Raw genomic sequence first — 90,573 nt, 5'->3', positions numbered from 1 at the left:
CGCCGCCTTTCGCGCTTTGCGCGTTCAAGCGTTTTGCCGCCAGGCAAAACCTTGGCGAAGGTGGAATTCATTTCCACCGAGCTTTTTCAAATTGAGGGGTCCCCGCCGAATCATATTCGGTGGGGAGGGCCGGGGTGGCTTTGCCCAGGGAAGTGTACAGGCGAATAAGGCGGAAATTGAAGCCTTCTTTGGCCGCTGAAAACCGCCGCGGTTTTCCACAATGTTGACGGAAATGGGGAAATGTTCATGCAGTATTACATGATCCAATGGGACCACGAGGAAGAGGATGAGCCCTGGCGGCTGTACCTGGAAATGGACAGCCGGGGGAGCCTGCGGAGAAAGGTGGAGGTCTACCGCATCGGCCTCTACCAGCCCTTTGACGCCCTGGACACGCCGCCGGTGGACCCCCGCCAGCTGGCGGGAGCGGAGGGCAGCGTCACCCAGCTGACCCGGGCCCAGTTCGCGGATATCTGGGAGCAGAGCCGGGAGATGCCCGACGGCTTCATGGGGATGTTCTTTTAACAGGCTGAAAAAACCGGCGGAGCGTTTGCTCCGCCGGTTTTCTATTGTCCCGGGCGTTTATTCATGTCCGCGGTGATATACCGCTTGCCGTAAAAGGCGTCGTAGGTGACAGCCCGCTTCAGCGCGATCAGCTCCCGCTCCTCGTCGGTGAGGGGCGCCTCCGCCGCGGAGAAATAGCCGTTCCCCTCCCCGTCTACAAAGTAAAGGTCCGTGTCCGTCAGAGAAAACTGGCTGATGCGGTCCTGCAGGGCCCACCACCGGGTCCAGCCCATGCCGGTCAGCTCCAGCAGCTGGGGAACAAGTCCGGTGACGCTGCTGTCGGTGCGGGTGCCTGCCTGCCCCTGCAGCAGCGCCGGGTCGTTGGCCCAGATGAGGTAGTCGGTGGAGTACAGGTCGTTGATCTGCTCCGCCGTCCAGTTCACGGTGTCGTTGCCCGGGCACAGGCCCAGCTTGGTGTACACCGTGTCGCCGTCGGTCATAAAGAGGTTTGGCCGGTGGTCGCCGAAAAACACCAGGATGGTGGGCTCCTCCGTCTGCCGCAGCTGCTCCACCAGCCGCCCCAGGGCCTGGTCCGCCCGGGTGATGCCCTCCAGCATGACCCGGACGATGGCCATGTTCTCGTCGCTGAGGGTCTGGCTCTCCACGCCGATCTGGCACTCGTAATTGAACTTCTCCGGGTCGAAGGGCTGGTGGTTCTCCATGGTGATGCCGTAGAGGAAGGCGGGCTTTCCCCGCTCATTGATGGCCCGCATCCGCTCCAGCATGGCCTGGAAGAAGTAGCTGTCCTTCATATAGTAGCCGCCGTAGACACCGCCCTGCCAGTCAAAGCCCAGGGATTGGATGTCCTGGGAGAACAGCAGGTCGGAAAAACCCATGCGGGGATAGGTAACGGTGCGGTTATAGAGGCTGTCGTTGTAACCGTGGAGCATCTCCGCCTCGTAGCCCCGGTCCACGAAGGCCTGCACGCCGGAGTCCAAGAGGCTGTAACTCTCGTCAGACAGGAAGCAGATGTTGGTGCCGGGGTTGAAATCCATGCCGGTAACCCCCTCCAGCATGGCCATTTCGATATAGCCGGTGCCGTAGCCCAGGTAGTGGGAGTGGAAGCTGCCGCTGATGCTCTCCGCCTCCAGGGCGTGGAAATTTTCCAGGGGGTCCCGCTCATAGCTGAGCTCCGGCAGCCGGGTCAAATCGTAGAAGGACTCCGACAGCACCATGATGACGTTGGGCTTCACCGCCGGCTCCTCCGCCCCATAGTCCGCCGTCAGCTCGTCGATACGGTCCAGCACGCCGCGCATATAGTCCTGGCTGTACCCCTCCGGTCCCTTCATGGCCTGCAAAAAGCAGTCCCGCCACAGGCTCAGCGTCAGTCCGTAGCGGTCATGGCTGACGGAGGCGGCGGTGCGGGTGTACATGTCCACGCCGAACACCGGCCCCAGCAGCCCCGCTCCGAAAGGCGTGAACAGCAGCACCGTCAGCGCCAGGGTCGCGGCGCCGCCTGTGAGCCGCGCCCTGCCCCGCAGGCGGGTGAACCGCCCCAAAAGCGCCAGCAGCGCCACGCACAGTACCAGCGCCAGAGCCGCCCGCCAGAAATCCACCGGCGGCGTCAAGTCGCCGGCCACGCCGGCCACCTGTCCCAGCTGGGTGGCAAGGCCGAAATCCGCCAGCTCCAACGGCGTGCCATTGATGGCGTTTTTGAAATAGTCCACCAGGGAAAGCCCCAGGGCAAAAAAGCCCACAATGCCCCCGGCAATGGCCAAGTGGCCGGTGGCAAACCCCAAAAGAGCCGTCACAGCGCCGTACAGCAGCGCCGTCAGCAGCAGATACCCGGGGTTTTCCGAAAACCAGGGCCAGACCTCCTTGCCGATGGAGCCGGTCACCACCCATTGGGCGGCAACAGCCGCCGCCAGGCCCATGCAAAGGGCGCCGGCGGCGAACAGCACGCACCGCAGCCACAATGGCGCTTCCCGTCTTTTCAAAACCCGTTTCCCAAGCGACATACGTCAAAAACCTCTCTATGGTTGAAAATGAGGGCCATGGGAATCCCCATGGCCCTCATAGTATAACACAGTTTTTCCCCGGATACCAGCCATCAGGCTCAATAAGCCAGCTTCTCCGCCAGGTACGCCTTCAGCTCGCTGATGGGCAATCTGACCTGCTCCATGGTGTCGCGGTCGCGGACGGTGACGCAGTTGTCGCCGGCCTTCTCGGCGTCGCCCACGGTGTCGAAGTCCACGGTGATGCAGTAAGGCGTGCCGATCTCATCCTCCCGGCGGTAACGCTTGCCGATGGAGCCGGTCTCGTCAAAGTCCACCATCCAGTCCTTGCTGAGCTCCTGCTGGATCTCCAAAGCCTTGGCGCTGAGCTTCTTGCTCAGAGGCAGCACGGCGCACTTGAAAGGCGCCAGGGCGGGATGGAAGTGCATGACCACGCGGACGTCGTTCTTGGCCTCGTCCACCACCTCTTCGTCGTAGGCGTCGCACAGCACCGCCAGCACGCTGCGCTCCACGCCCAGGGAGGGCTCCACCACGTAGGGGATGTAGCGCTCGTTCTTCTCCTGGTCGAAGTAGGTCAGATCCTTGCCGGAGGTGTTCTGGTGCTGGGTCAGGTCGTAGTCGGTGCGGTCCGCCACGCCCCACAGCTCGCCCCAGCCGAAGGGGAACAGGAACTCAAAGTCCGTGGTGGCCTTGGAGTAGAAGCACAGCTCCTCGGGAGAGTGGTCCCGCATACGCAGGTTCTCGTCCTTCAAGCCGATGCCCAGCAGCCAGTTGTGGCAGAAGGTCCGCCAGTACTGGAACCACTCCAGGTCGGTGCCGGGCTGGCAGAAGAACTCCAGCTCCATCTGCTCGAACTCCCGGACACGGAAGATGAAGTTGCCCGGGGTGATCTCGTTGCGGAAGGACTTGCCGATCTGGCCGATGCCGAAGGGCAACTTGCGGCGGGTGGTCCGCTGGACGTTGACGAAGTTGGTGAAGATGCCCTGGGCGGTCTCGGGCCGCAGGTACACGGTGTTCTTGGCGTCCTCGGTGACACCCTGGAAGGTCTTGAACATCAGATTGAACTGGCGGATGTCGGTGAAGTTGTGCTTGCCGCAGGTGGGGCAGGGAATGTTGTGCTCCTCCACAAATTCCTTCATCTCCGCCTGGGAGAAGGCGTCGATGGGCTTGGGCAGCTCAAAGCCGTTCTCGCCGCACCAGTCCTCGATGAGCTTGTCGGCGCGGAAGCGCTCATGGCACTCCCGGCAGTCCATGAGGGGATCAGAGAAGCCCGCCAGATGGCCGGAGGCCACCCAGGTCTGGGGGTTCATGAGGATGGCGGCGTCCAGGCCCACGTTGTAGGGGTTCTCCTGGACGAACTTCTTCCACCAGGCCTTCTTCACGTTGTTCTTCAGCTCCACGCCCAGGGGGCCGTAATCCCAGGTGTTGGCCAGGCCGCCGTAGATCTCGCTGCCGGCGAAAATAAAGCCGCGGTTCTTGCACAGGGCGACGATCTTGTCCATCGTCTTTTCGGTGTTTTTCATCATGTTCTCGTCTACTCCTTTTTTGGATTGGCTCAAGACGCAAAAAACGCCCCGAGCCTTTTTTAGGCTCAGGGCGAACTAAATAGTCCGTGGTTCCACCTGAATTCGTATCTGGCTGATACGCACTCTTGGCCGGTAACGGCGGCTGGCCGGCGAAGCATTTCCGCTCCGCTGCTCCAGGGTGCCTTCCCCCCTGCTCCGGCTGAGGCTCTCACCAACCGCCTCTTCTCTGCGCCCGGACGCCTGGGCTACTGTTCCCTATCCACACAGTAGCCACATTCTAGTATAAAACCCCAGAAATGTCAAGGAAATGTCAAGGAAAAACCTGCAAAAACCGCATTTTCAAAAGCACTCGTCGGGGATCACGTCCAGTTCCAAAATTTTTTCCTCCGCCGTGATATGGGCGCTTTTCAAAATATGGATGGCCGTGACGATGTTGCCCTCGTCCAGCTGGTCCAAAGCGTCCGCAATGGCGCCATAGAGGGATACATACAGCTCGTGATAGCTCATCGTATTCTCACCTCATGGGATATAATACTACTTTCAATGTGAAAAAACAATATAATATGATGTTTTTACGCTTTTTTGGTTTGTATAAAGAAGTGTCGCCTTCCGGTAAACTAGTACCCAGGAGAGGTGAGTTGTGTGAATGAAAGACACCATGAGGATTTTCTCCGCATCGGACTGAACATCCTGTATTACCGAAAGCAAAAGGGAATCACCCAGCAAAAGCTGGCAGAGATGACTTCATACAGCAAAAACCACATCCAGAAGATCGAGACCGCCATGGCATCCCCCAGCGTGGAAGCTCTTTTGGATATTGCCGAAGCCCTGGAGATTTCCCCGGCAAAGCTGTTTGAAATACGGTAACGATAAACCCCCCGCCCGAATGGGCGGGGGGTTTCCATAGGGTGTTTACTTCTTGTCCCGGTCGTAGGCCACGATGACGCGGCGGTTGGGCTCGGTGCCGGTGGAATAGGTGGTGACGCCGGGGACCTCCTGCAAGGCGGTGTGGATCACATGGCGCTCGTAGGCGTTCATGGGCTCCAGGGTGACGCTGCGGCGGTACTTGACCACCTTGCCGGCCACCTTCATCGCCAGGTGCTGGAGGCTCTGCTCCCGCTTTTCCCGGTAGTTCTCCGCATCCAGCTGGACCCGGACACGGCCGCCGGTGCGGTTGACGGAATAGCTGGTCAGCTGCTGGATGGCGTCCAGGGTCTCGCCCCGGCGTCCGATGAGGGCGCCCAGGTTGTTTCCCTCCAGGATGACCTTGTAGCGGCCCTTCTCCGGCAGGTACACATGCACCTGGGCGGGGCACTCCATTTGGTCAAGCAGGCCGCTCAAGAACTTCTTGATGGCCTGGGCCTTCTCATCATCCACCTCTTCGCCGTTGTCGGCGGCAGGGGCGGTCTCCTTCTTGGGGGCGGGGGCGGGCTTCACGGAAGCGGGCTTTTCCGCCTTTTTCTCAGGCTTTCTCTCGGGTCTTTTCTCCGGTGCTTTTTCCGGTGCCTTTTTGACCTCAGCCTTGGGGGCCTCCGCCACGGGGGCGGGCGTCTCCTCTTCCTCGGGACCGTAGCTGACCCGGACGCGGGCGGGGCTGCTGCCCAGACCCAGGAAGCCGGACTTTGCCCGCTCCAGGATCTCCACGGAAACGTCGTCCCGGTCCATGCCAAGCTGGGCCAGGGCCTTGTTGATGGCCTCTTCTTCCGTCTTGCCCGTTACATCGATAAACTCTCTCATAACGGCTCCTTAATTTTCACTGTCATAGCGGTCCGCCTTGTAGGCCCGTCCCCGTGCGTAGGGGCGGTCTCCGATGCGGCCGGCTTCGTTGGTGGTGATCTTCTTCTTGGTGGCCTTTGCCTCCTGGGCGGCCTTCTGCTTTTCCTTCAAGGTCATCTTGGGGGCGGGCTCCTTGAACTTCTCCTGCTGGCGGCGGCCCTGCTCCATACGCTTTTGCCGGTCCGCCTGGCGGGCCTCAAAGCGGGCGTTCTCCTCTTCCTCCAGCTTCTTGTTGTAGAACTTGCCGAGGATCTGCTCCTGCACCAGGGAGATGACGCTCTGGGCGATCCAGTACACGCCCAGGGCGGCGGGCATGATGAAGGCGAAGTACACGGACATGAGGGGCATCATGTACATCATGGACTTGGTGCTGCCGGCGCCGGGGCCGTCGGGGGTGGGCTGCTGCTTCATGGTCAGCCAGGAGAACAGCAGCTGGCTGCCGCCGGCCAGAATGGGGATGAGGATGAGGCCGATGACAGCGGCGGTGAAGGTGAAGTTCTTCACCGCTTCCCAGGGGGTGGACGTCAGATCCATGCCCAGGAAATTGTAGTTGACGTTGATCCAGCCATCGATACCGCCCGTCAGCTCGGGCATCTGGCTGGCGGCCTTGACCAGGTTGATCTGGCCGTAGGGCATCAGCTGGGTGATGCCATCTTTCACCACGGCGGCGCCGTCCTTCATCTGCACGATGCTCTCCAGGCTCATGCCGGCGCTGGTGACGGCGGAGATCAGCTTCTCCACCACGTCCTCAGACAGCATCATGAAGTGGGTGATGGGCTGACGGATGATGGAGTACAGGGCCAGCAGAATGGGCAGGGGGATGAAGCTCCACAAGCAGCCGCTCATGGGGCTCACGCCCTCCTCGGCATAGAACTTCTGGATCTCCTCCTGCATTTTCACCTGGTTGTTGGCGTACTTTTTCTGGATCTCCTGGATCTTGCCGTTCATACGGCTCATGCGGATCATGCTCTTTTTGGACTTCATCTGGAAGGGCAGCAAAATGAGCTTGATGACCAGGGTAAAGAGGATGATGGCGACGCCGTAGGAGCCCGTCAGGTTATAGAACAGGCGCAGCAGTGCCGCGAAGGGGATACAAATATAGTATCCGATGGTTCCGAAAAATCCCATAGGGTTTTCCTCCGTCAATTTTTCTCTTTGGTTTTCCGCTGCGGTCAGCGTTAGGGAACGGGGTCGTAGCCCCCCTTGTGAAACGGATTGCAGCGCAGGATGCGCCTGAACGCCAGATAGCCGCCCTTGAGGGCGCCGTATTTTTCAATGGCCTCCACAGCGTACTGGGAGCAGGTGGGGATATAGTTGCAGCAGCGGGGACGGTAAGGGGAGATCGCCTTCTGGTAAAAGCGGATCAAACACAAAAGCAGCCGCTTCATACACCCTCTCCCATCAGCTCCAGCTTCCGGCAAAGGCGCAAAAACGTGTCGTTCAGCTCTTTCCAGCCGGTGCTTACGGTCTTTCCCCGGGCCACCAGGATGATGTCATACCCCTGCTTGAGGGCGCCGCTGTTGACGCGGTACACCTCCCGCAGGCGGCGGCGCGCCCGGTTGCGCACCACGGCGTGTCCCAGCTTGACGGACACGGTGATGCCCAGGCGGTTGTGGCCCAGCCTGTTTTTCCGGCAGTAGACCACCATGCACCCGCTCACCGCCGACGCGCCCTTCTGGTACAGCCGGCGGAACTCATGATTTTCTTTCAGCGTTACCGCTCGTTTCATACCATCCCTGCCTTGCCATTTTGCCGGGAAACTCTTATAGGGACGGAGGAATCTCACGCAATTCCCACCGTCCCTAAGACGTCTTGTTCAAGTGTCTCCCGCGCGTTCCGTTTCGATCAGTGGGTCAGACGGGCGCGGCCCTTGGCGCGGCGACGGGCCAGGACCTTGCGGCCGTCAGCGGTAGCCATTCTCTTGCGGAAGCCGTGGACCTTGGAGCGGTGCAGCTTCTTGGGCTGATAGGTACGTTTCGTTGCCATGTTGAGACACCTCCTGTCAGAATTCCGGTCATCCCTGGGGATGACACTTACTCGACGCCGCCCCGAAGGGCTGACGCAGTAAACGAGTATCAAGGCGCCATTCGCGGCGCACCGAATAGTATACAGATTTTTTTCAAATGTGTCAACAAAAACTTAAAAATTCCGTAAAAAATCTGCTTTTTTTCCGCTTTTACACACCTATTTCAAAATGTGGTGTTTTTCTCCGTCAAAAAACTCTATATCTAGTCTCCTCTCCCCTCCGGATTTTTTTCACTTTTTTGAACTTATTATTAGAATATGTATTGTCAGCGATTCGTTTTTTTGCTATAATAACACTGTATTGTTTTGTCCATTTTTAACTAGAGAGAGGTGCTTCTTTTTGAATTCCGTCGCTGATGTGTGGGATAAGATCCTGGACCGACTGAAGGGCGAGCTTTCGGAAACGACCATCAACACCTGGTTCGACGAGCTGGAGGCCGTGGACATCCGCGGAAATACCTTCATTCTCCACTGCTCCAACGATTTCAAGCGGAGCAACATTGAAAACCTGTTCATGAAAAACATCAAGGATACGATCCGGGATTTCTTCTCCATGGATTTCGAGGTCCGTATTCTGGACGACCTGGCGTACGCGGAGCTCAGCGGCGGACCCAAAAAGCAGAGTGACCGCTTTACCTCCGACGAGTTCACCTTTGAGACCTTTGTGGTGGGCCCCTCCAACAAGCTGGCCTACGCCGCCTCCGTGGCGGTGGCGGAGCATCCCGCCCAGAATTACAACCCCCTCCTCATTTACGGGGACTCCGGCCTTGGCAAGACCCACCTGATCTACGCCATCGCCAACGTCATCAAGAAAAACGACTCCCGGGCCAAGATCGCCTACGTCAAGGGCGACGATTTGACCAACGAGTTGGTGGCCGCCATCCAGGCCGGCCCAAACAAGACCGCCGAAATGCGTGAAAAATACCGCCAGGCGGACCTTCTGCTGGTGGATGACGTGCAGTTCATCGCCGGCAAAAAGCAGACCCAGGAGGAGTTTTTCCATACCTTCAACAACCTCTACGAGTCCGGCCGCCAAATCGTTCTGACCTCCGACCGTCCCCCCTCTGAGATGACCATGCTGGAGGACCGCCTCCGCACCCGGTTTGAGTGGGGCCTGCTGGTGGACGTGGCTCCGCCGGATTTTGAGACCCGCCTGGCCATCGTGAAGAACAAGGCGGCGCTGCTGGGCTTGGACCTGCCGGACAAGGTGGCGGTGTTCATCGCGGAGAACGTCACCGCCAACGTCCGCCAGCTGGAGGGCACCATCAATAAGATCATGGCCTTCAAGGACCTTTTGGGCAACGACACCGACGAGGAAACCGTCACCCGTGCCATCCAGGACATGCTCAAGCGCAGCAACGAATACGTTCCCACCCCCGAGGCCATTTTGGAGTACATCAGCAAGTACTACAACCTGGAGGAGTCCATCATCCGGGGCCAGCAGCGGGTGCGGGACGCCGTGGCCGCCCGGCAGATCGCCATGTACCTCATCCGCAGCATGACGAACCTGAGCCTGGACGACATCGGCAAGCAGTTCGACAACCGGGACCACTCCACGGTGCTGTACTCCATCAAGCAGGTGGAAAAGCAGATGAAGAAGGACGCCGCCTTTGCCGAGACCGTGAAGGCCATCAAGACCAACATCAACTCCCGCCGGTAAGGCGGTATTTTCTCCACTTCTTCTGTGGAAAAACAAAAACGTTCCTGTGGAAACTTTTCCGGGGAAACGGGCCGTTGAAAATCCGTGCACCTTTTCAACACCCCCTGTGGAGCTTCCAACCCTTGCGGCTTCTGCGTTTCCCGCCCTTTTCCACAACTTTTTTCTCTACGGCTCCTTTTTACTAACAAAGATTGATTCTTTTCTGTTTAAAAAGACAGGCCGCGACCATTTATCCCAACTGAAAGGACGTGTCCCCATGAAATTCTCCTGCGAAAAGACGCTGCTGCAAAGCGCCATCGCCGTCACCAGCCGCGCCGTCGCCCAGAAAAGCTCCATCCCCGCCCTGGAGGGGCTGCTGCTCCACGCGGACCATCAGCTGACCGTCTCCGGCTACAACATGCAGACCGGTATCCGCACCAAGATCTCCGCCGATGTGCCCCAGGGCGGCGACATCGTGCTGAACGCCCGCCTGTTCGGCGACATCATCCGCCGCATGCCAGACGATGTGGTCACCTTCACCTCCGACGAAAAGCAGGTGGTCCACCTCCACTGCGGCGACGCGGATTTCGACATCGTGGGTCTTTCCGCCGCGGACTATCCGGACCTGCCGGAGGTGGAGGACGAGTACGCCGTCTCCATCCAGCAGAAGGTCCTCCGCGCCATGATCGAGGAGACATCCTTCGCCGTGTCCACCAACGAAAGCCGCCCGGTCCACACCGGCGCCCTGTTTGAGGTCACGGACAAGGGCCTTGCCATGGTGGCGGTGGACGGCTTCCGCCTGGCCATCCGCCGGGAGCCCCTGGAAAAGATCGAGGGCGGCGCCTTCTCCTTCGTGGCCCCCGGCTCCGCCCTCAACGAGGTGAAGAGCATCTGCGCCGACACCGAGGACCTGGCCTCCGTCACCCTGGGCAAGCGGCACATTTTGTTTGAGGTGGGCGACACGGAGCTCATCTGCCGCCGGCTGGAGGGCGAGTTCCTGGACTATAAGAACGCCATCCCCCGGAAAAACCCCATCACCGTCATCGCCGACACCAAGGCATTGATCGAGAGCATCGACCGTGTGTCCGTGGTCATTTCCGATAAGCTGAAAAGCCCCGTCCGGTGCCTGTTCGACCATGACAAGGTATTTCTCTCCGCCAAGACCGGCAACGGCGAGGCCAAGGACGTCTGCCGCCTCTCCGGCGACGGCGGCGGTCTGGAGATCGGCTTCAACAACCGCTATTTGATGGAGGCCCTGCGCTACGCCCCCGCCGATACCGTAAAGATCGAGCTGAATACCGGCGTGTCCCCCGCCATTATCGTCCCCGTGGACGGTGAGGAGAACTTCCTCTACATGGTCCTGCCGGTGCGTCTGAAATCCGCGGAGTAACCGTCTGAAAACGAACAGGAGCGCTATGAAAACCATCATCATTACAACTGAATTTATCAAGCTCCAGGACCTTTTGAAGTTCGCCAACCTGGTAGAGACCGGCGGCGAGGCCAAGGAGCGCATCCAAGCCGGCGAGGTCACTGTGAACGGCGAGGTGTGCACCATGCGGGGCAAGAAGATCCGTCCCGGCGACGACGTTTGCTTCGCGGGGCAGCACTACACGGTGTCCTATGCGGATTGACGTCCTGACCCTCCAGTCCTTTCGGAATTATGGAAACCAGTCGGTCCGGTTCGACCCGTGGTGCAACGTCATTTTCGGCGAGAATGCCCAGGGCAAGACCAACCTGCTGGAGGCCCTGGTCTACCTCTCCTGCGGCCGCTCTCCCCGGGCCAAAACGGACCGGGAGATGATCGGCTTCGACGCGCCCTCCGCCCGGATGGAGGCAAATATCTTCGCCAGAGACCGGGATTTCCGGGTCCGGGTGGACCTTTACCGGGACAGGCGGCGAAAAATGTCCGTTAACCAGGTGCCGGCGAAAAACAGCGCCGAGCTGAGCCAGGTGTACAACACTGTCTTCTTCTGTCCGGACGACCTGTACCTTATCCGGGAGGGCGCCGCCAGCCGGCGGAAGTTTATGGATAATGCGTTATGTCAACTTCGTCCCCGGTATGCCGCAGCCCTTTCCGCCTATCACCGGGCCTATGATCAAAAGACCCGCATCCTGCGGGACAGCGAGGAGCGGCCGGACCTGCTGGCGGCTCTGCCGGACTTCAACGAGCAGCTGGTGCGCTTCGGCGCCGTGCTGGTCCATTACCGCAGCCAGTTCGCGTCCCGGCTCAGCGAGTACGCCGCCATGCACCACCGGGAGTGCTCCGGCGGCCGGGAGGTGTTGGAGGTCCGGTATCAGACGGTGTCCGCCGTCACGGACCCATCGGCGGAGGTCTCCGTTCTCACGGAGCAGCTGCGCCGCCACATGGAGGACCACCAGATAGCGGAGCGGGCCTCCCGGCTGTGTTTGTCCGGCCCCCACAAGGACGATTTGTCGGTCACCATCGACGGCCGGGACGCCAAGAGCTACGCCTCCCAGGGCCAGACCCGGACGGCGGCTCTTTCCATGAAGCTGGCGGAGCGGGAAATCTACAAAAACGTCACCGGGGAGTATCCGGTGCTGCTGCTGGACGATGTGCTCAGCGAGCTGGACCCCAAGCGCCAGGAGTTTGTGCTCAACCGCATCGCCGGCGGCCAGGTGTTCATTACCTGCTGCGAGGATGACCGCCTGCCCCGGATGCTGGGGGGCCGGGTGTTTCACGTGGAGCATGGCGTCATCCGGTAAGGGATTTGTGTTTGGGAAAGGAATACAGGTATGTACCTTCATTTAGGCCAGAACGAGATCGTCTCCGACCACCGCATCATCGGTATTTTTGACCTGGATAAATGCAGCTACGGAAAGCGCACCCGGGAATATCTGGCGGCGGCGGAGCAGGAGGGCGTGGTGCTGGATGTGTCCGGCGACCTGCCCAAGTCCTTCGTGGTCTGCGACCACCCCTACCACCCCCAGATCGTGTATCTGAGCCAGCTGGCGCCCTCCACCCTAAAAAACCGGGCGGAGAGCCGGAAGCTGGAATTATAAGCAAAAGCACGAGGCAAGGAGAAACGGGCCGGAAAGGGCTCCGGCCCGGCTCTTCTTGCCTTGTATAAGGAAAACGACCCCCTTGAAAGGAGAAACCACATGGCAGAAAATGAGATTTTAAACTCCACCGCCGTGGATGCGGCCAACGAATACGACGCCTCCGAGATCCAGGTCCTGGAGGGACTGGAGGCTGTCCGCAAGCGGCCCGGCATGTATATCGGCTCCACGTCCACCTCCGGCCTGCACCACCTGGTGTACGAGATCGTGGACAACGCCATCGACGAGGCCCTGGCCGGCTACTGCACGGATATTCTCGTGCAGATCAACGAGGACGACACCATCACCGTGGAGGACAACGGCCGCGGCATCCCCGTGGACATCCAGGCCCAGACCGGAAAGCCCGCCCTGGAGGTGGTGTATACCGTCCTCCATGCCGGCGGCAAGTTCGGCGGTGGCGGCTACAAGGTCTCCGGCGGCCTCCACGGCGTGGGCGCCTCCGTGGTCAACGCCCTTTCCGAGTGGCTGACGGTCCAGGTCCACCGGGACGGCAAAATTCACGAAATGAAGTTCTCCCGGGGCCATGTGACGGAGGAAATGACCGTCATCGGTACCACGGACCACACCGGCACCACCGTCACCTTCAAGCCGGACCCGGAGATGTTCGAGGACACGGTGTACAATTACGAGACCCTCCACACCCGCATGCGGGAGGAGGCGTTCTTGAACGCTGGCCTGCGCATCCGCACTGTGGATAAGCGCCCCGGCAAGGAAGAATCGGATGACCTGTGCTATGAGGGCGGCATCCGGGAGTTCGTCACCTGGCTCAATAAGAGCAAGGACGCCCTGCACCCCGGCGTTATCTACATGGCCGGGCAGAAGGACGACTCCATGGCGGAGGTTGCCCTGCAGTATAACGACGGCTATAACGAGACCATTTTGTCCTTCGCCAACAATGTCCACACCCCCGAGGGCGGCATGCACGAGGAGGGCTTCAAGCGGGCGCTGACCAACGTTCTCAACGCCTACGGCCGCAAGATCAAAATGCTCAAGGACGATGAGAAGGTCTCCGGCGAGGACTGCCGGGAGGGCCTCACCTGCGTCATTTCCGTAAAGCTGACGGAGGCCCAGTTTGAGGGCCAGACGAAGGCGAAGCTGGGCAACAGCGAAATTCGCACCCTGGTGAATAACATCGTCTCCGACAAGCTGGAGGTTTTCCTGGAGGAGAATCCCCAGGTGGGCCGCATGATTTTGGACAAAGCACTCACCGCGGGCCGTGCCCGGGAGGCCGCCAAGCGCGCCCGGGAATCCATCCGCCGCAAGACCGCTCTCGGCGGCGCCGCCATGCCCGACAAGCTCCGGGACTGCAATGAAAATAACCCAGAGCTCACCGAAATTTACATCGTCGAGGGCGACTCCGCAGGCGGCTCCGCCACCCAGGGACGGGACTCCCGGTTCCAGGCCATCCTGCCCCTGTGGGGCAAGATGCTGAACGTGGAAAAGGCCCGGGCGGACAAGGTCTACGGCAACGACAAGCTCCAGCCGGTCATCACGGCCCTGGGCGCCGGCATCGGCGACGAGTTCGACCCCGCCAAGCTCCGCTATCACAAGGTCATCATCATGGCCGATGCGGATGTGGACGGCTCCCACATCCGCACCCTGCTGCTGACGTTCTTCTTCCGCTTCATGCGGCCCCTCATTGAGCAGGGGTATGTGTACTCCGCCGTGCCGCCCCTTTATAAGCTGACCCGGGGCAAGACCACCCGGGTGGCCTTCTCCGACGAGGAGCGGGACGCCATCTCCGCCGAGCTGCGGGGCGGCAACCCCAATGTGAAGGTGGACATCAACCGCTTCAAGGGCCTGGGCGAAATGAACCCCCACGAGCTGTGGGAGACCACCATGGACCCGGAGAAGCGGACATTGCGCCGCATCACCCTGGACGACGCCGTGAAGGCCGACGAGACCTTTACCATTTTAATGGGCGAAAAGGTGGAGCCCCGCAAGGAGTTCATCGAAAAGAACGCCAAGTACGCCGTGAATCTGGATTACTAAAGGAGGGATACCGACATGTCTAAAAAACCCCAATACGACCCCGAGGAGATCCGGTATCCCGACCAGCGGATCGTGGAATCCCCCCTGGTCCCCGAGATGGAGAAATCCTACATTGAGTACGCCATGAGCGTCATCGTGGGCCGGGCCCTGCCGGACGTGCGGGACGGCCTGAAGCCCGTCCACCGCCGCATCCTGTACGCCATGTACGAGGACAACCTCACCTCTGACCGGCCCTTCAAAAAGTCCGCCACCTGCGTGGGCGACGTGCTGGGCCGGTATCACCCCCACGGCGACGCCTCCGTGTACGACGCCCTGGTCCGCCTTGCCCAGGATTTCTCCATGCGCTACATGCTGGTGGACGGCCACGGCAACTTCGGCTCCGTGGATGGCGACCCCCCGGCGGCCTACCGTTACACCGAGGCCCGTTTGGCCAAGATCTCCAACGAAATGCTGCGGGACATTGACAAGGACACCGTGGACTGGGACCCCAACTTTGACGAAAGCCGCAAGGAGCCCCGGGTCCTCCCCTCCCGCTTCCCCAACCTGCTGGTGAACGGCTCCAGCGGCATCGCCGTGGGCATGGCCACCAACATCCCGCCCCACAACCTGCGGGAGGTCATCGGCGCCTGCATCTGCGTGCTGGACGACCCGGAGGCTACCCTGGCGGACCTCATGCAGCACGTGAAGGGCCCCGACTTCCCCACCCGGGGCATCATCATGGGCCGCAGCGGTATCCGGGCGGCCTACGCCACCGGCCGGGGCCGGCTGGTCATCCGGGCCCGCCACGAGTTTGAGGAGTTCGGCAAGGACCGCACCCGCATCGTCATCACGGAAATTCCCTACCAGGTCAACAAGCGCATGCTCATCAAGAGCATGGCCGAGCAGGTGGAGGACAAGCGCCTGGAGGGCATTTCCGACATCCGGGACGAGTCCGACCGCAACGGCATGCGCATCGTGATCGAGCTGAAGCGGGACGCCAACCCCCAGGTGGTGCTCAACCGCCTTTTCGCCCAGACCCAGCTGCAGACGACGTTTGCCATCAACATGCTGGCCCTGGTGCAGAACCAGTCCCAGCCCAAAATACTCTCCCTGCGGCACATCATCGACGAGTACCTGGCCTTCCAGGAGGAGATCATCGTCCGGCGGACGAAGTACGACTTGAAAAAGGCCCAGGAGCGGGCCCACCTGCTGGAGGGCCTGCTCATCGCCCAGGACAATATCGACGAGGTCATTAAGATCATCCGCTCCAGCTATGACGACGCCAAGGAAAACCTCATGGCCCGCTTCGGCCTGGACGACATCCAGGCCCAGGCCATTCTGGACATGCGCCTCAAGGCCCTCCAGGGACTGGACCGGGAGAAGCTGGAGGCGGAGTACAAGGAGCTGGAGGAGAAGATCGCCTGGTACAACAAGGTCCTCTCCGACGAGGGTCTGGTCCGCCAGATTTTGAAAGAAGAGCTCCAGGCCATCGCCGACAAGTTCGGCGACGACCGCAAGACCGAGATCCAGGACGTGGAGGACGAGATCGACATTGAGGACCTCATTGAGGAGGAACAGTGCGTCTTTACCCTCACCCAGGCGGGCTACATCAAGCGCACCCCCGTCAGCGAGTACACCGCCCAAAGCAAGGGCGGCATGGGTAAAAAGGGCATCACCACCCGGGAGGAGGACTATGTGGTGGACGTGTTCACCGCCTCCACCCACGACTATATCCTCTTCTTCACCGACACCGGCAAGGTCTACCGGAAGAAGGGCTATCAGATCCCCGAGTCCGGCAAGACCGCCAAGGGCACCAATATCGTCAACATCCTCCAGGTGGAGCAGGGCGAGCGGGTCCAGACCATGCTCCACTTCCGGGAGACCGGGAATGAGGAGCTGTACCTGGTGATGGTCACCCGCAACGGCACCGTAAAGCGCCTGCCGGTGTCCACGCTGAAGAACCTGCGGAACAACGGCATCCGCGCCCTGACCCTGGACGAGGGCGACGCCCTGGTCACCGTCCGGGAGACCGACGGCACCAAGAAGATCCTCATCGCCACCCATGACGGCCAGGCGGTCTGCTTCGACGAAAACGACATCCGGCCCATGGGCCGCACCGCCGTGGGCGTCCGGGGCATCCGCCTCCGGGAGGGCGACTACGTGGTGGGCGCTGCCCGGGCCGCCGAGGGCAAGTGCGTCCTCTCCATCACGGAAAAGGGCTACGGCAAGCGCACCAGCGTGGAGGAATACCGCATCACCAACCGGGGCGGCCTCGGCATCAAGAACTACATGGTCACGGAAAAGACCGGCGGCGTCGTAGGCGTCAAGGTGGTGGACGGCAGCGAGGACCTGCTCCTGGTGACCCAGGCGGGCATCCTCATCCGCACCGCTGTGGAGAATATCCGCACCGCCGGCCGGGCCACTCAGGGCGTCATCGTCATGCGCTTCAAGGAGGAGGGCGACCGGGTCATCTCCCTGGCTCTGGCGGACAAGGACGAATCCCAGGAGACGGAGACCGGCACTGAGGCGTGAGAAAACATGCATAAATAAAAAGCAGATGCCATCTTGATCAAAAAAGATGGCATCTGCCATGATATTCTGTAAGTTTGAGGAGACGAGCGACCTATGCTCCGGCGTAAATTTGAGAGAGACCTTTTGCGAACCGGCTGGTTTGATATATCCATTCAAATAGGGCTGGACAGTGCTGTCATCACGGGAATTTTTTCTTCGTTGCTGGTGCTGTGCACCGTGGGCGCAGTGGATGTTTCCCGGAAAGCGGCAGTTGTCTTTCTGGCTGCTGCCATGTTGATTTCCCTGCTGAAAGTTGATATTCCGGAGGGACGGCCTTCGGTTGTTTTCGGCTGGGCCATGCTGTTGGGCGGCAGTGTCATCACCGCGTTTTTAAGTCAAATGTTTTTGTATGCTCCTTTTTTAAGCTGGGATGGTTTCTTGTCGGACTGAACACGGCGTGCTGTGCAGTAGTATCTCTGGCGGTGTTTTTATTTAGCGGCAAGTGGAAAACGTCTCTTGTGGTGTCTCAGTTTCTGTTGATCGGATTTACGCTGATCGATGAATTTGTTACGCAAGGCCGTGGCGCGGACTTGGTTTTTTACGACATTTTCAGCGCAAAAACAGCCCTGAACGTCATTTCCAATTATCATTTTTCCGTAACAAGGGTCATGCGGTATGGGTTGCTCCTGTTTGGTCTGGAGTTGGCTGCTTTATACCGGGTCAATCTGCGCAACTCAAAGGCTGGGAAAAGGCAGCGTGTATTCAGCGGTGTGTTGGTGGCCGGACTGATTTTACTAATTTGTGTCAGCGAAAAAAATTTGGGGGATATTCGGTTTTTTAATACCAGGTGGGACAACGGTTTTTTGCTGAACTTTACTTTAACGGCAAAGGATGCCTTTGTGAAAAAGCCGGATGGATACGGTGATGGAGTCGTCACAAAGTTGGAGGAGCAGTATTCCACAGAGCCGGAACCCATGCGGCGAAAGCCCAATATCATCGTGATCATGAATGAGTCTTTCACGGATTATGAGGCCTGCGGCTCGCTCCGCACCAACATGAAGGATGTGCTTCCCTTTTATCACAGCCTCACGGAAAATACCGTCAAGGGCTGTGCCCTTTCAAGTATTTACGGCGGCGGTACGCCAAATTCCGAGTATGAGTTTTTAACGGGAAATTCCGTACATTTTTTGCCGGAGGGCTCTTCGGCGTATAAAACGTACATCAAGAATCCCACATACTCCATGGTCAGTGAGCTGAAGTCGCTGGGATATGACTGCGTCGCCATGCATCCGCTTCTGGCAAGTGGGTGGAACCGGGACAACGCATATCCCCTGCTCGGGTTTGACGAGATGTTGTTTCTGGATGATTTCCCGCAAAAAGACCTGGTGCGAAAATATGTAAGCGACCGGGAGATGTATGAAAAGATCATCGAGGTCTATGAGCGGGAAAAAAACAATCAGGATTTCATTTTCGGTGTGACCATGCAAAACCACGGCGGATATGACTATACAGGGGAAAACTATGAAAAGACAGTTACGCTGGAGGGGTATTCCCGGGACTATCCGGATGTGGAACAATACCTGTCGCTGCTGCACGAGAGCGATTCCGCCCTGGAGTTCCTGATCGATTATTTTTCGAATGTGGAGGAAGATGTGGTCATCGTCTTTTTCGGGGACCACCAGCCCAGTCTCAGCGATGGTTTTCTGGAAGAAGTCATTGGGAAACCTTCCTCGGAATGGGGACTTCGTGAAGCTGAGTTGCAGTATACGGTTCCCTTCTTCATTTGGACAAACTATGATTCGGAGGAACAGGTCATTCCGATCACCAGCTTGAATTATCTCTCCGGCTATGTGTATGACGCGGCGGAAATTTCGCTGCCCCCATACAATTGCTTTTTGAAAGACCTGGAACAGGAGATACCGGCAATGAACCGCCGTGGGTACTATTCCGCAAAAAGTGGAGAATGGCAGTCCTATGACCACGCGGATGCTGAGACCTCTGAGCTCCTTCGCCAGTATCACTGCCTGGTTTACCAATCTTTGTTTGACTATGAGAATTTAAGCTCTGTATTTTTCCCGTTACATGGGTTGTTTCAGGAGAAAGCATCATGAAAACAGTTACGATCTATACAGACGGCGCTTGCAGCGGTAACCCCGGCCCGGGAGGATGGGGCGCCATCCTGCTCTACGGCTCCCACAGGCGGGAGCTGTCCGGCGGCGAGGCGGAGACCACCAACAACCGCATGGAGCTCACCGCCGTCATCCAGGCCCTGTCCCTTTTGAAGGAGCCCTGCATCGTGGAGCTGTGGTCCGACTCCAAGTACGTCATCGACGGCCTCTCCAAGGGCTGGGCGAAGGGCTGGAAGGCCCGGGGCTGGGTAAAAAGCGACAAAAAGCCCGCATTGAACCCGGACCTGTGGGACCGGCTGCTGGCCCTGACGGACATCCACACCCTCCACTACCACTGGGTCAAAGGCCACGCGGAGAATGAGTATAATAACCGCTGCGACGAGCTGGCGGTCATGGAAAGCCGGAAGTTCAAATAAGAACCGTGGCCTTTGAGCGCCGCAAAGCGGCGCCGCTGCGGAAGCAGCGCACAAGCATTTTGCGCAGCAAAATCTTGGACCGGGCGGGCTTTGCCTGCCCGGTCAAATCAAATCCGGGGCCCCCACAGGACGAAAGTCCTGTGGGGAAACCACGCGGAGAATGAGTATAACAACCGCTGCGACGAGCTGGCGGTCATGGAAAGCCGGAAGTTCAAATAAGAACCGTGGCCTTTGAGCGCCGCAAAGCGGCGCCGCTGCGGAAGCAGCGCACAAGCATTTTGCGCAGCAAAATCTTGGACCGGGCGGGCTGAGCCTGCCCGGTCAAATCAAATCCGGGGCCCCCACAGGACGAAAGTCCTGTGGGGAAACCACGCGGAGAACGAGTATAATAACCGCTGCGACGAGCTGGCGGTCATGGAAAGCCGGAAGTTCAAATAAGAACCGTGGCCTTTGAGCGCCGCAAAGTGGCGTACAGGCATTGAACAAAAAAGGAGCTTTGTAAAAAACAAAGCTCCTTTTTTCCGGGCATCGCGAAAGCAATCGTTTTCCTCTGAAACATTCACAAACTGTTCATAAGAAAAACATAATTCGGTCAAAATTATTTAGTATCTTATCATCAAGCAAAGGGTCCTCCCAAGCCCAATGCGTTTTCTCCCTCCTAAAACACACACAGCAAAAAGGACCGCCACCGGCGGTCCTTTTTGTGTTTAAAAACCGGCGGGAGGGGCGGAATGGACAAAGGCTCACTTGTAAAAGCGAATTGCCCGGTGTAAAATACAAGCAAACGATATTCCCGACAGGAGGTTTTTCATATGAAAGATGGGTTCATCACCGTGGCCTGCGGCACACCGAAGCTGCGCCTGGCGGACTGCGACTATAACGCGGAGCAGACCTTTACCTTGATGCGCAAGGCGGAAAAGGCCGGCGCCAAGGTGCTGGTGCTGCCGGAGCTGGGCTTGACGGGCTACACCTGCGGCGACCTGTTTTACCAGGACGCCCTGCTGCGGGGCGCGGAGCAGGCGCTGGCCACCGTGCTGGAGGCTACCAGGAACCTGGAGGTGGTCACCGCTGTGGGCCTGCCCCTGCGGGTCAATAACAAATTGTATAATTGCGCGGCAATTATACAAAAAGGAGCGGTTTTGGGCGTGGTCCCCAAGACCCATCTGCCCAATTACAGCGAATTTTACGAAAAGCGCCAGTTTGCCGCCGCTCCGGCGGAGAATGGGACGGTGACGCTGTTCGGCAAGTCCGTGCCCTTCGGAAACAAGCTGGTGTTCCGCTGCGCCGCCATGCCGGACCTGGCCCTGGGCTTTGAGATCTGCGAGGACATGTGGGCGCCCTGCTCCCCCGCCGTGGACCTGGCGGCGGCTGGGGCCACCGTGGTGGGCAACCTCTCCGCCAGCAACGACATCATCGGCAAGGACGCCTACCGCCGCCAGCTGGTGACCATGCAGTCGGCAAAGCTGCTGTGCGGCTATGTCTATACCAGCTGCGGCGAGGGAGAGTCCTCTTCCGACGTGGTGTTCGGCGCCCACCAGATGATCGCGGAAAACGGCACCATGCTGGCGGAGCGCCGGTTCGACGGCGGAATGCTGGTGTCCGAGGTGGATGTGCAGAAACTGGCTTACGAGCGCCGCCGGACCCAGATGTTCGACCAGGCGCCGGCGGTGTGGGAGGTCCCCTTCTCCCTCACCGTGTCCGACACGAAGCTCACCCGCTACGTGGCTCCCCAGCCCTTCGTCCCCGAGGGGAAGGAGGACCGGGACGCCCGCTGCCGGGAGATTTTACTCACCGCCTCCCTGGGCCTCAAGCAGCGGCTGGAGCACACCGGCGCAAAAACAGCGGTGGTGGGCCTCTCCGGCGGCCTGGACTCCACGCTGGCGGTCCTCATCACCGGCCTCGCCATGAAGATGCTGGACCGGCCCATGACGGACATCGTGGCCGTCACCATGCCCTGCTTCGGCACCACGGACCGCACCCGCAACAACGCTGTCATCCTGGCGGAGCAGATGGGCGCTACGCTGCGTACCGTGGACATTTCCAACTCCGTCCGCAGCCATTTCAAGGACATCGGCCACGACATGGAGGACCACTCTGTCACCTTTGAAAACGGCCAGGCCCGGGAGCGGACCCAGGTCCTTATGGACATCGCCAACCAGAGCGGCGGCATCGTCATCGGCACCGGCGACCTCAGCGAGTTGGCTCTGGGCTGGTGCACCTATAACGGCGACCACATGAGCATGTACGCCGTCAACTGCTCCATCCCCAAGACTCTGGTGCGGCATTTGGTAGCCTACCTGGCCCGGGACAACGCCAAAAAGGACGAGGCCCTCCACGACGTGCTGGAGGACATTCTGGACACCCCCGTTTCCCCGGAGCTGCTGCCCGCCGTCCAGGGGCAGATCAGTCAAAAGACCGAGGACCTGGTGGGACCCTACGAGCTCCACGACTTCTTCCTGTACTACATGCTCCGCTGGGGCTTCTCTCCCCGGAAGGTGTACCGCCTGGCGGTGTACGCCCTGGGGGGTCAGTACAGCCGGGAGGTCATTTTGAAGTGGCTCAAGACCTTCTACCGCCGCTTCTTCTCCCAGCAGTTCAAGCGCAACTGCGTCCCCGACGGCCCCAAGATCGGCTCCGTGGCCCTCTCCCCCCGCGGCGACTGGCGCATGCCGTCTGACGCGAAAATGAATCTGTGGCAGGCAGAGCTGGAAACGCTGGAATAAATCCGGCTGAGGTGCGCCAGTCACCACTTCGGGGTCCCCGCCGGAGCAAGATACACTGAAATGTTGGAATCAAGAAAAAAGACCGCCTTTGGCGGCCTTTTTTCAATGTCTCCCCCTAAAACAGCGAACAGCTGTAAAAATATAATTGACATATATTCCTTATTGATATATTATATTAATAAGAAACGATAGGATTTGATTGTTATGATAAAACGAAACACGATCCAATGCTCTCTGGTACAGGAGACCGTCCAACAGCTTCCGGGACATGTGACTGCCGATGAGGTCTACGACGCCATCGTCAAAGACCACCCCAACATCAGCCGGGCGACGGTGTACCGGAATTTGAACCGCCTGTCCCAGATGGGGAAGATCCGCAGGATCGAGGTCCCCGGCGGAGCGGACCGGTTTGAGCGCTGGTGCCATCCGCACTATCATATCAAATGCGAGAGATGCGGCCGTGTCTTTGATGTGGACATGGAATACATCCCCCACCTGGAGGAGAAGATCAAGGACACCCATGGCTTTGAACTGACGGGCCATGACATTCTGTTCACGGGAATCTGTCCCCAGTGCAGAACGTGAGGCGCGGGCACCGGGCGGCTGCTGTGGAGCGTATACGGACGCTGAGGAATCATCCGTAAATGATAGATCAAAAGGGGAGGCAATCATTATGAGAAGCATTACGAAGTTGGACCTGCAATACGCCCACAGATTCTACGGTTTTAAAGGAGAGGCGCAGTATCTCCATGGACACACCGGCGTTCTGACCATTGAGGTGGAGGATTCCGTGGAGCCCGGCGTCAATATGGTATTCCCCTGCAATGAGATCCAGAAAACCGCCTGGGAAGTGCTGAAAAACTTTGACCACGCGCTGATCCTGCGGGAGGACGACCCCCTGCTGCCCGCGGTGCTGAAGGTCTACGAGGAGCAGGGCATCCGCAACGGCGCGCCCACCAACAAGATGAAGGGTCCCGCCTTCCAGACGGAGCTGGCCACCGCGTATCCGGAGTGCCGCCTGGTGGTGACGAAGGAGACCATGACCGTGGAGGGTATGATCAAGATCGTATACGACCTGCTGAAGGATAAGCTGAACATCGCCAAGCTCACCTTTACCAGCGGCGTCAACGCCGCCTCCCAGGAATATACGCCCACGAAGCAGATGGACCGCTGCCCCCTGTGCGGTATCGCGCTGAATGAAAACGGCGTCTGCCCCAAGTGCGGCTACAAGAAGTAAGACCCGGCGAAAAACAGCGTAGATAAAAAAGCACACCGAAGCGGCCGCTTCGGTGTGCTTTTTCTGTTGGCCCGGCAGGTCATTTCCGGAACTCCTCCACCCGCAGGCACCGCATGGCGTTGAGGATGGCGATGAAGGCCACGCCCACGTCGGCGAACACGGCCTCCCACATGGTGGCCATGCCGAAGGCGCCCAGCAGCAGTACCGCGCCCTTGACGCCCAGGGCGAACCAGATGTTCTGCTTGACGATGCGCAGCGTCTTGCGGGAAATGCGCATGGCCGTGGCGATCTTGGAGGGCTTGTCGTCCATGAGGACGATGTCCGCGGCCTCAATGGCGGCGTCAGAGCCCAGGGCGCCCATGGCGATGCCGATGTCCGCCCGGCTGAGGACCGGCGCGTCGTTGATGCCGTCGCCCACGAAGGCCACCCGGGCTTCCGGACGCTTGGCGGCAAGGATGCGCTCCGCCCAGTCCACCTTGTCCGCCGGCAGCAGCTGGGCGTGGTACTCGTCCACGCCCAGCTCCGCGGCCACGGACTTGGCCACGGCCTCGGCGTCGCCGGTGAGCATGACGGTCCGCTTCACGCCGCTGGCCTTCAGGTCGGCGATGGCGTCCCTGGCGTCCTCCTTGGGCAGGTCCGAGATGACGATGTGTCCGGCGTAGAAACCGTCCGCCGTCACGTGGACGATGGTGCCCGGCAGCTCGCAGGGCAGGAAATTCACGTTCTGCCGCTCCATGAGGCGGCTGTTGCCCACGCACACGGTCCGGCCGTCCACCTTGGCGCACACGCCGTGGCCGGCGATCTCCTCCACGTCCGAGACCCGGCCGGCGTCAAGCTGGGACTGGCAGGCCTTCCGCAGGGACAGGGAGATGGGGTGGTCCGAGTACTGCTCCGCCAGGGCGGCGTATTCCAGCACCTGCTGCGCCGTGAAGCCCTCCTCCGGGTGGACGGCGGTGACGGTGAAGGTGCCCTTGGTCAAGGTTCCGGTCTTGTCGAAGATGATGGTCTCCGTCTTGGCCAGGGCCTCTAAGTAGTTGCTGCCCTTCACCAGGATGCCGCACTTGCTGGCGCCGCCGATGCCGCCGAAGAAGCTCAAGGGCACGGAGATCACCAACGCGCAGGGGCAGGAGATGACCAGGAAGATGAGAGCCCGGTGGAGCCAGTCCGTCCAGACGGTGCCGTTCAAAAAGCCCAGGGGCGCGCCCAGGACCAGCAGGATTGTGGGAATGAGGAACAGCGCCGCGGCGGAGAGCACCACGCAGGGGGTGTAGTACCGGGCGAAGCGGGTGATGAAGTTCTCGCTGGTGGATTTTTTCTCGCTGGCGTTTTCCACCAGGTCCAGAATCTTGGACACGGTGGATTCCTCGCAGGGCCGGGTCACCCGGATGCGCAGAACACCGCTCTGGTTGACGCAGCCGCTGATGACGTCGTCGCCCACGCCCACGTCCCGGGGCACGGATTCGCCGGTGAGGGCGGCGGTGTCCAGCGAGGATTCGCCGGTGAGGACCGTGCCGTCCAGGGGCACCCGCTCGCCGGGCTTCACCACGATGACAGCGCCCACCGCCACGTCCTCCGGGTCCACCTCCTCTGTGGAGCCGTCCTCCCGCTCTAAGTTAGCGGTGTCGGGGCGGATGTCCATAAGGGCGGCGATGGACTGCCGGGACTTGCCCACGGCGTAGTCCTGGAACAGCTCGCCCACCTGGTAGAACAGCATAACGAACACCGCCTCGGCGTATTCCGCCGTGGCGAAGGCGCCCACAGTGGCCAGGGCCATGAGGAAGTTCTCGTCAAACACCTGGCCGCCCCGGATGTTGCGGACGGCCCGGTACAAAACGTCCCAGCCGATGACGGCGTAGGGCGCCAGGTAGCAAAGAGCCGTCAAAAGTCCCTGCTCCGGCAGCAGCTCCAGGGCGCACAGCCCCTTCACAAGGACCAGCAGCACAGCTGCGGCGACGATGCGCCGCAGCATTTTTTTCTGTTTTTTCGTAAGGTCTTTCACGGAAAAATTCTCCTTTCCAGGGGAAAAGGGTCAAAATTCGTCCAGCCCGGAGCCCCGGTCTGGACAGGAATATTCATGCTCCGGGGGATGTTCCATCCCCCGGAGCGGCAGGGTGTCAAACGAACAACTCGCAGTCGGGCTCCACCTTTTTGGCCACGGCTTCGACTTCCTTCAAGATCTCGTCAAAGCGGGCGTCATCGGCATCCAGGACCAGCTTCTGGGCCATGAAGTTCACGGTGGCGTCGTTGACGCCGTCGATCTTCTTCACGGCGGCTTCCACCTTGGCGGCGCAGTTGGCGCAGTCCACAACGAATTTGAAACGCTTTTTCATGATGATTTCCTCCCGTTTTTATAAAAATGTGGAAAACTTACTCGGCTACATGCTCCAGACCCTGGTCGATGATGGTCTTCACATGGTCGTCCGCCAGGGAGTAGAACACGGTCTTGCCCTCCCGGCGGGCCTTCACCAGCCGCGCGTTTTTCAGCGCCCGCAGCTGATGGGAAATGGCGGATTGGGTCATGCCCAGCAGCGCCGCGATGTCGCACACGCACATCTCCGCCTCAAACAGCACGTACAAAATGCGGATGCGGGTAGAGTCGCCGAAAATGCGGAACAATTCGCACAGGTCGTACAGGGTGTCCTCCCCCGGCATCTCCCGGCGGACCTTTTCCACGATCTCCTCGTGGGCGTGGATAAAGTCGCAGCACTCGACATTGTAGCGATCTTCCATGGGCCCCTCCTTAACAAATGAATAATTGTTCATATGTTCAGTATACGCATTGAGAGACATTTGTCAACCCCGTTTTCAAAAAAATGTGGAAAAGAAGCGGGAGCCATGGTACACTAAGGGGCAAATGAGAGAAATGAGGATAGTTTCATGACGGAGCTCGAAAAGGTAATCCAGGAGCGGGAGAAGAAAAACGGCTTCATGCTCCATAATTTTATTGAGATGGAATCCGTGGAGCGGGACCGGGCGGTGTTCAAGCTCACCATCCGGCCGGAGAGCAAAAACCCCTATGGCATGATTCACGGCGGCGCCATCTACACCCTGGCGGACAACGCCACCGGCACCGCCGCCCACACCGACGGCCGCTACTATGTCACCCAGACCAGCGCCCTCCACTTCCTGCGCAACCAGTCGGAGGGCACCGTCCGGGCCACGGCCACCGTCCGCCACCGGGGACATTCCACGGTGCTGACGGCGGTGGACATCACCGGCGACGACGGCAAGCTCATCGCCACCGGGGAGTTCACCTTCTTCTGCGTGGACAAGGACATCATGGATTCCAAGGTGAAGGGGAATTGAATGAAAGACCGGAGGACGAAGGTTCTCCGGTCTTTCATTCGGCGTTTTACAGCGGGGTGCCGTCCACATCCGGCAGACTGTCCGGCAGGATGAATTTCATGACCCGGGCTGGGCGGCCCTTGCCGGTGGAGCGCTTGCCAACGATGGTGACGCAGCCCTCCTCCTCCAGCCGGGCGATGATGCGGTTGACGCTGCGGGCGGTGATGTTCAGCCGCTGTGCCAGCTCCTCGGAGGTCATGGTGTCCCCGTACTGGCGCAGGACCCGCTGGAGCTTTTCCAGGGTGTCGGTGCCCACCTGGAGCTTTTTGGCGAAAAAGCTCTGGGCCTGCTCTCCCGGCTGCGGCCCGCTGTATTCCAGAGGCTCCGCCACCTGCTGCTCGTTTTCCACCAGGTAGGAGCTGCCGGAGCGGTCCGCCACGGCGTGGTTTAGGGCCATGTGGGCCCGGGACTTGGCCTCCAGCATGGAGTTGCCGATGCCGATGCCCAGCCACACCCGGTATTCCGGAGACCGCTGGCCGTATTGCAGCAGCCGGCAGTATTCCTTGTCCTTCAAAAACACGTTCATGAGCATGGTGCGGGTGGTAACGATGAAATAGTGGTCCAGGCCGCCGCCGAATACGGCGGCCTCCATCCGCTGGGCCAGGGCGTACACCCGCTCTTTGAACTCGTTTTGGTAGCGGACCTTCTCCCACTCCCGGAGGAACAGGTCGTGCTCGTCGTCGAAGGTGTAGTCAAAATGAATGGCGATGACCGCCAGCTTGCCCTGGTTTTCCCGGGCGGACAGGTCCAGGATCTGCAGATGGTGCACCTGCTCCTGCACCGCCTCCTCCGAAGGGTAGATGCGCACGCAGGGGATACCCTCCGCCCGCAGGGGGTCCAGGATGTGCTGCATGCTGGTAAAGCACACGGACACCTCTCCCCGCAGATAACAGTCCCGGTGGAAATCCAGGAGCTTTTTCTCAAAGGAGGGGGCCTCAAAGCCGTAGGGGGCCCGGTGAATCTCCGCGCCGTGGATGCCGGCGCTTTCCAGCACCCGGTTCAGAAGGTCCGTTTCGTAGCGGTCCACGCTGATGGCCTTCAGGTCGCTTTGGTAAAGGGCCATGGCCTCCAAAAAGGCCTGCAGGGCGGAAGTGCGGTTGTGGGGCAGGAAGCTCCAGGGAATGGTGGGCGTCACGCGGCTGCGGGCGTAGGCGTAGTTGGTGGGGCCGGTGAACAAAATGGCGCCCACCTCCCGGTCCGCCTGGAATTCCGCCGCCATGTCCCCCGACTGCTCATAAAAGTCCGAGCAGTGATAGATGAACTGGATGTCCGGCAGCTCCCGCTCCGCCACCCGGCGCACCACATTTACCGTGATTTCCGGGCCAATCACACCAATTTTCATAGTAAATTTCTCCGTTTCGACAATTAAAGACACAAAAATTTATTTCGGACATTATTTTACACCTATTAAAGACGGGGTGCAAGTGATACCTTGAATTATAAATTAGTTCAATTGTTTAAAGCAATACCCCGTGATACTCCAATCCAGAGGAGGAAACCCCATGAAAAACGAAAGAATGTACGAAGAGCTGCTGGAGCTGCTGACCACGGACTCCGCCGCCGGCAAGGAAAACGCCATCGCGGACAAGCTGACGGAGAAGATGAAGGCCCTGGGCTTCACAGTGACACAGGACCGCGCCGGAGACACCTTCGGCGGCGAGTGCGGCAACGTCATCGCCGTGCGTGAGGGCGAGCTGCAGGGCTCTTTGTTCCTCAGCTCCCACATGGACCGGGTCCCCAACGGCCTGGGCATCAAGCCTGTGGAAAAGGACGGCGTGCTGTATTCCGACGGTACCACCATTCTGGCCGCTGACGACATCTCCGGCGTGTGCGCCATTTTGGAGGGCCTGCGGCAGGTCCTCGCCGCCGGCACCCCCCTGCCCCGCATCGAGGTGGTGTTCTCCGTGGGTGAGGAGACCGGCCTCTTCGGCGCCAAGGCCCTGGACATGTCCATGATCCAGTCCCGGGTGGGCTATATCTTCGACTCCCCCGGCGGCATCGGCCGCTTTGTCAACGGCGCCCCCGGCATGTTCCACTTGAATGTGGAGATCACCGGCCGTCCCGCCCACGCCGGCAACGAGCCGGAAAAGGGCATCGACGCCGCCAAGACCATGTGCGACATGCTCTCCACGCTGAAGCAGGGCCGCCTGGACGAGATGTCCACCGCCAACTTCCCCATGCTCTCCACCGGCTCCACCGCCCGCAACGTGGTGTGCGACTTCGCCTCCTTCAAGGGCGAGGCCCGCAGCCGTGATTTCCAGCGCCTGGTGGATTACGTGGCCTACTTCGAGGGCCACTGCAAAAAGGTGGCCGAGGAGCACGGCGCCGGCATCAAGGTGGAGAAGATCGAAAACTTCCTGCCCTTCGCCATCCCCGAGGAGGACGAGGCCCTGGTGGTGGCGAGAGCCGCCTGCGAAAAGCTGGGCCTTCAGTACCGGGCCGAGGTAGGCGGCGGCGGCATGGACGCCAACATCTACAACAACAAGGGTATGGCCACCGTGGGCGTCGCCACCGGCTACACCAAGAACCATACCAAAAACGAGCAGCTGGTCCTGGAGGACTTCTACAAGTCCGGCGAGCTTGCTCAGACCCTCATTGAGACTTTCGCGGCACGCTGCGAGTCTAAATAAATCTGTGTGTGCAACAAATGTTTAGGAGGTAACTACATATGGAGTTGACACAATACCAAGCAGTATTTATGATCCTGCTGATTTTCTTCGTCGGCGACCTGGTGGGCGCCCTCACGAAGGCCAAGATCTCTTCCATGTTCGTCATCATGATGGGCTTCCTGGTCCTGTTCCTGACCGGCGTCTATCCCGCTGACATCATGACCACCGCCGGCTTCGCGGGCGTTGCGTCCCTGGGCCAGTATTTCCTGCTGTTCAACATGGGCACGTCCGTGGACCTGCCCACCCTGCGCCGTGAGTGGCGCACCGTGGTGGGCGCCATCATCGGCATGGCCGCCGCCATCGTGGGCTGCTGCGTGGCCATCCCCATCATCGGCAAGGACTTCGCCCTGGCCGCCGCTCCCGTCGTCAACGGCGGTATCGTGGCCACCACCACCATGGTCCAGGCCTGCGACGAAAAGGGCCTGGCCGCTGCCGCCGCCCTGGCTACCTTCATTTACGCCGTGCAGAAGTTCGTGGGCACCCTGCCCGCCTCCAACTGCGGTCTGAGCGTGGCCAACGAGCTGGTGGCCGACCTGCGGGCCAAGCACGCCGCCGACCCCAATTACAGCTGGTACGCTGAGCAGACCAGCAGCACCGGCACCGCCGCCGCCAAGGAGCCCCTGTGGAAGGGCATCAAGAAGTACTACACCACCTTCATCTGCCTGGCCATCGGCGCCGCCGCCATCGTGCTGGCCCAGACTATCGCCAAGGTCCTCAAGCCCACTCCCCTGAGCTTCATCAACATGTCCATCCTGTGCATGGTATTCGGCATCACCGCCCGCAACACCGGCCTGGTGCCTCCCAACATTATGCGCGACCAGGCCAAGGCCAACGGCTTCTTCTCCTTCCTGTCCCTGTGCACCATCATCCCCTCCCTGGCCAAGATCGACGTCTCCATGCTGCCCTCCATCGGCTTTGCCACCGTGGTCATCTTCGTCCTGGTGCTGGTGTTCACCTTCATCACCTTCATGCTGACTCCCGCCTGGAAGGTTGTGGGCAGCAAGAAGCTGGCCATCGGCATCGCCATGTGCCAAATGATCGGCTATCCCGGCACCGAGCTCATCGCCACCGAGATCTCCAACGCTGTTGCCCAGACCGAGGAAGAGCGTGACGCCGTCACCGCCCGCATCCAGACCGCCTACGTTATTTCCGGATTCACCTCTGTTACCATCCTGTCCGTGGTCATCGCCGGCATCCTGGCTGGCTTCATCGGCTGAGAGAGGCTATGCTGATCTCGATCCTGCTGCGGCAGATCGCCATTATGGCGCTGCTGATGGCCGTGGGTATCCTCTTGAGCCGGAGAGGCTTCCTCTCCCCGCAAGGCACCAAGGACCTGGGCGCCATCCTGCTGCGGATCATCATTCCCTGCGTCATTGTCAAATCGTATATCACCACATACTCCCGGGAGCGCCTGCTTGAGCTGGCGCTCTCGGCGGGTCTGGCCCTGGTGGCCTTCATCCTGGCCATGGGCATCGCCTACCTGGTGTACGGCAAGCGCCGCCGCATCGAAAACTTCGCCGCCGCCTTCTGCAACGCCGGCTTCATCGGCATCCCCCTGGCCCAGGCGGTCATCGGCGACGAGGGCGTTTTCTACATGGCGGCCTCCGTGGCCCTTTTAAACCTGTTCCAGTGGACGTACGGTGTATACATCATGACGGACCGGAAGGATTCGATCCGCGCCAAGACCATCGTCAAAAACCCGGTGGTCATTGCCATCGTCGTCGGCATTGCGCTGTTCCTCAGCCGCCTGCCGGTGCCGGGCATCCTCACCAGCACCCTGGGCTATATCGCCGGCATGAACACCCCGGTGGCCATGATCCTCATGGGCACCTACATGGCAAAGCTCCCCTGGCGCAAGCTGCTGGACAAGCGGGCTTACGGCTGCGTGCTGCTGCGGCTGGTGGTCATCCCCGCCGTGGTGCTGGCGGTGTTCTGGGCGCTGCCCATCTCCAACCAGAACGTGGCTCTGGCCGCCTATCTGGCTGCCGTCACTCCCGTGGGCGCCAACATCTGCGTGTTCGCCCAGCAGTACGACTGCGACTACGAGTTCAGCGTGGTCACCGTGTGCCTGAGCACCGTGCTGTCCATCGTGACGGTGCCCCTCATGGTGTCCCTGGCCCAGATGGTCATGTAAATGTAAAAAAGGACCCGGATGCTTTGCATCCGGGTCCTTTCATGTTCATTTTTTCAGCAGCGGCAGGGTGAGGGTAAAGCGGGTGGAGGCGGCGTCGCTCTCCGCCTTCAAGGTGCCCTTGTGCTCGGCGGCGATGGCGGCGGCGATGGGCAGCCCCAGGCCGAAGCCGCTCTGCTCCCCCCCCCGGGAGGCGTCCGCCCGGTAAAACCGCTCAAACAGGCGCCGCAGCTGCTCCGGCGGGATGGGGTCGCCGGGGTTGGACACCGTCAGCCGGGCCTGCCGGTCCGTCTTTTGCAGGGTCAGGGTGATGGTGCCCGCCGGCGCGCCGTACTTGATGGCGTTGTCCAGCAGCACGGAAACCACCTGCCGCAGCTTGTCCCCGTCTCCCAGCACCTCCACATCCTCCGCGATGTGGGACTCCAGGGCCTTGCCCGCCTCAAAGGCCACCGGCTCAAAGGCCAGGACGCAGTCCTCGGCGGCGGTGGACAGGCACAGGCGCGACAGGACGGCGGTCTGGACGGCGTTGTCCGCCCGGGCCAGGGTCAGCATCTGCTCCACCAGGGAGCGCATCCGCTGGGCCTCGGAGTGGATGTTGTCCACCCAGCGGGCGGGCTTGTCTGAAAGAGGGGCGGCCTCCAGTAGGGCCGCGTTGGAGAGAATGACGGTCAAGGGTGTTTTCAGCTCGTGGGAGGCGTCGGACAAAAACTGGCGCTGCTGGCGCCAGGCCCGCTCCACTGGCGCCGTGGCCCAACGGGACAGGACCACCGCCGCCGCCAGCAGCACAAGCAGCGCCATGAGGGCAATGAGCAGGTAGGCCCCCATCATCCGCCGGAGCATGGCCAGCTCCATGGACATGTCCACAAAGGCGATCTTCTGGTAAAGGCCGTTGTCCTGGCGCAGATACCGCAGCTGGTAGTCTTCAACAGTGCCCTCCTGCCCTTTTTGGGACAGGCAGTCCGCCAAAATGGCCCGGAGGGTGTCTGTGTCCTCCAGGTTGGAGTAGGTGCCGCCGGTGACATAGGCGGTGTCCCCCCATACGTTGACGGTAAAGTAGGGCAGCAGCACCCGCTCACCGCCGATGTTGATGCTGGCGTCCGGCCGGACGGGGGCGCCGCTGAAACGGTCCGTCTCCTCCTGAATCACCCGGTGGAGCACCTGGCGGCTGAGGCTCTCCATGCTGCGGGCGGCGGACATGTACACCAGGGAGAACACCACCGCCAACACCACAGATACCAATGCCATACAAATGGCCACAAATTTGAAACGCAGCCTGCGGATCATGGCAAAGCCCCCTGTTGAAAACTTTGTTGAAAAAGTGGATAAACCTGTGGAAAAGGTGGAAAACAGGTCAAACGGCCGGGGGCTCCAGACAGTAGCCCACCATGCGGATGGTGCGGATCTTTACCTGGGAGCGCAGGTGCTCCAGCTTCCGCCGCAGGAAGGAGACATACACCTCCACGTTGTTGTCCTCGGCGTCGGACTCATAGCCCCAGATCTTCACCAGGAGGCTCTCCTTGGTAATGACCTGCTTTTGGTTGAGCATGAGCAGCTCCATCATGTCAAATTCCTTGCGGCTGAGGCGGACGCTCCGCTCCCCACAGGAGAGGGTGAAGCTGCTCTTATCCAGCGTCAGGTCCCCGCAGGAGAGCGCGTCCGTGTTCCGCAGCTCCGGCTGCCGCCGGGTCAAGGCACGGACGCAGGCCATGAGCTCCCGGGGCTCAAAGGGCTTGGTCAGATAGTAATCGGCACCCCGGTCCAGCCCCTCCACCCGGTCGGAAAGCTCGGACCGGGCCGTGAGCATCAGGACCGGCACGGCGCTGCCGGACTCCCGCAGCCGCCGCAGCACCGTGAAGCCGTCCATTTTCGGCAGCATCACATCCAGGATAATGACGTCGTAAATGCCGGTGAGGGCCTCGTCCAGACCGGATTCGCCGTCGTTGCGGGTGTCGGCGGTATAGCCGCCCAGCTCCAGCAGGTCCTGGAGGGTGGCCGCCAGCCGGACCTCGTCCTCAATGACCAGTACGCGCATGTGGGTTTACCTCCCTCGGTGGGGTTCAGCCCTCCAGCCCGCCGGCCGCGATGGCCAGGAGGTTGGTGAGGCTGTCAGCGGCGGCTTCGTACACGGTGTCGTCGCCGCCGATGCGGATGTAGCGGCCGCTGCCGCCCAGGGACTGGGCGCCCACGGTCAAGGTGAAGGCCTGCTCCGCGCCGCCCTCCGTGCGGTATACCGCCTCCACTTGGGCGGCGGGGGTGTCAAAGCCGCACAGGGACACGGCCTCGGCGGTGGGCTTGTAGTCCACGCAGCGGTCCAGGGTCAGCGTCTCCAGCTCCCGCAGCAGGCCCTGGACGGCGGGGCTGTCCGTGACGTTGGCGCCGCCGGAGCGCCAGGTGGCCTCCTCTTCCCCGCCGCCGTCGCTGCGCTGGGCGGTGAGGACCGTGGGCACTTCCCCATCAAAGGTGATGGACACCAGGGTCTTTCCGGTGAGGGCCGGCAGCACGGGCAGCTCCATCATGCTGTAAATGGGCACGGACAGCTTTTCCACCACAGCGCCGTCGTAGATGTACACGGTGGACTCGTCGCCGTTTTTCAAGGCGTAGTAGCTGGTGCCGTCGGTGGTGGGTTTGCCGAAGGTCAGCGTCGTGACGGCGCCGGAGGCGTCCGTGAGGGAGAGAAAGACCTGGGACTCGTCCAGCTGGTAGGACTCCATGGTGCCGTCCGGCGTCAGCGTCTGCTGGGGCTTCAAATTTGCCGCCAGCTGGCACAGATCCGTGACGGTGGTGTCGTCCAGGGGAAAGTCCGGGTCGTCCGCCCAGGTCCAGCGGTCCGTCTCCGGGTCCACGGTGAAGGACAGCGTGGCGGAGCCGTCGCTGTAGGAAAGGGCGGTGTAGGTGTGCTGGGTTGCGGCGGCCGCGGCCGTGCCCTCCGCCGCGGCGGCTGCCATACGCTGGCGGTGCTGGCGGTAGCGGAAGCCGCCCACGATCAGTACGGCCACCACCAGGATGCCCAGTACCGCTGAAAGAAACGCGATGAGGCGCCGTTGTCTCCAATCCAGATCCATAAAGGGGAAATCCTCCTGTCATGCGGTGATATATGAGGATTATACCACAACCCGTCACCGCAGGATAGCGTTTATTATGAACAGGCAAGCTGAAATCCATCTGAAATTCCCGCCCGGTGTTCAGAAACTGAAAAAATACGGTGCTTGCAAGGATTTTCCAGCGGGATGTCCTTGCAAAAAAAGAGGGATTTTTATATAATAAAACCGCAATACCCGGGACAGTATGCGACCGCCCGGTATCATGGAGGAAGAAACATATGAGAGGTGTCCATAGCGCGGTGGATGACATCCGCCGCAACGTATTCACCGAGGTGGCCCGCCTGGCTTATGAGGGCGGCGACCTGAACAAGGTGGATCTGATCCCCTACAAGATGATCCGGGGCGAGGTGGCCCACCACCGCCACGACGTGTTCCTGGAGCGGGCCATCGTCCGGGAACGTGTCCGCCTGGCCCTGGGCATGAGCCCTCAGAACGTGGAGGATCAGCTGCCCATTTCCGCCAGTATCCACGAGGCCGCCACCGACCAGAAATACTTTGAAGAGCCCCTGGTGAACATTATCCCCTTCGCCTGCAACGCCTGCCCGCCCAAGCAGGTCCGCATCACCGACAGCTGCCAGGGCTGCATCTCCCACCCCTGTATGAACGTGTGTCCCAAGGATGCCATTTACCTGGATAAGGACAAGCACTGCCACATCGACCAGGACAAGTGCATCAAGTGCGGCAAGTGCTTCAACCAGTGCCCCTACCGGGCCATCAGCAAGATCGAGCGCCCCTGCGCCGCCGCCTGCGGCATGGACGCCATCGAGTCCGATGAGTTGGGCCGGGCCAAGATCAATTACGACAAGTGTGTCTCCTGCGGCATGTGCCTGGTGAACTGCCCCTTCGCCGCCATCGCAGACAAGAGCCAGATCTTCCAGATCATCACCGCCATGAAGCGCAATGAGGAGGTCATCGCCTGCGTGGCGCCCGCCTTCGTGGGCCAGTTCGGCAAGGACGCCACTCCCGCCAAGATCAAGGCCGCCATGCGCCAGCTGGGCTTCACCGACGTGGTGGAGGTGGCCATCGGCGCGGACCTGTGCACCGTGGAGGAGGCCCGGGACTTCCTGGAGGAGGTCCCCGCCAAGCAGCCCTTCATGGGCACCTCCTGCTGCCCCGCCTGGTCCGTCATGGCCAAGAAGCTGTTCCCCCAGTTCAAGGATTACATCTCCATGGCCCTGACCCCCATGGTCATCACCGCCCGCATGGTGAAAAAGGACCACCCCAACGCCCGCATCTGCTTCGTTGGCCCCTGCGCCGCCAAGAAGCTGGAGGCCAACCGCCGCTCCGTCCGCTCCGACGTGGACTTTGTGCTGACCTTTGAGGAGCTCCAGGGCATGTTCGACGCCAAGGAGATCAACTTTGCCGAGATCGTCCCCGGTCCCGACGATGACATGGACGAGGGCACCGGCATGGGCCGCGGCTTCGCCGTGGGCGGCGGTGTGGCCGCCGCCGTGGTGGAGGCCATCAAGCACATGGACCCCGACCGGGAGGTCAAGATCGAGTACGGCGACGGCCTGCGGGAGTGCCGCAAGATGCTGGCCATGGCTAAGGCCGGCAAGCGGGACGGCTATCTGCTGGAGGGCATGGCCTGCCCCGGCGGCTGCGTGGCCGGCGCCGGCACCATCCAGCCGGTGAAGCAGAGCGCCGCCAATGTGGAAAAGTTCAAAAACGAAGCCACCGAGATGAGCTGCACCGTCAGCCCCCATCTGAACCGGCTGGAAGAGGTCGAAGAGCGCGGCGAATAACACAACAGCCGTACGGGTAAAAGCGCCCCTGTCTGATGACAGGGGCGCTTTTTGCCGCGCTCCGGCGGGTCCTCAACACACTTGCCCGCAGCTTTCATACAGCTCCGCCAGAAGCTCCGCGCAGCGGTCAATGCCCAGCACGCCGCTGTCCAGGGCGATGTGATAGTTCCGGGCCTGGCCCCACCGGGTGTCCGTGTAGAACTGGTAATAGGCGGCCCGGCGGCGGTCCTTGTCCTGCAGGCGCTTTTCCGGGGAGTCCTGCCGCTGGCCGTAGACCTCCACGATGCGCTTTGCCCGGAAGGCCATGTCCGCGTGGATGAAGGCGGTCAGGCAGTCCGCCTTTTCCCGGAGGATGAAGTCCGCGCAGCGGCCCACGATGACGCAGGGACCCTTTTCCGCCAGCTCCAAAATCAGCTCCCGCTGAAGGACCCACAGCCGGTCCTGGGAGGTGAGACCGTCGGAGAACCGGGAGGCCAGGGCGTTGGACAGCCAGCCGGCGTGGGCGGCGTATTCCCCCTGATCCCGGATGTAGCCCTGGGTGAAGCCGCTTTTCTTTGCCAGCTCCTCCAGGATCTCCTGGTCATAGCATGGGATGTGCAGGGCTGTGGCGGCCATGCGGCCGACAGTGCGGCCGCCGCTGCCGAATTCCCGGCTGATGGTGAGGATGCGTTCAGACATGAGGGCCTCCTTCCTGGGCGCTGAGCGAGCGGTAGGTGGATACGATGGCCGCCACGGAGATGAGAAAGGTGAGGACATCGGAGACGGGCATGGAGTACAGCACGCCGTCCAGCCCGAACAGCACCGGCAGCAGCAGGGCGAAGCCCACGCCGAACACCACCTCCCGGACCATGGACAAAACCGTGGACAGTAAAGCCTTGCCCAGGGACTGCAGGTAGATGAACGCCGCCTTGTTGACGCAGGCCAGCGGCAGCATGCAGAGATAGACCCGGAAGGCTTTTTTGGCGAACTGGGTGTAATAGACGCTTTCGCTGCCGGCACCGAACAGCTGGATGAGCCCGCCCGGCAGCAGCTCCGCGATGAGCAGGGCGGCCATGCCCACGCAGGCCTCCGCCGTCAGCAGATAGGTGAACAGATGCTTGGCCCGGTCGGCCCGGCCGGCGCCGATGTTGTAGCCCACGATGGGGATGCAGCCGGCGGCCATGCCCACCACGATGGAGATGACGATCTGGAAGAACTTCATGACGATGCCCACCACAGCCATGGGGATCTGAGCGTACTGCTCCTGGCCGAAGACCGCATCCAGGGCGCCGTACTTGCGGATCATGTTGTTGATGGCCGCCATGGCCGCCACCAGGGAGATCTGGGAGAGGAAGCTGCACACGCCCAGGGGGATGAATTTCCGGACGACCTTCCGGCAGGGCACAAAGCTCCTCTTTTCCAGCTGCACGGCCTTCATGCGGCAAAGATACCACACTGCCAGTGCGGCGGTGAGGACCTGGCCCAGCACGGTGGCCACGGCGGCGCCCATCATGCCCCACCGGAAGCCGAAGATGAACACCGGGTCCAGCACGATGTTCACGGCGGCGCCGGCCAGGGTGCTGGCCATGGCGAAGGCGGGGCTGCCGTCCGAGCGGATGATGGGGTTCATGGCCTGGCCGAACATGTAAAAGGGGATGCCCAGGGTGATATAGAAGAAATATTCCCGGGAGAGGGCGAAGGTCTCCTGGTTCACCCGGCCGCCGAAGGCTGTCAGAATACAGTCGGACAGCAGCAGGAACAAGAGCGTCAAAACCAGGCTGGCAGCCACGCACAGCGTCACGGCGCTGCCGATGCTGCGGTGGGCGTTCTCCCTGTTCCGGGAGCCCAGGCAGATGCTGACGTAGGCGCAGCAGCCGTCGCCGATCATGACGGCCACCGCCAGGGCCACCACCGTCAAGGGAAACACCACCGTGTTGGCGGCGTTGCCGTAGGAGCCCAGGTAGGACGCGTTGGCGATGAAGATCTGGTCCACAATGTTGTACAGCGCCGCCACCAGCAGCGAAATGACACAGGGAACGGAGTATTTCCGCATTAGGGTGCCAAGCTTTTCCGTTTCCAGAAAGGCGTTGGCGTTTGCTTCGCTCATGGTTAAAACCTCCTCGTATGAAAAAAGACAGGACCCCGCCGGAAGGCTCTTCCGGGCGCACGTCCTGTCATCTGACAAAAAAACGTGGGGCAAGCAACTGGATTTACGCAGTTACGCCACACGCTGTATCAAGACTTTATCAGATTTTCAACCGGGGCGCAAAGGGAGTTTTGCACAAAAAGCAGCGCCCATCCCGCCGTGGGTTTTACACGGAAAAAGCATCCCGGGCAAACTGCCCGGGATGCTTTTTTTATACCTTACAGGAGACCGCGCTCTTTCAGCATGCCCAGAATCACAACGGCGACAAACGCCGCCGCGCAGACGCCGATGAAAATGTCGATGTACTTCAGGGGCACGCCCCGGAATTTCTCGTACAGCTTTTCGATGGCGTTGAGCTGGCTGGGGTCCCGGCGGGAATCCTTCTTCTCGTTTTCCATGGCGCTCACCACAGCGGAGGAAGGCTCACTTCTTGGCCAGGTACTTCCGCAGGTCCAGAGCGACGGCCACGATGATGACCAGGCCCTGGGCGATGAAGGTATAAGCGGGGTCCACGCGGAGGAACTGCAGGCAGATCTTCAAGATCTCAAACACCAGCACGCCCACCAGGATGCCGGGAACCTTGCCCACGCCGCCGTTGGTGGAAACGCCGCCGATGGTGCAGGCCGCGATGGCTTCCAGCTCATAGCCGAAGCCCGTGGCGGTGGAGGCGCCGCCGGCCTTGGCACCCACCAGGAAGCCGGCCAGGCCGTACAGCACGGCAGCCAGAATGTAAATGCGGATCAAAGTGGCGGTGACGTTGACGCCGGCCACCTGGGCGGCGTTCTCGTTGCCGCCGATGGCGTACATGTACTTGCCGTGGCGGGTCTTGTTATACAGGAACCACATGAACAGGCCCACGATGATGGCGAAGATGGCAAGATACGGGATGGGGCCCAGGGAACCCAGAGCCACCTTGGAGTAGCTGCTCTTGAAGCCGCCCATGGGCTGGTTGTCGGTGATGACGGAGCACAGGCCGTAGACGATGGTCTGCATGCCCAGAGTGGCGATGAAGGGGGGTACCTTCAAATAGGCGATGACGCAGCCGTTGACGGCGCCGAAGCAGCCCATGATGACCATGACGATGGGCATAGCCACGAACCAGGGGATGTCAGGGAAGCCGGGCAGCATCCGGGCGGCATAGTCCACGCTCTGGAGCATCATGGCGGACAGGCAGGCAGCCAGGCCCACCTGACGGCCGGCGGACAGGTCCGTGCCCTTGGTGATCAGGCAGCCGGACACACCGCAGGCGATGATGAAGCGGGGGGACACGTTGGCGATCAGGTTCTTGAGGTTGTTGGCGCTGAAGAAGTTCTGGGTGCTGAAGCCCACCGCCAGCGCCAGAATGGCGATGAGGATGATGATGGCGTTATTGGACAGGAATTTCTTAATATCGAATTTTTTCTCCATGATTTTCTCTCTCCTCCTTATTCAAACTGTGTCGCCAAAGCCATGATGTTCTCCTGGTTGGCGTCCTTGCCGTCGATGAAGCCGGTGACACGGCCGTCGCACATGACCATGATGCGGTCGGACATACCGATCAGCTCGCTCATTTCGGAGGAGATCATGATGATGCTCTTGCCCTGCTTGGCAAGCTCGGCAATGATGCAGTAGATCTCGTATTTGGCACCCACGTCGATGCCGCGGGTGGGTTCGTCCAGGATAAAGACGTCGGGGTCGTTGGCAAGCCAGCGGCTGATGAGCACCTTTTGCTGGTTGCCGCCGGACAGGGACTGGATCAGCGTCTTGGAGGACGGGGTCTTGATGGACAGCTTCGCCACGTTGTCCTGCACCAGCTGCTCGATCTTCTTGTCGTCCAGCATGATGCCGCCGATGAGGTACTTGTTCAAAGAGGACACGGAGACGTTGTCGGCGATGGACAAAACGCCCAGAATGCCGGTGGCCCGGCGGTCCTCCGTCAGCATGGCGATGCCGTTGTTGATGGCGTCACGGGGCTGGTTGATCTTCAGCTCCTGGCCCTTGTATGTAATGGTGCCGGCGCTGTGGCAGCGAAGGCCGAACAGGCCCTCCATCAGCTCGGTGCGCTGGGCGCCCACCAGACCGGCCACACCCAGGATCTCGCCCTTGCGGACGGTGAAGCTGGCATGGCGGAAGCTCTTGGGGTTAATGGAGGTGAAGTCTTTCACCTCGAATACCACCTCGCTGGGAACGTTTTCCCGGGTGGGGTACAGGTTGGACAGCTCCCGGCCCACCATCTTGGTGATGATGAAGTCGGTGGTCAGCTCCTTGGAGGACCAGGTGCCGATGTACTGGCCGTCCCGCATGATGGTAACTTCGTCGCTGATGCGTAGGATCTCGTCCATTTTATGGCTGATATAGACGATGGAAACGCCCTTGGCCCGCAGCTCGTCCACAATGGTGAACAGCGCCTCCACCTCGGCGGCGGTCAGGGAGGACGTGGGCTCGTCCAGAATCAGCACCTTGCAGTCGGCGGATACGGCCTTGGCGATCTCCACCAGCTGCATCTGGGACACACTCAGGGAGCCCAGCTTGGCCTTGGGGTCAAAATTCAGGTGGACCTCCTTCAACACCTTGGCGGCGTCCTCATACATCTTGTCGTGGTCCACCACGGTGATGGGTCCCACCTTCTTGGTGGGATACCGGCCCACGTAGATGTTTTCGCCGATGCTGCGCTCGGGAATGGGCTGCAGCTCCTGATGGACCATGGCGATGCCCCGGTTCAGGGCATCCAGAGGTCCCTTGATCTGTACGGATTCTCCCTCGTAGATGACTTCGCCCTCGTCCATGTGATAAATGCCGAACATGCATTTCATCAGCGTGGACTTGCCGGCGCCGTTTTCACCCATCAGGGCGTGAACGGTGCCGGGGCGGAGCTTCAGTTGCGCGTGGTCAAGCGCCTTGACGCCGGGGAACGTTTTGACGACGCCACGCATTTCCAGACGATATTCTGACAATTTACTGGCCCCCTTTGGTTTTGATTGGCTTGCCCTTCTTAAATCGCATTGCGGGGATGACGGAGATTGCCTGATGCGCCGGCCAATCAAAGAACAGCCGAAGCTTCTCCCTCTCTCTTCTAAAACGTGTCTAAAAATGTAAGCTGCGCGCAATATGGAGACGATGGGCAGCGATTATAGGAAAGAGGTGCGTGCGCTTATGCACACGCACCTCTTCTGGAGTATGAGGTTGTGAACAGGAATTACTTCATGAACTCAGCCACGTTGTCGGGAGTGACCTTCACGTAGTCAACGTACACGCTCTGCTCACCAGCGGCATAGGTGTCGCCGGCCAGAAGGCCTTCCATGCACTCCACAGCCTGGCTGGCCTGGCCCTTGGCATCGTTCAGGACGGTGCCGGTCATGTTGCCGGCCTGGACCTCGTTCAGAGCGGCGTCCAGGGCGTCAACGCCCACCAGGTAGATGTCCTCGTTGACCTTGCGGCCGGCGGACTGGATGGCCTGCAGGGCGCCGATGGCCATGTCGTCGTTGTTGCAGAACACGACCTCGATCTGGTCGCCGAACTGAGCCAGGTCGTTGGCGCAGATGGTCTGGCCCTTCTCACGGTCCCAATCGCCGCGGGTCAGGTTCAGCTGCTCCACCTCAACGCCGGCGTCGGTCAGAGCCTTGACGGAATACTCGGTACGCAGCTGGGCGTCGATGTTCTCGGGGTCGCCCTGGATCATGATGTAGGAGACCTTGCCGTCGCCGTTGATGTCGCCCTTGTTGGCGGTATCCAGGATCAGCTCGCCCTGCATGGTGCCGGACTGAGAGGCATCGGCACCGACGTAGACCAGCTTGTCATAAGCGGCCATCTCGTCGGCGGTGGGCTCACGGTTGATGAGGACGGTGGGGATGTCAGCGGACTTCACGGTGTCGATGATGGTGGCGGCAGCGGAAGTCATGACGGGGTTGATGATCAGCGCGTCAACGCCCTGGGTGATGAAGGTGTTGATCTGCTCGTTCTGCTTGGCCTGGTCGTTGTTGCCGTCCACGACGGTGACAGTGTAGCCCTTGCCTTCCAGGATCTCCTGCAGGGCGTTGCGGTAGGTGGTCATGAACGCGTCGTCGAACTTGTAGATGCAGACACCGATGGTGCCGCCGCCCTCGGCGGGAGCCTCAACAGGGGTCTCGGCAGGCTTCTCAGCGGGAGCCTCCTCTTTTTTTCCGCCGCAGGCGGCCAGGCTCAGGACCATGATGCCGGTCAGCAGCAGTGCGAGAAACTTCTTCATGTCAATCTTCTCCTTCAATGAATTTGTACGGCAGACAAAAAGCACGTCCGTCGTTATGTAAATAGTAGCACCCCATTTGTGAAATGTCAATAAAAACCCCCGGCGGGCCAACGGGAATTTCTTACACTTCCCAACAAAATTCGCGGAACAAAATGACGCCGAAAGAGGCGCGCTCTTTCGGCGTAATCTATTACGTGCAATTAAAGCTGGTACAAAGCGATGATAAGAGGCATGGTGACGATGCACAGCAGCGTGGTCACCACGTTGATGGAGCCGGCGTATTCGCCGTCGCTGCTGTACACCTGGGCGATCTGGGTCACCGCCGAGGCGGAGGGGGTGATGGCGGAGAGAAAGCTCACCAGCAGGATGGTCTCCCCGTCGGGGACCAGGCGGGCAAGGCCGCTGTACTTGAGCAGCACCAGCAGCACCAGGGGGATTGCCACCAGCCGCAAAAACGCGGCCTTCCAGATGCCCAGGGAGGTGAAGAGGCGGCGGAAATCCACGCCGCCCATGAGCATGCCCGCCACCAGCATGCTGAGAGTGCCCAGCATGCTCCCTATGGACGTCATAGTGCCCGTGATGACAGGGGGCAGGGAAATGCCCAGGAAGAACAGGGCGCCGCCCAGCAGAATGGACAGGATGTTCACGTTCAGCAAAATTTTCCGAACGGATACAGTCCGCTCCCCGCTGAGAAGGATGCGGCAGTGGCTCCACAGCAGGGGCAGCTGGACGATGACGAACATGTTGATATAAATGAGCCACTGGGACCCCAGAATGGCGCTGACGATGGGGATGATGAGGTTGTTGGCGTTGGAATAGACCACGGAGGCCTGCTCCACCGGATGCAGCCGCAAGGGCCGGCGCAGCAGGTAAGTCAGAAGAAACATCACCAGGTGGATGAGCACCGCTGAGAGCAGAGCCAGCAGCAGCCCCTGGACCATCTCCGGTGTGCAGTCCATCTGGAAGGACTCGATGATGACGCAGGGCAGCGCCGCGTACAGCGCCACCACAGACAGCACCCGGCTGTCCTTCGGCTTTAAAAGCCCGCACCGCACCAGGCAGAAGCCCACCAGCATGGCCAGAAACAGCTGGGCGATCTGTTTGAAAAGTAAGAGGCTGATCATGAAACATGGCTCCTTCTCGCTGTCATGGTGCTTATTTTAGCACAGGTCCGCCGGCCCTGACAAGATGAGAGACCGTGGGTTTGCGGGGCGGAAACGGGAAAAAAGTTGTGCATTATGGCCTGCCGGCGCGGTATTCCGTGGGGCTGACGCCCATTTCCCGGCGAAAGACCCGGGAGAAGTAAAAGGGGTCCTCAAAGCCGGCGGAGGTGGCCACGGCGCCCACCGGCAGCGAACTGTGCCGCAGCAGCTGCGCCGCCCGCTGGATGCGGTAGCGGGTGAGGTACTCGCTGGGAGAACAGCCGAAGGCTGTCTGAAAGGCCCGGTACAGGTAGCTGCGGCTGACCCCAGCCTGCCGGGCGATCTGGTCCACGGTGACGGAGCGGGAGTAGTTTTGCTGGATGAAGGCGGCGCCCTGGCGGGCGTAGTCCTCCAGAGCGTCCTCTCCCCGGCGGCCGCCGCCCTCCATCAAAAGGCCCAGGGCCGCCTGGAGGTAGCCCGCCATCCGCACGGCGCTGGGGTAGTCGCCGCCCCGGGCCTTGTAGATGTCCAGCAGGGCCTGGCGCAGCTGTTCCCCGGCGGCGGGCCGCAGCACGGGGCATTTCCGGGAAAAAGGCGTCTGGGCCAGCAGCAGCCCCGCCGACGGCCCCGCGAAGCCCACCCAGTAATACTCCCAGGGCTCCTCCCTGTCCGCCCGGTAGAAGATGGGCGTGTCGGGAAAGGCCAGAAACGCCTCCCCGGCGCCGGGGGCGAAGGTCCTGCCGCCGGCGTCGTAGGTGCCCCGGCCGGAGACGATGTAGTGCAGCAGATAGTGGTCCCGGACGCCGGGTCCCCAGCCGTAGCCCGGTGGGCACTTTTGAAAGCCGGTGTTGTACACCGTTAGGGAAAGCTCCTCCCGCTGGGCGGCCTTGAAGCTGTATTTGAAATCTTGGGTCATGGGAGCCGCTCACCTCCTGTCTTGTCTCCAGCATACACGGGCGCAATCGGTTTTGCAACAAAAATCCAGGCCAAAGCGACTGCCGCACATGGAAAGCGACGGCGGAAGCTGGTACTTTTAACATAATGAATCATTATAAGGAGGAACCGCCTGTGGAACCTATCAGCCTGGAAACGCGCATCCAAGACCCCGCCTTTGGGGAGAAACTGACCCGCCTCTACGGCGCCGAGGGCGCCGAGGCCGCCCGCACCCGCTGCGCCGCCGCCATCGCCGGCTTTACCAAGACCTTTGAGAGCCTGCCGGAGGCATTGTTCAGCGCCCCCGGCCGCACGGAGCTGGGCGGCAACCACACGGACCACCAGCACGGCCGGGTCCTGGCCGCCAGCGTGGACCTGGACATCCTGGCCGCCGCCGCCCCCAACCAGAGCGGCATGATCCGCGTGCAGTCCCAGGGCTATCCCCTCATCGTGGTGGACCTCCACGAACTGACCCCCAAGCCCGAGGAGGAGAACACCTCCGCCGCCCTCATCCGGGGCGTGGCCGCCCGCTTCGCGGCCCTGGGCTGTCCCCTGCAAAGCGCCGGCCTGGACGCCTACCTCACCTCCAACGTTCCCGGCGGCAGCGGCCTTTCTTCCTCCGCCGCCTTTGAGGTGCTCGTGGGCACTATGCTCAACGAGTTGTTCTTCGGCGGCAAGTGCTCCGCCGTGGAGATCGCCCAGATCGGCCAGTACGCGGAAAACGTGTTCTTCGGCAAGCCCTGCGGCCTCATGGACGAGACGGCCTCCTCCGTGGGCGGTGTGGTGGCCATCGACTTTGCTGACACGGAGCACCCGGTGGTGGAGCGTATCGATCTGGACCTCCACGCCGCCGGCTACGCCCTTTGCATCCTGAACTCCGGCGCCGGCCACGCGGACCTCACCGGCGAGTACGCCGCCATTACCGACGAGCTGAAGGCCGTGTGCCGGTGCTTCGGCAAGGAGGTGCTGCGGGAGGTGCCGGAAGCGGACTTCCTGGCGGCCCTGCCCCAGGTGCGCAAGACCGCCGGCGACCGAGCCGTGAACCGGGCCTTCCACTTCTACGGGGAGAACCAGCGGGCCCTGGACCAGGCCCGGGCGCTGAAGGACGGGGATGTGGAGCGCTTTTTGGAGCTGGTGCGCCAGTCCGGCCGCTCCTCCGCCATGTACCTGCAGAACGTTATCCCCACCGGCCAGACCGTGGGCCAGGAGCTGATGGTGACCATCGCCCTGTGCGAGTGCCTGCTGGAGGGCCGGGGCGCCGTCCGGGTCCACGGCGGCGGTTTCGGCGGCACGGCCCAGGCCTTCGTGCCGCTGGATATGCTGGCGCGGTTCAAGGAACAGACCGAGGCCGTGCTGGGCCAGGGCAGCTGCCACATCGTGACCATCCGGCCCGAGGGCGGCGTCCGCCTGGCGTGAGAAGGAGGAAAATACCATGATCCATCAGTACATCGCGGACCTGGCGGGCTACGCCCTGCAAACGGGGCTCATGGAAGAGGCGGACTTCACCTGGGCGGTGAACAGCCTGTGCCAGGCCCTGGACCTGGACACCTGGGAGGAGCGCACCCCCCGGGAGCGGCCTTTGGAGGAGACCCTGGCGGGCATCCTGGACTGGGCGGAGGCCCAGGGCCGCATTGACGGCGGCGTCACCGGCCGGGACCTGCTGGACACGAAGCTCATGGGCATTCTGACGCCCCGGCCCTCCCAGGTCATCCGGGAGTTTGAGGCCCGGTATGCCCAGTCCCCGGAGACCGCCACCGACTGGTACTATCAATTCAGCCAGGACACGGACTACATCCGCCGCTACCGCATCAAAAAGGATGTGAAGTGGGTGGCGCCCACCCCCTACGGCGACCTGGACATCACCATCAACCTCTCCAAGCCGGAGAAGGACCCCAAGGCCATCGCCGCCGCCAAGCTGGCCCCCCAGAGCGGCTATCCCAAGTGCCAGCTGTGCCGGGAGAACGAGGGCTACATGGGCCGGGTGAACCACCCTGCCCGCCAGAACCACCGCATCCTCCCCATCACCATCAACCACGAGGACTGGTTTTTCCAGTACTCCCCCTATGTGTACTATAACGAGCACTGCATCGTCTTTAACGGCAAGCACGTGCCTATGAAGATCGACCGGGCCACCTTCCGCAAGCAGCTGGACTTTATCCGGCAGTTCCCCCACTACTTCGTGGGCTCCAACGCGGACCTGCCCATCGTGGGCGGCTCCATTCTGAGCCACGACCACTTCCAGGGAGGCCGCTACACCTTCGCCATGGAGAAGGCCCCTGTGGAGCAGGCGGTCTCCTTCCCCGGCTTTGCCGATGTGGAGGCGGGCATCGTCAAGTGGCCCATGTCCGTCATCCGCCTGCGCTGTGAGGACGATGCGCGGCTGGTGGACCTGGCGGACAAGATTTTGAAGGCCTGGCGGGGCTATACCGACGAGGCGGCGTTCATCTTCGCCGAGACCGACGGCGAGCCCCACAACACCATCACCCCCATCGCCCGCATGCGGGATGGCCGGTACGAGCTGGACCTGGTGCTGCGGAACAACCTCACCACCGAGGAGTACCCCTTGGGGGTCTACCACCCCCACCAGGAGCTCCACCACATTAAAAAGGAGAACATCGGCCTCATCGAAGTCATGGGCCTGGCGGTGCTGCCTGCCCGGCTGAAAGGAGAGCTGGCTCTCCTGGCGGAGGCCCTGGTGGCCGGCCGGGACATCCGGGCCGACGAGGCGCTGGAAAAGCACGCTGACTGGGCGGAGGAGCTGCGGACGCGGTACACCTTTACCCGGGAAAACGCCATGGACATCCTGCAAAAGGAAGTGGGCGTGGTGTTCGCCCAGGTGCTGGAGCACGCCGGCGTCTACAAGTGCACCCCGGAGGGCCGGGAAGCTTTCCTGCGGTTCATCGAAAGCGTAAAGTGAGGGCCGTCAAATGTATGAAGTGAGACCTTTCGGCACCCTGCGTGGCCAGGACGTGCCCCTCATCCGCCTGACTGACGGAAACTGCACCGTGGAGCTGCTGCCCTACGGCGCCGCCATCCGGGCCATTTGGGTGCCGGACCGGGAGGGCCGGGCCACGGACATCTGCCTGGGCTATGACACCCTGGAGGAGTACCGGGACCAGGACGCCTGCTTCGGCGGCACCATCGGCCGCTGCGCCAACCGCGTCGGCGGCGCCCGGTTCACCGTGGACGGCACGGAGTACCGCCTCACCGCCAACGAGGGGGCCAACACCCTCCACGGCGGGGCGGAGGGATTCCACAAAAAGCTGTGGCGCTATGCCTGCGGAGAAAACAGCGTCACCTTCACCCTGGACTCCCCCGACGGGGAGGAGGGCTTCCCCGGCGACCTCCACGCGGAGGTGACCTACACCCTGGAAAACGGCACCCTCACCATGGACTACCGGGCCAGGAGCAATAAAACCACCGTGGTGAATCTCACCAACCACGCCTACTATAACCTGGCGGGCCATAACGGCGGCCCGGTCCTCGACCACGGCCTCCGGGTGCGGGCGGAGCGCTATACCCCCGCCGGCGAGGGCAATGTGCCCACCGGTGAGATCGCGGACACGGCGGGCACGGCGCTGGACCTGCGGAAGGACACCTGGCTGGGAGAGCGGCTGGGAAGCGCGGAGCTGGCCGCCAGCCGGGGCTATGACCACAATTTTGTGCTGAGCGGCGCCCCGGCGGCTACCCTCTGGTGCCCCCGCACCGGCATCGCCCTGGACATGACCACCACCCTGCCGGGAATGCAGGTGTACACCGCCGGCTTTTTGACGCCCCGGAAGGGCAAGGGCGGCGCCGTCTACGGCCCGGCCCACGCCGTGTGCCTGGAGCCCCAGTTTTTCCCCGACGCCGTGCACCACGAAAGCTTCCCCTCTCCCCTCCTGCGGGCGGGGGAGGAATACCGGCAAAGCATTGCCTGTCGGTTCTATGTGAAATGAGAAGCTACCCGGAACAGAGCCATCTGTTCCGGGTAGTTTCTCATTGCATCAGCAGGCTGAGAAGCTGCTGCAGGTCCGCAGGCGTGGCGGCGTAGTCCTTCACGGGTCGGGGCAGGGCCGCGTCCGCCTCCGCCAAGGTCACGGTGCGTGTCCGGGCGGCGCCGTCCTGGGTCTGATACGTCCAGGAGACCTCCCCCAGATTGTCCACCAGGGCCAGCATCAGCGGGGCCAAATCGTGTTCCATGGTATCATCCAGCCAGACAGAGTCCTGCTCTGTGTAGACATTGGAAAACTCCAATGTCCAGCCATAGGGCTCGTGGGAGGTCTGAAGGCTGTTGAGGTACGGGCCGCATCCACTTTGAATATTCAAGGCCGCTGCCACCCGGTTCAAGGCGGAAATGTCACCCACATAGGGGGCTTTTGCTTCATATAGCCGGGCAGTGCCGTTCTCAATGACGACTCCGTTCTGCCAGACGACCAGTCCGCAGAGCCGGACCTCCGTCACGCCTTCCAGGGGGACTTCCACCGCGGCGCCGCCGTTGGGAAACAGCGGGGACACCAGTACGGACCGGGCGGAGATATTCGCAATGCTGCCGTCGGTGTCCACATGCCAGCCCCAATAAGCGGTGGCGGAAAGGGGCGTGGAAACGGACAGCCGAAGGATGCCGTCCTCCTCCACGGAATCCAGGACCACCAATTCCCCCTTTTGCGCCGGAGCTCCGATGATAAAGACCTTCGCCGCAAACGCCGCCGCCAGCAGCAAGACGGTACATACAATGGCCATCACCACCCGCCGCCCGCTTTTCCGCTTCACGGCCTTGAGGTAGTCCACTTCTTTTGCTGTCTGGGCTGCCTCCCCCTCCGGCACGGCCATGGCCTCCCGCAGCTTTGTGCATTCCGGGCACGCCGCCAGGTGGGCCTCCACCGCATGGTTGGTCTCCTCCGCCGTCAGTCCCTCCACAAAGGATGGCAGCAGGTCCCGCACCACAGCGCAGGTCAGGTCATTTTTCATCACAGGCACCTCCATCCCGCAGTTTTTCCTTGCCCCGGTAAAAGGTCACCCTCGCCCAGGTCTCCGTCTTTCCCAGCACGTCGCCGATCTCCCGAAAGCTCAGGCCCCCGAACACCCGCAGGTACACCACCTCCCGCCCTGGCTCCGGCAGGGCGTGGACCCGGCGCAAAAGGTCCAGGTGTCCCGCCCGGTCCAGGGCGTCGTCCTCCGCCGAGGGCAGGGGCGTGTCGATGCCCTCTTCCGGCATGGGCGCCTCGCGGCGGCGCTTTCGCAGGTGCTGGTACCACAGGTGCTTCGCGATCTGGCACAGCCACACGGACACCTTGCAGGACCCGTCGAACCGGCCGATGGAGCGGATGGCCTGGTAAAAGGTCTCCTGGGTCAGCTCCTCCGCCAGGTCCGCATCATGGCACTGGGCCAGGAGGAACTTGTAGACGGTCTGGGCGTGGCGGCGGTAAATGTCGTTCATATCGTCCATGGAAGCCCCTCCTTTCCCCTGTTATATCCCCTTGAGAAGCGGAACGTTACAGGGACCATGAAAAAAATGACGGGCAGGGCCCGTCATTTTTTTATTCCAGCGTTTCCGTTTCGAACATTTCCTCAAAGGAGCGGATATAATAATCGCAAATGCGGCGGATCTCCGCCTGCTCCGCCTCGGCGAAGGGGTCGTACACGCCGCACACCCGGAAGCCGGCGGTCTTGGCGGTCTGGATGGCGTGGAGGGCGTCCTCAAACACCACCGTGTCCCGCTTGGTGGAGCGCAGGCGGCGCATGGCCCGCTCGTAGATCTCCGGGCTCTCTTTCCCCTGGCCCACCTCCGAGCAGGTGAGCATCCCCCGGAAATAGCCGTCGATGCCGGCGTGGCGCAGGGCCGCCTCCGCCAGGTGGCGGTCCGTGGCGGTGGCCACGTACATCCACACGCCCTCCATTTTCAGAAGGGACAGGAATTTTTTCACGCCGGGCTTGGCCTCCACCCGGTTGCGGTAAAAATCCTCCACCTGGGCCTCGCACTCTGCCACAATGTCGTCCACGGACTCCGCAAGGCCGTATTCCGCCTTGCAGTAGGCGGCGCCCTGGCGCAGCGTCATGACCTTCAGCTTCTCCGGCAGGTCCGGCGCCGTCTGGATGCCCTTTCGCCGCAGCAGCCCCACGCCCAGGTCGTCCCAGATGAACATGGAGTCCAGCAGGGTGCCGTCCATATCAAAAATCGCGCTTTGCAGTCTCATGATCCAATCTCCCGCATTGAAAACATTGCAACCATTGTAGCACCATGTTAGGATCAGATACAACACCAGAAATGAAAAGAGGCGGAAAAAACCATGCGTTTGTTCGTTGCCATCCGGCCCTCCCCGGCGGTGCGGGACGTGCTGCTGGACGCGGAGGCGGCCCTCCGCCGCCAGGGGCGGGGCACCTTCACCCGGCCAGAGAACCTGCACCTGACCCTGGCCTTCCTGGGGGAGGCGGAAAGCGCGGCGCCGGCACAGGCGGCGCTGGAGGCGGCCTGTACCGGCGGGGCGGTCTCTTTGACCGTGGGCGGTCTGGGACATTTTGATGACATCTGGTGGGCGGGTGTCCGGGAGAATGCGCGCCTGGAGGCTTTGGCCCTGGGGGTGCAGGACGCCCTGCGGCAGGCGGGCTATCCCGTGGAGCGGCGGCCCTGGCGGCCCCACATCACCCTGGTGCGCCGGTGGCGGGGACCGGAGCCCCGCTTAACGGTGCCGGACACCACCATGTGGGTAGACCGGGTGTCCCTCATGCGCTCCGACCGGGTGGAGGGCAAACTGGTATATACGGAGGTCAGCGCCTTCCGGCTGTGATCACATCATGGCCCAGCCGTGGGTCAGCCGCAGGGACTGGCCCGTTAGGGCGCCCTGGTCCTTGGACAGGAACACCAGCGTGTTGGCCACGTCCTCCACGGTGGTGAACTGGCCGTCCACCGTGTCCCGCAGCATGATGTTCTTCACCACATCCTCCTCGCTGATGCCCAGGGAGGCGGCCTGCTCCGGGATCTGCTTTTCCACCAGGGGGGTCTTGATGAAGCTGGGGCAGATGGTGTAGGTATAGATGCCGTAGTCGGCGCCCTCCCGGGCGATGGACTTGGCAAGGCCCGCCACGCCGTGCTTGACGAAGTTGTAGGGCTCCTTCAGCTTGGAGCCCACAAAGGTCTGCACGGAGCCGGTGAATACGATGCGCCCGCCCTTGCCGGAGGCCTTCATGCGGCGGAAGGCCGCGCGGGACACCAGAAAGGCGCCGTCGGCGTGAATGGCCATCATCTTCTTCCAGTCGGCGAAGGGGTACTCATCAAAGGGGTGGACGATCTGGACGCCGGCGTTGGACATGACCAGGTCGCAGGAGCCGTAGGCCTCCACCATCTTGTCGAAGCCGGCCTCTACCTCCTCCTCGCTGGAAACGTCCATGTGGACGGCCATGGCGGAAAGGCCCTGGGCGGTCAGGCCCCGGACCAGCTCCTCAGCGGCGGCCAGGTTCACGTCGGCCACCACCACGCCGTAGCCCTCCCGGGCCATGCGGACGGCGCAGGCCTTGCCGATGCCGGAGGCGGCTCCGGTAATGAGTGCGGATTTCATATGCGATTCCTCCCATCAAAAATAGGGGACGGTGGTTTCCACCGTCCCCCGTTTGTTCTGTCAGCAGAGCTTCGCGCCGGCGGGGAAACAGGCGAAGCGCCGCCAGCGGCGGAAAAAGCGAGCCTGTTTCGAGGAAGCGGCACGATTGGCGGCCGCGAAAGCGGCCGGGAATCGTAAAGCCGCGACGGTGGGCACCGTTTTGCGGAGAATGGAGCCTGTCAGCAGAGCTTCGCGCCGGCGGGGAAACAGGCGAAGCGCCGCCAGCGGCGGAAAAAGCGAGCCTGTTTCGAGGAAGCTAACGAAGCGCTGCCTGTGGCAGAAAAAGCGAGTTAGCTTCGAGGAAGGACCCCGGTTGCTTAATACAAAGTATTAAGCGGCCGGCTGGTCCAACGGTGAGCAAGAGCGGCACGATTGGCGGCTGCGAAAGCGGCCGGGAATCGTAAAGCCGCGACGGTGGGCACCGTTTTGCGGAGAATGGAGCCTGTCAGCAGAGCTTCGCGCCGGCGGGGATGCAGTCATCCACCATGATGAGGTTCAGCTTCTCCTCGCCCTTTTCGGTGTGGACGGCGGAGATGAGCATGCCGTTGCTCTCGTGGCCCATCATCTTCCGGGGCGGCAGGTTCACGATGGCCACCAGGGTCTTGCCCACCAGGTCCTCGGGCTTGTACCACTTGGCGATGCCGGAGAGGATCTGCCGGTCCGTGCCGGTGCCGTCGTCCAGGGTGAAGCGCAGGAGCTTCTCGCTCTTTTTCACGTTCTCGCAGGCCTTTACCTTCACGGCCCGGAAGTCGGACTTGCAGAAGGTGTCGAAGTCCACCTTCTCCGTCAGCTGGGGCTCCAGCTCGATGGCGGGCAGAGCGGCCTTCTTGGCGGCCTCGGCGGCGGCTTCCAGCTCCTCCAGGGCCTTGTCCATGTCGATGCGGGGGAACAGGTTCTCGCCCTTGACGACGGCGGTGGTCTCGGGCAGGGTGCCCCACACCTTGGCGGAGTCCCAGGTCTGGGCCTCGGCGCCGGCGCCGATCTGGCGGAACAGCTTTTCCATGCTCTCGGGCATGAAGGGGATCAGCAGGATGCCGCACACGCGGGTGGCCTCCAGCAGGTTGTACAGCACATGGGCAAGGCGCTTGCCGTTGGCCTCCATATCCTTGGCCAGGGCCCAGGGCGCCGTCTCGTCGATATACTTGTTGGCCCGCTGAATGACCTTGAACACCTCGGCCAGGGCGTTGTGGGGAGCACAGGCCTCCATCTGGGTCTCGTAGGTGTCCCGCAGGGCGGAGACCATGGCGATGAGGTCCGTGTCAAAGTTCTCGGGGGCGTCCCAGGTCCTGCAGCCCTCGGGCAGCTGGCCGCCGAAGTACTTGCCCACCATGGCGGTGGTGCGGCTGACCAGGTTGCCCAGGTCGTTGGCAAGGTCGGTGTTGATGGTCTGGATCAGCAGCTCGTTGGAGAAGTTGCCGTCGGAGCCGAAGGGGAACGTCCGCATGAGGAAGAACCGCAGGGCGTCCACGCCGAACTTCTCCGCCAGAATATAGGGGTCCACCACGTTGCCCTTGGACTTGGACATCTTGCCGCCGTCCAGCAGCAGCCAGCCGTGGCCGAACACGTGCTTGGGCAGGGGCTCGCCCACGCTCATGAGCATGGCGGGCCAGATGATGGAGTGAAACCGGACGATCTCCTTGCCCACGAAGTGGTAATCGGCGGGCCAGTAGTGGTCATAGTCGCCGTAGGCGTCGTTGAGGTAGCCCATGGCGGTGGCGTAGTTGAACAGGGCGTCCACCCACACATAGACCACGTGGCCCGGGTCAAAGTCCACAGGCACGCCCCAGGTGAAGCTGGTGCGGGAAACGCACAGGTCCTCCAGGCCGGGGTCGATGAAGTTTTTCACCATCTCATTGACGCGGCTGCGGGGCTGGAGGAAGTCGGTGTTTTCCAGCAGGTCCCGGATGCGGTCGGCGTACTTGCTCAGCCGGAAGAAGTAGGCCTCCTCCTCCGCGTCCACCACGGGGCGGCCGCAGTCGGGGCAGCAGCCGTCCACCAGCTGGCTCTCCGTCCAGAAGGACTCGCAGGGGGTGCAGTACTTGCCCTTGTAGGCGCCCTTGTAGATGTCGCCGTTGTCGTACATCTTCTTGAAGATCCGCTGAACGGCGGCCACATGGTAATCGTCGGTGGTGCGGATGAAGCGGTCGTTGGAGATGTTCATCAGCTTCCACAGGTCCTTGACGCCCTGGGGACCCTCCACGATGCGGTCCACGAACTCCTTGGGGGAGACGCCGGCCTCGTTGGCCTTCTGCTCGATCTTCTGGCCGTGCTCGTCGGTGCCGGTGAGGAACATGACGTCATAACCCGCCAGGCGCTTGTACCGGGCCATGGCGTCGGTGGCCACGGTGCAGTAGGTGTGGCCGATGTGCAGCTTGTCGGAGGGGTAGTAGATGGGCGTGGTGATATAGAACTTTTTCTTTTCCATGGTTTTCTCCTTTTTATCGGCCGCTCCGAATGGAAGAGGGCCGGGATTTACACAGTTTCTTATTATATCGAATGTTTTGGGAAATTACAACATTCCGGCGGGATTTTCCCCTTGAAAACAGGGCGTTTCCCGGGAACTCACCCCCCGTCCGCCAGGCTTCCCTTCCGCTTCCAGCGGCCGGAGAGGTAGTAGGCCACCGACAGCGTGAAGCCCACGGTCCAGCCCACGCCCACGCCGTAGTACATGTAGTCCGGACCGTAGTGGTCGGCGAACCAATACACGGCGGGCACCCGCACCAAAATGAGGGAGAAGATCACGTCCAGCATGGGGAACAGGCTGTCCCCCGCGCCCCGCATGGCGTTATTGAGGCAGAACATGACGGAGAACAGGAAGTAAAAGGGCATGATGCACTTGAGATACACCGCTCCCGACCGGATGACGGCGGGCGTGCGGGAGAAAAAGCCCACCAGCGCCGGCCCCAGGGGGATGAGCACCAGCATGACGGCGGACCAGACCACGGAGGCGATGACCGTCACGCGGATGCCCTGGCGGACCCGGTCCGGCCGTTTGGCGCCGGTGTTCTGGCCCACGAAGGACGTGACGGCGTTGGAGAGGCTCTGCACCGGCAAAAAGGCCAGGGAGTCCAGCTTCGAGCCCACGTTGTAGGCGGCGGCGAACTCCTTGCCGTAGGAGTTGATCTTGCTCATGACCGCCATGGCTCCCAGGGCCACCAAAGACATCTGGATGCCTGCCGGCAGGCCGATGCCCATGATCTGGCGGAACAGCTCCCTGTCAAAGCGGCGGCAGAAGGGGCGGATGGCGATGGCGGGATAGCGGCGGTTGATGTAGGCCAGGCCGAACAGCCAGGAAAACCCCTGGGCGATGATGGTGCCCAGTGCCGCGCCCAGCACGCCCATGCCGCAGCCCAGCACGAACACCAGGTCCAGCACGATGTTCAAGCCCGAGGCGATGGCCAGAAACAGCAGCGTGGTGCGGCTGTTGCCAAGGCCCCCCAGGATGCCGGCGTTGAGGTTGTAGCCGATGGAGCCCATGAGCCCCGCGCTCACCACCGCCAGGTACAGCCACGCCTCCGCCCAGGCGTCAGAGCGCACCTGCATCAAAAGCAGCACCGGCTTCACCAGCCCCAGGGCCAGCAGCGTGACGGGGACGGCGGAGACCATGAAGGCGGTGTAAACGGTGTCCACCGCGTCCCGGACCCGGTCCATTTGGCCGGCGCCGTAAAACTGGGCGATGACCACGGTGCCGCCGCTGGAAAGGCCCATGAACAGTGACGTGAACATGAAGATGACGGGAAACCCCACGCCCACCGCCGCCAGGGCGGCATCCCCCGCGTAATTGCCCACCACCCAGCTGTCCACCATGTTGTACAGCTGCTGGAGAAAGCTGCCCAGCAGCAGCGGCAGGGCAAAGTAAAAAATGTGCCCGGCGGGAGAGCCCTCGGTCATGTTCCGCAGGCCGCCGGCGTTTTCTTCGCGCATTTGACAACACCCTTTGCTGATTGGTATGACTACTGTACCCCATTTTTCCCTGTAGGGCAATTGTTTTTTCGCCGCATATCCGTTACAATGTGGAAAACGGAGCAAGCAAAGGAGAAATGCGCCATGAAACTGGTATCCTGGAACGTCAACGGCCTCCGGGCCTGCCTGGGGAAGGGCTTTTTGGACTTCTGCGCCTTCGCCGACGCCGACGTCATCTGCCTGCAGGAGACGAAGATGCGCCCGGAGCAGGCTGCGTTCGACCTGCCGGGCTACAAGCGCTTTTGGAACAGCGCCGACAAGGCCGGCTACTCCGGCACCGCCATCTTCACGAAGGCGGAGCCGCTGTCGGTGACCTATGACTTCGGCATCGATGAGCACCGCCACGAGGGCCGGGTCATCACGGCGGAGTACCCGGAGTTTTACCTGGTGTGCTGCTACACCCCCAATTCCAAGGACCAGCTGGCCCGCTTGGACTACCGCATGGCCTGGGAGGACGACATCCGGGAGTATCTTCTGGAGCTGGACGGGAAAAAGCCCGTGGTGTACTGTGGGGACCTGAACGTGGCCCACGAGGAGATCGACATCAAAAATCCGAAAAGCAACCGCATGAATCCCGGCTTTTCCGACCAGGAGCGGGCCAAGATGACCCAGCTTTTATCCAGCGGCTTTGTGGATACCTTCCGCTATCTCTATCCCGACAAGACCGGCGCCTACTCCTGGTGGAGCTACCGCTTCAACGCCCGGAAGAACAACGCCGGATGGCGCATCGACTATTTCATCGTGTCGGAACGGCTGAAGGACAAGATCAAAAACGCCGACATCTGGAGCGAGGTGATGGGCTCCGACCACTGTCCCGTGGTGCTGGAGCTGGAGCTGTAAAGGCGCCTGCGGAAAAGGCTGGCGCCTGCGGTCCACATTGAAACGGCCAGCGGAAAAACGGCCGGCGGAGCGAATGTCCGACTCCCAGAGAAAACTTCGGAAATAAATGCGGCAGCCATGCAATTTTCGGCGAAATCGCCGAGGAAAAATTCCTTTCGCCGTCGTATAATAGGGGGCGAAATCTCAGGCCCCGGAGCGGTGCCCCGGGCCTTTGCGAAAGGAATGGTTCAAGCATGGCAGAAGCAATGAAATATGGCCGGGAGGAGTTTGAGGTAAAGCTGCCGCCTGAGTTGATCGCGGCGGAGCTGGAGCCCAACCATGTAGACCTGCCCCAGCGGACTGTGGCGGAGCACATCCACTACGCCCTGGAGCATCCCATCGACTCCAAACCGCTGAAAGAGTTGGTAAAGCCGGGGGAGACGGTGTGCATCATTATCTCTGATGTGACCCGCCGCTGGCAGTCTCCCGAGACCTACATCCCCATTCTGGTGGAGGAGCTGGAGGCCGCCGGTATCCGGGATGAGGACATGCTCATCATCTCCGCCACCGGCACCCACCGCTGCCAGACGAAGGAGGAGCACATCGGCCTGGTGACAAAGGCGGTTTACGACCGCATTCACCTGGTGGATCACCAGTGCACGGATGAGGCAAACCTCAAGTATGTGGGCACCACCACCCGGGGGACCCCTGTGTGGCTGGACAAGCGTGCCCTGGAGTGCGACCATATCATCCTTACCGGCGGTGTGGTGTACCATTTCATGGCGGGCTTCGGCGGCGGCCGCAAGAGCATCCTGCCGGGCATCGCCGGCCGGGAGACCATCATGAAAAACCATAACCTGGCCCTGAATCCCGGTCTCGGCGCAGGGGCCAACCCGGAGGTCCGCAGCGCCAACCTCTCCGACAGCAACCCCGTCCACGCCGACATGATGGAAGCCTGCGCCATGGCAAAGCCCACCTTCCTGATCAATGTGGTGGTGAACGACGACCAGAAGATCATCAGCGCTTTTGCCGGTAACTGGATCACCGCCCACCAGGCGGCCTGTGACCTGGTGAACCGGATGTACGGCGTCCGTGTCCGGGAAAAGACTCCGCTGGTCATTGCCAGCGCCGGCGGCTATCCCAAGGACTTGAATTTCTACCAGACCATCAAGACCCTGTGCAACGCCCTGGTGGTGGCAGAGGACGGCGGCACCATCATCCTGGTGACCAAGTCCGAGGAGGGCTTCGGCAGCGACGATACGGAAAAGCAGATCGCCGGCTATGCCACCATGCTGGAGCGGGAGAAGGCGCTGCGGACGGACTTCTCCATCGGCGCCTTCATCGGTTACCTGTTTGCCGAGAGCGGTGAAAAGCACCGCATGATCGCCGTGACGGACATCCCGCAGGAGGCCTTCGGCACCGCAAAGATCCATGCCGTCAAGACGTTGGACGAGGCGCTGGCACTTGCCCGGCAGCTCAACGGCGGCAAGGACCTGCGGACCACCCTTCTGCCCCACGGCGCCAATACCCTGCCTGTTTTGGAGTGACTGTAAAAGACGGAGCCCGGAGAGTATTCTCCGGGCTTCGGTGTGTTTTCAGCTCAAAAGGGCGTTCATTTCATCGATGTCCAGGTCCTGGAGGGCCCAGTTGATGCCGTAGCCGATGACCTTTCCCAGGTCCCGCACCTGCTGGTCGATGTCCCGGGGGGTGACCATCAGATTCTGGCGGGAGGCCCGGAGCTTTTCTTCGTCGTAGTCCGTGACGCCGGTCTCCTCCAAGAGGTCCGCCGCCAAGGTGGCGCTGTCCACCACCGTGGGCACGCCGATGGCAATGACCGGGACTCCCAGGGTCTCGGCGTTCAAGGGGTGGCGGTGGTTCCCCACGCCGGAGCCGGGGATGATGCCGGTGTCGGAGAGCTGCACCGCGGCGCACACCCGCCCCACCCGCCGGGAGGCCAGGGCGTCCACGGCGATGACGCAGGCGGGCTTCACCTCCGATGCAAGGCCCCGCACCGCCTCAGCGGACTCCACGCCGGTGGTGCCCAGCACGCCGGAGCGCAGCACGCTGACGGGCCGGAAGCCGGAAAACTGCCGGGGCATGGCGGAGATGAGGTGCCGGGTCACCAGCACATGGTCCGCCGTCAGGGGGCCCACGGCGTCGGGGGTCATGGCCCGGTTCCCCAGGCCCACCACCAGCACCGGCCCCTCCGTGGGCAGCAGCTCCTTCAGCGGCGTGCCCACCGCCCGCACCGCCCGCTGGAAAAAGTCGGATTTTCGCTGCCAGAAGGTGGTGAGGTCCACGGTGAGATAGCTGCCCCGAGGCTTGCCCAGGGCCTCCTCCCCCCTTCTGTCCAGAATGTCCACCCGGGTGACGGGATAGCCCTCCTGCTTCCGCTTTACAGCCTTCACGCCGGTCAGACGGGTGGTTTTTCCGGCGGATTCCTGCCAGAGCTCCCGGGCCTCCAGGGCCAGGTCTGTTCGTTTTGCAAACAAAAGCGCCGCCTCCCAACACAAAATCTTGTGGTACTTGCCCTAGGATTTGCGGATTGAAACACAATATACGAAAAATCACAAAAATTGCAAAAAAACACTTGCTTTTTGGGAAGTTCCCTGTTAAAATATCATTCTGCACGGTGGAAATTTGTTTCGCCGGGTGAATTTGCCTAAGGAGGTGTTTGGTTTGCCGAATATTAAGTCTGCCAAGAAGCGCGTTCTGATCGGTGAAGTGAGAAACGCACGCAACAAGGCCGCGAAATCCGAGCTGAAGACCGCCATCAAGAAGTTCGAGGTTGCTGCCGCAGAAGGCAATCGCACCGAGGCCGATGGCGCTTACAAGGTTGCAGTGAAGAAAGTCGACCAGGCTGTTGCCAAGGGCGTTCTGCACAAGAACACGGCCGCTCATCGCAAGAGCGCCATGACCCTGAAGCTGAACCAGATCGGCTGATCGTGCTGAAATAGAAAGGACATCCGGTGGGATGTCCTTTTTCTTTTTGCCTGCCATGATTTTGATTTTGGTTGGATAACGGGAAGGAAGATAGTTACGAAAGAAACCCAGGAGGGGTGTCTTTCTTTTTTGCCTGGCCCCCTGGAAAATTCATATTCTGGCCCTTTTTATTTTGTCAAACTGTGTTAGAATAGCCATACCAGAAAAGCAAAGAGGTGTTCCCATGCCTATTTTTGATACCCATGCCCACTATGATTCCGGCGGCTTCAACGCCGACCGGGACGCGGTGCTCGCCGCCCTCCCCGCCGCCGGGGTGGGGCTGGTGGTGGACCCGGGCTGCGACGTGGAGAGCAGCTGCGCCGCCGTGGCCCTGGCGGAGCGTTACCCACACGTGTACGCCGCCGTGGGCATCCACCCGGAGGACTGTGCCGGCTGCACCGACGGGGACTTCGACGCCGTCCGGGCGCTGTGCGGGCACAACAAGGTGGTTGCCATCGGCGAGGTCGGCCTGGACTACTACTGGGCGGAAAATCCCCCCAGAGAGTTCCAGCAGCAGGTGTTCCGCCGCCAGCTGGCCCTGGCGGAGGAGTTGGGCCTGCCGGTCATCGTCCACGACCGGGAGGCCCATGGGGACAGCCTGGCCATCGTGTTGGAGTACCCCAGGGTCCGGGGCGTGTTCCACTGCTTTTCCGGAAGCCCGGAAATGGCGGCGGAGCTTTTGAAGCGTGGCTGGTATCTGGGCTTCGACGGGCCTATCACTTATAAAAACGCCAAGCGGGCCCCGGAGGTGGCGGCCATCACGCCCCTGGACCGCATCGTCGTGGAGACAGACGCCCCCTACCTGACTCCGGTCCCCTTCCGGGGCAAGCGGAACGACAGCCGGTATCTGCCCTACGTCATTGAAAAACTGGCGGAGTGGAAGGGCGTCACGGCGGAGGAAATGACGGACATTACCTGGGAAAACGGAAAACGATTGTTTGGATTGGAGTGAACCACCATGGAAAAAGGCTTTACGATCACGTATGAATACGGGGACAACCTGTATGTGAACCCCACCAACCGCTGCAACTTCAACTGCGAGTTCTGCCTGCGGCACAACCAGAGCTCCGGCGGCAGCATCTATACCCACAATCTCTGGCTGAAGCGGGAGCCCACCAAGGAGGAGATTTTGGCCTCCATCGAGAGCCACGACCTCACCAAATACCGCCAGCTGGTGTTCGTGGGCTTCGGCGAGCCCACCTACCGCTTTGACGACATCTGCTGGGTGGTGGACCGGATGAAGGAGCACGGCACCAAGATCTACACCCGCATGGACACCAACGGCACCGGCAGCGTCGTCAACGGCCGGGACATCACCCCGGAATTCGCCGGGCGGTTCGACATGGTGTCCATCTCCCTGAACACCGACACGGCGGAGAAGTACGACGCGCTGTGCCACCCCAACTTCTCCGGAGCCTACGAGGCCATGAAGGCCTTCGCCAAGGAGCTGCGGCAGTATGTGCCCACCGTCATGATGACGGTGGTGGACACCATCCCCAAGGAGGAGATCGAAAACTGCCGCCGCATCTGCGAGGACGAGGTGGGCGCCGTCTACCGGGTGCGGGAGTACATCGCGGACTGAAACAAGCGAAAAAACACCACCGGACCACTTGTCCGGTGGTGTTTTCATACTCACAGCATCCGCAAAAGCTCGATCTGCTCGCCGGAGGGGCCGGTGAAGAACCAGTTCTCCAGCCCGCCGAAGAGGTTGGGCAGGACCGTTTTCTCCGGCTTCATAAAAGTATCCACCCCGGCGGCCCGGATGGCGGCGGCCGCCGCGTCCACGTCCCGCACGTACACGGCGAAGTGGGGGATGTTGCCCTCTGTCATGGGAGCGGGGGTGGGAGACTGGATGAGCTCCAGCACGAAACCGCCGAATTCCATGAGGGCCAGCAGCTTGTCCCCGTCGGGGGTGGGGATGGCGTCCCGCTGGCGCAGGGTGCCGCCGATCTTCTCGTAGAAGGCGATGCTTTCGGCCATGTCCCGGGTGTGGATGGCGATGTGGCCCAGGCCCTGGTACAGTTCTTTCATGGGTGAGTCCTCCTTCGTTTATGTATGGAACACGATGGATTTGATGATGATGCTGACGCCGCCCAGCAAAAACAGGGCGATGGCGCCCTTTTGCAGCCGTTCTTCCCGCATCCGGGGACCCAGGGCCCCGGCAAGGGCCATGGCAAGGGCCGCCGCCGGCACGGACGCCGCGCCGAACAGCAGAACCTCCCGGGTGATGAGGCCGCTGGAGATGTAGATGCCCAGGCGGAACAGGTTCTCCCCCAGGAACAAAAAGCAGATGCTGCCCTTGAACTCCTGGTAGTCCTTAGCAGTCCGCTGGAGATAGGCGGTGAGGAACATGTTGATGCCGAACAGGCCCGCGCACATGCCGGAAAACACCGCCACCACATAGCGCATCCAGGGCGTGTCCCGCCCGGGGCGGAGGGGACGGAGGCTGCGGGTGGCCATCTCCAGCCCCAGCAGCACCACAACAACGCCCAGCACGGTCTTCAGGACCCACGGCAGGGAAAAGCGCAGCAGCAGCGTGCCGGGCACGACGCCGCACATGTTGGCCAGCAGCAGCGGCAGCACCCGGCGCCAGTCGAAGCTGCGGCGGTTTTTCCAGGTGATGTAGCCGTTGATGGGGCAGTCCATGAGGAGGGTGCCCGGGGTGATGAGCACATTGTCCAGCCGCATGGACAGGATGGGGGCGGAGATTAGGGGGTTGCCGAAGCCGATGAGACCCTTGACAGTGTAGGCCAGCAGCTGGGCGGTGAAAATGAACAAAACGGTTTTCCAGGTAAAGACCATGGGAGTGCGCTTCCTCTCTTCCGGCGTACGGCCGGCGTTGCTATTTATACCATATACCACATCCTGCGGAAAAAGGAAAGGTTTTTTCGTGAAAGCCGGGAAAAACAGGGAAAAATGTGCTTGACATTTGCGGACCTTCCTGTATAATAATATAGCTTGCAGTCTGCAGGCATATCCTTGCTCTCATCTTTGAATGAGGGCCATTTGTCCAAAAGGAGGTGCAAACATGGCAAAGGTTACTGCCAATTATGAGGTCGTCTACATTGTCGACCCTGCACAGGGTGAGGAGGGCATTGCCTCTATCGTGGCAAGCTTCAAGGCCCTGGCTGAGCAGAATGGTTCCGCCGTTGAGGTGGAAGAGTGGGGTACCCGCAAGCTGGCCTATCCCATCAACTACAAGAACGATGGCTACTACGTGCTGATGAGCTTCAACAGCGAGCCTTCCTTCCCCCGCGAGCTGGATCGTAAGCTGCGCATCAACGATGGCATCATGCGTTCCCTGATCGTCTGCAAGGGCGAGTAAGGAGGCCTTGGGAGAATGCTCAACAAGGTTATCATCATGGGTCGTCTGGTCAAGGACCCGGAACTGCGCCGCACCCAGTCCGGCACGGCGGTCACGTCCTTCCGCATCGCGGTGGACCGTGACTTCAAGAGCCAGGACGGTACGAAGCAGGCGGACTTCTTCGATGTGGTCGCCTGGCGCAGCACCGCGGAATTTGTCAGCAAGTACTTCGCCAAGGGCCGCATGGCCGTGGTGGAGGGTCGGCTGCAGACCCGGGACTGGACGGACCGGGAGGGCGGCAAGCGCGTCGCCACCGAGATCGTTGCCGACAACATCTATTTCGGCGACTCCAAGCGGGACGGCGCCGGCGAGTACGGCGGAGCGCCCGCGTACGGTGCGCCCTCTTACAGCGCGCCCATGGGCGGCGGCCGAGGCGCCGCGGCTCCCATGGACAGCCATTCCGATTTCGCCGAGATCGGCGAGGAGGACGGCGAACTGCCGTTCTGATCTTAATAAAGGAGGAACCATTTCATGGCTTTTGATCGTGAAGCGAGACCCGCTCGTCCCATGCGCGGCAAGCGCCGCAAGGTTTGCCAGTTCTGCGCTGACAAGTGCGAGTCCATCGATTACAAGGACGCCGCCAAGCTGCGTCGTTTTGTCTCTGAGCGTTCCAAGATTCTGCCCCGCAGAACCACCGGCACCTGCGCCATGCATCAGCGTCAGCTGACCGAGGCCATCAAGCGTGCCCGTCAGATCGCTCTGCTGCCCTACGTCACCGACTAAAAGCAGCTGCTCATGCTTGAAACAGCCTGTCCAAAAGGACGGGCTGTTTTTTGTTGCCGAAAAGCCGCCTGCGCTGAAACGCAGACGGCTTTTTCACAGCTATTTGCTGCGGCTCTCCAGTACCTGCGCCATCCGCTCCGCAAAGAGCCGGGCCGCCAGGGCGGCCTCCTCCGGGGAGTTGCCGGCGGCGCCCACCTCCAAAAGCAGGCTGCCGGCGGTGGCGTGCTGGTTGTAGCGGGAGTTGCGCAGCAGGATGGGCCTCATGAGGGTGGGATATTCCGTGAGCAGGTCCTCCTGCAGCGCCGCCGCCAGTTTTAGGTTCTCCATCCAGTTGGGGTGGGTGAGGCCGCTGCCGTCGCTGCCCACCACCAGGGTCATCTGGGCGGCGGTGCCCTCCCCCTCCACGGCGGAGACCACCTTGTACTCGTTGCCCTGGCCGTCCTCGATGGCGTCCCGGTGGACGTCCAGAATGAAGTGGATGGAGGGATACTGGGCCAGGTAGCTGTGAATGGCCGCGAGAGAGCGGTCGTAGGCTCCGGAATAGGAGGGATAGTCGTACAGTGTCCGGTCGTGGAGGACGGAGATGCCCGCCTGGCTCAACGTGTCCGCGATGACGTCCCCCACCCGCACCACGTTGTAGCGGGCGTCGGTGGTGCGGTGGTCCCCGGACCAGACGACGCCGCTGCCGTCGGCGGGGGTGTAGGCCTCGCTGCCGTGGGTGTGGAGGATGAGGACCTGGGGGCCGGGGTCTCCGGTGAGCTCCGCCGAGAAGGGCTCCGCCAGGGCCGTGACATCCACGGCATGATCGGTGGAATTGCTGATGTACACCCGGCCGGACACGGTGTAGCCGGAGGGGTCCGTGGGCACCAGGGTCCGGGCGGCCACGCCGTTGTCCGGGGCGTCCGGCGCCGCCAGGGGCGTCTCCTCCACCGGCACGGTCTCCTGGGGCGGTTCGCTGTCGGCAGCGGGTTCTTCCGGCGCTCCCTGCTCCGTGGACCAAAGCTCCGCCACGGCGGGCCGGGCCGCCAGCAGCAAGGGCGATTCCCCGATGGTCATGACCGCCGCCGGGGACAGGCTGTCCGCCGGGCGCAGGTCCCCCAGCTCCCAGCGCAGCGCCTCCACCGGCGCGGCTTCCCGCAGGGCCTGCCACGCGCCGGCCGCCGTGTCGCTGCCGGCGGTGACGGCCACGGCCCACACCACTCCCGCCGCCAGGGCCGCCGCCTCCAGCCGCCGCAGGATGTCCCGCAGCGCCGCTGACTTCATGGGCCTCACCTCCTGGGACAACCTATGCGCCGGAGGTGGAAAATATGCCGCCCCGGCTTGCGCCCACAGCGGCAAGCAGGATAAAAAATGCGGAAAACCTTGCGCATATTTATGGTTTTTTGCGGATATGGGCAAAAACCGTTGCAAAATCAAAAGCACAATGGCACTTTAAATGCATGAATTATTTGGGACCAAGTGTCCTGTGAGACCGTGAAGGAGGCGGCTGGCGGATGTTTTCAAAAGAGGAACTGCCGCGGCACTATGAGACCATGGTGAAGATCCGCAAATTTGAGCTGGAGGCCAAGCGTGCCCGGGAATCCGAGGAGATCCTGGGCACGTCCACCTGTATGTGGGCGAGGAGGCCGTGGCCACCGGCGTATGCGCCTGCCTGGAAAAGACGGATTATATCGAGAGCACCCACCGGGGCCACGGCCACACCATCGCCAAGGGCGCGGACCTCAAGCCCATGATGGCGGAGCTGTACGGAAAAGCCACCGGCTGCTGCCGGGGCAAGGGCGGCTCCCAGCACATCGCTGACTTCAGCATCGGCATGCTGGGCGCCAACGGCATCGTGGGCGGCGGCTTCGGCCTGGCGGCCCGCTTACAGGGCAGCGACGCTGTGGCGGTGGTGTTTTTCGGGGACGGGGCCTGCAATCGGGGCACCTTCCACGAGTCCGCCAATATGGCGGCGGCCTGGGCAAGGTCCACATGGTCATCCGCTGCCCCGACGGCATCGTGAAAATGCAGGGCGCCCACCACACCGACTGCCTGGAGGCGTGGTTCGCCCATGTGCCGGGGCTGCAGGTGGTGGTTCCCTCCTGCCCGGCGGAGGGCCGGGGCCTGCTGCGGACAGCCATCCGCAACGACAACCCCGTCATGTTCCTGGAGCACAAGACCCTGTTCAAAACCGAGGGCGAGGTGCCTGACGACGACAGCCCCATCCCCTTCGGCAAGGCCCGGGTGGCCCGGGAGGGCCGGGATGTGACGCTGGTGGTGTACGGCGTCATGGTGAACCGGGCGTTGGAGGCGGCCAAGACCCTGGCCGCGGAGGGTATCGACGCGGAGGTGCTGGACCTGCGGACCCTGTCCCCCTGGGACAAGGAGACGGTGCTCGCCTCCGTCCGGAAAACAGGAAGGAAGATAGTTACGAAAGAAACCCAGGAGGGGTGTCTTTCGTTTAAAATTTAAGTTTTTCAGAACTTTTTAAGTTCTGAAAAACTTGCTCAGTCTGTCGAAAAGAATTTTTGACAGACTGACGCGGGAGCCAGACCGGCTCCCGCGTTTCGTTTTAAAGAGAAAGAGGAATGACTGCCGCTTCCCGCTCCAGGTCCGCTCCCGTCAAGGCGCCGGCGGCGTCCAGCAGCGCCGCGCGGAAGCTGCCGCTTCCCTTCTCCCCCGCCGCGCGGTCCGCCCGGCGGGAGCACACCTTCCAGAAGGCCGAGGCCAGCAGGGCGGCGGCCAGGGGGTCCGGCTCCACAGCGGCGAACACGCCGCACAGCACGGAGAGCATGCAGCCTGTGCCGGTGACCTGGGCCATGCGGCCGCTGCCGCCGGTGCAGCACCAGGCGGCGGCGCCGTCGGTGACGATGTCCTCCGGCCCCGACAGTAGCACGGCGGTATGCAGGTCCCTTGCCAGAGCGGCGGCGCAGCGCAGCCGCTCCGCCCGGGCGGCGGCAGCGGGGCTGTCCACTCCCTGCTCCTGGCTGCGCAGCCGCAGCAGGGCCTGGGCCTCCCCCAGGTTCACCCGCACCATGGCGGGAGAGCCCTCCGCCAGCAAGCGGCGGATGTTCTCCAGCCGCCAGGGCGAGGCGCCTACCCCCACCGGGTCCAGTACCACCGGCCGGCCAAGCGCCGCCGCCTCCCGGCCGCAGACGCGGCAGGCATCGAACTTGGCGGCGTCCGGCGTGCCGGTATTGAGCACCGTGGCATCGGAGATGGCGGTGATGTCCGCCATCTCCTCCGGCGCCTGGGCCATCATGGGGCTGGCGCCCACCGCCAGGGCCAGGTTGGCGCAGTCGTTGGCGGAGACGATATTGGACACGCAGTGGATGAGGGGCCGCCGGCGGCGGACCTCCTCCAGACGGGAAACGTTCATAAAAACAACCCTCTTGCTTATTGTTCCATGGCGGCGCGCATGGACTTCAGAGCGCCGCTCTTTTCCAGGGAGAACACCAGAATGCCCGCCAGAACGGACCCGCCCACGGTGGAGACCAGGAAGGGCACCACGTAGGCGTAGAAGGCGATGTCACCGGCGCTCTTGCCCATGAACAAAATGGCCACGGGCCAGGACAGCAGGCCGCCGATGATGCCGGTGCCGAACACCTCCCCCACCAGAGTGAGGGGCAGGTTCTTCGTTTTCTTGTAGACCAGGCCGCACAGCAGGGCGCCGCACATGCTGCCGGGGAAGGCCAGCAGGCTGCCAAGGCCCATGAGGTTGCGCAGCAGGCTGGCCACAAAGGCGGCGGCCACGCCGAAGCCCGGCCCCAGGAACACGGCGCACAGGATGTTCACCATGTGCTGCACGGGGGCGCACTTGCTGCCGAACACCGGGAAGGAAAAGGCGCTGCCCACCACGGCCACGGCGGTGAGGACGCTGGCCAGGGCCAGTGTTTTGACAAAGGTTCTTGTTTTCATAGAAAAAACTCCTTTTTTAAAAGATGTACGCAGGGAGAAAACAGCAGCGTTTTCCCCTTGCACGGCAAGGCCGCAGGGAGGCAGAACGCTCCCCGCACGGAAAATTCGGTCGAGACTTGCTGGTCTCCTCTCACGCCGGAACACGGCTTCCCATCGCTGCTTGCAGTTGGCCCGGGCACAGGGCGCTCCCCCTCTGCCCGCTCCCGGAGGACCGGGTCGCCGGTTTTACTTTCCCCGACACACATCCTTTCCCAAAAGAAGTCAAAAACAGCGGGCGCCTGGTGGTGCCCGCCGTCCGGTATCCCGTGATGCTTCCTACGGTGGCATTACCCACATCAGGTAAAAGGGTCGAAGCGACGCTTCCTCTCAGCCTTTCGGCTCCCCTGTTTTCGCCGTTATTATGCCATCTTGATAAAAGTTTGTCAAGAGGGTTGAAAACCGCGAAAAAGAAGCGTATGATAAACGAAAATATAGACGGGGAGTCCGCTGGCGCGGGCTGAGAGTAAACCGCTGAGGTTTTTACCCGAGACCTGATTTGGATCATGCCAACGTAGGGAGAGAAGAGGCGCTTGCCGCGGACGGACCGGATTTGGTGTGTCCGCGGATTTTTTTGCAGTCGGGAGGAAAACGACATGAAACTTCATGCAGAGCAGATGCGGCTCTACGCCGTGACGGACCGGGCCTGGGCGGCGGATGAGGAGGCCTTCTGGGACCAGGTCCGCGCCGCCATTGCCGGCGGCGCCGCCGTGGTGCAGCTGCGGGAAAAGCACCTGGCGGAGGACGCCTTCCTGGCGGAGGCGGAGCGGTTCGTGGCATTGTGCCGGGAGGCGGGCGTCGTCAGCATCATCAACGACAATGTGGACATCGCCGTGAAGACCGGGGCCGACGGCGTCCATGTGGGCCAGGAGGACCTGGCCGCCGGCCGGGCCCGGCAGCTGCTGGGACCGGACAAGATCATCGGCGTGTCCGCCCACAACGCGGAGGAGGCCCGGGCCGCCCAGGCGGCGGGGGCTGACTATCTGGGGGTGGGGGCCGCCTTCGTCACCGGCACCAAGACCGACGCCAAGCCCATTTCCCGGGACACCATCCGCGCCGTCACCGCCGCCGTGGACATCCCGGTGGTGGCCATCGGCGGCATCAGCCGGGACAACATCCTGGAGCTGGCCGGCTGCGGTCTGGCCGGCGTGGCGGTGGTCTCCGCCCTGTTCGCCCAGCCGGACGTGAAGGCGGCGGCGGAGGAGATGCTGCGGCTGTCCCAAAAGATCGCCCGCCCGTAAAGAGAAAGATACGGCATAGCCGTTTCTTGGCGGCGGACCGGGGGCACCACCTTTCGCCGCGTTATAAAACTTCAATGCAGAAAGGAAGCAAAAACATGAAAACAGCATTGACGATCGCCGGAAGCGATTCCAGCGGAGGCGCCGGTATCCAGGCAGACATCAAGACCATGACGGCAAACGGCGTATTCGCCATGAGCGCCATCACGGCCCTGACCGCCCAGAACACCACCGGCGTCACAGACATTTTGGAAGCCACGCCCGCCTTTTTGGAAAAGGAGCTGGACGCGGTGTTCACGGACATCTTCCCCGACGCGGTGAAGATCGGCATGGTCTCCTCCGCGGAGCTCATCACCGTCATCGCGGACAAGCTCCGCCAGTACGGCGCCCGCCACGTCGTGGTGGACCCGGTGATGGTGGCCACCTCCGGCGCCAAGCTCCTGCGCTCTGATGCCATCGAGGTGCTGAAGGAGCGGCTGCTGCCCCTGGCGGAGGTACTGACGCCCAACATCCCGGAGGCGGAGATTTTGGCGGACATGAAGATCGAAAGCCCCGCCGACATGGAGACCGCTGCCCGGACCATCTGCGAAAAGTACGGCTGTGCCGTGCTGTGCAAGGGCGGACACGACCTGAACGACGCCAACGACCTGCTGTGGAAGGACGGCAAGGGCCGCTGGTTCAATGGCCGGCGCATCGACAATCCCAACACCCACGGCACCGGCTGCACCCTCTCCAGCGCCATTGCCTCCAACCTGGCCAAGGGCATGGAGCTGGACGCGGCGGTGGAGCGGGCCAAGGCGTACATCTCCGGAGCGCTGGCCGCCATGCTGGACCTGGGCAAGGGCCGGGGTCCCATGAACCACATGTTTGACTTGAAGGGAGAGTTCCAGGCATGATCTCTCCCATCATTACCGCTGTTTTTGCGATCGTCTATCTGCTGACGACCATATGGCTCTGCCGGGGCGTGAAGCTGGACGCCAGAGCGCTGTGCCTGGGCGGTGTGGTCTGCGCGCTGACATTGGTGCTGGCATCCATTCGGATCCCGCTGCCTACCGGCTCCAATATCACCTGCGGCTCCTGGATCCCTCTGATGCTGCTGGCGCTGGTTTATGATTACCGGCTGGCCATGATGACGGGCTGGGTTTGCGGCATCCTGGTGATGATCCTGATCCCCGGCTGGCAGGCGGTCCACTGGGCGCAGATTTTTGTGCAGCAGCTGGTGTGCTTCTCCTGCCTGGGGTATGCCGGCGTCTTTGGGACGGATAAACGCTGGAAGATGCTCTGCGGCATGGCGCTGGCCGTTTTCATCCGGTGCTGCGGCCATGTGCTCAGCGGCGTCATCTTCTATTCCCAAAACGCGTGGGACGGCTGGGGGGCATGGGGATACAGCCTTGCCTACAACCTGTCCTCCAGACTGCCGGAGGGGGTGCTGAGCATTCTGATCGTCTTGCTCCTCCCCATAGGACTCATGCGCAGAACGCTGCGGCGAAAGGAGGGAACGGTATGAGTACGGTTGAAAGATTGCTGAAGGCCACGGAGGACATCTGGGCCGGCTACCATGAGCATCCCTTTGTCCAGGGGATCAAGAACGGCACGCTGGACCGGGAGAAATTCCGCCGTTACATCATTCAAGACTACTGGTATCTCATGGATTATACCAAGGTTTTTGCCGTGGGTGTCGCCAAGAGCAAGAGCGTGGAGACCATGAAGATGTTCGCCAAGTACATTCAGGCCATCCTTGACGGCGAGGTCAATGTGCACAACGGCTATATGGGCGTGTTCGGCATCACCCGGGAGGAACTGGACAACACGCCCATTGCCCAGGATAACCGCTCCTACACCTCTTATATGCTCAGCGTGGCCTACAAGGGCGGCGAGGCCGAGGTGCTGACAGCCATTTTCTCCTGCGCTTACAGCTATGAGGTCATTGCCCGCAAAATGGTGGAGGAGAATCCGTCCGCGCCCGACCATCCCTTTTACGGCAGATGGGTGCGGGGCTATATCACTGAGCGGTATACCCACAACAACGTGCTGCTGATGGAGATGATCGAGCGGCTGACGGTGGATTATACGGAGGAGCAGCTGCGGTATCTGGAGGAGATTTTTACTGCCTGCTCCCGGTACGAGGCATCCTTCTGGGATATGGCGTGGGAGGAAAAGTACCCGGCTCCCCGCGGAAAGGCGCGGATATGAAAAAGACGACAGTGGCCCAAAACGGCCTTATCTGGTTCGGCGCGGGCGTCTCCCTGGCGGAGATCCTCACCGGCACGTACTTCGCCTCCCTGGGCATGGCCCTGGGCATGGCGGCCATCCTCCTCGGCCATGTGATCGGCGGCGCCATGATGTATCTGGCGGGCCTCATCGGCGGCCGCACCGGCTTAAGCGCCATGGAGACGGTGAAGCTGAGCTTCGGCAGCCGGGGCGGCATGCTGTTTGCCGCGCTGAACGTGCTGCAGCTGGTGGGTTGGACCGCCATCATGATCTATGACGGCGCCCTGGCGGTAGGGGGCATCTTCCCCGTGGGGGCTTGGGTGTGGTGCCTGGTCATCGGCGGGCTCATCATTTTGTGGATCGCCGTGGGCATCACCAACCTAGGCTGGCTCAACAAGGTGGCCATGGCACTGCTGCTGCTGTTGACCATGGAGCTGTGCAAGGTCATTTTCTTCTCCGGCGCCGCCCCCGGGGCTGTGGAGGAAGAGGCCATGAGCTTCGGCGCCGCGGTGGAGCTGGCGGTGGCCATGCCCTTGAGCTGGCTGCCCCTCATCAGCGACTATACCCGGGAGGCGGAAAAGCCCGCCCAGGCCACATTGTGCAGCGTGGTGGTCTACGGCCTGGTGTCCTGCTGGATGTATGTCATCGGTATGGGCGCCGCGTTGTACACCGGAGAGTCCGACATCGCCCAGATCATGGTGAAGGCGGGCCTGGGCGTGGCGGCCCTGGTGATCCTGATCCTCTCCACCGTCACCACCACCTTCCTGGACGCCTGGTCCGCCGGCATTTCCGCGGAATCCCTGTGGAAAAAGCTGGACGGCCGCAAGACCGCCATCGCCGTGACGGCCATCGGCATTCTGGGAGCCATGCTGTTCCCCATGGACGACATCACGGACTTCCTCTACCTCATCGGCTCCGTGTTCGCCCCCATGATCGCCATTCAGATCGCGGACCACTTCCTGCTGAAGCGGGACCGCTCCGGCGTGGAGGCCGATGTGCGGAACCTGGTCATCTGGCTGGTGGGCTTTGCCGCCTACCGGGCGCTGATGCGGGTGGACATTCTGGTGGGCTACACCCTGGTGGACATGGCGCTGACCGTGGCGCTGTGCCTGGCGGCGGACCGCCTGTTCCGGAAAAAAGCGTGAGCACTGTGCGCGGGGCGGATACCTTTGTGTGTCCGTCCCGCGTATTGTGCGCTTTAAACAGAAAAAACGATAGCCGGCCATCGAAAAATCTGCGGACGTTACGAAAAAAATTTAAGGCCGCTGATTTTTGTTGACTTTTGCCCGCGAGGCTCGTATTTTATGGATACAGACTTTTCCAAAGGAGGAAAACAGCCGTGTTTGCTATGTGCCGCCGCACTGTGAATACGACCGCCGCAGCCGCCGCTGCGGACGCTTCCTCCTGCCATGGCGCCGCCCGCCAGCGCGCAAACGCCCGTATCGCCATTACCATGGACGCCGCTTTGCTGGCGTCCATTTTTGTTGCCTTGATCGGCTTGCTGGGCATTTTGAGCCTGTCCCTGCTGCTGGTCCTGCTGGCCCTGTGCCTGATTTTGCGCGCTGCCGCCGCTTGTCCGAAAGACCCGCACCCCTGCCTGCTGTAACGTACCGTATACGAAGGAAGAGGGTCCCGTCTTTTGGACGGGACCCTCTCTTTTTTGTATAAAGCAAACCAAGAAAAGAGAGAGGATTTTACTATGGGATTCGTAAATTTCATCATGGCCGTCAGCCCCATCGTCATCGTGCTGGCCGGCATCCTGGCTTTTAAAAAGCCCGCCATGAAGGTGGCGCCCGTGGCCCTGGTGTGGACCATGGTGCTGGCGTTCACCTACTTCAATGTCACCGGCCTGGCCTTTAAGGAAAATGTGGCCGTCATCGACGCCCTGCTGTGGAAGGGCATCAAGGAGGGCTTGAAGATCGTGTTCATGGTCTTCGGCGCCTTTGTCATCCTCAACACCCTCAAGCGCACCGGCGCCATTGAGGATGTGAAGAACACCGTGGCCCGCGTCAGCGGCCAGGACCGCCGGGTCCAGCTCATCATCGTGGGTATGATGGTGCCGATCTTCCTGGAGGGCGCCGCCGGCGCCGGCGCTCCCGCCGCCATCGCCGCCCCCTTCCTGGTGGCCCTGGGCTTTGACCCCATCACCGCCATCGCCGTGGCCCTGTTGGGCGACGCCACGCCCTGCTCCTGGGGCGGCGCGGGCCTGACCACCATCAACGGCGGCGCCTCCCTGGTGGAGGCCGGTATCTCCACCAACGCCCTCAACTCCGCCATGGTGGGCCGTATCCACATGTTCGGCGTCCTCATCATCCCCTTCATCATGGTGGCTCTGGCCTTCGGCCGCAAGGGCTTCAAGGGCATCGTCCCCTATCTGTGCTATGCCGGCGTCACCACCGGCGCCGTCATGTTCCTCCTCAGCAACTTTGTCGGTCCCGAGGTCACCTCCATGGGCACCGGCCTCATCTCCATCCTGCTGTCCGTGCTGTTTGTGAAGGTGGTTCCCATCCGCACCCCCGACGATTTCAAGTACACGGCACCTCGGGAGGCCAAGCAGCGCTACGGTGCGTTCCGGGCCATGTCTCCCTATATCTACATGCTGTTCCTGCTGCCCATCGTCCGCTACGGCGTGCCCGCCATCTGGCCCAAGACCGGCTTTGCCTTCCTGTGCACCTTTGGCTATATCTTCTGGGTGGACTGCGTCATCATGCTCTGCGGCCTGCTGGGCGCCGCCACCCTGCGGGTGAAGAAGGATGAGCTCTTTGAGATTTTCCGTATGACCGCCCGCAATGTCGTTCCCGTCCTCATCACCATGGGCAGCCTGCTGGTGATGGCCTATATCATGCAGTCCGCCACCACCGGCATGATGAGCCTCATCGCCGGCGACATCGCCGCCCTGGCCGGCACCCTCTATCCCGCCGCCGCGGTGCTCATCGGCTCTCTGGGCTCCTTTATCACCGGCACGGGCCTGGGCTCCAACATCATGTTCGCCGGCATGCACACGGAGGCCGCCGCGGCGCTGGGCATGAACCCCATCACCGTGTTTGCCGGCCAGAACGCCGGCGCCTCCCTGGGCAACCTCATCTGCCCCAACAACACCGTGGCCGCCTGCGCCACCGTGGGCGAGGTGGGCAACGAGAACAAGGTCATGCGCAGGACCCTGGTGGCCTTCGGCATCATCCTGGCGGAGTACATGGTCCTGGCCATGGTGTATACGCTGGTGCTGTTCCCGAACTTCGGTATGTAAACGGAATCCAGGGGGGACGCCGTCCCCCCTGGATGAATGTGCGCAAGCTTTATATTTTATGAATTTATAGGAGGCAATCAGTATGAAAACAAGAAAAGTCGGTGTTGTGGGCATTGGCCATGTGGGCGCCCACGTGGCCTATACCCTGGCTATGGAGGGCATCGCGGACGAGCTGGTGCTGGTGGATATGAACCAGCAGAAGGTGGCCAGCGAGGTCCAGGACCTGCGGGACGCCGCCGCGTACCTGCCCCACCGCGTCACGGTGAACGCCGGAGACTTCTCCGACCTGGGAGACTGCGACGTCATTGTCAACAGCGTGGGCAAGATCGACCTGCTGCGGGGCACCCACAACCGGGTCACGGAGATGGACTTCACCATCCCCGCCGTCCGGGGCTATGTGGAGAAGATCAAGGCCAGCGGCTTTGACGGCGTGGTGGTGAACATCACCAACCCCTGCGACATCGTCACCCGGGAGATCGCCATGGGCCTGGGCCTGCCCCGGGGCCGCGTGTTCGGCACCGGCACCGGCCTGGACACCTCCCGCCTGCTCTCCGCCCTGGCCCGCCAGACCGGCATCGACCACAAGTCCATCACCTGCTACATGATGGGCGAGCACGGCAACGACCAGTTCGCGCCCTGGTCCTGCGTCAGCTTCCGGGGCATGCCCCTGGACCAGTGGGCCAAGACCGACGAGCGCTTCCGCTTTGACCGGGACGCCCTGCAGAAGGAGTCCATCGGCGGCGGCTGGGTGACCTTCGCCGGCAAGTTCTGCACGGAGTACGGCATCGCCGCCACCGCCGCCCGCATGGTCCACATCGTCCTTCACGACGAAAAAGCCGTCATGCCCGCCAGCGCTGAGCTGCGGGGCGAGTACGGCGAGGAGGGCCTGTTCGTGGGCGTGCCCTGCGTCATCGGCAAAAACGGCGTGGAGCAGGTGGTGGAGCTGCCCCTCACCGACGAGGAGCTGGCCCGGTTCCACGCCTGCTGCGACGGCGTCCGCCAGAACATGGAGCATCTGAAGGAGATCTGAGACGTTTTTGTCCGCGCCGGAGAGGAATTTTTCCTCTCCGGTGTTTTTTTAAGGATCGTTGGGAATTTTTGGCGGCGTTTTCAGATTGTTTTTAGCTTTCCCACACATGAAGCCCGCGTTGCCGAAGGAGAACAGGCGGGTAAAGCCCGTCAGTACCGACATGCCCAAAACCGCGATGACGTTGATGCATGTCATAACGATGACGCCCTGCAGGTAGGAGTTGATGCCCAAAATCCCACAGAAAGCATTGTTTATACTGTTGAATAACTCAATCATAAAGCAAGCCTCCCTTCCTTAGGCGTAGTTGCCCACCACGGTGCCCAGGTAGAAGTCGATGAAGCACATACGGAAGGAATAGGGATGCAGCTTGCCGTTTTCATCCACGGTGACCAACTCGTTGGAAGCGGCGGTGCCCAGAATGGGGACCTTCACCTCGTCGGCGACGGAGGCCATGGGGATGTTGCAGGAAGAGAAGTTCGTGCCGATGGATGCGACGATGTGCTGGACCTCCACCAGGTTCTTAAAGGCGGAAACAGAGTCAGCGGGCTCGCCCTTGCCGTCCATGGGGACCAGCTCCAGCATCTTGCCGCCCAGGACGCCGCCGGCCTCGTTGACTTCCTGAATGGCCATCTCGGCGCCGTACTGTCCGGCAGTGCCCCACAGGGCGGTGGCGCCGGTCAGGTCGGAGACGTAACCGATCTTGATCGTGTCACCGGAAGCAGCAGGCGTTTCGGAAGGCTTTGCGGTATCGCCGCCGGTAGACTTGTTGCCGCAGGCGACCAGGGTAAATGTCATCAGAAGGGTAAGAAGAAGTGCAGATACTCTTTTCGTCGTGTTTTCCTCCTTGAAATTCTTACCGCGCAGGACAGCGAAAGCTGTTGATTTTTGTTGAATTTCTCAAATTTAAGTAAATTGCACATAAATGTTTGATTTTTTCCACCGGATATATATAATTGGAACTAAAGATACCGGCCAAATTTTGCATAATTAGGGAGGTAATGCCATGGAAAACAAGCTATCCACCCGGGAGACCGCTGAGTTGATGTTGATTTCTGCCCGAATTCGACGCGGCGCGTTGGAAATGGTCTACCGTGCGACCTCCGGCCACCTCGGCGGGTCGTTCTCCATCTGCGAGCTGCTGGCGGTGCTGTAGTTCCATGAAATGCGCATCGATCCCGCGGCGCCTGCTGAACCTGACCGGGACCGGTTCGTGCTCAGCAAGGGCCACTGCACCCCTGCCCTTTACTCCGCGCTGGCCTTCCGGGGCTACTTCCCCCAGGAGGAGCTGAAGTCCTTCCACCGGTTGGACGGACACATGTCCGGCCACGCGGAGATGCATTATGTAAAAGGTGTGGATATGTCCACAGGCAGTCTCGTCCAGGGCATCTCCGCCGCGGTGGGCATGGCGCTGGCCGGAAAGCTGGACAGCAGGGACTACCGGGTGTACGCCGTCCTGGGTGACGGCGAGATCCAGGAGGGCCAGGTCTGGGAGGCCGCCATGGCGGCGGGCAACTTCGGCCTGGACAACCTCTGCGCCATCGTGGACAACAACATCCAGATCGACGGCACCATCGAGGAGATCATGTCCCCCTACCCCATCGACCGAAAGTTTGAGGACTTCGGCTGGAACGTGGTCCACTGCGACGGCCACGACGCGGCGGATATCGCCAAGGCCTTTGACGCTGCCCGGGCCTGCAAGGGCAAGCCCACCATGGTCATCGCTCACACGGTGAAGGGCAAGGGCGTGTCCTTTATGGAAAACTCCGCCGAGTGGCACGGCAACGACCCCAACACGGAGCAGTACCTCCGTGCCGCCGCGGAATTGGATGCACTGGTCATGAACGCTGAAAAGGAGGTTTCCGCCCATGCGTAAGATTTCCACCCGTGCCGCTTACGGCGAGGCGCTGGCCGAGATCGGCAGCGACCCCAACATCCTGTGCCTGGGGGGACAGATGCTGGGCCGCTGGCAGGCGCTGGAGATCGTCCGCGTCTGGCTGGACACGCCTTATGACGGCGGCCATCACCAGGGCTCACTGGACCTGCTCCGCCAGATGGAGGAGGCCATGATGAACGGCTCCGTCTGGTGTCCGGAGGAGGTCCCCTACCCTCCCTTTGCGTGGGACCCGGACCAGCCGCTGTGACACGGAAGTAAAAAAAGAGCATCCAGGCGAAGTGCTCGCCTGGACGCTCTCGTCCTTCGTCAGTCCGCGCAGTATTCGATTTTAATGCCCGCCTTTTTCGCGAAAGCCTCCCACTCGTCTGACAGCTGCTGGTCTGTGATGATGGTCCCGATGTCCTTGAGGCCGTCAAAGAGAATGTTGGCGTTGCCGCTGAACTTCGTGTGGTCCACCATGAGGTAGCTGCAGTCCGCCCGCTTGATCATGCACTCCCGCACCCGGGACTCGCTGAGGTGGTTGTCGGAAAGGCCGAACTCCATGGTCACCTTCGGACAGCTGATGAAGGTCCGGTCCGCGTGGTAGGTGGCCAGCACGTCGATGGTATGGTAGTCTGTGAAGGAGGAGGTCCTTCTGCGGAAGGTGCCGCCGATGCAGATGAGGTTGATGTTGGTGTTGCTGTCGTTGCAGAGGTTGCAGATGGGCAGGGAGTTGGTGATGATGGTCAGGTTCATCTTGGACTGGGCCAGCGCTTCCGCCAGGGCCAGACAGGTGGTGCTGGAGTCCAGCATGATGACATCGTTTTCCCGGATGTGCTGCATGGCCAGCTGCGCCATCTTCCCCTTGGTCCGGTGCATATAGGTCTGGCGCAGGGCGGTGGGGTAGCTTTTGTCGTATTTTTCGATCAGATAAGCACCGCCGTGGGTGCGGGTGAGCTTCCCGGCCTTTTCCATTTCCTTCAGGTCCCGCCGGATCGTCTCTTCGCTGCACTGCAGCAGCGCGCTCATGGCCGGGATGAGAATGAATCCCTGGCTGGTCAGCTCCTGCTCGATGATGCTCTGGCGTTCAAACTTCACCATACCGCTTTCCCCAATCTCAGTTGTTTTTTGCCTGCCTATTATATACTGACCACGCAAAAATTGTCAATACAGCACAGAGCTAAAATGAAAAATTAAACAAAATTTGTCTATTTTCCAGTTGATTTTCAAGGACTTTCTCAAAAAGCAGGCGCTTTTCGCTGTGTTGATTTTTCCTCTGCCTTTTTCAAAACCGCCGGTTTCGCCCACAACGCGCCGACTGGCTTGCAGATTTTTCCATAATTTTTTGAGTACATGAAGGAGCCGTGAGTATGAAAGATTTTCATGAATTTTTTCTGATGAGCATTGAGGACGTCAAGCGCTACGCCGTTGAGGTCCTGCACAAGTTCGAGCCGGACGAGGAGACCGAGTGCGTGGAGATCGGCGACGGAAACATCAACTACGTCTTCCGCATCTGGTCCAAGCGGGACGGCCACTCCGTCATCGTCAAACAGGCGGATAAGCTGCTGCGCTCCTCCGGCCGCCCCCTGGACATCTACCGCAACAAGATCGAGGCCAGCATCCTCCAGCTGGAGGGCCAGCTGGCCCCCGGCTACGTGCCCGAGGTCTATTATTATGATGAGACCATGGCCGCCACCTCCATGGAGGATGTCTCCGCCTTCAAGAACCTCCGCAAGGAGCTGGCCGCCAACCGGGTCTATCCCCACCTGGCGGAAAACATCTCCACCTTCATGGCGGACACGCTGCTGCCCACCACGGACCTGGTGCTGGACCGGGCGGAGAAAAAGAAACGGGTGAAGTTCTACACCAACCCCGAGCTGTGCGAGATCACCGAGGACCTGGTGCTGACGGAGCCCTACGACGACTTCCGGGGCCGCAACATCATCACGGCGGGGAACGAGGACTTTGTGCGGGAGTTCCTCTATGAGGACCAGCAGCTCCACGCCGAGGTGGGCAAGCTCCGGGAGCGCTTCATGAACAACGCCCAGGCCCTCATCCACGGCGACCTGCACTCCGGCTCCATTTTCGCCAACGAGGAGGGCATCCGGGTCCTGGACCCCGAGTTCGCCTTCTACGGCCCCATGGGCTATGACATCGGCAACGTCATCGGCAACCTGTTCTTCTCCTGGGCCAACAAGGCCTTCACCATGCCGGAGGAGACCGGCGCCATCCAGGCCCTGGAGCGCACCATCCGGGATACCTGTGATCTGACCATGAAAAAGCTGGCGGAGAAGTACGACCAGCTGGTCACCTTCTCCCTGTACCGGGCGCCCGGCTTCCGCAAGGCGTATCTGGACAGCGTGTGGGCGGACTCCCTGGGCTACGCCGGCACGGAGATCATCCGCCGCACCGTGGGCGACTCCAAGGTCATGGAGGTCTCCTCCGTCACCGACCCCACCCTGCGCATCCCTATGGAGCGGGCCCTGGTGAAGCTGGGCATCACCCTCATCAAGCAGCGGGAGACCCTGCGGGATGGCAGCGGCGTGGTGAGCGCCTTCCGCTTGATCTTGAGCTGAATGAAGTGACATCAACCGACAAGGAGGAACCGTATGGTACGCATGGACAACGATATGCCCTTTTTGCTGCAATATGAGAACGTGGCGTGGTACGACGAGGGAAAGGTCCGCATCCTGGACCGGCGGGTCTACCCCACGGAGGTGCGGTTCGTGGAGTGCACGGACTACCGGGAGGTGGCCCAGGCCATCACGGACATGGTGACCCAGAGCGCGGGGCCCTACACCGCCGTGGGCATGGGCATGGCCCTGGCGGCCTGGCAGGTGCGGGACAAGGGCGAGGCGGAGCAGATCGCCTTTTTGAAGCAGGCGTCCTACGACCTGTCCCACGCCCGGCCCACCACCGCCAACCGCTACGGCCAGATCACCAACCGCTGCGTGGACGTGGCGGCCCAGGCCCTGGCGGAGGGGAAGGACCCCATCGCCGCCATCGTGGAAAACACGGTGGAGTCTCTAAACCGGCGGTACAGCACCATGCAGATCGTGGGCGACCGGCTGGCGGAGCTCATCCCCAACAACGGCACCATCTTGACCCAGTGCTTCGGCGAGACCATCATCGGCACCGTCATGCGGGCGGCCCGGAAGCAGAACAAGGACTTCCGGGCGTTCTGCGCGGAGACCCGGCCGTACCTGCAGGGGGCCCGGCTGACCTCCGGCTGCTTTGCCCAGATGGGCTTTGACACCACGGTCATCACCGACAACATGGTGGCCTACGCCATGGAGCGGGAGCACATCGACGTGTTCACCTCGGCGGCGGACTCCATCGCCCGGGACGGCCACATCGCCAACAAGATCGGCACCTTCCAGATCGCCATTCTGGCCAAGTACTTCGGCGTGCCCTACTATGTCACCGGCATCCCCGACCGGGACAAGAAGAGCAGGGGCGACATCGTCATTGAGATGCGGGACCCCGGCCAGGTGCTGTCCTACCGGGGCATCCCCAACACCGTGCCGGAGGTGAAGGCCATCTATCCCTCCTTCGACGTGGTGCCGCCTCACCTGATCTCCGGCGTGGTCACGGACAAGGGCGTGTATGTGCCCTACCTGCTGGACCAGTATTTTGACACGGAGGCCAAGGCCTTCTATTGAGAGGACCGGGCTGCAAAAAAAGGAGAGAGATTCATGAAAGCTTATCCCACGAGCTCAAACGGGTCGTGGTTGCCGCGGCTGAGACCAAGGAAGAGTATGTGAAGATCTTTTACTCCCCTGTCCGCCGTGTGGACGAGGAAGAGGAGGTCGCCGTCGATATCTATTGGATGCACCGCCCCCAGGAGCTTTGTGACCGGGTCGCGAAAGCGGTCACTGATTTTCTGAAGGCCCGCGGCAAGGGCTTTACTGCGAGGGCTTCTCCGGCGTGGGCGTTGCCTCCGAGCTGACCAACGCCAATGTGGCCGGCCAGCCCAAGGGCGCCACCGTGCGCGTCCCCGGCCTGGACAACTTCGCGCTGCCCGCCAAGGAGCTGGGCTTCAACACCTCCACCATCGCCTATTCCGACACCTACACCGCCATTCAGACCGGCACCGTCACCGGCTGGGTGGGCGGACCTCCCAACCTGAACTACCTGTATTTCCGCGACGTTATCAACTACTACTGCTGGCCTCCGTGCAATAAGACACGCGCCACCCTTCCCACCTAACGGTAAAAGGAATGGCTGAAAGTGGAGAAACCTCGATAATGTGTGTCGCTGACAGGAGGTGGCACACGATGCACGATTATGCTTTGATACGCTCCAGGAACGCCTTGGCGTTGCCACTCTGGGGGAGCATGAAGCCTGATTCCCGGCACAGGTCCTCCGCCATCAGCCGGGAGGATTTTTCCACGGCCACGCTCAGGGCATCTGGTAGCTGAGAAGCAATGCTCTCGGCTTGAGCCTTACTCTGTACCAGACCCCGCAGGGCTTCCACTACCTTGTCCTCCTTGGGCTGCTGCACAGGAAGGGTCTTGGGAACCATAGAAATGGCCGAGGACGGACAGGCTTCGGCACAGGCACCGCATCCAATGCACTTTTCTGGATCAATGACGCTGTTCTCTGTATCCGTGGCCCCGCTGGGACAGACATAGAGACACAGGCAGTCCTTGGTGCACAGGCGAAGATTTCTCACCGCGTATTTTTCAGCCATCATTAAGCCCTCCCTTCCACTTTTTCAAATTTCCGGCTGGGCACCTTGCATACCGGACAAAGATCCGGAGCCGCGTTGCCCACATAGACAAAGCCGCAGACCGTGCAGACCCAGACACCGGTATTCTCCAGCATCTTTTCCCCTTCGGTTTTGTAGCGTGTCAGCAGGGATTGGAGCATCCGGGTGACTTTTTCGCTCCAGACCTGACACCGCAGGGCACCCCGATCTGGCTTTTCCGCGGATACCGCGTTGCCATAAGGATAACCCACCGAGAGATCGTTTTCGATGAGCTCCAGCAACTTTGCGGTGCTGGCTTCCTGCACCGGTTCCGCCTTGGACCGGAAGAACTCTGCCAGCTTTCGGAAGTCCTCCGCCTGCTGGGAGAGATACTGTTTTTCGCAGCCTCTTGCCAGATTAGAGCAGATGATGCTCATTTCCATGGCGGACAGTTCATTCTCCACATGGGGCTTGTCCAGCGCGGCAGCAGGCTTGGCTTGCGCGGTGTTCTCACGGAACTGCTGTTTATCCGCACCGCACAGGGGACACTTCCAATCGACAGGAAGATCCTCCCACCTGCCACCGGCAGCTTCGTCATAAATATAGCCGCAAATACTGCAAACATATTGCTTCATAGGGTTCACCGCCTCCTTTAGCCATATTTTATCAAATCACGGCACAAATACCGTGACTTTATCACTTATTTCAGCCGCAGGAGTGATGGCCGCAGCCATGATCACCGCAGTTGCCCTCGTGGTGGTGCTCTCCGTGGTGGCTGCACATCACATTGGGGTTATAGGCCAGCGTTCCGGCAGCCAGCGCCTCTGCCGCCTGGTCCGCGTCGCCGGATACACCGCCATACAGCTGGATGCCTGCCGCTGCCAGCGCCGCCTGGGCGCCGCCGCCAATGCCTCCGCAGATCAGTGCGTCCACATGCAGCGCGCTCAGAACACCTGCAAGCGCGCCGTGGCCACTGCCGTTGGTATCCACCACCTCTGAGGATACGATCTTCCCGTTTTCCACGTCGTAGACCTTGAACTGCTCCGTGTGGCCGAAGTGCTGAAAGATCTCTCCGTTTTCGTAAGTAACTGCAATTCTCATGATGTGTTCTCCTTTTGGTTTTGCATACTGTTGGTTAAATTTTTGTTTATAGCAATTGCTGCATCCAAAGGCTCGATTACCCCCGTTGCAGAGCTGATAGTCTCCGCCTTCGATCCTAAGAGGCAGACCGTTCACCAGCATATCCGCCAGCTTTTTCCGGGCACTGGCGTAAATCTGCTGCACGGTGGTGCGGGCCACCTGCATAAAATCGCCGCACTGTTCCTGGGAGAGTCCCTCTTTGTCGATGAGGCGGATGGTCTCGTACTCATCCACCGTCAGGATAACTACCTGTTCTCTGTTTTTATGGTCTTCCGGCAAAAATGTCAGTGTCTGGGGGTAATCACACACGCGCCTGCATTTCTTTGGCCGTGGCACAGGGTATGCCTCCTTTCTGTACGTTGCTCTATAAAGACAGTATAGGCTTATTTGCGGCATATGTCAATTATAATAATTGACATATGCCGCAAATGGCTTTATACTGAGTATGACTGAAGTAGAGGGGGCGCACCATGGAGTTTCAAGATTATTTTCCTGTTTGGGAGAAATTGACTTCCGTACAACAGCAGCAACTTAAAGGCAGCGCGATCAGCCGTACTGTAAAGAAGGGGACTGTTTTTCATAACGGAAACCTGGATTGTACGGGTCTGCTTCTGATCCGGCATGGTCAGCTTCGCTCCTACATCCTCTCCGACGAGGGACGGGAGATCACCCTCTACCGCCTGTTTGACCGGGATATCTGCCTGTTCTCCGCATCCTGCATGATGCGGTCCATTCAATTTGAAATGATGATCGAGGCAGAAAAGGACACGGAGCTATGGATCGTCCCTGCAGAAATATATCAAAGCATCATGCAGGAATCCGCCCCGGTATCCAATTTTACCAATGAGATCATGGCCACCCGGTTCTCCGAGGTCATGTGGCTCATGGAGCAGATCATGTGGAAGAGCTTTGACAAGCGGCTGGCCGCGTTTTTGCTGGAAGAAAGCACGCTGGAAGAAACGCAGGTCCTCAAAATTACCCACGAGACCATCGCCAACCATCTGGGAACTGCCCGGGAGGTGGTCACCCGGATGCTGCGGTATTTCCAGAGCGAGGGCATGGTGAAGCTGGCCCGGGGAACTGTGGAGATCACGGATGGGGCCGCACTGGAGGAACTGCAACATGCGTAAGCCGCTGCCGATGCTCTCTCAACTCTTTTTCAGTTTTATGAAAGTAGGGCTGGTTACCTTTGGCGGCGGATACGCCATGATCTCCGTGATCACCGATATCTGCGTGGAGAAAAAGCGGTGGCTGACACAGGATGAGATGATGGACCTCACCGTAGTGGCGGAATCCACGCCCGGCCCCATCGCCATCAACTGCGCCACTTATGTGGGCTACAAGATGGCAGGCATGACGGGCGCCGTGCTGGCGACCCTGGGTATCGTGCTTCCTTCTTTTGTGATCCTCTATCTCATCTCCATGTTCCTGGAGCACTTTCTGGAATATCAGGTGATTGCTGCAGCATGCAGGGGCATCAAAGTGGGCGTAAGCCTGCTGATTTTAGATGCCGGGTCAACGATGCTGAAGAAGATGAAGAAAAAGCCGCAGCCGCGTATCATCGCAGGATGCGCCTTTGTCATCATGCTGCTTGGCAACCTCTTCTCCTTGCGGATCTCCTCAGTCGTTCTGATGCTGGCAGCAGGGATCATCAGTCTTTCCGTTTTTGCCGCAAAGGGTGCATCCGCGCAGAGAGGCGGTGCGGGGCAATGATCTATCTGGAGCTGCTTCTGGGCTTTTTGAAGGTGGGCTGCTTTACCTTCGGCGGTGCATACAGCGCCATCCCCCTCATCCGGGATGTGGTGCTGTCCTGCGGCTGGCTCAGCGACGAGGAATTGAGCTATATGATCGCCGTCAGCGAGAGCACCCCCGGCCCCATTATGGTGAATCTGGCCACGTATGTGGGCAGCAGCCAGGCCGGCTTTTGGGGCGCGGTCCTCGCCACGCTGGCGGTGGTGCTACCGTCTTTCTTCGTGATCCTGCTGGTCATGAACCTGCTCAACGGCATCCTGAAAAGCAAGTATGCACAGGCCGTTCTGCAGGGACTGAAGCCCTGCATGATCGGCATCATCCTGGCCACTGGGGTCTATATGACGTTGCACAACTGCTTTCCTCTGGCGCAAGATTCCAAGGTGGACTTCCGGGCACTGTTGATCGTAGTGGTATTGGCTGCCTGTATGGCGGTATACCGTGCTTTCAAGAAGAAAAAGCTCTCGCCCATCCTGCTGATCATCGCCTCGGCCGCGCTTGGAATTCTCATTTACTAAAAGATACCCCCTTCTCAGTTCCTGTGGGATCTGAGAAGGGGCTTATTGTTATTTGTCCATGCCGCAGGCGGTGGCCGATTCAATGAGGCAGCGGTCATGCATCACCGCGTCGTAGAACCGGAAGCCGCCGGAGAAGTTGTAACACTCGAAGCCGTTCCCGGCCAGAATACGGCAGGCGATGTAGCTGCGCAGGCCGCTCTGGCAGATGACATACACGGGCTTGGCCTTATCCAGCTCGCCCAGCCGCTCCCGCAGTTCATCCACAGGGATGTTGGTAAAGCCGTCGATATGTCCGTGGGCGAATTCCTCCACCGTGCGGGTATCCAGCAGCGTCACGCTGCCGTCCCGGGGGAGGCTGTCCGCATCCGTCAGATGCCACTGCTTCAGGACGCCCTTTGCGATGTTCTCGATCATAAAGCCCGCCATGTTCACCGGGTCCTTGGCGGAGGAATAGGGCGGCGCGTAGGCCAGGTCCAGGTCTTTCAGTTCCGTGGCCTTCATCCCGGCCCGGATGGCAGTAGCCAGCACGTCGATGCGCTTGTCCACGCCCTCGTAGCCCACGATCTGGGCGCCCAGCAGGCGGTAGGTTGTCTTCTCAAAGACCACCTTCATGGTCATGACCTTGCCGCCGGGATAGTAGCCCGCGTGGCTCATGGGGGAGAGGATAACGGTGTCCACATCCAGACCGGCTTTTCTGGCATTGGTCTCATTGACCCCGGTAGAAGCCGCTGTCATAGCAAAGACCTTGATGACGCTGCTGCCCTGGCTGCCCGTATAATGGCTGTCGCCGCCGCAGATGTTGTCCGCCGCGATGCGGCCCTGCTTGTTGGCGGGGCCTGCCAGGGAGAGCAGCACATCCTGCCCGGTGACGAAGTGCTTCACCTGCACGGCGTCGCCCACGGCGTAGATATCGGGAACGGAGGTCTCCATCCGGTCATTGACCACGATACTGCCCTTGACGCCCAGCTCCAGGCCCGCTTCCTGGGCGAGGTGGGTATCCGGAGAAACGCCGATGGCCAGCACCACCATGTCGGCATGGAGGGGGGCCTCGTCCTTCAGCAGCACATCCACGCCACCGTCCTTTTCCTCGAAGCCCTCCACCGTGTGGCCCAGGGCCAGCTTCACGCCGTGCCTGCGCATTTCACTGTGGATGAAAGCTGCCATATCCGGGTCGAAGGGGTTCATCAGCTGTTTGGGCCGCTGGACGATGGTGACTTCCATCCCCAGCTCCCGCAGGTTCTCTGCCAGCTCCAGACTGATAAAGCCGCCGCCCGCCAGCACAGCGGACTTGGGATGGTTTTCGCTGATGTACGCCTTGATGCGGAACGTGTCCTCCACGGTGCGCAGGGTGAACAGTTTGTGAAGGCCCACGCCGGGGAGCCGGGGCTGGGTGGGCTTGGCACCGGGAGAGAGGATCAGCTTGTCGTAGCCCTCCTCAAATTCTTCCCCAGTCTCCAGATTTGTCACGGAGACCGTCTTTCTGTCGGGGTGGATGGCGGTGACCTCGTGGCGCACACGCATGGAGACCCGAAAGCGGGAGAAGAAGCTCTCCGGCGTCTGGAGGGTCAGCTCCTCGGGATCCTCAATGACCCCACCAATGTAATAGGGCAGACCGCAGTTGGCGTAGGAGATGAACCCGGACCGCTCAAACACCACGATCTCCGCCTGCTCGTCCAATCTGCGAATGCGGGCAGCGGCAGTAGCGCCGCCTGCCACGCCGCCTACGATGACAACCTTCATATCAATGCTCCACCTTTCCTGCATAAGCGGCGATGCCGCCGATATTTTTGACGTTGGTATACCCCATGCCCTCCAGCACGCTGACCGCCTGAGCGCTTCTGGCTCCGCTATGGCAGTAGACAAACACGGGCGTATCTTGATTATTTACGAAGCTGGTCACCTTGTCAAGAGACTGCAGAGGCACATTCTTGCTGCCGGGGATATGGCCCTCCCGGTATTCCTCCGGTGTTCGGACATCCAGCAGGACCGCGCCGGGCGTTGCATTGTATTCCCTGACGCCCTCACCAATGTCGGGCCCTTTCAGAAAGTCAAAAAATCCCATATCCATGTCCTCCTCATAGCATGGCCAGAATCTGCGCCTTGGGCTTCGCACCCACCGTTTTATTGACAAGTTTGCCGCCCTTCATCACCACCAGGGTGGGGATGCTCATGACGCCGAACTGCGCGGCCAATTCCGGCTGCTCGTCCACATTGACCTTGCCAACTTTGATGTCGCCGCGCTCGGCTGCGATCTCATCCACAATGGGAGTGACCATGCGGCAGGGGCCGCACCAGGGCGCCCAGAAGTCCAGCAGGACGGGTTCCTCGGAATTCAGAACCTCATTCTGGAAATTACTCTTATTGATATGGATGACAGACATATACAAGTCCTCCTGTGATCTTTTGTTTGATGTCTCCATGATAACCTGAATTTTCTACAAGTTCCGTGATATTGTCACGCTTCGCCGCTGACGGTTTCTCCCGTCCAGTCATTGATACCTCCGAACTCCACGATATTTGTGTAGCCCAGCTTTACCAGCTTTTCGGACGCCTGCTTGCTGCGGTTGCCGCTGCGGCAGTATACCAGGATCAGCTGCTCCTTGTCTGGCAGCTCCGGGATGTCCTGGTCACCGATGGTCTCGTTGGGGATATTGATGGCGCCGGGGATATGTTTCTCGCTGTATTCCTCGGTAGTCCGGACATCAAGAATGATATAGCTGCTTTCCTCCTCCATCATGGTGGCGGCTTCTTCTGCGTTGACCTGACGGTAGGTGCTTTTCTCCGACTGCGCTCCGCACCCGGCCAAAAGCAGCAGGGCCATCAAAAAAGGTATGATTTTCTTCATGGTCATTCCTCCGCGTTTTGAAAACAAGGCGGCTGTGTCAGCCGCCTTGTTCGTTTTTTAGGTTCTTGCCATACCATCCACACTCAGTACCACGCCTGTGATATAGGACGCTTCATCAGAGGCCAGGAACACAAACGCATTGGCGATGTCCTCCGGCTGGCCCAGACGGCGCAGGGGGATCTGCTTGATCATCGGCTCGATCACTTCCTTGGGTACGGCCTTCATCATGTCGGTCTCCGTGATGCCGGGAGCCACCGCGTTGACCCGGATACCCTTGGGACCCAACTCACGGGCCAGGGATACCGTCAGGCCATTCACTGCGAACTTGGACGCGGGATAGGCAATGCCGCTGGGTTGGCCAGAAATACTGACCATAGAGGACGTGGAGAGAATAACGCCCTTGCCCCGGGCCACCATGCACTCACTGGCCGCCCGTGTGGCGTTGAACACGCCTTTCACATTCAGATTCATGACCTTATCAAAGGTCTCCTCGGTATATTCGGTAAAAGGGGTGCTTTCAGACACGCCGGCATTGTTCACCAGAATATCCACGCAGCCATACTTTTCAGTGGCTTCACGGAACGCATTTCGGACAGAGTCCAAGCTGGACAGATTGGGGCTGATTCCCGCGACGGTTGCCTCCGGATATTTTTCCTGTAGCTGAGCAACAGCCTTGTCAGCCGATGTCTGAGAACTTGCAGTCAGGACGACGGTAGCGCCTTCCTTCAGAAATTTGTCCGCAGTAGCAAACCCGATGCCCCGGCTGCCGCCGGTGATAATCGCAACCTTATCTTTCAGTCTCATGAGAGTACCTCCTTGTTTTTTTCTTTCTGAATGCAGTATGGCCGGTTTTGGGAGTTCTCTCCGTGATAAAATCACAATTGAGGAGCATGTATTATGATGACTACGATTCCTTTAACCAAGTCGTGTATTCCTCCAGCGTGATCTTCCCGCTGTCACACTCGGCCTTCTTTTCTCTGGCGCGTTCACCCCAGGCGTACAGTTCCTCCGGCAGGATCTTCCCGGACTTCGTCCAGGCAAACCGCTTTTTGTATTCCCGGCGGTATGCCTTGAAGACATCGTCTGTATCTTTTTCCCGTGTCCACTTCGCAATGGCGCCGACATCCTTGCAGGTGCGCCCCTTCGAGTCAAACACACGGTCACAGTATTCAGCGTTGGTTCGCCCAGTGATCGCAAAATACTTCCCGCAATTTTTGCAGACCCGCATCTTCTGTTCCCGCCTGACCCACTCCCGCAGATAGTAATCGATCAAGTCATAGATGCTCTTCGGATAAAGGACTTCCGCATAGGCGTTTCGGTCGATCATCTCAAAAGATACTGTCAGCGGTTGGAACTCAAAAGGTCGTGGGTCTACGTGATAAGGGTCCTTGTAATAATCAAGAACCTGCTGGAAACAGAACGCTTGCTGGCATCCATGTCCAACACACGCTCCAGCAGATCCTTGATCTGCTTCTGGGCGTAATCAAAGCTGGGAAAGGAGAGGTGAGGAATAATGGCAAAGAAGCGTGCCAATGGCGAGGGCAGTATCCGCAAACGGAAAGATGGCCGGTGGGAAGGCTTCTGCATTGGCTATCCCCTTTGCAGTTGCTGTGGACAAGGCAAATCTTGCTAATGTTTGTCAAGGACTTTTTCTGAAAACTACAACGCAAAAATGGCGCACCAAATTAACCCATCAGATTGCGGGCTTTGAAAAAATGATGTAGAATCAAAG

Annotated in this window: 98 protein-coding genes, 1 pseudogene, 1 riboswitch and 1 other annotated feature; of the genes and pseudogenes, 52 read left to right on the top strand and 47 right to left on the bottom strand. The window is 61.0% G+C overall.

The window, feature by feature from the left end:
• Positions 1-246: 246 nt before the first annotated feature.
• On the top strand, positions 247-522 hold the full coding sequence (locus ACTQ4R_RS09405; protein WP_441628038.1) for a DUF6881 domain-containing protein: 276 nt from the start codon (positions 247-249) through the stop codon (positions 520-522).
• A 41-nt stretch (positions 523-563) separates the two neighbouring features.
• Here ACTQ4R_RS09405 and ACTQ4R_RS09400 read toward each other — a convergent pair whose 3' ends face one another.
• The 3 genes from ACTQ4R_RS09400 to ACTQ4R_RS09390 all read right to left on the bottom strand — a co-directional run bounded on the left by ACTQ4R_RS09400 (position 564) and on the right by ACTQ4R_RS09390 (position 4,549).
• Positions 564-2,498, bottom strand: coding sequence for an LTA synthase family protein (locus tag ACTQ4R_RS09400; protein ID WP_441628036.1), 1,935 nt, complete (start codon positions 2,496-2,498; stop codon positions 564-566).
• Positions 2,499-2,617: 119 nt separating this feature from the next.
• Positions 2,618-4,039, bottom strand: coding sequence for a glycine--tRNA ligase (locus ACTQ4R_RS09395; RefSeq protein WP_441628043.1), 1,422 nt, complete (start codon positions 4,037-4,039; stop codon positions 2,618-2,620).
• A gap of 66 nt (positions 4,040-4,105) precedes the next feature.
• Positions 4,106-4,313 (bottom strand) — a binding site (T-box leader).
• A gap of 68 nt (positions 4,314-4,381) precedes the next feature.
• On the bottom strand, positions 4,382-4,549 hold the full coding sequence (locus tag ACTQ4R_RS09390) for a hypothetical protein (protein ID WP_441628034.1): 168 nt from the start codon (positions 4,547-4,549) through the stop codon (positions 4,382-4,384).
• A gap of 135 nt (positions 4,550-4,684) precedes the next feature.
• On the opposite strand from ACTQ4R_RS09390, the gene ACTQ4R_RS09385 reads away from it, so the two are divergent.
• A complete protein-coding gene (locus ACTQ4R_RS09385; RefSeq protein ID WP_441628032.1) occupies positions 4,685-4,909 on the top strand; it encodes a helix-turn-helix domain-containing protein in 225 nt (74 codons plus the stop codon).
• Between the two features lie 45 nt (positions 4,910-4,954).
• Here the strand turns inward: ACTQ4R_RS09385 and jag are convergent, their stop codons facing one another.
• The 5 genes from jag to rpmH all read right to left on the bottom strand — a co-directional run bounded on the left by jag (position 4,955) and on the right by rpmH (position 7,804).
• Positions 4,955-5,779 (bottom strand): RNA-binding cell elongation regulator Jag/EloR, encoded by an 825-nt coding sequence (gene jag, locus ACTQ4R_RS09380; RefSeq protein WP_441628030.1) that lies wholly within the window; start codon positions 5,777-5,779, stop codon positions 4,955-4,957.
• Between the two features lie 9 nt (positions 5,780-5,788).
• Positions 5,789-6,946, bottom strand: coding sequence for a membrane protein insertase YidC (yidC, locus tag ACTQ4R_RS09375; protein ID WP_441628028.1), 1,158 nt, complete (start codon positions 6,944-6,946; stop codon positions 5,789-5,791).
• Positions 6,947-6,996: 50 nt separating this feature from the next.
• Complete coding sequence (yidD, locus tag ACTQ4R_RS09370; protein WP_441628026.1) at positions 6,997-7,206, bottom strand: membrane protein insertion efficiency factor YidD; 210 nt, start codon at positions 7,204-7,206, stop codon at positions 6,997-6,999.
• Complete coding sequence (gene rnpA, locus ACTQ4R_RS09365; RefSeq protein WP_441628024.1) at positions 7,203-7,547, bottom strand: ribonuclease P protein component; 345 nt, start codon at positions 7,545-7,547, stop codon at positions 7,203-7,205. Before rnpA ends, yidD begins: the two co-directional genes overlap by 4 nt.
• A 116-nt stretch (positions 7,548-7,663) precedes the next feature.
• On the bottom strand, positions 7,664-7,804 hold the full coding sequence (rpmH, locus tag ACTQ4R_RS09360) for a 50S ribosomal protein L34 (protein ID WP_091131350.1): 141 nt from the start codon (positions 7,802-7,804) through the stop codon (positions 7,664-7,666).
• Positions 7,805-8,201: 397 nt separating this feature from the next.
• On the opposite strand from rpmH, the gene dnaA reads away from it, so the two are divergent.
• The 13 genes from dnaA to ACTQ4R_RS09295 all read left to right on the top strand — a co-directional run bounded on the left by dnaA (position 8,202) and on the right by ACTQ4R_RS09295 (position 23,547).
• Positions 8,202-9,503, top strand: coding sequence for a chromosomal replication initiator protein DnaA (gene dnaA, locus ACTQ4R_RS09355; protein WP_441628021.1), 1,302 nt, complete (start codon positions 8,202-8,204; stop codon positions 9,501-9,503).
• A gap of 256 nt (positions 9,504-9,759) precedes the next feature.
• Entirely contained in the window at positions 9,760-10,872 is a 1,113-nt protein-coding gene (gene dnaN / locus ACTQ4R_RS09350) for a DNA polymerase III subunit beta (protein WP_441628019.1), read from the top strand.
• 25 nt (positions 10,873-10,897) lie between these two features.
• A complete protein-coding gene (locus ACTQ4R_RS09345; RefSeq protein WP_441628017.1) occupies positions 10,898-11,113 on the top strand; it encodes an RNA-binding S4 domain-containing protein in 216 nt (71 codons plus the stop codon).
• A complete protein-coding gene (gene recF / locus ACTQ4R_RS09340) occupies positions 11,103-12,206 on the top strand; it encodes a DNA replication/repair protein RecF (RefSeq protein ID WP_441628015.1) in 1,104 nt (367 codons plus the stop codon). Before ACTQ4R_RS09345 ends, recF begins: the two co-directional genes overlap by 11 nt.
• A 30-nt stretch (positions 12,207-12,236) precedes the next feature.
• Positions 12,237-12,503, top strand: a complete 267-nt coding sequence (gene remB / locus ACTQ4R_RS09335; protein ID WP_441628013.1) for an extracellular matrix regulator RemB — start codon at positions 12,237-12,239, stop codon at positions 12,501-12,503.
• 99 nt (positions 12,504-12,602) lie between these two features.
• On the top strand, positions 12,603-14,552 hold the full coding sequence (gyrB, locus tag ACTQ4R_RS09330) for a DNA topoisomerase (ATP-hydrolyzing) subunit B (protein ID WP_441628011.1): 1,950 nt from the start codon (positions 12,603-12,605) through the stop codon (positions 14,550-14,552).
• 15 nt (positions 14,553-14,567) lie between these two features.
• Positions 14,568-17,063 carry a DNA gyrase subunit A gene (gyrA, locus tag ACTQ4R_RS09325; RefSeq protein ID WP_441628009.1) on the top strand — a complete coding sequence of 832 codons (2,496 nt, stop codon included), beginning with the start codon at positions 14,568-14,570 and terminating at the stop codon, positions 17,061-17,063.
• A 93-nt stretch (positions 17,064-17,156) separates the two neighbouring features.
• A complete protein-coding gene (locus tag ACTQ4R_RS09320) occupies positions 17,157-17,492 on the top strand; it encodes a hypothetical protein (protein ID WP_441628007.1) in 336 nt (111 codons plus the stop codon).
• 86 nt (positions 17,493-17,578) lie between these two features.
• Complete coding sequence (locus ACTQ4R_RS09315; RefSeq protein WP_441628005.1) at positions 17,579-19,153, top strand: LTA synthase family protein; 1,575 nt, start codon at positions 17,579-17,581, stop codon at positions 19,151-19,153.
• Positions 19,150-19,587: a ribonuclease HI gene (gene rnhA / locus ACTQ4R_RS09310; RefSeq protein WP_441628003.1), complete on the top strand. Its 438-nt coding sequence runs from the start codon at positions 19,150-19,152 to the stop codon at positions 19,585-19,587. The genes ACTQ4R_RS09315 and rnhA overlap by 4 nt, the downstream gene beginning before the upstream one ends.
• An 812-nt stretch (positions 19,588-20,399) precedes the next feature.
• Positions 20,400-22,310 (top strand): NAD(+) synthase, encoded by a 1,911-nt coding sequence (locus ACTQ4R_RS09305; protein ID WP_441628001.1) that lies wholly within the window; start codon positions 20,400-20,402, stop codon positions 22,308-22,310.
• Between the two features lie 204 nt (positions 22,311-22,514).
• Positions 22,515-22,895 carry a Fur family transcriptional regulator gene (locus tag ACTQ4R_RS09300; RefSeq protein WP_441627999.1) on the top strand — a complete coding sequence of 127 codons (381 nt, stop codon included), beginning with the start codon at positions 22,515-22,517 and terminating at the stop codon, positions 22,893-22,895.
• Between the two features lie 88 nt (positions 22,896-22,983).
• Positions 22,984-23,547 carry a 6-pyruvoyl trahydropterin synthase family protein gene (locus ACTQ4R_RS09295; protein WP_441627997.1) on the top strand — a complete coding sequence of 188 codons (564 nt, stop codon included), beginning with the start codon at positions 22,984-22,986 and terminating at the stop codon, positions 23,545-23,547.
• A gap of 79 nt (positions 23,548-23,626) precedes the next feature.
• Here the strand turns inward: ACTQ4R_RS09295 and ACTQ4R_RS09290 are convergent, their stop codons facing one another.
• The 3 genes from ACTQ4R_RS09290 to ACTQ4R_RS09280 form a co-directional block, all read right to left on the bottom strand.
• Positions 23,627-25,516 carry a heavy metal translocating P-type ATPase gene (locus tag ACTQ4R_RS09290; RefSeq protein ID WP_441628041.1) on the bottom strand — a complete coding sequence of 630 codons (1,890 nt, stop codon included), beginning with the start codon at positions 25,514-25,516 and terminating at the stop codon, positions 23,627-23,629.
• A gap of 145 nt (positions 25,517-25,661) precedes the next feature.
• On the bottom strand, positions 25,662-25,877 hold the full coding sequence (locus tag ACTQ4R_RS09285; RefSeq protein WP_441627995.1) for a cation transporter: 216 nt from the start codon (positions 25,875-25,877) through the stop codon (positions 25,662-25,664).
• Positions 25,878-25,914: 37 nt separating this feature from the next.
• On the bottom strand, positions 25,915-26,277 hold the full coding sequence (locus tag ACTQ4R_RS09280; protein WP_441627993.1) for an ArsR/SmtB family transcription factor: 363 nt from the start codon (positions 26,275-26,277) through the stop codon (positions 25,915-25,917).
• Positions 26,278-26,424: 147 nt separating this feature from the next.
• Between ACTQ4R_RS09280 and ACTQ4R_RS09275 the strand changes: the two genes are divergently transcribed.
• The gene (locus ACTQ4R_RS09275; protein ID WP_441627991.1) at positions 26,425-26,853 is read left to right on the top strand and encodes a PaaI family thioesterase; all 429 of its coding nucleotides are present in this window, start codon (positions 26,425-26,427) and stop codon (positions 26,851-26,853) included.
• Between the two features lie 46 nt (positions 26,854-26,899).
• Here the strand turns inward: ACTQ4R_RS09275 and ACTQ4R_RS09270 are convergent, their stop codons facing one another.
• Positions 26,900-28,234 carry a helix-turn-helix domain-containing protein gene (locus ACTQ4R_RS09270; protein ID WP_441627989.1) on the bottom strand — a complete coding sequence of 445 codons (1,335 nt, stop codon included), beginning with the start codon at positions 28,232-28,234 and terminating at the stop codon, positions 26,900-26,902.
• Between the two features lie 160 nt (positions 28,235-28,394).
• Here ACTQ4R_RS09270 and ACTQ4R_RS09265 point away from each other — a divergent pair, with 160 nt between their 5' ends.
• Genes ACTQ4R_RS09265 through ACTQ4R_RS09255 form a run of 3 tightly spaced genes read left to right on the top strand, consistent with a single transcriptional unit; the run spans position 28,395 to position 31,695 of the window.
• Positions 28,395-29,522, top strand: a complete 1,128-nt coding sequence (locus ACTQ4R_RS09265) for a M20/M25/M40 family metallo-hydrolase (protein ID WP_441627987.1) — start codon at positions 28,395-28,397, stop codon at positions 29,520-29,522.
• A gap of 38 nt (positions 29,523-29,560) precedes the next feature.
• Positions 29,561-30,778: a hypothetical protein gene (locus ACTQ4R_RS09260; protein ID WP_441627985.1), complete on the top strand. Its 1,218-nt coding sequence runs from the start codon at positions 29,561-29,563 to the stop codon at positions 30,776-30,778.
• Positions 30,779-30,786: 8 nt separating this feature from the next.
• Positions 30,787-31,695: an AEC family transporter gene (locus tag ACTQ4R_RS09255; RefSeq protein ID WP_441627983.1), complete on the top strand. Its 909-nt coding sequence runs from the start codon at positions 30,787-30,789 to the stop codon at positions 31,693-31,695.
• Between the two features lie 45 nt (positions 31,696-31,740).
• Here the strand turns inward: ACTQ4R_RS09255 and ACTQ4R_RS09250 are convergent, their stop codons facing one another.
• The 3 genes from ACTQ4R_RS09250 to ACTQ4R_RS09240 all read right to left on the bottom strand — a co-directional run bounded on the left by ACTQ4R_RS09250 (position 31,741) and on the right by ACTQ4R_RS09240 (position 34,754).
• Positions 31,741-32,937, bottom strand: a complete 1,197-nt coding sequence (locus ACTQ4R_RS09250) for a sensor histidine kinase (protein ID WP_441627981.1) — start codon at positions 32,935-32,937, stop codon at positions 31,741-31,743.
• Positions 32,938-33,043: 106 nt separating this feature from the next.
• A complete protein-coding gene (locus ACTQ4R_RS09245; protein WP_441627979.1) occupies positions 33,044-33,724 on the bottom strand; it encodes a response regulator transcription factor in 681 nt (226 codons plus the stop codon).
• A 25-nt stretch (positions 33,725-33,749) separates the two neighbouring features.
• Positions 33,750-34,754 (bottom strand): DUF4340 domain-containing protein, encoded by a 1,005-nt coding sequence (locus tag ACTQ4R_RS09240; protein WP_441627977.1) that lies wholly within the window; start codon positions 34,752-34,754, stop codon positions 33,750-33,752.
• Between the two features lie 257 nt (positions 34,755-35,011).
• Between ACTQ4R_RS09240 and ACTQ4R_RS09235 the strand changes: the two genes are divergently transcribed.
• Positions 35,012-36,538 carry a 4Fe-4S dicluster domain-containing protein gene (locus ACTQ4R_RS09235; protein WP_441627975.1) on the top strand — a complete coding sequence of 509 codons (1,527 nt, stop codon included), beginning with the start codon at positions 35,012-35,014 and terminating at the stop codon, positions 36,536-36,538.
• A 72-nt stretch (positions 36,539-36,610) separates the two neighbouring features.
• On the opposite strand, the gene ACTQ4R_RS09230 is transcribed toward ACTQ4R_RS09235, so the two are convergent.
• From ACTQ4R_RS09230 to ACTQ4R_RS09195, 8 genes are all read right to left on the bottom strand, one after another.
• Positions 36,611-37,216, bottom strand: coding sequence for an AAA family ATPase (locus tag ACTQ4R_RS09230; protein ID WP_441627973.1), 606 nt, complete (start codon positions 37,214-37,216; stop codon positions 36,611-36,613).
• Positions 37,209-38,624, bottom strand: a complete 1,416-nt coding sequence (locus ACTQ4R_RS09225) for an MATE family efflux transporter (protein ID WP_441627971.1) — start codon at positions 38,622-38,624, stop codon at positions 37,209-37,211. The genes ACTQ4R_RS09230 and ACTQ4R_RS09225 overlap by 8 nt, the downstream gene beginning before the upstream one ends.
• Positions 38,625-38,881: 257 nt before the next feature.
• Positions 38,882-39,070: a hypothetical protein gene (locus ACTQ4R_RS09220; protein ID WP_441627969.1), complete on the bottom strand. Its 189-nt coding sequence runs from the start codon at positions 39,068-39,070 to the stop codon at positions 38,882-38,884.
• Positions 39,071-39,086: 16 nt separating this feature from the next.
• A complete protein-coding gene (locus ACTQ4R_RS09215) occupies positions 39,087-40,070 on the bottom strand; it encodes a galactose/methyl galactoside ABC transporter permease MglC (protein WP_441627967.1) in 984 nt (327 codons plus the stop codon).
• A 17-nt stretch (positions 40,071-40,087) separates the two neighbouring features.
• Positions 40,088-41,596, bottom strand: a complete 1,509-nt coding sequence (locus ACTQ4R_RS09210; RefSeq protein WP_441627965.1) for a sugar ABC transporter ATP-binding protein — start codon at positions 41,594-41,596, stop codon at positions 40,088-40,090.
• Positions 41,597-41,838: 242 nt separating this feature from the next.
• Positions 41,839-42,867: a galactose ABC transporter substrate-binding protein gene (locus ACTQ4R_RS09205; RefSeq protein WP_441627963.1), complete on the bottom strand. Its 1,029-nt coding sequence runs from the start codon at positions 42,865-42,867 to the stop codon at positions 41,839-41,841.
• Between the two features lie 200 nt (positions 42,868-43,067).
• Positions 43,068-43,991 (bottom strand): AEC family transporter, encoded by a 924-nt coding sequence (locus ACTQ4R_RS09200; protein WP_441627962.1) that lies wholly within the window; start codon positions 43,989-43,991, stop codon positions 43,068-43,070.
• 112 nt (positions 43,992-44,103) lie between these two features.
• On the bottom strand, positions 44,104-44,925 hold the full coding sequence (locus ACTQ4R_RS09195) for an AraC family transcriptional regulator (RefSeq protein WP_441627960.1): 822 nt from the start codon (positions 44,923-44,925) through the stop codon (positions 44,104-44,106).
• Between the two features lie 152 nt (positions 44,926-45,077).
• On the opposite strand from ACTQ4R_RS09195, the gene ACTQ4R_RS09190 reads away from it, so the two are divergent.
• Genes ACTQ4R_RS09190 through ACTQ4R_RS09180 form a run of 3 tightly spaced genes read left to right on the top strand, consistent with a single transcriptional unit; the run spans position 45,078 to position 48,880 of the window.
• Positions 45,078-46,358: a galactokinase gene (locus ACTQ4R_RS09190; protein ID WP_441627958.1), complete on the top strand. Its 1,281-nt coding sequence runs from the start codon at positions 45,078-45,080 to the stop codon at positions 46,356-46,358.
• A 16-nt stretch (positions 46,359-46,374) separates the two neighbouring features.
• A complete protein-coding gene (gene galT / locus ACTQ4R_RS09185; protein WP_441627956.1) occupies positions 46,375-47,859 on the top strand; it encodes a UDP-glucose--hexose-1-phosphate uridylyltransferase in 1,485 nt (494 codons plus the stop codon).
• Between the two features lie 10 nt (positions 47,860-47,869).
• Complete coding sequence (locus ACTQ4R_RS09180; RefSeq protein WP_441627954.1) at positions 47,870-48,880, top strand: aldose epimerase family protein; 1,011 nt, start codon at positions 47,870-47,872, stop codon at positions 48,878-48,880.
• Between the two features lie 40 nt (positions 48,881-48,920).
• Here ACTQ4R_RS09180 and ACTQ4R_RS09175 read toward each other — a convergent pair whose 3' ends face one another.
• The 3 genes from ACTQ4R_RS09175 to ACTQ4R_RS09165 form a co-directional block, all read right to left on the bottom strand.
• Positions 48,921-49,892 (bottom strand): DUF4825 domain-containing protein, encoded by a 972-nt coding sequence (locus ACTQ4R_RS09175; protein WP_441627952.1) that lies wholly within the window; start codon positions 49,890-49,892, stop codon positions 48,921-48,923.
• Entirely contained in the window at positions 49,882-50,370 is a 489-nt protein-coding gene (locus tag ACTQ4R_RS09170) for an RNA polymerase sigma factor (RefSeq protein ID WP_441627950.1), read from the bottom strand. Before ACTQ4R_RS09170 ends, ACTQ4R_RS09175 begins: the two co-directional genes overlap by 11 nt.
• A gap of 91 nt (positions 50,371-50,461) precedes the next feature.
• Positions 50,462-51,118 carry an HAD family hydrolase gene (locus tag ACTQ4R_RS09165; RefSeq protein ID WP_441627948.1) on the bottom strand — a complete coding sequence of 219 codons (657 nt, stop codon included), beginning with the start codon at positions 51,116-51,118 and terminating at the stop codon, positions 50,462-50,464.
• Positions 51,119-51,211: 93 nt separating this feature from the next.
• Between ACTQ4R_RS09165 and thpR the strand changes: the two genes are divergently transcribed.
• Positions 51,212-51,709, top strand: coding sequence for an RNA 2',3'-cyclic phosphodiesterase (thpR, locus tag ACTQ4R_RS09160; protein ID WP_441627946.1), 498 nt, complete (start codon positions 51,212-51,214; stop codon positions 51,707-51,709).
• Here thpR and ACTQ4R_RS09155 read toward each other — a convergent pair whose 3' ends face one another.
• The 3 genes from ACTQ4R_RS09155 to ACTQ4R_RS09145 all read right to left on the bottom strand — a co-directional run bounded on the left by ACTQ4R_RS09155 (position 51,710) and on the right by ACTQ4R_RS09145 (position 56,440).
• Complete coding sequence (locus ACTQ4R_RS09155; protein ID WP_441627944.1) at positions 51,710-52,477, bottom strand: 3-hydroxybutyrate dehydrogenase; 768 nt, start codon at positions 52,475-52,477, stop codon at positions 51,710-51,712.
• Positions 52,478-52,961: 484 nt separating this feature from the next.
• Entirely contained in the window at positions 52,962-55,004 is a 2,043-nt protein-coding gene (metG, locus tag ACTQ4R_RS09150; RefSeq protein ID WP_441628039.1) for a methionine--tRNA ligase, read from the bottom strand.
• A 74-nt stretch (positions 55,005-55,078) separates the two neighbouring features.
• Positions 55,079-56,440, bottom strand: coding sequence for an MATE family efflux transporter (locus ACTQ4R_RS09145; RefSeq protein ID WP_441627942.1), 1,362 nt, complete (start codon positions 56,438-56,440; stop codon positions 55,079-55,081).
• Between the two features lie 123 nt (positions 56,441-56,563).
• Between ACTQ4R_RS09145 and ACTQ4R_RS09140 the strand changes: the two genes are divergently transcribed.
• Entirely contained in the window at positions 56,564-57,319 is a 756-nt protein-coding gene (locus ACTQ4R_RS09140; RefSeq protein ID WP_441627940.1) for an exodeoxyribonuclease III, read from the top strand.
• 233 nt (positions 57,320-57,552) lie between these two features.
• Complete coding sequence (gene larA / locus ACTQ4R_RS09135; protein ID WP_441627938.1) at positions 57,553-58,845, top strand: nickel-dependent lactate racemase; 1,293 nt, start codon at positions 57,553-57,555, stop codon at positions 58,843-58,845.
• A gap of 48 nt (positions 58,846-58,893) precedes the next feature.
• On the opposite strand, the gene gpr is transcribed toward larA, so the two are convergent.
• Positions 58,894-59,790 carry a GPR endopeptidase gene (gene gpr / locus ACTQ4R_RS09130; protein WP_441627936.1) on the bottom strand — a complete coding sequence of 299 codons (897 nt, stop codon included), beginning with the start codon at positions 59,788-59,790 and terminating at the stop codon, positions 58,894-58,896.
• A gap of 187 nt (positions 59,791-59,977) precedes the next feature.
• Here gpr and rpsT point away from each other — a divergent pair, with 187 nt between their 5' ends.
• From rpsT to ACTQ4R_RS09115, 3 genes are all read left to right on the top strand, one after another.
• Positions 59,978-60,241 carry a 30S ribosomal protein S20 gene (gene rpsT / locus ACTQ4R_RS09125; protein ID WP_441627934.1) on the top strand — a complete coding sequence of 88 codons (264 nt, stop codon included), beginning with the start codon at positions 59,978-59,980 and terminating at the stop codon, positions 60,239-60,241.
• Positions 60,242-60,464: 223 nt separating this feature from the next.
• Positions 60,465-61,232, top strand: a complete 768-nt coding sequence (locus ACTQ4R_RS09120; protein WP_441627932.1) for a TatD family hydrolase — start codon at positions 60,465-60,467, stop codon at positions 61,230-61,232.
• 6 nt (positions 61,233-61,238) lie between these two features.
• On the top strand, positions 61,239-61,862 hold the full coding sequence (locus ACTQ4R_RS09115; RefSeq protein WP_441627930.1) for a TatD family nuclease-associated radical SAM protein: 624 nt from the start codon (positions 61,239-61,241) through the stop codon (positions 61,860-61,862).
• Between the two features lie 50 nt (positions 61,863-61,912).
• Here the strand turns inward: ACTQ4R_RS09115 and ACTQ4R_RS09110 are convergent, their stop codons facing one another.
• Positions 61,913-62,311: a VOC family protein gene (locus ACTQ4R_RS09110; RefSeq protein ID WP_441627928.1), complete on the bottom strand. Its 399-nt coding sequence runs from the start codon at positions 62,309-62,311 to the stop codon at positions 61,913-61,915.
• A gap of 18 nt (positions 62,312-62,329) precedes the next feature.
• On the bottom strand, positions 62,330-63,082 hold the full coding sequence (locus ACTQ4R_RS09105) for a sulfite exporter TauE/SafE family protein (protein ID WP_441627926.1): 753 nt from the start codon (positions 63,080-63,082) through the stop codon (positions 62,330-62,332).
• A 226-nt stretch (positions 63,083-63,308) separates the two neighbouring features.
• On the opposite strand from ACTQ4R_RS09105, the gene rpsF reads away from it, so the two are divergent.
• The 3 genes from rpsF to rpsR are packed head-to-tail and all read left to right on the top strand — an operon-like array spanning position 63,309 to position 64,367.
• A complete protein-coding gene (gene rpsF / locus ACTQ4R_RS09100) occupies positions 63,309-63,605 on the top strand; it encodes a 30S ribosomal protein S6 (protein WP_441627924.1) in 297 nt (98 codons plus the stop codon).
• A gap of 15 nt (positions 63,606-63,620) precedes the next feature.
• Positions 63,621-64,091 carry a single-stranded DNA-binding protein gene (locus ACTQ4R_RS09095; RefSeq protein ID WP_441627922.1) on the top strand — a complete coding sequence of 157 codons (471 nt, stop codon included), beginning with the start codon at positions 63,621-63,623 and terminating at the stop codon, positions 64,089-64,091.
• 24 nt (positions 64,092-64,115) lie between these two features.
• Positions 64,116-64,367: a 30S ribosomal protein S18 gene (gene rpsR / locus ACTQ4R_RS09090; protein WP_091131927.1), complete on the top strand. Its 252-nt coding sequence runs from the start codon at positions 64,116-64,118 to the stop codon at positions 64,365-64,367.
• A 99-nt stretch (positions 64,368-64,466) separates the two neighbouring features.
• Here rpsR and spoIIP read toward each other — a convergent pair whose 3' ends face one another.
• Positions 64,467-65,630: a stage II sporulation protein P gene (spoIIP, locus tag ACTQ4R_RS09085; RefSeq protein ID WP_441627919.1), complete on the bottom strand. Its 1,164-nt coding sequence runs from the start codon at positions 65,628-65,630 to the stop codon at positions 64,467-64,469.
• A 349-nt stretch (positions 65,631-65,979) separates the two neighbouring features.
• Between spoIIP and ACTQ4R_RS09080 the strand changes: the two genes are divergently transcribed.
• A complete protein-coding gene (locus ACTQ4R_RS09080) occupies positions 65,980-66,369 on the top strand; it encodes a thiamine pyrophosphate-dependent enzyme (protein ID WP_441627917.1) in 390 nt (129 codons plus the stop codon).
• Entirely contained in the window at positions 66,339-66,818 is a 480-nt protein-coding gene (locus tag ACTQ4R_RS09075) for an alpha-ketoacid dehydrogenase subunit beta (RefSeq protein WP_441627915.1), read from the top strand. Before ACTQ4R_RS09080 ends, ACTQ4R_RS09075 begins: the two co-directional genes overlap by 31 nt.
• Positions 66,819-66,918: 100 nt before the next feature.
• On the opposite strand, the gene thiM is transcribed toward ACTQ4R_RS09075, so the two are convergent.
• Together thiM and thiW are read right to left on the bottom strand one after the other, a co-directional pair.
• On the bottom strand, positions 66,919-67,725 hold the full coding sequence (gene thiM / locus ACTQ4R_RS09070; RefSeq protein WP_441627913.1) for a hydroxyethylthiazole kinase: 807 nt from the start codon (positions 67,723-67,725) through the stop codon (positions 66,919-66,921).
• Between the two features lie 17 nt (positions 67,726-67,742).
• The gene (gene thiW / locus ACTQ4R_RS09065) at positions 67,743-68,264 is read right to left on the bottom strand and encodes an energy coupling factor transporter S component ThiW (RefSeq protein WP_441627911.1); all 522 of its coding nucleotides are present in this window, start codon (positions 68,262-68,264) and stop codon (positions 67,743-67,745) included.
• Positions 68,265-68,559: 295 nt separating this feature from the next.
• Positions 68,560-68,659, bottom strand: a riboswitch (TPP riboswitch).
• Between the two features lie 237 nt (positions 68,660-68,896).
• On the opposite strand from thiW, the gene thiE reads away from it, so the two are divergent.
• From thiE to ACTQ4R_RS09025, 8 genes are all read left to right on the top strand, one after another.
• Positions 68,897-69,541: a thiamine phosphate synthase gene (gene thiE, locus ACTQ4R_RS09060; protein ID WP_441627909.1), complete on the top strand. Its 645-nt coding sequence runs from the start codon at positions 68,897-68,899 to the stop codon at positions 69,539-69,541.
• A 95-nt stretch (positions 69,542-69,636) separates the two neighbouring features.
• Entirely contained in the window at positions 69,637-70,434 is a 798-nt protein-coding gene (gene thiD / locus ACTQ4R_RS09055; protein WP_441627907.1) for a bifunctional hydroxymethylpyrimidine kinase/phosphomethylpyrimidine kinase, read from the top strand.
• On the top strand, positions 70,431-71,045 hold the full coding sequence (locus tag ACTQ4R_RS09050; RefSeq protein ID WP_441627906.1) for an energy-coupled thiamine transporter ThiT: 615 nt from the start codon (positions 70,431-70,433) through the stop codon (positions 71,043-71,045). Before thiD ends, ACTQ4R_RS09050 begins: the two co-directional genes overlap by 4 nt.
• Positions 71,042-71,731: a thiaminase II gene (gene tenA / locus ACTQ4R_RS09045; RefSeq protein ID WP_441627904.1), complete on the top strand. Its 690-nt coding sequence runs from the start codon at positions 71,042-71,044 to the stop codon at positions 71,729-71,731. Before ACTQ4R_RS09050 ends, tenA begins: the two co-directional genes overlap by 4 nt.
• Complete coding sequence (cytX, locus tag ACTQ4R_RS09040; protein ID WP_441627902.1) at positions 71,728-72,894, top strand: putative hydroxymethylpyrimidine transporter CytX; 1,167 nt, start codon at positions 71,728-71,730, stop codon at positions 72,892-72,894. Before tenA ends, cytX begins: the two co-directional genes overlap by 4 nt.
• Before the next feature lie 194 nt (positions 72,895-73,088).
• On the top strand, positions 73,089-73,355 hold the full coding sequence (locus ACTQ4R_RS09035; RefSeq protein WP_441627900.1) for a hypothetical protein: 267 nt from the start codon (positions 73,089-73,091) through the stop codon (positions 73,353-73,355).
• A 93-nt stretch (positions 73,356-73,448) separates the two neighbouring features.
• Positions 73,449-74,996 (top strand): L-lactate permease, encoded by a 1,548-nt coding sequence (locus tag ACTQ4R_RS09030; protein ID WP_441627898.1) that lies wholly within the window; start codon positions 73,449-73,451, stop codon positions 74,994-74,996.
• A gap of 82 nt (positions 74,997-75,078) precedes the next feature.
• Positions 75,079-76,026 carry a lactate/malate family dehydrogenase gene (locus ACTQ4R_RS09025; RefSeq protein WP_441627896.1) on the top strand — a complete coding sequence of 316 codons (948 nt, stop codon included), beginning with the start codon at positions 75,079-75,081 and terminating at the stop codon, positions 76,024-76,026.
• Between the two features lie 48 nt (positions 76,027-76,074).
• Here the strand turns inward: ACTQ4R_RS09025 and ACTQ4R_RS09020 are convergent, their stop codons facing one another.
• Together ACTQ4R_RS09020 and ACTQ4R_RS09015 are read right to left on the bottom strand one after the other, a co-directional pair.
• On the bottom strand, positions 76,075-76,302 hold the full coding sequence (locus ACTQ4R_RS09020) for a hypothetical protein (RefSeq protein ID WP_441627894.1): 228 nt from the start codon (positions 76,300-76,302) through the stop codon (positions 76,075-76,077).
• A gap of 18 nt (positions 76,303-76,320) precedes the next feature.
• Positions 76,321-76,821, bottom strand: a complete 501-nt coding sequence (locus ACTQ4R_RS09015) for an ABC transporter substrate-binding protein (RefSeq protein WP_441627892.1) — start codon at positions 76,819-76,821, stop codon at positions 76,321-76,323.
• Between the two features lie 208 nt (positions 76,822-77,029).
• Between ACTQ4R_RS09015 and ACTQ4R_RS09010 the strand changes: the two are divergent.
• Together ACTQ4R_RS09010 and ACTQ4R_RS09005 are read left to right on the top strand one after the other, a co-directional pair.
• Positions 77,030-77,899, top strand: a pseudogene (locus ACTQ4R_RS09010) (transketolase).
• Positions 77,892-78,167, top strand: a complete 276-nt coding sequence (locus ACTQ4R_RS09005; RefSeq protein ID WP_441627890.1) for an RpiB/LacA/LacB family sugar-phosphate isomerase — start codon at positions 77,892-77,894, stop codon at positions 78,165-78,167. Before ACTQ4R_RS09010 ends, ACTQ4R_RS09005 begins: the two are co-directional and overlap by 8 nt.
• Positions 78,168-78,226: 59 nt before the next feature.
• On the opposite strand, the gene ACTQ4R_RS09000 is transcribed toward ACTQ4R_RS09005, so the two are convergent.
• Positions 78,227-79,000 carry a DeoR/GlpR family DNA-binding transcription regulator gene (locus ACTQ4R_RS09000; protein WP_441627888.1) on the bottom strand — a complete coding sequence of 258 codons (774 nt, stop codon included), beginning with the start codon at positions 78,998-79,000 and terminating at the stop codon, positions 78,227-78,229.
• Positions 79,001-79,269: 269 nt separating this feature from the next.
• Between ACTQ4R_RS09000 and mtnK the strand changes: the two genes are divergently transcribed.
• The 4 genes from mtnK (at position 79,270) to ACTQ4R_RS08980 (ending at position 82,108) form a co-directional block, all read left to right on the top strand.
• Positions 79,270-80,475, top strand: a complete 1,206-nt coding sequence (gene mtnK, locus ACTQ4R_RS08995; protein ID WP_441627886.1) for an S-methyl-5-thioribose kinase — start codon at positions 79,270-79,272, stop codon at positions 80,473-80,475.
• Between the two features lie 33 nt (positions 80,476-80,508).
• Positions 80,509-81,561 carry an S-methyl-5-thioribose-1-phosphate isomerase gene (locus tag ACTQ4R_RS08990; RefSeq protein WP_441627885.1) on the top strand — a complete coding sequence of 351 codons (1,053 nt, stop codon included), beginning with the start codon at positions 80,509-80,511 and terminating at the stop codon, positions 81,559-81,561.
• Between the two features lie 65 nt (positions 81,562-81,626).
• The gene (locus ACTQ4R_RS08985; protein WP_441627883.1) at positions 81,627-81,848 is read left to right on the top strand and encodes a hypothetical protein; all 222 of its coding nucleotides are present in this window, start codon (positions 81,627-81,629) and stop codon (positions 81,846-81,848) included.
• The gene (locus tag ACTQ4R_RS08980; protein WP_441627881.1) at positions 81,827-82,108 is read left to right on the top strand and encodes a hypothetical protein; all 282 of its coding nucleotides are present in this window, start codon (positions 81,827-81,829) and stop codon (positions 82,106-82,108) included. Before ACTQ4R_RS08985 ends, ACTQ4R_RS08980 begins: the two co-directional genes overlap by 22 nt.
• 76 nt (positions 82,109-82,184) lie before the next feature.
• Here ACTQ4R_RS08980 and ACTQ4R_RS08975 read toward each other — a convergent pair whose 3' ends face one another.
• The 3 genes from ACTQ4R_RS08975 to ACTQ4R_RS08965 form a co-directional block, all read right to left on the bottom strand.
• The gene (locus ACTQ4R_RS08975; RefSeq protein WP_441627879.1) at positions 82,185-82,595 is read right to left on the bottom strand and encodes an ATP-binding protein; all 411 of its coding nucleotides are present in this window, start codon (positions 82,593-82,595) and stop codon (positions 82,185-82,187) included.
• Positions 82,595-83,224 (bottom strand): rubredoxin-like domain-containing protein, encoded by a 630-nt coding sequence (locus ACTQ4R_RS08970; protein WP_441627877.1) that lies wholly within the window; start codon positions 83,222-83,224, stop codon positions 82,595-82,597. Before ACTQ4R_RS08970 ends, ACTQ4R_RS08975 begins: the two co-directional genes overlap by 1 nt.
• Positions 83,225-83,294: 70 nt before the next feature.
• Positions 83,295-84,065 (bottom strand): DUF134 domain-containing protein, encoded by a 771-nt coding sequence (locus tag ACTQ4R_RS08965; RefSeq protein ID WP_441627875.1) that lies wholly within the window; start codon positions 84,063-84,065, stop codon positions 83,295-83,297.
• A gap of 134 nt (positions 84,066-84,199) precedes the next feature.
• On the opposite strand from ACTQ4R_RS08965, the gene ACTQ4R_RS08960 reads away from it, so the two are divergent.
• Genes ACTQ4R_RS08960 through ACTQ4R_RS08950 form a run of 3 tightly spaced genes read left to right on the top strand, consistent with a single transcriptional unit; the run spans position 84,200 to position 85,996 of the window.
• The gene (locus ACTQ4R_RS08960; RefSeq protein ID WP_441627873.1) at positions 84,200-84,859 is read left to right on the top strand and encodes a Crp/Fnr family transcriptional regulator; all 660 of its coding nucleotides are present in this window, start codon (positions 84,200-84,202) and stop codon (positions 84,857-84,859) included.
• Positions 84,852-85,442 carry a chromate transporter gene (locus ACTQ4R_RS08955; RefSeq protein ID WP_441627871.1) on the top strand — a complete coding sequence of 197 codons (591 nt, stop codon included), beginning with the start codon at positions 84,852-84,854 and terminating at the stop codon, positions 85,440-85,442. Before ACTQ4R_RS08960 ends, ACTQ4R_RS08955 begins: the two co-directional genes overlap by 8 nt.
• The gene (locus ACTQ4R_RS08950) at positions 85,439-85,996 is read left to right on the top strand and encodes a chromate transporter (protein WP_441627869.1); all 558 of its coding nucleotides are present in this window, start codon (positions 85,439-85,441) and stop codon (positions 85,994-85,996) included. Before ACTQ4R_RS08955 ends, ACTQ4R_RS08950 begins: the two co-directional genes overlap by 4 nt.
• Before the next feature lie 48 nt (positions 85,997-86,044).
• On the opposite strand, the gene ACTQ4R_RS08945 is transcribed toward ACTQ4R_RS08950, so the two are convergent.
• From ACTQ4R_RS08945 to ACTQ4R_RS08920, 6 genes are all read right to left on the bottom strand, one after another.
• Positions 86,045-87,736 (bottom strand): FAD-dependent oxidoreductase, encoded by a 1,692-nt coding sequence (locus ACTQ4R_RS08945; protein WP_441627867.1) that lies wholly within the window; start codon positions 87,734-87,736, stop codon positions 86,045-86,047.
• A gap of 1 nt (position 87,737) precedes the next feature.
• Positions 87,738-88,058: a rhodanese-like domain-containing protein gene (locus ACTQ4R_RS08940; RefSeq protein WP_441627865.1), complete on the bottom strand. Its 321-nt coding sequence runs from the start codon at positions 88,056-88,058 to the stop codon at positions 87,738-87,740.
• A 13-nt stretch (positions 88,059-88,071) separates the two neighbouring features.
• Complete coding sequence (trxA, locus tag ACTQ4R_RS08935; protein ID WP_441627863.1) at positions 88,072-88,416, bottom strand: thioredoxin; 345 nt, start codon at positions 88,414-88,416, stop codon at positions 88,072-88,074.
• A gap of 35 nt (positions 88,417-88,451) precedes the next feature.
• Positions 88,452-88,841: a rhodanese-like domain-containing protein gene (locus ACTQ4R_RS08930; protein ID WP_441627861.1), complete on the bottom strand. Its 390-nt coding sequence runs from the start codon at positions 88,839-88,841 to the stop codon at positions 88,452-88,454.
• A gap of 57 nt (positions 88,842-88,898) precedes the next feature.
• Positions 88,899-89,645, bottom strand: a complete 747-nt coding sequence (locus tag ACTQ4R_RS08925; RefSeq protein WP_441627859.1) for an SDR family NAD(P)-dependent oxidoreductase — start codon at positions 89,643-89,645, stop codon at positions 88,899-88,901.
• 100 nt (positions 89,646-89,745) lie between these two features.
• Complete coding sequence (locus ACTQ4R_RS08920; protein WP_441627857.1) at positions 89,746-90,168, bottom strand: DUF6076 domain-containing protein; 423 nt, start codon at positions 90,166-90,168, stop codon at positions 89,746-89,748.
• 235 nt (positions 90,169-90,403) lie between these two features.
• Between ACTQ4R_RS08920 and ACTQ4R_RS08915 the strand changes: the two genes are divergently transcribed.
• The gene (locus ACTQ4R_RS08915) at positions 90,404-90,565 is read left to right on the top strand and encodes a hypothetical protein (protein ID WP_441628045.1); all 162 of its coding nucleotides are present in this window, start codon (positions 90,404-90,406) and stop codon (positions 90,563-90,565) included.
• The last annotated feature ends 8 nt before the right edge of the window (positions 90,566-90,573 follow it).

It is taken from the genome of Dysosmobacter sp. Sow4_B12 (genome assembly GCF_052116665.1).
GTDB lineage: Bacteria > Bacillota > Clostridia > Oscillospirales > Oscillospiraceae > Oscillibacter.
Note: the sequence above shows the minus strand (reverse complement) of the source record. Positions and strands in the feature narration are given on the sequence as shown.

Bases quoted from the DNA above. Each gene is read 5' to 3' on its own strand.
- ACTQ4R_RS09230 (WP_441627973.1), bottom strand. From the start codon at position 37,216: ATGTCTGAACGCATCCTCACCATCAGCCGGGAATTCGGCAGCGGCGGC.
- ACTQ4R_RS09215 (WP_441627967.1), bottom strand. From the start codon at position 40,070: ATGGAGAAAAAATTCGATATTAAGAAATTCCTGTCCAATAACGCCATC.
- ACTQ4R_RS08930 (WP_441627861.1), bottom strand. From the start codon at position 88,841: ATGAAGAAAATCATACCTTTTTTGATGGCCCTGCTGCTTTTGGCCGGG.
- ACTQ4R_RS09265 (WP_441627987.1), top strand. From the start codon at position 28,395: ATGAAAAACGAAAGAATGTACGAAGAGCTGCTGGAGCTGCTGACCACG.
- ACTQ4R_RS09120 (WP_441627932.1), top strand. From the start codon at position 60,465: ATGCCTATTTTTGATACCCATGCCCACTATGATTCCGGCGGCTTCAAC.
- ACTQ4R_RS09245 (WP_441627979.1), bottom strand. From the start codon at position 33,724: ATGCGCGTACTGGTCATTGAGGACGAGGTCCGGCTGGCGGCCACCCTC.
- ACTQ4R_RS09305 (WP_441628001.1), top strand. From the start codon at position 20,400: ATGAAAGATGGGTTCATCACCGTGGCCTGCGGCACACCGAAGCTGCGC.
- ACTQ4R_RS08955 (WP_441627871.1), top strand. From the start codon at position 84,852: ATGCGTAAGCCGCTGCCGATGCTCTCTCAACTCTTTTTCAGTTTTATG.
- ACTQ4R_RS09255 (WP_441627983.1), top strand. From the start codon at position 30,787: ATGCTGATCTCGATCCTGCTGCGGCAGATCGCCATTATGGCGCTGCTG.
- ACTQ4R_RS09200 (WP_441627962.1), bottom strand. From the start codon at position 43,991: ATGATCAGCCTCTTACTTTTCAAACAGATCGCCCAGCTGTTTCTGGCC.
- ACTQ4R_RS09285 (WP_441627995.1), bottom strand. From the start codon at position 25,877: ATGAAAAAGCGTTTCAAATTCGTTGTGGACTGCGCCAACTGCGCCGCC.
- ACTQ4R_RS09000 (WP_441627888.1), bottom strand. From the start codon at position 79,000: ATGGTGAAGTTTGAACGCCAGAGCATCATCGAGCAGGAGCTGACCAGC.
- ACTQ4R_RS08940 (WP_441627865.1), bottom strand. From the start codon at position 88,058: ATGGGATTTTTTGACTTTCTGAAAGGGCCCGACATTGGTGAGGGCGTC.
- ACTQ4R_RS09395 (WP_441628043.1), bottom strand. From the start codon at position 4,039: ATGAAAAACACCGAAAAGACGATGGACAAGATCGTCGCCCTGTGCAAG.
- cytX (WP_441627902.1), top strand. From the start codon at position 71,728: ATGAAAAAGACGACAGTGGCCCAAAACGGCCTTATCTGGTTCGGCGCG.
- ACTQ4R_RS09075 (WP_441627915.1), top strand. From the start codon at position 66,339: ATGGTCATCCGCTGCCCCGACGGCATCGTGAAAATGCAGGGCGCCCAC.
- ACTQ4R_RS08960 (WP_441627873.1), top strand. From the start codon at position 84,200: ATGGAGTTTCAAGATTATTTTCCTGTTTGGGAGAAATTGACTTCCGTA.
- rnhA (WP_441628003.1), top strand. From the start codon at position 19,150: ATGAAAACAGTTACGATCTATACAGACGGCGCTTGCAGCGGTAACCCC.
- ACTQ4R_RS09005 (WP_441627890.1), top strand. From the start codon at position 77,892: ATGCGTAAGATTTCCACCCGTGCCGCTTACGGCGAGGCGCTGGCCGAG.
- ACTQ4R_RS09235 (WP_441627975.1), top strand. From the start codon at position 35,012: ATGAGAGGTGTCCATAGCGCGGTGGATGACATCCGCCGCAACGTATTC.
- gyrB (WP_441628011.1), top strand. From the start codon at position 12,603: ATGGCAGAAAATGAGATTTTAAACTCCACCGCCGTGGATGCGGCCAAC.
- galT (WP_441627956.1), top strand. From the start codon at position 46,375: ATGATCCATCAGTACATCGCGGACCTGGCGGGCTACGCCCTGCAAACG.
- ACTQ4R_RS08975 (WP_441627879.1), bottom strand. From the start codon at position 82,595: ATGATGGCTGAAAAATACGCGGTGAGAAATCTTCGCCTGTGCACCAAG.
- jag (WP_441628030.1), bottom strand. From the start codon at position 5,779: ATGAGAGAGTTTATCGATGTAACGGGCAAGACGGAAGAAGAGGCCATC.
- gyrA (WP_441628009.1), top strand. From the start codon at position 14,568: ATGTCTAAAAAACCCCAATACGACCCCGAGGAGATCCGGTATCCCGAC.
- ACTQ4R_RS09290 (WP_441628041.1), bottom strand. From the start codon at position 25,516: ATGCTGCGGCGCATCGTCGCCGCAGCTGTGCTGCTGGTCCTTGTGAAG.
- ACTQ4R_RS09405 (WP_441628038.1), top strand. From the start codon at position 247: ATGCAGTATTACATGATCCAATGGGACCACGAGGAAGAGGATGAGCCC.
- yidD (WP_441628026.1), bottom strand. From the start codon at position 7,206: ATGAAGCGGCTGCTTTTGTGTTTGATCCGCTTTTACCAGAAGGCGATC.
- ACTQ4R_RS09020 (WP_441627894.1), bottom strand. From the start codon at position 76,302: ATGATTGAGTTATTCAACAGTATAAACAATGCTTTCTGTGGGATTTTG.
- thiE (WP_441627909.1), top strand. From the start codon at position 68,897: ATGAAACTTCATGCAGAGCAGATGCGGCTCTACGCCGTGACGGACCGG.
- ACTQ4R_RS09275 (WP_441627991.1), top strand. From the start codon at position 26,425: ATGACGGAGCTCGAAAAGGTAATCCAGGAGCGGGAGAAGAAAAACGGC.
- rpsF (WP_441627924.1), top strand. From the start codon at position 63,309: ATGGCAAAGGTTACTGCCAATTATGAGGTCGTCTACATTGTCGACCCT.
- ACTQ4R_RS09390 (WP_441628034.1), bottom strand. From the start codon at position 4,549: ATGAGCTATCACGAGCTGTATGTATCCCTCTATGGCGCCATTGCGGAC.
- thiM (WP_441627913.1), bottom strand. From the start codon at position 67,725: ATGAACGTTTCCCGTCTGGAGGAGGTCCGCCGCCGGCGGCCCCTCATC.
- ACTQ4R_RS09225 (WP_441627971.1), bottom strand. From the start codon at position 38,624: ATGAGCGAAGCAAACGCCAACGCCTTTCTGGAAACGGAAAAGCTTGGC.
- dnaN (WP_441628019.1), top strand. From the start codon at position 9,760: ATGAAATTCTCCTGCGAAAAGACGCTGCTGCAAAGCGCCATCGCCGTC.
- thiW (WP_441627911.1), bottom strand. From the start codon at position 68,264: ATGAAAACAAGAACCTTTGTCAAAACACTGGCCCTGGCCAGCGTCCTC.
- ACTQ4R_RS09195 (WP_441627960.1), bottom strand. From the start codon at position 44,925: ATGACCCAAGATTTCAAATACAGCTTCAAGGCCGCCCAGCGGGAGGAG.
- rpsR (WP_091131927.1), top strand. From the start codon at position 64,116: ATGGCTTTTGATCGTGAAGCGAGACCCGCTCGTCCCATGCGCGGCAAG.
- ACTQ4R_RS09295 (WP_441627997.1), top strand. From the start codon at position 22,984: ATGAGAAGCATTACGAAGTTGGACCTGCAATACGCCCACAGATTCTAC.
- ACTQ4R_RS09030 (WP_441627898.1), top strand. From the start codon at position 73,449: ATGGGATTCGTAAATTTCATCATGGCCGTCAGCCCCATCGTCATCGTG.
- ACTQ4R_RS08915 (WP_441628045.1), top strand. From the start codon at position 90,404: ATGGCCGGTGGGAAGGCTTCTGCATTGGCTATCCCCTTTGCAGTTGCT.
- ACTQ4R_RS08950 (WP_441627869.1), top strand. From the start codon at position 85,439: ATGATCTATCTGGAGCTGCTTCTGGGCTTTTTGAAGGTGGGCTGCTTT.
- ACTQ4R_RS09140 (WP_441627940.1), top strand. From the start codon at position 56,564: ATGAAACTGGTATCCTGGAACGTCAACGGCCTCCGGGCCTGCCTGGGG.
- ACTQ4R_RS09260 (WP_441627985.1), top strand. From the start codon at position 29,561: ATGGAGTTGACACAATACCAAGCAGTATTTATGATCCTGCTGATTTTC.
- ACTQ4R_RS08920 (WP_441627857.1), bottom strand. From the start codon at position 90,168: ATGATCGACCGAAACGCCTATGCGGAAGTCCTTTATCCGAAGAGCATC.
- ACTQ4R_RS09345 (WP_441628017.1), top strand. From the start codon at position 10,898: ATGAAAACCATCATCATTACAACTGAATTTATCAAGCTCCAGGACCTT.
- ACTQ4R_RS09105 (WP_441627926.1), bottom strand. From the start codon at position 63,082: ATGGTCTTTACCTGGAAAACCGTTTTGTTCATTTTCACCGCCCAGCTG.
- tenA (WP_441627904.1), top strand. From the start codon at position 71,042: ATGAGTACGGTTGAAAGATTGCTGAAGGCCACGGAGGACATCTGGGCC.
- ACTQ4R_RS09015 (WP_441627892.1), bottom strand. From the start codon at position 76,821: ATGACATTTACCCTGGTCGCCTGCGGCAACAAGTCTACCGGCGGCGAT.
- thiD (WP_441627907.1), top strand. From the start codon at position 69,637: ATGAAAACAGCATTGACGATCGCCGGAAGCGATTCCAGCGGAGGCGCC.
- thpR (WP_441627946.1), top strand. From the start codon at position 51,212: ATGCGTTTGTTCGTTGCCATCCGGCCCTCCCCGGCGGTGCGGGACGTG.
- mtnK (WP_441627886.1), top strand. From the start codon at position 79,270: ATGAAAGATTTTCATGAATTTTTTCTGATGAGCATTGAGGACGTCAAG.
- ACTQ4R_RS09110 (WP_441627928.1), bottom strand. From the start codon at position 62,311: ATGAAAGAACTGTACCAGGGCCTGGGCCACATCGCCATCCACACCCGG.
- ACTQ4R_RS09115 (WP_441627930.1), top strand. From the start codon at position 61,239: ATGGAAAAAGGCTTTACGATCACGTATGAATACGGGGACAACCTGTAT.
- rnpA (WP_441628024.1), bottom strand. From the start codon at position 7,547: ATGAAACGAGCGGTAACGCTGAAAGAAAATCATGAGTTCCGCCGGCTG.
- ACTQ4R_RS09170 (WP_441627950.1), bottom strand. From the start codon at position 50,370: ATGGACGATATGAACGACATTTACCGCCGCCACGCCCAGACCGTCTAC.
- remB (WP_441628013.1), top strand. From the start codon at position 12,237: ATGTACCTTCATTTAGGCCAGAACGAGATCGTCTCCGACCACCGCATC.
- ACTQ4R_RS08970 (WP_441627877.1), bottom strand. From the start codon at position 83,224: ATGAAGCAATATGTTTGCAGTATTTGCGGCTATATTTATGACGAAGCT.
- spoIIP (WP_441627919.1), bottom strand. From the start codon at position 65,630: ATGAAGTCAGCGGCGCTGCGGGACATCCTGCGGCGGCTGGAGGCGGCG.
- ACTQ4R_RS09095 (WP_441627922.1), top strand. From the start codon at position 63,621: ATGCTCAACAAGGTTATCATCATGGGTCGTCTGGTCAAGGACCCGGAA.
- ACTQ4R_RS09165 (WP_441627948.1), bottom strand. From the start codon at position 51,118: ATGAGACTGCAAAGCGCGATTTTTGATATGGACGGCACCCTGCTGGAC.
- ACTQ4R_RS09280 (WP_441627993.1), bottom strand. From the start codon at position 26,277: ATGGAAGATCGCTACAATGTCGAGTGCTGCGACTTTATCCACGCCCAC.
- ACTQ4R_RS08925 (WP_441627859.1), bottom strand. From the start codon at position 89,645: ATGAGACTGAAAGATAAGGTTGCGATTATCACCGGCGGCAGCCGGGGC.
- ACTQ4R_RS09050 (WP_441627906.1), top strand. From the start codon at position 70,431: ATGATCTCTCCCATCATTACCGCTGTTTTTGCGATCGTCTATCTGCTG.
- ACTQ4R_RS09175 (WP_441627952.1), bottom strand. From the start codon at position 49,892: ATGAAAAATGACCTGACCTGCGCTGTGGTGCGGGACCTGCTGCCATCC.
- ACTQ4R_RS09155 (WP_441627944.1), bottom strand. From the start codon at position 52,477: ATGAAATCCGCACTCATTACCGGAGCCGCCTCCGGCATCGGCAAGGCC.
- larA (WP_441627938.1), top strand. From the start codon at position 57,553: ATGGCAGAAGCAATGAAATATGGCCGGGAGGAGTTTGAGGTAAAGCTG.
- yidC (WP_441628028.1), bottom strand. From the start codon at position 6,946: ATGGGATTTTTCGGAACCATCGGATACTATATTTGTATCCCCTTCGCG.
- ACTQ4R_RS09180 (WP_441627954.1), top strand. From the start codon at position 47,870: ATGTATGAAGTGAGACCTTTCGGCACCCTGCGTGGCCAGGACGTGCCC.
- ACTQ4R_RS09025 (WP_441627896.1), top strand. From the start codon at position 75,079: ATGAAAACAAGAAAAGTCGGTGTTGTGGGCATTGGCCATGTGGGCGCC.
- ACTQ4R_RS09320 (WP_441628007.1), top strand. From the start codon at position 17,157: ATGCTCCGGCGTAAATTTGAGAGAGACCTTTTGCGAACCGGCTGGTTT.
- ACTQ4R_RS09250 (WP_441627981.1), bottom strand. From the start codon at position 32,937: ATGGCATTGGTATCTGTGGTGTTGGCGGTGGTGTTCTCCCTGGTGTAC.
- rpmH (WP_091131350.1), bottom strand. From the start codon at position 7,804: ATGGCAACGAAACGTACCTATCAGCCCAAGAAGCTGCACCGCTCCAAG.
- ACTQ4R_RS08945 (WP_441627867.1), bottom strand. From the start codon at position 87,736: ATGAAGGTTGTCATCGTAGGCGGCGTGGCAGGCGGCGCTACTGCCGCT.
- ACTQ4R_RS09300 (WP_441627999.1), top strand. From the start codon at position 22,515: ATGATAAAACGAAACACGATCCAATGCTCTCTGGTACAGGAGACCGTC.
- recF (WP_441628015.1), top strand. From the start codon at position 11,103: ATGCGGATTGACGTCCTGACCCTCCAGTCCTTTCGGAATTATGGAAAC.
- trxA (WP_441627863.1), bottom strand. From the start codon at position 88,416: ATGGAGACATCAAACAAAAGATCACAGGAGGACTTGTATATGTCTGTC.
- ACTQ4R_RS09205 (WP_441627963.1), bottom strand. From the start codon at position 42,867: ATGAAGAAGTTTCTCGCACTGCTGCTGACCGGCATCATGGTCCTGAGC.
- ACTQ4R_RS08990 (WP_441627885.1), top strand. From the start codon at position 80,509: ATGGTACGCATGGACAACGATATGCCCTTTTTGCTGCAATATGAGAAC.
- ACTQ4R_RS09145 (WP_441627942.1), bottom strand. From the start codon at position 56,440: ATGCGCGAAGAAAACGCCGGCGGCCTGCGGAACATGACCGAGGGCTCT.
- ACTQ4R_RS09270 (WP_441627989.1), bottom strand. From the start codon at position 28,234: ATGAAAATTGGTGTGATTGGCCCGGAAATCACGGTAAATGTGGTGCGC.
- ACTQ4R_RS09240 (WP_441627977.1), bottom strand. From the start codon at position 34,754: ATGGATCTGGATTGGAGACAACGGCGCCTCATCGCGTTTCTTTCAGCG.